This is a genomic window from Streptomyces sp. NPDC086519, from assembly GCF_040686075.1.
Taxonomy (GTDB): Bacteria; Actinomycetota; Actinomycetes; order Streptomycetales; family Streptomycetaceae; genus Streptomyces; species Streptomyces shenzhenensis.
Genome location: NZ_JBFBJL010000022.1, coordinates 1 through 115,343 on the forward strand (window position 1 = coordinate 1; position 115,343 = coordinate 115,343).

90 protein-coding genes, 3 pseudogenes and 1 riboswitch (1 of these 94 running past the window's edge) are annotated in these 115,343 nt (G+C 72.8%); of the genes and pseudogenes, 58 read left to right on the top strand and 35 right to left on the bottom strand.

The window, feature by feature from the left end; genetic code table 11:
- The first annotated feature begins 402 nt into the window (after positions 1-402).
- A complete protein-coding gene (locus AB0P24_RS21710; RefSeq protein WP_365796342.1) occupies positions 403-2,775 on the top strand; it encodes a SpoIIE family protein phosphatase in 2,373 nt (790 codons plus the stop codon).
- 237 nt (positions 2,776-3,012) lie between these two features.
- Here AB0P24_RS21710 and AB0P24_RS21715 read toward each other — a convergent pair whose 3' ends face one another.
- The 5 genes from AB0P24_RS21715 to AB0P24_RS21735 form a co-directional block, all read right to left on the bottom strand.
- On the bottom strand, positions 3,013-4,857 hold the full coding sequence (locus tag AB0P24_RS21715; RefSeq protein WP_365796344.1) for a M1 family aminopeptidase: 1,845 nt from the start codon (positions 4,855-4,857) through the stop codon (positions 3,013-3,015).
- A 158-nt stretch (positions 4,858-5,015) separates the two neighbouring features.
- On the bottom strand, positions 5,016-5,639 hold the full coding sequence (locus tag AB0P24_RS21720; protein WP_365796346.1) for a hypothetical protein: 624 nt from the start codon (positions 5,637-5,639) through the stop codon (positions 5,016-5,018).
- A complete protein-coding gene (locus tag AB0P24_RS21725; RefSeq protein ID WP_365796348.1) occupies positions 5,636-7,339 on the bottom strand; it encodes a PHP domain-containing protein in 1,704 nt (567 codons plus the stop codon). The genes AB0P24_RS21720 and AB0P24_RS21725 overlap by 4 nt, the downstream gene beginning before the upstream one ends.
- A 223-nt stretch (positions 7,340-7,562) precedes the next feature.
- Positions 7,563-9,752 (bottom strand): catalase/peroxidase HPI, encoded by a 2,190-nt coding sequence (gene katG, locus AB0P24_RS21730; RefSeq protein ID WP_365796350.1) that lies wholly within the window; start codon positions 9,750-9,752, stop codon positions 7,563-7,565.
- Between the two features lie 36 nt (positions 9,753-9,788).
- A complete protein-coding gene (locus tag AB0P24_RS21735) occupies positions 9,789-10,226 on the bottom strand; it encodes a Fur family transcriptional regulator (RefSeq protein WP_365796352.1) in 438 nt (145 codons plus the stop codon).
- A gap of 209 nt (positions 10,227-10,435) precedes the next feature.
- On the opposite strand from AB0P24_RS21735, the gene AB0P24_RS21740 reads away from it, so the two are divergent.
- The 5 genes from AB0P24_RS21740 (at position 10,436) to AB0P24_RS21760 (ending at position 13,823) form a co-directional block, all read left to right on the top strand.
- Positions 10,436-10,786: a sortase-dependent protein gene (locus tag AB0P24_RS21740; RefSeq protein WP_365796354.1), complete on the top strand. Its 351-nt coding sequence runs from the start codon at positions 10,436-10,438 to the stop codon at positions 10,784-10,786.
- Entirely contained in the window at positions 10,783-11,394 is a 612-nt protein-coding gene (locus AB0P24_RS21745) for a class F sortase (RefSeq protein ID WP_365796356.1), read from the top strand. Before AB0P24_RS21740 ends, AB0P24_RS21745 begins: the two co-directional genes overlap by 4 nt.
- A gap of 98 nt (positions 11,395-11,492) precedes the next feature.
- Positions 11,493-11,984: an RNA polymerase sigma factor gene (locus tag AB0P24_RS21750; protein ID WP_365796358.1), complete on the top strand. Its 492-nt coding sequence runs from the start codon at positions 11,493-11,495 to the stop codon at positions 11,982-11,984.
- Entirely contained in the window at positions 11,968-12,429 is a 462-nt protein-coding gene (locus AB0P24_RS21755) for a hypothetical protein (RefSeq protein ID WP_365796360.1), read from the top strand. The genes AB0P24_RS21750 and AB0P24_RS21755 overlap by 17 nt, the downstream gene beginning before the upstream one ends.
- A gap of 305 nt (positions 12,430-12,734) precedes the next feature.
- Positions 12,735-13,823, top strand: coding sequence for an acyltransferase (locus AB0P24_RS21760; RefSeq protein ID WP_365796362.1), 1,089 nt, complete (start codon positions 12,735-12,737; stop codon positions 13,821-13,823).
- Here the strand turns inward: AB0P24_RS21760 and AB0P24_RS21765 are convergent.
- Positions 13,810-14,049: pseudogene (locus AB0P24_RS21765) on the bottom strand (SDR family NAD(P)-dependent oxidoreductase); the annotation flags it as partial. The gene AB0P24_RS21760 and the pseudogene AB0P24_RS21765 overlap by 14 nt on opposite strands.
- 286 nt (positions 14,050-14,335) lie before the next feature.
- On the opposite strand from AB0P24_RS21765, the gene AB0P24_RS21770 reads away from it, so the two are divergent.
- Both AB0P24_RS21770 and AB0P24_RS21775 read left to right on the top strand, forming a co-directional pair.
- Positions 14,336-15,280 (top strand): SGNH/GDSL hydrolase family protein, encoded by a 945-nt coding sequence (locus AB0P24_RS21770; protein WP_365796364.1) that lies wholly within the window; start codon positions 14,336-14,338, stop codon positions 15,278-15,280.
- Between the two features lie 383 nt (positions 15,281-15,663).
- A complete protein-coding gene (locus AB0P24_RS21775; protein ID WP_234534326.1) occupies positions 15,664-16,155 on the top strand; it encodes a peptidylprolyl isomerase in 492 nt (163 codons plus the stop codon).
- 358 nt (positions 16,156-16,513) lie between these two features.
- Here the strand turns inward: AB0P24_RS21775 and AB0P24_RS21780 are convergent.
- Positions 16,514-17,191, bottom strand: a pseudogene (locus AB0P24_RS21780) (GNAT family N-acetyltransferase); the annotation flags it as partial.
- 309 nt (positions 17,192-17,500) lie between these two features.
- Between AB0P24_RS21780 and AB0P24_RS21785 the strand changes: the two are divergent.
- From AB0P24_RS21785 to AB0P24_RS21810, 6 genes are all read left to right on the top strand, one after another.
- Positions 17,501-18,592: a substrate-binding domain-containing protein gene (locus tag AB0P24_RS21785; protein ID WP_365796366.1), complete on the top strand. Its 1,092-nt coding sequence runs from the start codon at positions 17,501-17,503 to the stop codon at positions 18,590-18,592.
- 65 nt (positions 18,593-18,657) lie between these two features.
- A complete protein-coding gene (locus tag AB0P24_RS21790; protein WP_365796368.1) occupies positions 18,658-19,746 on the top strand; it encodes a mandelate racemase/muconate lactonizing enzyme family protein in 1,089 nt (362 codons plus the stop codon).
- Positions 19,743-20,807 (top strand): ABC transporter permease, encoded by a 1,065-nt coding sequence (locus AB0P24_RS21795; protein WP_365796370.1) that lies wholly within the window; start codon positions 19,743-19,745, stop codon positions 20,805-20,807. The genes AB0P24_RS21790 and AB0P24_RS21795 overlap by 4 nt, the downstream gene beginning before the upstream one ends.
- Positions 20,804-21,826: an ABC transporter permease gene (locus AB0P24_RS21800; protein ID WP_365796372.1), complete on the top strand. Its 1,023-nt coding sequence runs from the start codon at positions 20,804-20,806 to the stop codon at positions 21,824-21,826. Before AB0P24_RS21795 ends, AB0P24_RS21800 begins: the two co-directional genes overlap by 4 nt.
- The gene (locus AB0P24_RS21805; RefSeq protein ID WP_365796374.1) at positions 21,823-23,346 is read left to right on the top strand and encodes a sugar ABC transporter ATP-binding protein; all 1,524 of its coding nucleotides are present in this window, start codon (positions 21,823-21,825) and stop codon (positions 23,344-23,346) included. The genes AB0P24_RS21800 and AB0P24_RS21805 overlap by 4 nt, the downstream gene beginning before the upstream one ends.
- Positions 23,343-23,666 (top strand): L-rhamnose mutarotase, encoded by a 324-nt coding sequence (locus tag AB0P24_RS21810; RefSeq protein ID WP_365796376.1) that lies wholly within the window; start codon positions 23,343-23,345, stop codon positions 23,664-23,666. The genes AB0P24_RS21805 and AB0P24_RS21810 overlap by 4 nt, the downstream gene beginning before the upstream one ends.
- Here the strand turns inward: AB0P24_RS21810 and AB0P24_RS21815 are convergent.
- Positions 23,656-24,408 (bottom strand): GntR family transcriptional regulator, encoded by a 753-nt coding sequence (locus AB0P24_RS21815; protein WP_365796378.1) that lies wholly within the window; start codon positions 24,406-24,408, stop codon positions 23,656-23,658. The genes AB0P24_RS21810 and AB0P24_RS21815 overlap by 11 nt on opposite strands.
- Before the next feature lie 181 nt (positions 24,409-24,589).
- Between AB0P24_RS21815 and AB0P24_RS21820 the strand changes: the two genes are divergently transcribed.
- From AB0P24_RS21820 to AB0P24_RS21850, 7 genes are all read left to right on the top strand, one after another.
- Positions 24,590-25,333: a DUF2071 domain-containing protein gene (locus tag AB0P24_RS21820; RefSeq protein WP_365796380.1), complete on the top strand. Its 744-nt coding sequence runs from the start codon at positions 24,590-24,592 to the stop codon at positions 25,331-25,333.
- A 115-nt stretch (positions 25,334-25,448) separates the two neighbouring features.
- Positions 25,449-26,663, top strand: coding sequence for a carbohydrate-binding protein (locus tag AB0P24_RS21825; RefSeq protein ID WP_365796382.1), 1,215 nt, complete (start codon positions 25,449-25,451; stop codon positions 26,661-26,663).
- Between the two features lie 127 nt (positions 26,664-26,790).
- Positions 26,791-27,567, top strand: a complete 777-nt coding sequence (locus tag AB0P24_RS21830) for a polysaccharide lyase family 7 protein (protein ID WP_365796384.1) — start codon at positions 26,791-26,793, stop codon at positions 27,565-27,567.
- A 361-nt stretch (positions 27,568-27,928) separates the two neighbouring features.
- A complete protein-coding gene (locus AB0P24_RS21835; RefSeq protein ID WP_365796386.1) occupies positions 27,929-28,441 on the top strand; it encodes a helix-turn-helix domain-containing protein in 513 nt (170 codons plus the stop codon).
- A gap of 9 nt (positions 28,442-28,450) precedes the next feature.
- A complete protein-coding gene (locus AB0P24_RS21840; RefSeq protein WP_365796388.1) occupies positions 28,451-29,296 on the top strand; it encodes an MBL fold metallo-hydrolase in 846 nt (281 codons plus the stop codon).
- Between the two features lie 261 nt (positions 29,297-29,557).
- Positions 29,558-30,010 carry a hypothetical protein gene (locus AB0P24_RS21845; RefSeq protein WP_365796390.1) on the top strand — a complete coding sequence of 151 codons (453 nt, stop codon included), beginning with the start codon at positions 29,558-29,560 and terminating at the stop codon, positions 30,008-30,010.
- A gap of 154 nt (positions 30,011-30,164) precedes the next feature.
- Complete coding sequence (locus AB0P24_RS21850) at positions 30,165-31,139, top strand: hypothetical protein (protein WP_365796392.1); 975 nt, start codon at positions 30,165-30,167, stop codon at positions 31,137-31,139.
- Positions 31,140-31,193: 54 nt separating this feature from the next.
- Here AB0P24_RS21850 and AB0P24_RS21855 read toward each other — a convergent pair whose 3' ends face one another.
- Positions 31,194-34,568 (bottom strand): pyruvate carboxylase, encoded by a 3,375-nt coding sequence (locus AB0P24_RS21855; RefSeq protein WP_365796394.1) that lies wholly within the window; start codon positions 34,566-34,568, stop codon positions 31,194-31,196.
- Between the two features lie 223 nt (positions 34,569-34,791).
- On the bottom strand, positions 34,792-35,709 hold the full coding sequence (locus AB0P24_RS21860) for a hypothetical protein (protein WP_365796397.1): 918 nt from the start codon (positions 35,707-35,709) through the stop codon (positions 34,792-34,794).
- A gap of 232 nt (positions 35,710-35,941) precedes the next feature.
- Between AB0P24_RS21860 and bla the strand changes: the two genes are divergently transcribed.
- The 10 genes from bla (at position 35,942) to AB0P24_RS21910 (ending at position 46,461) form a co-directional block, all read left to right on the top strand.
- Positions 35,942-36,916: a class A beta-lactamase gene (gene bla / locus AB0P24_RS21865; protein ID WP_365796399.1), complete on the top strand. Its 975-nt coding sequence runs from the start codon at positions 35,942-35,944 to the stop codon at positions 36,914-36,916.
- 81 nt (positions 36,917-36,997) lie between these two features.
- Entirely contained in the window at positions 36,998-38,581 is a 1,584-nt protein-coding gene (locus AB0P24_RS21870; RefSeq protein ID WP_365796401.1) for an ATP-binding protein, read from the top strand.
- A complete protein-coding gene (locus AB0P24_RS21875) occupies positions 38,578-38,985 on the top strand; it encodes a roadblock/LC7 domain-containing protein (protein WP_181807431.1) in 408 nt (135 codons plus the stop codon). The genes AB0P24_RS21870 and AB0P24_RS21875 overlap by 4 nt, the downstream gene beginning before the upstream one ends.
- Positions 38,982-39,329 carry a DUF742 domain-containing protein gene (locus AB0P24_RS21880; protein WP_365796404.1) on the top strand — a complete coding sequence of 116 codons (348 nt, stop codon included), beginning with the start codon at positions 38,982-38,984 and terminating at the stop codon, positions 39,327-39,329. The genes AB0P24_RS21875 and AB0P24_RS21880 overlap by 4 nt, the downstream gene beginning before the upstream one ends.
- Positions 39,310-39,936 (top strand): ATP/GTP-binding protein, encoded by a 627-nt coding sequence (locus AB0P24_RS21885; protein ID WP_365796406.1) that lies wholly within the window; start codon positions 39,310-39,312, stop codon positions 39,934-39,936. The genes AB0P24_RS21880 and AB0P24_RS21885 overlap by 20 nt, the downstream gene beginning before the upstream one ends.
- Entirely contained in the window at positions 39,933-41,141 is a 1,209-nt protein-coding gene (locus AB0P24_RS21890; RefSeq protein WP_365796408.1) for a cytochrome P450, read from the top strand. Before AB0P24_RS21885 ends, AB0P24_RS21890 begins: the two co-directional genes overlap by 4 nt.
- 80 nt (positions 41,142-41,221) lie before the next feature.
- On the top strand, positions 41,222-42,448 hold the full coding sequence (locus AB0P24_RS21895; protein WP_365796410.1) for a cytochrome P450: 1,227 nt from the start codon (positions 41,222-41,224) through the stop codon (positions 42,446-42,448).
- 556 nt (positions 42,449-43,004) lie between these two features.
- Positions 43,005-43,994, top strand: coding sequence for an aldo/keto reductase (locus AB0P24_RS21900; protein ID WP_365796412.1), 990 nt, complete (start codon positions 43,005-43,007; stop codon positions 43,992-43,994).
- A gap of 99 nt (positions 43,995-44,093) precedes the next feature.
- Positions 44,094-45,245: a PP2C family protein-serine/threonine phosphatase gene (locus tag AB0P24_RS21905; protein WP_365796414.1), complete on the top strand. Its 1,152-nt coding sequence runs from the start codon at positions 44,094-44,096 to the stop codon at positions 45,243-45,245.
- Positions 45,246-45,675: 430 nt separating this feature from the next.
- Positions 45,676-46,461: an NPP1 family protein gene (locus tag AB0P24_RS21910; RefSeq protein WP_365796416.1), complete on the top strand. Its 786-nt coding sequence runs from the start codon at positions 45,676-45,678 to the stop codon at positions 46,459-46,461.
- 1 nt (position 46,462) lies between these two features.
- Here AB0P24_RS21910 and AB0P24_RS21915 read toward each other — a convergent pair whose 3' ends face one another.
- The 4 genes from AB0P24_RS21915 to AB0P24_RS21930 form a co-directional block, all read right to left on the bottom strand.
- Positions 46,463-46,924: an SRPBCC domain-containing protein gene (locus AB0P24_RS21915; RefSeq protein ID WP_365796418.1), complete on the bottom strand. Its 462-nt coding sequence runs from the start codon at positions 46,922-46,924 to the stop codon at positions 46,463-46,465.
- A gap of 77 nt (positions 46,925-47,001) precedes the next feature.
- The gene (locus tag AB0P24_RS21920) at positions 47,002-47,817 is read right to left on the bottom strand and encodes an SAM-dependent methyltransferase (protein ID WP_365796420.1); all 816 of its coding nucleotides are present in this window, start codon (positions 47,815-47,817) and stop codon (positions 47,002-47,004) included.
- A gap of 121 nt (positions 47,818-47,938) precedes the next feature.
- On the bottom strand, positions 47,939-48,175 hold the full coding sequence (locus AB0P24_RS21925; RefSeq protein ID WP_365796422.1) for a DUF397 domain-containing protein: 237 nt from the start codon (positions 48,173-48,175) through the stop codon (positions 47,939-47,941).
- Between the two features lies 1 nt (position 48,176).
- Positions 48,177-49,052: a helix-turn-helix transcriptional regulator gene (locus tag AB0P24_RS21930; RefSeq protein ID WP_365796424.1), complete on the bottom strand. Its 876-nt coding sequence runs from the start codon at positions 49,050-49,052 to the stop codon at positions 48,177-48,179.
- 326 nt (positions 49,053-49,378) lie between these two features.
- On the opposite strand from AB0P24_RS21930, the gene AB0P24_RS21935 reads away from it, so the two are divergent.
- The gene (locus tag AB0P24_RS21935) at positions 49,379-50,056 is read left to right on the top strand and encodes an ATP-binding protein (RefSeq protein WP_365796426.1); all 678 of its coding nucleotides are present in this window, start codon (positions 49,379-49,381) and stop codon (positions 50,054-50,056) included.
- Between the two features lie 145 nt (positions 50,057-50,201).
- Here AB0P24_RS21935 and AB0P24_RS21940 read toward each other — a convergent pair whose 3' ends face one another.
- The 4 genes from AB0P24_RS21940 to AB0P24_RS21955 all read right to left on the bottom strand — a co-directional run bounded on the left by AB0P24_RS21940 (position 50,202) and on the right by AB0P24_RS21955 (position 56,775).
- Positions 50,202-50,453 carry a hypothetical protein gene (locus AB0P24_RS21940; protein WP_365796428.1) on the bottom strand — a complete coding sequence of 84 codons (252 nt, stop codon included), beginning with the start codon at positions 50,451-50,453 and terminating at the stop codon, positions 50,202-50,204.
- A gap of 27 nt (positions 50,454-50,480) precedes the next feature.
- The gene (locus AB0P24_RS21945; protein WP_365796430.1) at positions 50,481-52,613 is read right to left on the bottom strand and encodes a hypothetical protein; all 2,133 of its coding nucleotides are present in this window, start codon (positions 52,611-52,613) and stop codon (positions 50,481-50,483) included.
- Between the two features lie 300 nt (positions 52,614-52,913).
- A complete protein-coding gene (locus tag AB0P24_RS21950; protein WP_365796431.1) occupies positions 52,914-54,230 on the bottom strand; it encodes a lipase family protein in 1,317 nt (438 codons plus the stop codon).
- 571 nt (positions 54,231-54,801) lie between these two features.
- Complete coding sequence (locus tag AB0P24_RS21955) at positions 54,802-56,775, bottom strand: DUF1996 domain-containing protein (protein WP_365796581.1); 1,974 nt, start codon at positions 56,773-56,775, stop codon at positions 54,802-54,804.
- Between the two features lie 416 nt (positions 56,776-57,191).
- Positions 57,192-57,366: riboswitch (cyclic di-AMP (ydaO/yuaA leader) on the top strand.
- A 10-nt stretch (positions 57,367-57,376) separates the two neighbouring features.
- On the opposite strand from AB0P24_RS21955, the gene AB0P24_RS21960 reads away from it, so the two are divergent.
- Positions 57,377-59,686: an NlpC/P60 family protein gene (locus AB0P24_RS21960; RefSeq protein ID WP_365796433.1), complete on the top strand. Its 2,310-nt coding sequence runs from the start codon at positions 57,377-57,379 to the stop codon at positions 59,684-59,686.
- A 15-nt stretch (positions 59,687-59,701) separates the two neighbouring features.
- On the opposite strand, the gene AB0P24_RS21965 is transcribed toward AB0P24_RS21960, so the two are convergent.
- A complete protein-coding gene (locus tag AB0P24_RS21965) occupies positions 59,702-60,769 on the bottom strand; it encodes an NAD-dependent epimerase/dehydratase family protein (RefSeq protein ID WP_365796435.1) in 1,068 nt (355 codons plus the stop codon).
- A gap of 250 nt (positions 60,770-61,019) precedes the next feature.
- On the opposite strand from AB0P24_RS21965, the gene AB0P24_RS21970 reads away from it, so the two are divergent.
- From AB0P24_RS21970 to AB0P24_RS21995, 6 genes are all read left to right on the top strand, one after another.
- Positions 61,020-62,384: an FAD-dependent oxidoreductase gene (locus tag AB0P24_RS21970; RefSeq protein WP_365796437.1), complete on the top strand. Its 1,365-nt coding sequence runs from the start codon at positions 61,020-61,022 to the stop codon at positions 62,382-62,384.
- Positions 62,385-62,687: 303 nt separating this feature from the next.
- Positions 62,688-63,839, top strand: coding sequence for a hypothetical protein (locus AB0P24_RS21975; RefSeq protein WP_365796439.1), 1,152 nt, complete (start codon positions 62,688-62,690; stop codon positions 63,837-63,839).
- Positions 63,840-63,879: 40 nt separating this feature from the next.
- On the top strand, positions 63,880-64,161 hold the full coding sequence (locus AB0P24_RS21980) for a YkvA family protein (protein ID WP_089103535.1): 282 nt from the start codon (positions 63,880-63,882) through the stop codon (positions 64,159-64,161).
- 21 nt (positions 64,162-64,182) lie between these two features.
- Positions 64,183-64,869, top strand: a complete 687-nt coding sequence (locus tag AB0P24_RS21985; RefSeq protein WP_365796441.1) for a 2-phosphosulfolactate phosphatase — start codon at positions 64,183-64,185, stop codon at positions 64,867-64,869.
- A gap of 111 nt (positions 64,870-64,980) precedes the next feature.
- Positions 64,981-67,527, top strand: coding sequence for a SpoIIE family protein phosphatase (locus AB0P24_RS21990; protein ID WP_365796443.1), 2,547 nt, complete (start codon positions 64,981-64,983; stop codon positions 67,525-67,527).
- 80 nt (positions 67,528-67,607) lie between these two features.
- Complete coding sequence (locus AB0P24_RS21995; RefSeq protein WP_365796445.1) at positions 67,608-70,346, top strand: SpoIIE family protein phosphatase; 2,739 nt, start codon at positions 67,608-67,610, stop codon at positions 70,344-70,346.
- A gap of 249 nt (positions 70,347-70,595) precedes the next feature.
- Here AB0P24_RS21995 and AB0P24_RS22000 read toward each other — a convergent pair whose 3' ends face one another.
- Positions 70,596-72,431: a glycoside hydrolase family 15 protein gene (locus AB0P24_RS22000; RefSeq protein ID WP_365796447.1), complete on the bottom strand. Its 1,836-nt coding sequence runs from the start codon at positions 72,429-72,431 to the stop codon at positions 70,596-70,598.
- Positions 72,432-72,561: 130 nt separating this feature from the next.
- Here AB0P24_RS22000 and AB0P24_RS22005 point away from each other — a divergent pair, with 130 nt between their 5' ends.
- The 4 genes from AB0P24_RS22005 (at position 72,562) to AB0P24_RS22020 (ending at position 77,079) form a co-directional block, all read left to right on the top strand.
- Positions 72,562-72,768, top strand: coding sequence for a hypothetical protein (locus tag AB0P24_RS22005; RefSeq protein ID WP_365796449.1), 207 nt, complete (start codon positions 72,562-72,564; stop codon positions 72,766-72,768).
- 168 nt (positions 72,769-72,936) lie between these two features.
- The gene (gene sthA / locus AB0P24_RS22010) at positions 72,937-74,340 is read left to right on the top strand and encodes a Si-specific NAD(P)(+) transhydrogenase (RefSeq protein WP_365796451.1); all 1,404 of its coding nucleotides are present in this window, start codon (positions 72,937-72,939) and stop codon (positions 74,338-74,340) included.
- Positions 74,341-74,635: 295 nt separating this feature from the next.
- Positions 74,636-76,108: an APC family permease gene (locus tag AB0P24_RS22015; protein WP_365796453.1), complete on the top strand. Its 1,473-nt coding sequence runs from the start codon at positions 74,636-74,638 to the stop codon at positions 76,106-76,108.
- 11 nt (positions 76,109-76,119) lie between these two features.
- Positions 76,120-77,079, top strand: coding sequence for a hypothetical protein (locus AB0P24_RS22020; RefSeq protein WP_365796455.1), 960 nt, complete (start codon positions 76,120-76,122; stop codon positions 77,077-77,079).
- 42 nt (positions 77,080-77,121) lie between these two features.
- Here AB0P24_RS22020 and AB0P24_RS22025 read toward each other — a convergent pair whose 3' ends face one another.
- From AB0P24_RS22025 to efeU, 3 genes are all read right to left on the bottom strand, one after another.
- The gene (locus tag AB0P24_RS22025) at positions 77,122-78,285 is read right to left on the bottom strand and encodes a HoxN/HupN/NixA family nickel/cobalt transporter (protein ID WP_365796457.1); all 1,164 of its coding nucleotides are present in this window, start codon (positions 78,283-78,285) and stop codon (positions 77,122-77,124) included.
- A gap of 148 nt (positions 78,286-78,433) precedes the next feature.
- A complete protein-coding gene (gene efeB / locus AB0P24_RS22030; RefSeq protein WP_365796459.1) occupies positions 78,434-79,705 on the bottom strand; it encodes an iron uptake transporter deferrochelatase/peroxidase subunit in 1,272 nt (423 codons plus the stop codon).
- Between the two features lie 47 nt (positions 79,706-79,752).
- The gene (efeU, locus tag AB0P24_RS22035; RefSeq protein ID WP_365796461.1) at positions 79,753-81,921 is read right to left on the bottom strand and encodes an iron uptake transporter permease EfeU; all 2,169 of its coding nucleotides are present in this window, start codon (positions 81,919-81,921) and stop codon (positions 79,753-79,755) included.
- A gap of 253 nt (positions 81,922-82,174) precedes the next feature.
- Here efeU and AB0P24_RS22040 point away from each other — a divergent pair, with 253 nt between their 5' ends.
- Complete coding sequence (locus tag AB0P24_RS22040; RefSeq protein ID WP_365796463.1) at positions 82,175-82,858, top strand: phosphatase PAP2 family protein; 684 nt, start codon at positions 82,175-82,177, stop codon at positions 82,856-82,858.
- A 1-nt stretch (position 82,859) separates the two neighbouring features.
- Here AB0P24_RS22040 and prcB read toward each other — a convergent pair whose 3' ends face one another.
- Complete coding sequence (gene prcB, locus AB0P24_RS22045) at positions 82,860-83,714, bottom strand: proteasome subunit beta (protein ID WP_365796465.1); 855 nt, start codon at positions 83,712-83,714, stop codon at positions 82,860-82,862.
- A 73-nt stretch (positions 83,715-83,787) separates the two neighbouring features.
- Positions 83,788-84,722: pseudogene (locus AB0P24_RS22050) on the bottom strand (lysylphosphatidylglycerol synthase domain-containing protein).
- A gap of 177 nt (positions 84,723-84,899) precedes the next feature.
- Between AB0P24_RS22050 and AB0P24_RS22055 the strand changes: the two are divergent.
- Positions 84,900-85,283, top strand: coding sequence for a BlaI/MecI/CopY family transcriptional regulator (locus tag AB0P24_RS22055; RefSeq protein ID WP_365796467.1), 384 nt, complete (start codon positions 84,900-84,902; stop codon positions 85,281-85,283).
- A complete protein-coding gene (locus AB0P24_RS22060; RefSeq protein ID WP_365796469.1) occupies positions 85,280-86,185 on the top strand; it encodes a M56 family metallopeptidase in 906 nt (301 codons plus the stop codon). The genes AB0P24_RS22055 and AB0P24_RS22060 overlap by 4 nt, the downstream gene beginning before the upstream one ends.
- Before the next feature lie 158 nt (positions 86,186-86,343).
- On the opposite strand, the gene AB0P24_RS22065 is transcribed toward AB0P24_RS22060, so the two are convergent.
- A complete protein-coding gene (locus AB0P24_RS22065) occupies positions 86,344-88,689 on the bottom strand; it encodes a glycosyl hydrolase family 65 protein (RefSeq protein WP_365796471.1) in 2,346 nt (781 codons plus the stop codon).
- Complete coding sequence (locus tag AB0P24_RS22070) at positions 88,686-89,420, bottom strand: beta-phosphoglucomutase family hydrolase (RefSeq protein WP_365796473.1); 735 nt, start codon at positions 89,418-89,420, stop codon at positions 88,686-88,688. Before AB0P24_RS22070 ends, AB0P24_RS22065 begins: the two co-directional genes overlap by 4 nt.
- Before the next feature lie 78 nt (positions 89,421-89,498).
- Between AB0P24_RS22070 and AB0P24_RS22075 the strand changes: the two genes are divergently transcribed.
- Positions 89,499-90,167, top strand: a complete 669-nt coding sequence (locus AB0P24_RS22075) for a nucleoside/nucleotide kinase family protein (protein ID WP_365796475.1) — start codon at positions 89,499-89,501, stop codon at positions 90,165-90,167.
- A 128-nt stretch (positions 90,168-90,295) separates the two neighbouring features.
- On the opposite strand, the gene AB0P24_RS22080 is transcribed toward AB0P24_RS22075, so the two are convergent.
- From AB0P24_RS22080 to AB0P24_RS22105, 6 genes are all read right to left on the bottom strand, one after another.
- Positions 90,296-92,113, bottom strand: a complete 1,818-nt coding sequence (locus AB0P24_RS22080) for a hypothetical protein (protein WP_365796477.1) — start codon at positions 92,111-92,113, stop codon at positions 90,296-90,298.
- 9 nt (positions 92,114-92,122) lie between these two features.
- Positions 92,123-93,871 carry a hypothetical protein gene (locus AB0P24_RS22085; protein ID WP_365796479.1) on the bottom strand — a complete coding sequence of 583 codons (1,749 nt, stop codon included), beginning with the start codon at positions 93,869-93,871 and terminating at the stop codon, positions 92,123-92,125.
- Positions 93,872-93,873: 2 nt separating this feature from the next.
- On the bottom strand, positions 93,874-94,776 hold the full coding sequence (locus tag AB0P24_RS22090; protein WP_365796481.1) for a carbohydrate ABC transporter permease: 903 nt from the start codon (positions 94,774-94,776) through the stop codon (positions 93,874-93,876).
- Positions 94,773-95,684 carry a sugar ABC transporter permease gene (locus tag AB0P24_RS22095; protein ID WP_365796483.1) on the bottom strand — a complete coding sequence of 304 codons (912 nt, stop codon included), beginning with the start codon at positions 95,682-95,684 and terminating at the stop codon, positions 94,773-94,775. The genes AB0P24_RS22090 and AB0P24_RS22095 overlap by 4 nt, the downstream gene beginning before the upstream one ends.
- A gap of 118 nt (positions 95,685-95,802) precedes the next feature.
- Positions 95,803-97,131 (bottom strand): extracellular solute-binding protein, encoded by a 1,329-nt coding sequence (locus tag AB0P24_RS22100; RefSeq protein WP_365796485.1) that lies wholly within the window; start codon positions 97,129-97,131, stop codon positions 95,803-95,805.
- 276 nt (positions 97,132-97,407) lie between these two features.
- Complete coding sequence (locus tag AB0P24_RS22105; RefSeq protein ID WP_365796487.1) at positions 97,408-98,541, bottom strand: ROK family transcriptional regulator; 1,134 nt, start codon at positions 98,539-98,541, stop codon at positions 97,408-97,410.
- Between the two features lie 324 nt (positions 98,542-98,865).
- On the opposite strand from AB0P24_RS22105, the gene AB0P24_RS22110 reads away from it, so the two are divergent.
- The 6 genes from AB0P24_RS22110 (at position 98,866) to AB0P24_RS22135 (ending at position 108,136) form a co-directional block, all read left to right on the top strand.
- Positions 98,866-99,771, top strand: coding sequence for a BadF/BadG/BcrA/BcrD ATPase family protein (locus AB0P24_RS22110; protein ID WP_365796489.1), 906 nt, complete (start codon positions 98,866-98,868; stop codon positions 99,769-99,771).
- 289 nt (positions 99,772-100,060) lie between these two features.
- Positions 100,061-101,992 carry a phosphatase PAP2 family protein gene (locus tag AB0P24_RS22115; RefSeq protein ID WP_365796491.1) on the top strand — a complete coding sequence of 644 codons (1,932 nt, stop codon included), beginning with the start codon at positions 100,061-100,063 and terminating at the stop codon, positions 101,990-101,992.
- A 90-nt stretch (positions 101,993-102,082) separates the two neighbouring features.
- Positions 102,083-103,780: a phospholipid carrier-dependent glycosyltransferase gene (locus AB0P24_RS22120; RefSeq protein WP_365796493.1), complete on the top strand. Its 1,698-nt coding sequence runs from the start codon at positions 102,083-102,085 to the stop codon at positions 103,778-103,780.
- Positions 103,781-103,958: 178 nt separating this feature from the next.
- Positions 103,959-104,882 carry a MurR/RpiR family transcriptional regulator gene (locus AB0P24_RS22125; protein ID WP_365796495.1) on the top strand — a complete coding sequence of 308 codons (924 nt, stop codon included), beginning with the start codon at positions 103,959-103,961 and terminating at the stop codon, positions 104,880-104,882.
- Between the two features lie 431 nt (positions 104,883-105,313).
- Positions 105,314-105,697 carry a hypothetical protein gene (locus tag AB0P24_RS22130; protein ID WP_365796497.1) on the top strand — a complete coding sequence of 128 codons (384 nt, stop codon included), beginning with the start codon at positions 105,314-105,316 and terminating at the stop codon, positions 105,695-105,697.
- Between the two features lie 84 nt (positions 105,698-105,781).
- Positions 105,782-108,136: a SpoIIE family protein phosphatase gene (locus AB0P24_RS22135; protein ID WP_365796499.1), complete on the top strand. Its 2,355-nt coding sequence runs from the start codon at positions 105,782-105,784 to the stop codon at positions 108,134-108,136.
- Positions 108,137-108,385: 249 nt separating this feature from the next.
- On the opposite strand, the gene AB0P24_RS22140 is transcribed toward AB0P24_RS22135, so the two are convergent.
- Complete coding sequence (locus AB0P24_RS22140) at positions 108,386-109,162, bottom strand: peptidoglycan-binding protein (protein WP_365796501.1); 777 nt, start codon at positions 109,160-109,162, stop codon at positions 108,386-108,388.
- 184 nt (positions 109,163-109,346) lie between these two features.
- Here AB0P24_RS22140 and AB0P24_RS22145 point away from each other — a divergent pair, with 184 nt between their 5' ends.
- The 5 genes from AB0P24_RS22145 to AB0P24_RS22165 all read left to right on the top strand — a co-directional run bounded on the left by AB0P24_RS22145 (position 109,347) and on the right by AB0P24_RS22165 (position 115,146).
- A complete protein-coding gene (locus tag AB0P24_RS22145) occupies positions 109,347-110,090 on the top strand; it encodes a TetR family transcriptional regulator (protein ID WP_365796503.1) in 744 nt (247 codons plus the stop codon).
- A gap of 218 nt (positions 110,091-110,308) precedes the next feature.
- Complete coding sequence (locus AB0P24_RS22150; RefSeq protein ID WP_365796583.1) at positions 110,309-110,722, top strand: zinc ribbon domain-containing protein; 414 nt, start codon at positions 110,309-110,311, stop codon at positions 110,720-110,722.
- Positions 110,723-110,789: 67 nt separating this feature from the next.
- Positions 110,790-111,176 (top strand): nuclear transport factor 2 family protein, encoded by a 387-nt coding sequence (locus tag AB0P24_RS22155; protein ID WP_365796505.1) that lies wholly within the window; start codon positions 110,790-110,792, stop codon positions 111,174-111,176.
- A gap of 21 nt (positions 111,177-111,197) precedes the next feature.
- Positions 111,198-112,229 (top strand): FAD-dependent oxidoreductase, encoded by a 1,032-nt coding sequence (locus tag AB0P24_RS22160; RefSeq protein WP_365796507.1) that lies wholly within the window; start codon positions 111,198-111,200, stop codon positions 112,227-112,229.
- A gap of 118 nt (positions 112,230-112,347) precedes the next feature.
- The gene (locus AB0P24_RS22165) at positions 112,348-115,146 is read left to right on the top strand and encodes a hypothetical protein (protein ID WP_365796509.1); all 2,799 of its coding nucleotides are present in this window, start codon (positions 112,348-112,350) and stop codon (positions 115,144-115,146) included.
- A 62-nt stretch (positions 115,147-115,208) separates the two neighbouring features.
- Here AB0P24_RS22165 and AB0P24_RS22170 read toward each other — a convergent pair whose 3' ends face one another.
- Positions 115,209-115,343 carry the end of a PPOX class F420-dependent oxidoreductase gene (locus AB0P24_RS22170; protein ID WP_365796511.1) on the bottom strand. 261 nt of this gene lie beyond the right edge of the window, so only the last 135 of its 396 coding nucleotides appear in the window; the start codon falls outside the window, past its right edge; it ends in the stop codon at positions 115,209-115,211.

Genomic DNA, 115,343 nt, shown 5'->3' on the forward strand with positions numbered 1-115,343 from the left:
TCCTGGCCGCCCTGCGCGGCACCCCGGACGAACGCGAAGTGCCGCTGCACCTCTGCCTTCCCGGACCGTGCCGAGCGGCGTTCCCGCTGGACGACGGGCGTGAGGTCGGCAGGTCTTCGTGGTGCCCCGCGGCGGCCCCCGGCGGATGTCCGGGTGCCGCCGTGGGGCCGCGGAACCGGTCATGGGGGTTCCGGGGCCGCGTCGGGACCCTACGTACCCGGCGTGCCGCCGGTGCCATGCGTCCCGGAACGCCGACCGGCTGTGAGAGGGGAGCGGCGGGCGGCCTCGGGCGGTGATGTCCGTCGGGCATCGGCGTCCGCCGGGTACCCGGCGGCGGTGCGTGCGGTTGTCGTCCGCCGTGCGGCACGGGATGCTGAGGGAGCACGGAGGGAAGCGGTGCCCATGGATCGTTTTCCGAACGCGGCCGACGTCGAATTCCACAGTCCTCTGGACCTCACCAAGGCCGCGGCCGCGGTGCTGGACGCCGAAGGCCGCGTCTCGGGGTGGGGTTCCTCGGCCCAGCGTCTCCTCGGACATCCGCCCGAGGCCGTGCTCGGCCGGCCGGCGTCCCTGCTGCTGGCCGGGGACCCCGGACAGCGGCTCTCCGCGCTCTGCCGGGCGCCCCAGCCCCGCAGCACGGTGCTGGACCTGTCCCGCAGGGACGGGCGTACCCTGCGCGCGGCCGTGACCTTCAGTCCGCTCGCGCCCCAGGGCGTGGCCGCCACCGTCGTGGTCGCGGCGGAGCTGACGGCGCTGCGCGCCTGGGAGGCGCAGCTGGCCATGCTGCAGGGGCTGGCCACCGAGTCCTCCGTGGGCCTGACGATCTTCGACACCGACATGCGCGTCGTCTGGGGGAACGTCTCCACCGACCTGGAGCTGGCGGGGGTCGCCCAGTACGTCGGCCGTCCGGCCGCGGATCTCTTTCCCGAGGGTGAGTTCATCTCCCGCCACCACCCTCCGGACGAGGACCAGATCATGGAGCACGTGCTCACGACGGGCGAGCCGATCACGGGCATGCACTACCGGGGGCGGGCTCCCGCCGACCCGGTGCGCGAGCACGTCTGGTCCTGTTCGTACTACCGGCTGCTGGACGCCCGCGGCGAACCGCTGGGGCTGTTCGAGGAGTCGCTGGACATCACCGACCGCTACCGCGCCCAGGAGCGGCTGTCGCTGCTCGTGCGGGCGGGCAAGCGGATCGGGGCCTCGCTGGACGTGCGCCGTACGGCCGCGGAGCTCGCCGACGTGGCGGTGCCGCAGCTGGCCGACGAGGTGCTGGTGGACCTGCCGCCGGCGGTCATCGAGGGGCGGCAGCCGCCGACGGGTTCGGCGCCGGGGCACAGTCTGCTGCGGATGCACGGCCGGATCCCGGAGGAGTTCCGGACCAGTCCCGTCTCCTATCCCCCGTCGTCCCCGCAGGCGCTGAGCCTGGCCACCTGCCGCCCCGTCGTCGACGCCGCCCCGCCCGGAGCAGCGGGCGAACCGGCCCGGGGCGGACGCCGCTCCAGCCTGTTCGTCCCGCTGCTCGCCCGGGACGCGGTCCTCGGCCTCGCCACCTTCCGGCGCACCAGCAACCCCGACCCCTTCGGGCCCGAGGAGCAGACCCTCGCGGTGGAGCTGACCGAGCGCGCCGCCGTCGGCATCGACAACGCCCGCCGGTACACCAGCCAGCACGCGGCGGCCCTGGTCCTGCAGCGGAGCCTGCTGCCGCAGCACCTGCCCGAGCAGAGCGCGGTCGACGTGGCCTACCGCTATCTGCCCGCCGACAGCCGGGTGGGCGTGGGCGGCGACTGGTTCGACCTGATCCCGCTGTCCGGGGCCCGGGTGGGCCTGACCGTCGGGGACGTGGTCGGGCACGGCGTGCACGCGGCCGCGACGATGGGCCGGCTGCGCGCCACCGTACGGACCCTGGCCCTGCTGGACCTGGACCCGGCCGAGCTGCTCACCCGGCTCGACGGCCTGGTCGCGCAGGACTCCGAACCGCAGGCGGACGACGGGCTGGGCGAGGAGACGCTCGGGGTGACCTGCCTGTACGCGATCTACGACCCGGTCAGCGGGCGCTGTGTCTGGGCGAGCGCGGGCCATCCCCCGCCGGTCGTGGCCGACGCGAACGGCGCGGTGGCGCTGTCTGCGCTGGCGCCCGGGCCGCCCCTGGGGCTGGGCAGCCTGCCCTACGAGAACGTCGAGCTGAGCCTGTCCAACGGCAGCGTGGTGGCGTTCTTCACCGACGGCGTGGTGGAGGACCGGCGCACCGACATCGACAGCGGTATCGACCGTCTCGCCCATGTGCTCACCTGGCAGCGCTGCCCGCTGGAGGAGCTGTGCGACCGGGCGCTGGCAACCCTGCCGCCGGGGCCGCAGGCGGACGACGCCACGCTGCTGCTGGTGCGCACCCGGCGGCTGGGCGCCGGCCAGGTGGCGGACCTGGAGCTGCCGCCCGACCCCGCGATGGTGGCGCGGGCCCGCACGGACACCGAGCGTCAGCTGGAGAGCTGGGGCCTGTCCGAGCTCGCGTTCACCGCGGAGCTGGTGGTCAGCGAGCTGGTCACCAACAGCATCCGGTACTCCACCGGGCCCGTGCTGCTGAGGCTGATCAAGGACCGCAGCCTGTTGTGCGAGGTCTCCGACAACGCGCACACGGCACCGCATCTGCGGCGGGCCCGCCGGGACGACGAGGGCGGCCGCGGCCTGTTCCTCGTCGCGCAGATGTCCCAGCGCTGGGGCACCCGCTACACGGGCTCCGGGAAGACCATCTGGGCCGAACTGGCCCTTCCCTGACCTGAGCAGGCCCACGGCTGATCGAAGTGGGTCACGTGCTCCTGTCGCCGCGCCCTGCTCAGCTCTCCGGCTGTTCCTCGGCCTCGGCCTCGGCCGGTGCCGGTACGGCCGGTGCGGGCGTGCGGTGGAGGGGGCGGACCGGGTCGTCGCCCCTCCAGGGCATCGCCGCGCGCGGGACGGCCTGTGCTCGCGGCCGTCCCGCGCGCCTGTCCGGCCCCGGGAGGGGGGCCGAAGAGGTCAGCCGTCGATGCGGTGGGTGGTCCAGAACGACGTCAGGTCGGTGCTGGTGGCCGCCTGCGCCGCCGCCTTGAACTCGGCGGTGGTCGAGACGCCGTACCAGTGCGAGGTGGCGTAGCTCTTGAGCAGACCGGCCATGGCGGTGTCGCCGATGAGGCGGCGCAGGTCGTGCAGGGCGCACTTGCCGTAGCCGTAGACGACGGTGGAGTAGCGGGAGGAGTGGGCGTCCCAGTACGCCATCGAGTTGGTGATCTTCTCAGCGGACGAGGCCCAGGACACGCTGCTCCAGCAGTTGGTGCCGGTCAGTCCCTGCGCCAGGTCGGTGGCGTAGTCGGTGAACGCCTCGTCCAGCCAGGGGCTGTTGTACTCGTCGTCGCCGACGATGCCGTACCACCACTGGTGACCGATCTCGTGGGTGAGCGCGGTGGTGCTGACGAGGTCGAGGACGAAGCCGGGGTACTCCATGCCGCCGAACCAGAAGTTGTTGTCGATGACCGCGTCCAGCTCGCCGTAGGGGTAGGCCCCGAAGCGTCCCGCGTGGGCGTCGACGGCCGACTTGGCGGTGGAGAGCATCGACTGGGCGCTGGAGGAGCTGATGCCGGACACCGAGTAGATGTTGACCGGGACCCCGCCGGGGGAGGTGCCGGAGATCTTGGTGAACGGCCCGGCCGCCCAGGCGAAGTCACGGACCTGGGAGGCGGTCGCGGTGGTGACGGTACGGCCGCTGGAGCCGGGGGTGTCGGTGGAGGTGCCGGTCGCCGGGACCAGCAGGCTGGTGGGGTGGTCCAGGGTCACCTTGAAGTCGGCGGCCAGGGAGTAGAAGGACTCGCCGTTGTTGGTGTAGGGGTCCAGGTGCCAGCCGGATCCGTCCTGAACCGCGAGGACGGGCAGGGCGTTGCCGATCATGCTGAAGGAGCCGTCGTAGCCGAATCGGTCGGCGCCGCTGGGCACAGTGATGCCCAGGTCGAAGCCGATCGTGGTGCTCTGCCCCTGGGCCAGCGGTGTCGGCAGCGCGACCTCCAGCGCCGTGCAGGCGACCGAGAGCGCGCCCGCGGTGCCGCCGGTGACGTTGGTGACGGTGATCGGCGGGGCCGAGCAGGTGCCGTGGTAGTTGTCCCACAGCCTGAGGTAGACCTCGCTGAGCGCGGTCGCGGAGGCGTTGGTGAAGGTCACGCTCTCGTGGCCGGTCCAGCCGGTGCCGGTGGAGTTGCTGGTCAGGCTGACGGTGTACGACGGGGAGGCCGGGGTGCGGGTGGCGTCGCCCGGGGTGGTGGCGGCCGAGGTGTCCAGGGCGATGTCGTCCAGGACGAAGCTGGTCTGGAGGCTGGAGTCCTCGGTCCCGGAGAAGGCGACGGTCACGGTCTGGCCGGCGAACGCGGACACGTCGAACGACTTCTTCACGTACCCGGTGTTCTTGTCCAGGTTGGAGTAGGTCGCCAGCGTGGTGCTGCCGATCTTCGCGGTGAGTTTGTCGTAGGCCGTCGAGCTCGTCGTCTCGGCGGTGTCGGTGTGCAGCCAGAAGGAGAGGGTCGCGGCGCACCCGGAGGGGATGGTCACGCTCTGCGAGAGCGTGTCGGTGTGGGTCGCGCCGGTGCCGTCCAGCCAGGCGAAGCTGGTGCCGCCGTGGGCGGACTGGCCGGTGCGGCTGGTGATGACGCTGGTCGACGACTGGGTCCAGGGTGAAGTGCCGCTCTCGAAACCGCCGTTGGTGACCAGCTGGCTCGACGTGCAGGCGGCGGCGGAGGTCGTCGCCGCCGACGCCGTGGTGCCGGGCAGCAGGGCCGCGGCCAGTGCCATGACGGCCAACGCGCTGGTGGCGAGGGCCCTGTGGGGGGTCGATCTCACACGAAACTCCTTTGCAGGGGCCGGGATTCCGGCCTGCTCGGTGACCGCCGGTCCGACTGGGGTGCGCCGGGGTGGCCTCAGGTCACGCGTCATGAGTGGTGCGAGTCGGAAGCCTGACAGATTTGACCAAGCCATGTCACTAAGGGGTTACCCTCGCGTCAGTTGTGGTCCGCGCAGCACGGGGTGGGGTTGGGGACCTCGAAGGGGGCCAGCAGGCCGCCCGCCGCCGGGACCAGGGTGAGGGTGAGGGTTCCGGCGCGCCACTCGGGGCGTACGTGGTTCTGGGTCATCACCCGGGTGCTGCCGGGGAGTTCGCCGGCCGGCGCGCCGAGCACGACGAGGTGTTCGATGGCGGTCCGGTCCCGTACGTCCGCCACCGTGACCGTGCCGGTCAGCTGCTCCACGCCGGGATAGAGGACCGCCCGGCCGGTGCTCGGGGGCGCGGCTGCCGCCTGCCGCGCGGTGCCGACGGCCTCGGCCGGTCCGTGCGAGCGCTCGCCCAGGACGAGACCGGTCCCCGCCGGCAGCGCCGTCAGCAGTTCCTGCCACACCGTGTCCGTGCCCGCCTGCGTGGCCGCGTCCGTGCCCGGCAGGGTCAGCGAGATCGCCGTACCCCGGCGTTCGTCGGTGCGGAACAGGTGGGTGCAGGCGAACGCGCCCGCCGGGAGCGCGAGCCGGTCCCGCAGCTCGTGGATCAGGTGATCGGCCTCGCGCGGGGTAGCCGTACCGGCGTCCACCCCGATGACGGAGTGGACGCCGGACGCGATGTGCGGGGAGGTCATGCGGGCAGGACCCACATCGGGTTGGAGTAGAACCACAGGTCCTTCCACGGGTCGGCGTCGCCGAGGACGTCGATGGCCGGGCCGGCCGGGTCCACGGCGGCACCGTTGACGCCGACCGCGGAGCGGTTGCCGTCGGTACCGCGCAGCCGGACGTAGACCGGCTTGTCGAGGCGGCCGAGGGAGTACGTCAGTTTGACCGAGCCGGTCGCCTTGTCGACCTCGAAGGACTTCACGACCTTGGTGGCGGGCGTGGCGAAGGTGTCCTTGTCGGAGACCGCACCGGTGACATCGCCCTGGATGACGTCGACGCGGGCCAGCGAGGGCACGAACTGGGCCCAGTTGGGGCCGTTGGCAAGGCTGATCTCGACGACGAGGTCGACCCGGCTGCCCTTGCGGACCTGGAGCACCCCGCCCAGGGTCACCGCGCGGGATCCGGAGCGCAGCTGGGCGTTCAGGCCGCTGATCAGGCCGCCGTGGTCGACCCAGACCCGGCCCGCGCGGATGCCGTCCATGACCGACTTGTAGGAGAAGGAGGCCGCGCCGACATGGGTGCGGGAGTACTGGCCGGGCCAGAAGTCGGTGTCGGTGAGGCTGATGCCGGTGCCGTAGACCGGGTCCTCGTAACGGCCGTTGGCGCTGAAGTCACTGTTCGGGCCGCGCACCGCGGTGTCGGCGTAGACGTTGTGGGAGTCGGAGTTGACGGTGATCCACCAGGGCTTGCCCTCGGCGAGCAGGCTGTCCCACAGGCCGCCGACGGTGGCGGTCATCCAGTCGAAGCCGCCCCAGGTGCGGTAGCTCTCCAGGGGGTAACCGGCAAAGGAGTCGGCGCTCGGGCTGTTGTCGTAGATGCCGCGGGCCGATCCGGGGCCGTTCGGCTTGGGCAGGCCGCCTGCCTGGTGGCCGGGGGCGCCCTCGAAACCGACGGCGATCGACGGCTGGGCGTCGCGCCAGGCGCGGATCTCGTGCGGGGAGTCGATGCCCTTGCGCGCCGGGTGGTTGGCGAGGAACAGGACGTCCTTGACGGTGCGGCGCTGCACCTGCTCGGCGAGGAAGTTGAGGCCGGAGATGGCCAGCGCCTCGTTGGCGGGGGTGCTGGCGGAGGCGCCCTTCACCGAGCCGTCGAAGGAGGTCTCGAACTCCTTGAGGACGGCGACCTCGTTCTTGCCGGGGTGGACGAAGACCGTGCCGTGCTCGGCGGCCGGGATGTTCCACTCCAGGCCCTGGAAGACCAGCGTGTCGTCGATCTGGTCACGGGCGGCGACGATGTCCGGGTTGACCTTCTCGACACCGATCCTGGCGTGGGTCTCGCTGCCGTGGTCGGTGATGACCATCCAGTCCAGGCCGTGCGCGTTGGCCTGCCGGACGTGGTCGATGACCCGGTACTTGCCGTCGGAGCTGTGCTGGGTGTGGATGTGGTGGTCGCCGGCCAGCCACAGGTAGCCGCCGGAACGGCCGTCGTGGGAGTTGGCGGCGGAGACCGAGGCGGCGGCCTGGCCCGCGCCGGCGAGGACACTGCCCGCCGCGAGGCCGGCGCCCAGCAGGCCGGTGCGGCGCAGCATCGAGCGGCGGGAGAGCTGACCGGGCGTCAGCTCCGCGTCCGGGACGGACAGATCGAGGGCGGGCGGCAGCGAGGCGGCGTCGCCGTCCACGTGATGGTGATGGTGGTGGTGACCGTGGTCGTGGCTGTGACCGTGGCTCATGCTCGGAACTCCCGCGGGCGGCCGGTACAGGGGGTGACTCGGGACGTGCAGAGTCTGCGAAGGCCGCGTGAACAACGGGAGTCGAGGTCATGGTGGAGTAAAGAACGACTCATGTGCAGCGTGCTATGCACGCGCCCCGGTGGGGAGTCGGTCAGGGAGCCGTGAGCACGCCGGTGCCCGGCCCGGCCCACGGGGGCCGGTCCGGGCATCGGGTGCCGGGTGGTCAGACCAGGTCGAACCGGTCCGCGTTCGCGACCTTCGTCCAGGCGGCGACGAAGTCCTTCACGAACTTCTCCTTGGCGTCGTCGCCGGCGTAGACCTCGGCCACCGCGCGCAGCTCGGAGTTGGAGCCGAAGACCAGGTCGGCACGGGTGCCGGTCCACTTGACCGCACCGCTCGCGTCGCGGCCCTCGAAGGTGGACTGGTCCTCGGAGGTCGACGTCCAGGTCGTGCCCATGTCGAGCAGGTTGACGAAGAAGTCGTTGGTCAGCACGCCCGGCGTCTCGGTGAGCACGCCGTGCTTCGACTGGCCCTGGTTGGCGCCGAGGACGCGCAGACCGCCGACGAGGACGGTCAGCTCGGGGGCGCTCAGGCCGAGCAGGTTGGCACGGTCGAGGAGCAGGTACTCGGCGCGCAGGCGGTTGCCCTTGCCGATGTAGTTGCGGAAGCCGTCCGAGGTCGGCTCCAGGGCCGCGAAGGACTCGGCGTCCGTGTGCTCGTCGGTCGCGTCGACACGGCCCGGGGTGAAGGGCACCTCGATGTCGACACCGCCGTCCTTGGCGGCCTTCTCCACCGCGGCGGCACCGCCGAGGACGATCAGGTCGGCCAGGGAGACCTTCTTGGCGCCGGTGTTGAAGTCCCGCTGGACACCCTCCAGGACGCGCAGCACCTGGGCGAGCTCGTCGGGGTCGTTGACCTCCCAGCCGCGCTGCGGCTCCAGGCGGATGCGGGCACCGTTGGCGCCGCCGCGCTTGTCACTGCCGCGGAACGTCGAGGCCGACGCCCAGGCGGCCTTGACCAGCTGCGAGACGGTCAGGCCCGAGTCGAGGAGCTTGGCCTTCAGGGCCGCGACGTCGGCCGCGTCGATGAGCTCGCCCTCGCGCTCCGGCAGCGGGTCCTGCCAGATCAGCGTCTCCTCCGGGACCTCCGGGCCGAGGTACAGGGACTTCGGGCCCATGTCACGGTGGGTCAGCTTGAACCAGGCGCGGGCGAACGCGTCCGCGAACTGGTCGGGGTTCTCGTGGAAGCGGCGCGAGATCGGCTCGTAGATCGGGTCGAAGCGCAGCGACAGGTCGGTGGTGAGCATCGTGGGCAGACGCTTCTTCGACGGGTCGTGCGCGTCGGGGATGATCGCCTCGGCGTCCTTGGCGACCCACTGCTTGGCGCCGGCCGGGGACTCGGTCAGCTCCCACTCGTAGCCGAAGAGGATGCTGAAGAAATCGTTGCTCCACTGGGTGGGCTTGGTGGTCCAGGTGACCTCCAGGCCGCTGGTGATCGCGTCGCCGCCCTTGCCGGTGCCGAAGGTGCTCTTCCAGCCGAGGCCCTGCTGCTCGATGGGCGCGCCCTCGGGCTCGGCGCCCACGTTCTCGGCGGGGCCGGCGCCGTGGGTCTTGCCGAAGGTGTGGCCGCCGGCGATGAGCGCGACGGTCTCCTCGTCGTTCATCGCCATCCGGCGGAACGTCTCGCGGATGTCGCGGGCCGCGGCGATCGGGTCCGGGTTTCCGTTGGGGCCCTCCGGGTTGACGTAGATCAGGCCCATCTGGACGGCGCCGAGCGGGTTCTCCAGGTCACGGTCGCCGGTGTAGCGCTGGTCGTCCAGCCAGACCTTCTCGGGACCCCAGTAGACGTCGTCCTCCGGCTCCCAGACGTCCTCGCGGCCGCCGCCGAAGCCGAAGGTCTTGAAGCCCATCGACTCCAGGGCCACGTTGCCGGTGAGGATCATGAGGTCGGCCCAGGAGATGGCCTGGCCGTACTTCTTCTTGACCGGCCACAGCAGACGGCGCGCCTTGTCGAGGTTGCCGTTGTCCGGCCAGCTGTTGAGCGGGGCGAAGCGCTGCTGGCCGGCGCCGGCGCCACCGCGGCCGTCGGAGATGCGGTAGGTGCCCGCGCTGTGCCAGGCCATGCGGATCATCAGCGGACCGTAGTTGCCGAAGTCGGCCGGCCACCAGTCCTGCGAGCTGGTGAGCACCTCCGCGATGTCACGTTTCACGGCCGCGAGGTCGAGGTTCTGGAACGCCTCGGCGTAGTCGAAACCCTCGTCGAGCGGGTTCGCGACGGCGGGGTTCTTGGCAAGGATCTTCAGGTTGAGCCCCTCGGGCCACCACTGGCGGTTGCCACCGCCCTGGGTGGGGTGCGGAGCGCGGTCGTGCGCGACGGGGCACTGGCCCGCGGCGCTCTCCTGGGTCTCAGACATGGGGGAAATCCTTCCGGAATGGGCGGATCAACGTACTCAGGAACCGTTGACGGTGGAACAGGCGGGGCACAGGCCCCAGTAGATGACCTCGGCCTCGTCGATCGCGAAGCCGTGGTCGTCCGAAGCGGTCAGGCACGGGGCGTCGCCGACCGCGCAGTCGACGTCGGCGACGGCACCGCACGACCGGCACAGGACGTGGTGGTGGTTGTCGCCGACGCGTCCCTCGAACCGGGCCGGGCTGCCGGCCGGTTCGATACGGCGTATGAGTCCTGCCGTGGTGAGCGCGTGCAGCGCGTCGTACACGGCTTGGAGCGATATGTGGCCTACGCGCTCACGGACCCCGGAGGCGATGGCCTCGACGTCGAGGTGGTCGCCGTGACGGACGGTCTCCAGCAGCGCGACACGGGCGGCCGTCACCCGCAGGCCGGCATCGCGCAGCTCAGCGGCGGTCGTCGGGGGCTGGGATGCGGTCATGGCACCAACCTATCCCCTTAAACACGAGCGATTCAAGAAAACAAACCACTCAAGTCTGGTGGCGAACCGGACAACATCCGCCTCACCGCGCCCACGCCGCACGCCTTTGCCATCTCTTTACAACCCGCCCCGGTGCCGGGTCGTCTCTCCGCTCGATCCGTAACTCAGCCCGCCCCGATCACCGCGGGCCGACGAAAGAGAGCGTCTTCATGCGCCGAACTGTCCTGAGCGCCACGGCACTGGCCTGCACCGCCGTCCTGGCGGCCACCGTGCCCGCGTTCGCCGACGGGACCACCCCGCGCCCGGTCCCCACCGTCGTGCCGTCCAAGGTCCCCTCCGCCGCGCAGTCCGCCCGCCCGTCCGAGGCCCCCTCCCCCGTGCCGACGCGGGACAGGGGCCAGGTCGCCGCCGTACCGGCGGGCGCGCCCGACACCGGGGTGACGGAGTCCTCCTCGGGCTCCGGGTCCGAGGGAGCGCTGATCGGCGGGGGCGCGGCGGCAGCGCTCGCCGCAGGTGCGGTGCTGTTCACCGTCCGTCGCCGCCGGGCCACCGGGGCATGACCTCGCTCTCCAGGCGCGCCTTCGTCACCGCCGCGACGGCCTCGCTGCTGGCGGGCTGTGCGGAAGCGGCACCTCACCAGGTGGCCACGACCGTCCACCGGAGCCGGCCGCCCGCGCCCACCGCCACGCCCACGGCGCACACCGCGCTCGGCCGTTCCGTGCCGGTCCGGCTGCGCATCCCGGCGATCGGGGTCGACACCCCGCTGCTCCGGCTGGGCCTCGCGGCCGACGGCACCGTGCAGGTACCGCCGATCACCGCGCACGACCGGGCGGGCTGGTACCGCTACTCGCCCACCCCTGGCCAGGTCGGCCCGTCGGTCGTCCTCGGCCATGTCACGGTCGGCAGCTACGGGGACGGCGTCTTCCGGCGCCTCGCGGAGCTGCGCCGGGGCGACGAGGTCGAGACGCGTCTGGAGAACGGCAGGTCGGCGGTGTTCACCGTCGGCGAGGTGCGGACGGTCGCCAAGGCCCAGTTCCCGACCAAGGACGTGTACGGGTACGTGGACCGCCCGGAGCTGCGGCTGATCACCTGCGGCGGTCCGCGCAGCGGCCACGGCTACCTCGACAACGTGATCGTCTTCGCCACGCTGACCGGCACGCGGAGCTGATCCAGGAGATGCCGGTCCGGCGGAACGAACGCCGCCGGACCGGCATCCTCCCCCACGGACCAGCGAACCCACGAGTACCCCCACGACCCTGGAGAACGTTGAAACGGTCCCGTGACAAGGCGGCCTCCGAGCTCTTCGCCGCCCTGTACCCGCGCCTGGCCGGCTGGTGCCGCCGTCTGGTCGACGACGACGAGACGGCGCACGAGATCGCCTCGGAGGCGTTCACCCGGCTGTGGGCCCGGTGGACGTCGGTGGAGGAGCCGCGCGGCTTCCTCTACGTCACCGCGGCGAACCTCGTCCGGGACCACTGGCGCAAGCTGGAGCGCGAGCGCCGGGCCGTGCGCCGCGTCGGCTCGGAGGCCGCGACCCGCCCGCACGCCGAGCAGACCGATCCCTCGGTACGGCTGCTGGTGCAGGCCCTGCCGGAGCGACTGCGGGTGCCGATCCTGCTGCACTACTACGCTGACATGCCGATCCGGGAGGTGTCCGAGCTGACCGGGCGGAAGGAAGGAACCGTCAAGGCCGATCTGCACGCGGCCCGGGAACTGCTCCGCGTCCATCTGAGGAGAAGCCTTGATCACACGCTTTGACGACGAGCCGGAGTTCGACGGCCCGGACGATCCCCTTGCGGTCATCCTGCGACCGCCCGCCGCCCATCTCGGGCCGCCGCCGGGCCGCTACGAGGAGATCCGTCGCACCGCGAGCCGCCGCCGGCTGGTCCGAGCCGCGGCCGGAGCCGGGGTGACCTGTGCCGTCGCCGTGCTCGTGGCCCTGCCGCTGCACCTGACGGCATCCTCGGCGCCGACGACCCCGACGGTGCCCCTCGCGCCGCCGGCCGTCCGCCCCGCGGCTCCGGCGGACCGCCCCTCGCCGTCCCCGACGCCCGCCAGTCCCGGTCCGAGCCGCAGCGCCGCGTCCTCCAAGAGGGAGACCACCGAGGCTCCCGTCGGCAGGCCGTCGACGGACCCTTCGGCGGTCCGGACCATGCCCTCCGGCACCCGGCAGAGCGTCGTCGCCACGCCGTCCCGCCCATGACGGCGTCAACCGCGCACCGGACGAGTCATCCGTTCGTTTCGTTGCTGTGGCGTTTCGGCACACCGCCCCCGGGCCAAAAGCGCGGGCCAGGGCGTCACGCCTGCGAGTGAGGGGCGCGGCGAGAGCCGTGGTCCGCGCCCGCCGTCCGGGTAGGGTCGCACCCGCCCGTCCGGCCCGCGCGGCCCGTATGGCCGAGGCCTTACCTCGGCGTTGGTGTGATGTTCGTCCGTGGCCGGAGTGAAAGGTGTGGAACGGGCAACGCTCCGTTTCATGCTCCACGCGCGAACCCTCCGGCAGGTGACTCGATGACGACGGCGACCCAGGCCCCTTTGACCGCTCCGGCCGCCGCGCCACCCGCCCGCACCCCGCCGTCCGCCCCCGCCCCCGCACTGCCCTCGCTGACCGGACTGAGATGGATGGCCGCGCTGCTGGTCTTCGGGCTGCACGTGCACAACTTCCGCTATTTCGGCGGCGCCGGCGGCCGGTTCGTGTCCTGGGGGTTCGAGGCCGGCGCCTCGGGGGTGTCGTTCTTCTTCGTCCTCTCCGGGTTCGTGCTGATGTGGTCCGCGCGGCCGGGTGACCGGGCGGCGCGCTTCTGGTGGCGACGGGTCGCCCGGGTCTACCCCGTGCACCTGGTCACCGCCGCCGTCGCGCTGGTCATGGTGTGCACGCTGCCCCGCCAGCCGAAGCCGACCCTGCTGCAGGGGCTGGCCGACGTCTTCCTGGTGCACTCCTGGTGGCGGCCGTGGTGGCAGACGCTGGACCCGGTCAGCTGGTCGCTGGCCTGCGAGGCCTTCTTCTACGCCGCGTTCCCGCTGCTGGCACTGCTGCTGCGCCGCCTGGGCGCGCGGGGCGCCGCGGCGCTGGCCGCACTGGCCGCGCTGACGGTGCTGGCGCTGGCCTGGACGGACGCGCACCACTGCTGGACGCAGCCGATCAGCTCCTTCCCGGCCGCCCGGCTGCCGGAGTTCGTGCTGGGCGCGGCCACCGCGCGGCTGGTGCTGCTCGGCCGGTGGCGCGGCCCGGGGCTGGAGGCCTCGCTGGCGCTGGCGATCATCGGCTACTTCCTGGTCCCGCAGGTCACCGCCGACTTCGCGGCCACCGCCTGCACCCTCACGGGCTTCGCGCTGCTCATCCCGGCGGCGGCCCTCGCGGACCTGCACGGCCTGCCCTCGCTGTGGCGGCGCCGGTGGCTGGTCCGCCTCGGCGAACTGTCCTTCGCGTTCTACATGGTCCATCTGCTCGTGCTGCGGGCGGGCACCCATCTGCTCGGCACCCGCCCGCGTTACGACCTGCTCACCGGCGCGGCCGTCGCCACCGTCGCGTTCGCCGTGTCGCTGGGCCTGTCCTGGCTCGTCCACGACGGGTCCCGGTGGCGATCCCGGCGTTGTTGACGAGGACGGTGACGTCCTGCGCCTGCTCGGCGACCGCGGCCACGGAGCCGGGGTCGGTCACCTCCAGGGCCAGGGCGACGGCGTCGGGGTGGGTGACGGTGCGCGGGTCGCGGGCGGTCGCGTAGACCTTGCCGGCTCCGCGTGCGTACAGCTCCTCCACCAGCGCCTTTCCGACGCCTCGGCTGCCGCCGGTGACGAGGACGACGGAATCCTTGATCGCGGTCATGAGACTCACACTCCAGCCCAACAGAGAATCGGGAAACCGATCGGTTTCCATCGGTCGCCGACCATCGTAAACCGATCGGTTTCCAGGTTCAATTCGCGAAGGCCGCCCTCCGGCCGCCGGCCGGACCCGTGGTCCGCACGGGCCGAGGGAGTTGCTCGATCCAGTTCCTTGCGTCCGACCTCTGGCTGCGGACTCCTACCGGGCGGTATACAGACCCCCGACACACGCGCGCGGACCGCCCGCCGGGACCGGTTCCGTGCGCGTCCTGGTTCCAGGGGGGATCTCCATGGCGTACGGCATCCCGTCCGACGGTTCGGCGAGACGGCGCCGGCGGAAGGCCACCGTGGCGGCGGCACTGGGCGGCTGCGCCCTGGTGGCCGCGTCCACGACACCGGCCGCGGCGCACGACGGCGACCCCGGTCACGACCGCGGCACCGGTTATGTGGCGCTCGGCGACTCCTACACCTCGGGCCCGGTCATCCCGACCCAGGTCGACGCGAACTGCGCCCGCTCCGACCACAACTACCCCTCGCTGGTGGCGGCGGCCCGGCACGTGAGCGCGTTCAAGGACGTGAGCTGTGCCGGTGCGACGACCGCCGAGATGTGGCAGGCACAGGGCACCAACGGGCCCCAGCTCGACGCCGTGCAGCGCGGCACCGGCCTGGTGACCGTCCAGATCGGCGGCAACGACGTGGGGTTCGGCTCCATCATCGCCACCTGCGCGGCCCTCAGCTCCAAGGACCTGACGGGCAACCCCTGCCAGCAGTACTACAACGCGTCGGGCACCGACCAGCTGACGCTCAACATCGCGCAGACCGCGCCCAAGGTCGACAAGGTGCTGCGCGCGATCCGCGCCCGGGCCCCGCACGCCCGGATCCTCGTCGTCGGCTACCCCGACCTGCTGCCGGACGACGGCAGCGGCTGCTACCCGACGGTGCCGTTCGCGGCCAAGGACTTCCCCTACCTCCGCGACACCGGGAAGCGGCTGAACCTCATGCTGCGCATGGTCGCCGCCTGGAACGGCGCCCGGTACGTGGACACGTACGGCCCGACGGTCGGCCACGACATGTGCAAGGCCCCCGCCGACCGCTGGATCGAACCCCTCCAGCCGGCCTCCCCGGCCGCCCCGGCGCACCCCAATGCCAAGGGAGAGGCGGCCATGGCCCAGGCCGTGCTCAATCGCCTGGAGCGGCGCGACCACGGGTTCGTGGGCAGCGGCCTGGGCGGGTAGCCGCGCAGTACGAGGGACGTGGTGACCGGGCCGTGGCGGGCCGGGGGGTCCACTGCCCGATCCCCGTGGACCGGCGTTCCCGGGCGCGGCGGCGCCGACGTTCCTGGAGCTGTCCGGCCGGCCGCTGCCCGGCCCGGCCCTGGCGTTGGCGAGCGACGACGACCCCTACGCCGATGCCGCGGCCTCCGCCGAGCCGGCGGCGGGCCGGCGGGCGCCGGGGTACTCCGTCGGCGGGCACGGCCGCCACTTTCCGCGAGCGGCCTCGGTGACCGGCCCGTCGGCCGGGAGCTCCTGCATCCCCTGATGGGCACCCGAGCGGCCCCGGCACCGCGACACCCCGGGCTGTGCGGCCCCGTAGGACGGTTCGCGATAGGTTGACCTGCATGAGCGACAACGTTTATTTCGACATCTCGATCAACAACGAGCCGGCCGGCCGGATCGTGTTCAACCTGTTCGACGACGTGGTGCCGCAGACGGCCCGCAACTTCCGTGAGCTCGCCACCGGGCAGAACGGCTTCGGCTACGCCGGTTCCGCCTTCCACCGGATCATCCCTCAGTTCATGCTCCAGGGCGGTGACTTCACCCGTGGTGACGGCACCGGCGGCAAGAGCATCTACGGCGAGAAGTTCAAGGACGAGAACTTCCAGCTCAAGCACGACCGGCCGTACCTGCTGAGCATGGCCAACGCGGGCCGCAACACCAACGGCTCGCAGTTCTTCGTCACCACCGTCGTGACGTCCTGGCTGGACGGCAAGCACGTGGTCTTCGGTGAGGTCGTCGAGGGCCAGGACATCGTCGACAAGATCGAGAGCTACGGCTCCCAGAGCGGCGCCCCCAAGGCCAAGGTCGAGATCACGGCGAGCGGCACCGTCTGATCCCGGACCGGCGTTCTTCCACGGGGGACCGGGCGGCCCGTCCGGTCCCCCGGCGCCGCTCACCCGCTGAGCCGTGCGCGGTGAGGTGTGCCGGCGCCTCGGCCGGTTCCTCGCAGGCCTGCGCGACGGAGAGCCGCGTGCTGTGCTGCTCGGTGATCTCGGCCGACAGCAGCAGGGCCGGCACGCCGGTGCCGTCCGCCGCGGCGAGCGGCCGTGGCCGTCACCGCCGCGAACAGGGCGCACCGCATGCTCCCCGCCGGCCGGAACCGCAGCGCGGCCCGGTCAGCGGCATGGCCGGGTGCGGTCAGCCGTCATCGCCCCGTCCGGGGGCGGATGGGGCAGATGGGGCGGATGGGTCTCACCCCTTGCGCAGGCCGTCCGCCCGGCGGGCCGCGCGCAGCGTGCCGACGGTCTTGAGCAGCCGGTCCGCCGGGTCGCGCAGCCGCGGACGGGCGAGGACGGTGTTGCGCAGCCCGCGGACCGGCCGGCGCCACAGGCGGTGCGCCGCGGCCACCGGGTGGCGCGGGTGGCGAAACCCTCACCCACCTGCGGCTCGCGGGTCCTGAGCCAGTCCTTGTAGTCCTTGTCGCCGCGCCCCAGGTCGACGAGGGTGACTCCGCCCCGCGCCGCGGCCTCCGCAGTACGCAGATGCATCATCAACCCCGCTGAGCAGTAGTGCAGTTCGGGGTCGTAGGCGGTGAACCAGGCGGCGAGTACGGCGCCCGAACGCGGGCCGGAGTGCGCGGCCACCGGCCGGTCGCCGGCGCAGAGCACGAAACGGTCCATGCGTCCGGTCCGCCGGTACCGGGCGGACTTCCAGCGCATCAGGGTGCGCGGCGCCGCGGGGTCGCGCTCGTCGAACTCGAAGCGCAGGGCTCCGATGTCGCGGCCGAGGCGCCGTTCCTTCTCCAGGGTGGTCTTCGCCAGGCCCGGGGAGGTGGTGCGCAGCCACTCGGGGCACCCGCCAATCGCTGGGCTTCACGTCGATCACCGGCGAGGCGAAGGTGCCGGTGACATGGCTGGGACCGCCGGGACGACAGGGCGTTACCGCAGGTAGCAAGCGACGAGAGCGGCGACCGGAGTCGCGCGTGCTCAGATCGCGGCCGAACCACCGGGCGGGCGGGCCGAGTCGAGCGGAAGCGGGAGTAGTCGGAGGACGCCGGGTGCCTTCACGCGGCCCCACCCAGATTTCCTATACGATTCTTCGACACCTTGGCGATCCCGGATTCGTCGGCCATGGAATCACCCCTGATAGAAACGGTTCCTGCCGTAGGTCTTGACGCGCATCTCCCCCTGACCCACGATCTCCGCATCGTTTTCCTATCTGATCCCGCAGGGGTGGGAGATGCGCTTCCCGACCAGATCCGTCCTGTCCGGGGTTCTCACGGCGACGCTGCTCGCCACGGGAACCGCGGCCTGCACCTACCGCAACGCACCCGCTCCCGCCACCGGGCAGGCCCCGACGGCCGGACACGCCGGCGCCGGCGCCGACCTGGCCGACGGGTCGGGGACCAAGGTGGCCCTCGTGCCCGGCGGCGCCCATCCGTACTTCCAGCCGTGGAAGACGGCCGGGGCCGCCGCGAAGAAGGCCTACGGCCTCGGGGACGTCGCCTTCGACGAGACGGCCGAGTGGGACCAGCAGAAGCAGAACAACCTGCTGTCCACGCTCGCGGCCCGCGGCTACAACGCCTTCGGCGTGTTCGGCGTCTCCCCCACCGACATCAACACCACCTTCGCCGATCTCACGTCGCAGGGCTTCCCGGTGGCCTCCCTGGGCTCCTGCCCGGCCGGGAACACGGACAAGGCCGACTTCTGTCTCTCCACCGACGTCGAACTCGCCGCCTACAAGGCCGCGAAGGCCGCCATCGAGGCCATGGGCGGCAAGGGCACCCTGGTCCATCTGACCGGCAACAACGTGGACGCCAACACCCAGTTGCGGATCAAGGGCGTGTCCCGGGCCGTCAGGGAGTCCGGCGGCAAGGTGCGGCTCCTTCAGACCGTCACCGACATCGACACGGACCTGCAGACCGCGCAGAAGGCCGTGTCCGACCTGATGGCGGCCAAGGGCGGCCAGATCACGGGCATCGTCGCCACCGCCTACAACCCGGCCGTCGCCGCGGCCGACGCCGTCAAGTCGGCCGGCTCGAAGGCGAAGGTCATCGCCATCGACGACGACGCCAAGATCCTCAGCGGCATCCGGCAGGGCACGGTCACCGCCACCGTCGTACAGAACCCCGTCGGCCAGGCCGAGATCGGCGTCTGGGCGCTCGCGCTGCTCCAGACGAAGCAGTGCGCCATGCGCGACCCCGGAGTGAAGGTCGACTCGGGTTCGTTCGTCGTCACCAGGGCGAACGTCGCCGGCTACGACCAGGCCCGGCAGGCGAAGACCAGGCAGCTGAAGACCGAGTTCGCCGACAAGTACCTCTCGTGCGGCTGACCGCCCGAACGAGCCCCGAAGCAGCCCGAAAGAGCAAGAAAGAGCCAGAAGGAGAACGGACATCGATGAGCATCATCACGACCGCGACCGCCCGGCTGGCCGACATCGCCGTCGAGACGGACCGCACCGACGCGGTGCAGTCCTTCGTCAAACAGGAGACGGTCCTGGTCGACCTGGCGACGGCGGACGGTCTCACGGGCACCGGCTACGCCTACACCATCGGCACCGGCGGCACCTCCGTGCTGGCCCTGCTCCGCGACCATCTGCTCCCGGCCCTGGCCGGGCAGGACGCCCGCAACATCGAGGCGCTGTGGCAAAGGCTGTTCGCGCTGACCCGGGCCACCACCACCGGCGCCATCACCTCCCTCGCCCTGGCCGCCGTGGACACCGCCCTGTGGGACGTGCGCTGCAAGCGGGCCGGCGAACCGCTGTGGCGGCTGGCCGGCGGACACCGCCGTGAGGTGCCGGTCTACGACACCGAGGGCGGCTGGCTCCATCTGGGCACCGAGGAACTGGTGAAGGGCGCCCTGCGGGCCCAGGAGGCGGGCTGGGCGGGCGTCAAGATCAAGGTGGGCAAGCCGCATCCGGCCGAGGACGCGGAGCGGCTGCGCGCGGTGCGGGAAGCGGTCGGTCCCTCGCTGCACGTCATGACCGACGCCAACCAGTCCCAGACGGCGTCCTCGGTGCTGCGGCTCGCGGCCGCGCTGGAGCCGTACGACCCGTACTGGCTGGAGGAGCCGCTGCCCGCGGACGACCTCAGCGGCCACGCCCGGCTCGCGCGGGCGACCCGGATCCCCGTGGCGGTCGGCGAGTCCATGTACTCCCTCATGCAGTTCCGCAGCTGTCTGGAGGCCGGGGCCGCGTCCGTGGTGCAGGTCGACGCGGCCCGGATCGGGGGAATCACCCCGTGGCTGAAGGTCGCGCACCTGGCGGAGAGCCACAACGTGATGGTCTGCCCGCACTTCCTGATGGAACTGCACGTCAGCCTCGCCGCCGCGGTGCCCAACGGGAGCTTCGTCGAGTACATCCCGCAGCTGCGGGCCGTGACCCGGACCGAGCTGGCCATCCGCGACGGCCTGGCCGTGGCCCCGGACGTGCCGGGCATCGGCATCGACTGGGACCTGGACGCGCTCGACGACCGGAGGGTGGCATGACGACCTCCGTCAGTCCACCGGACACCGTCCCGAAGGAGCGGACAGCCGGCCACCGGATGCCGTTCTGGGTCAACCAGCGGCTCGGCCTGCTGGTGCTGGTCCTCGCGCTGAGCGTCCTGTTCGGCGTGCTGCGCCCCGCCTTCCTCGACCAGCGCCTGGTGCTCTTCCCGCTGCTGCGGGACGTGGCCACGCTGACCGTGGTGGCGCTCGCCCAGATGGCCGCCCTCTCGGTGGGGCACATGAACCTCGCGGTCGGGCGGATGGCGGCCTTCGGCGCCATGTTCGCGGGCATCGGCTACGACAAACTCCATCTGCCCATGCAGGCGGGCCTGTTGCTGTGCCTGGCGGCCGGCGCGGCGATCGGCGCGGTCACCGGCTGGCTGATCGCCCGTACCGGGGTGAGCTCCTTCGTCGTCACGCTGGCGATGGACTTCGCCCTGCTGGGCCTGGTCTCCCTCATGTACTCCGCGCTCACCGAGGACGCCGCCTTCACCACCCGCCCGGCCGGCATCGACGCCCTGCGGTCCTATTCGCTGGCCGACATCTGTGCGGGCCCGGTCTGCGGCTCGCCGGCCGTCCCGCAGCTGGCCCAGTTCACCGTGCTCGCCATGCTCGGCCTCGGCTTCCTGTACGGCTGTACCCGCGTCGGCAGGGAACTGCTGCTGACCGGGGCGAACCCGGCCGCCGCCGAGCTGTCCGGCATCCCCACCGGACGCCGGGTGCTGCTCGCGCACACCCTCTCCGGGCTGCTCGCGGCCCTCGCCGGGTTCATGGCCGCCGCCGGGACGGGCACGTTCCGTGCCTCCATCGGCGACGACTTCATGCTGCCGTCCTTCCTGGGCGCGGTGCTCGGCGGCACCCTGCTCACCGGCGGGGTGGTGTCCGTGCTGGGCACGCTGCTCGGCACCGCGCTGGTCGGTGTGATCCGCAAGGGGCTCGACCTGCTCGGCGTCGGCCTGGAAAGCCTCAACATCTACCTCGGCTGCATCCTGCTGCTGGCCCTGTCGGCCGACCGGATCCGCACCGTGGTCTCCTATCGCAAGGTGGTGCGCTCCACATGAGCATGATGCCCGATCGGCAGAGCCGGGCCGCCGCGGTGCTGCGCCGGTTCTCGCGTACGACGACGGCCATGCTGCTGCTGGTCGTCGTGGCAGGGGCGGTGGCGCTGGAGGTGGCGTCCTCGGGCTCCTTCTTCGAGGGCTCCTCGGTAAGGGTCTTCCTGCAGTACCTCGCCACGCCCGTCCTCATCGGCCTGGCCCAGATGGTGGCGCTGTGCGTGGGCCAGCTCAATCTCGCGGTCGGCGCCCTGGGCGGCTTCACCGCCTGTCTGACCGGGGTCCTGATGGCCGATCACGGGGTGCCCGCCGTGGTCGCGGTCGTGGCGGGGCTGGTGACGGCGACGGCCGTCGGCCTGGTGACCGGTCTCGCCATCGTGGCCACGCGGATCAACGGCTTCATCGTCACCCTGGCCACGATGACGATCCTGCTGGGCGCGCAGTACCGGCTCGTCGGCACCCGGACCGTCGACGGCTACTCCGCCACACTGCGCGACCTGGGCACGGCCGCACCGCTGGACATCCCGCTCGTCTTCGTCACGGCGATCGGCGCGGCGGTCCTGCTGGGCGCCGTCATGTACCGCACGGTCGCGGGCCGGCGGCTGCTCGCCGCCGGTGGCAACCCGCTGGCCGCCCGGCTGTCGGGGATCTCCACCGACCGGCAGATCGTGGCCGCGCACACGCTGTCCGGGCTGCTGGTAGGGGTGGCCGCCGTGACCGCGACCGCCTCGCTGCCCGGCGTCAACCGCAGCGTCGGCGGCGACTGGCTGCTGCCCAGCTTCGCCGCTCCCATCATCGGCGGGGTCGCGCTGACCGGCGGGTCCGTCGCGGTGTTCGGGACCGTGCTGGCGGCGTTCGTGACCCGGCTCATCGACGCGGCACGCGCCCAGTTCTCGCTGGACCCGAGCTGGGTGAACCTGCTGATCGGGCTGGTCGTCCTCGGCACGGTCGCCGGCGGGCACCTGCACCAGACGCGGCTCGCGAAGACCACCACGCCGTCACCGCAGCCGGGAGGTGCGCGGTGAGCACGGTCCTTCTCGAATGCCACGACCTCGTGAAGGTCTTCCCCGGTGTCCGTGCCCTGGACGGCGTGGGGCTGCGGCTGACCGCCGGCAGTGTGCACGCGCTCCTCGGCGAGAACGGCGCCGGCAAGTCCACCCTCATCAAGGTCCTGACCGGGGTGCACTCCCCCGACGGCGGCACCCTCACCTGGTGCGGCGAACCGGTGCGGCTGCGCTCGCCGCTGGAGGCGGCCCGGACCGGCATCGGCGTCGTCCACCAGGAACGCAACCTCATCCCCGGCTTCTCGGTGGCCGAGAACATCACCCTGCAGAGGCCGCCCGCGCGCCGTGGCCTGGTCGACTACGCGGCGATGACCGAACCGGCCGCGGCCTGTCTCGCGGAGCTGGGCGTCGACCTCGACCCGGACCGGCCGGTGCGCGAACTGTCGGTCGCCCAGCAGCAGTTGGTGGAGATCGCCAAAGCCCTCCACACCGAGAGCCGGGTGCTGCTCCTGGACGAGCCCACCGCCTCCCTCTCCCCGGAGGAGACGGACCGCCTGTTCGAGGTGGTCCGACGGCTCGCCGGGCGCGGCGCCTGCGTGGTCTTCGTCAGTCACAAACTGGAGGAGGTCTTCGCCCTCTGCGACACCGTCACCGTGCTGCGCGACGGCAGGTCGGTGCTGGCGTCGGCGCCGCTGGCCGACCACTCCCACGACGACATCGTGAGCCTGATGGTGGGCCGCGCGCACACGGCGGCCGGGATGCGCCCGCGCACGGTCGACCGGTCCGCGAAGCCGGTCCTGGAACTGGACGGCGTCGCCACGGCCGGCGGGCACCGGGACATCAGCCTCGCGGTGCGGCCCGGGGAGATCGTCGGCCTGTACGGGCTGGTGGGCGCCGGGCGCAGCGAGCTGGTCAAGGCGGTGCTCGGCCTCGACCGCGTCACCGCCGGGGAGGTCCGGGTGCACGGCAGTCCGGCCCGGATCAGCTCGCCCCGCCAGGCCCTGCACGAGTTCGGCATCGGGTACGTGACGGAGAACCGCAAGGAGGAGGGTGTCTTCCTGGAGCAGCCGATCGTCCGCAACATCACGGTGACGGTGTGGCGGAGGCTGGCCAAGGCGCTCGGGTTCGTCCCGGCGAACGAGGAGCGCGCGGTCGCCCAGGACCTCGTCGACCGGCTCGGCATCCGGATCACCGGGCTCGCGCAGCACGCCGGTGAGCTCTCCGGCGGCAACCAGCAGAAGGTGAGCCTCGCCAAGTGGCTGGCCGCCGACACCAGGTTGCTGGTGATCGACGAACCGACGGTGGGCGTCGACGTCCGTACCAAACGCGCCTTCCACGAACTCATCTGGGGCCTGGCCCACGACGGCCTGCCCATCCTGCTGATCAGCAGCGACCTCGCGGAGATGGTCACCCTCGCCGACCGGATCGTCGTCATGACCGGCCACCGCGTCCGCGGCGAGGTCGACAACGACCGGGACTACGACCGGATGAGCGGCAGGATCATCCGCCTGATCCACGACCGCGACGCGGTGCGCTCGTGAGGCGGGTGGCCCAGGTCATCGCCGTACTCCCGGAAAAGCTGGACGAGTACCGGGAGTTGCACCGCGAGGTGCCGGAGCCGGTCCTGGACCGGCTCCGGCGCTGCCGTGTCGCCAACTATTCGATCCACCTCCTCGGCGACCGGCTGTTCGCCTACTTCGAGTACCACGGCGACGACCTGGCGGCCGACCTGGCGCTGATGGCCGCCGACGAGGCGACCCGGGAGTGGTGGCGGCACACCGCGCCCTGTCAGGCGCCGGTTGCGGAGGCGGCCCCGGGTGAGTGGTGGGCCACGGCGGAGCAGGTGTTCCTCATGGAGTAGCCGACTCGCCGACGTCGCTGTCGTCGCTGTCGTCGCTGTCTTGGAGCTGGCGCTCCATGCTGCGGGTGAGGTGCTCGGTCATCGCCTCGGCCGCCCGCTCGGGGTTGCGGCGCAGCACGGCCCGGACGATCCGCTCGTGCTCGGCGACGGTCGGGCCGCCGGCGCCCACCATGTTGCTGAGCCGGAAGATGTGCAGGTGGGCGTGGAGGCGCTGCACGGCGTCGGCCAGCAGCGGCCGGTGCGCGGCCTGTCCGATCGCCTCGTGGAAGCGCTGGTCGAGGGCGGCGAAGTCGCGGTAGGACGCGTACCGCCCGTTGGGGCTGGGCTCGTCCTGCATCTCCTCGACGATCCGTTCCAGACCGTCGAGCTGCTCCTCGGTGGCGTGGGCGGCGGCCAGCGCGGCGGCCCTCGGCTCCAGCAGCAGCCGCATCTCGAAGAGTTCCGCGAGGCCCTGACGGGTCAGCAGCTCCGTGGCCCGGTACCCGGACAGGGCTCGCTTGACCACCAGTCCGTCGGACTCCAGCCGCGCCAGCGCCTCCCGGACCGGGGTGGGGGACACGCTGAGGGTCCGGGAGAGCGCGTCGATGCCGACGCGGGCGCCGGGGGCGATCTCGTGGTCCATGACCATCGCCTTGATGCTCTCGTACACGCTGTCCGACAGCGCCTGCCGAACGGGCGGCGGCTCGCCGGGCCCGTCGCCGTCGCCCGGGACGTCGGCCGCGGAAGAGCTGTGCGGCGGCATCCCGGCTCCTCCTTCTCAAGGCCTGCGTGTCGCCCACAGTTTACCCGTGTTACCGGGCCGAGCGGCGCGGAAGTCCTGATCAGCGGGCCGTGGCCGGCGAAGCGCACCCGGCGGGACGGGCAGCACCCACTCTCGTGGAACACTCCCGCCGACTCGTACTGGCGTGCTATCAACCTGTGTCATGGAGATCGCGGCGACCGAGGCCATAACCCCGTCCACCCCGCGGCCGGTGCGCCGGCCGACGATGGTCCAGGGGTGGTACGACCTGACCTTCGTGCACTGGCCGGTGGAGCCGGAGCGGGTGGCGGGGCTGCTGCCCGCCGGCACCCGGCCGGACACCCTGGACGGGATCACCTACGTCGGCCTGGTGCCGTTCCTGATGCGGGGCACCGGGTTCGGGCCGGGGCCGGGACTGCCGTATCTGGGCACCTTCTGCGAGACGAACGTGCGGCTGTACTCGGTGGACGGGCACGGCCGGCGCGGGGTGGTGTTCAGGTCCCTGGACTCCGCCCGGCTGCTCCCGGCGCTGGTGGGCCGGTACGGGTTCCGGCTGCCGTACATCTGGTCCGCGATGCGGCTGCGCCGCGAGGGCGACGCGATCACCTACACCTGCCGGCGGCGGCGCCCGGCGGCCGCGAGCCGGGCGGTCGTGCGGACCGGGCCGCCGATCGCCGAACCCTCACCGCTGGAGCACTTCCTGACCGCGCGCTGGGGGCTGCACGTGACCTGGCACGGCCGAACCGCGTACCTGCCGAACGAGCATGCGCCCTGGCCGCTGCATCGGGCCGAACTCCTGCACTTGGACGACGGGCTGGTCGAGGCGGCGGGCCTGCCGGCGCCGTCCGGGCCACCGGTCAGCGTGCTCTGGTCGCCGGGCGTGAAGGTGCGGTTCGGGACACCGGACCTGCTTCGCCCCGCCAGGTAAAGAAACCATATGGTCTAGTCCAAAGTGCACTTTGGTCCAGTCCAATTCATTGACGTGACCGCGACACCTCTGGAAGCTGGGACCCACCCCACCTCCCCGGCCCCTGGAGGCACCAGTGAGACCCCTTCGCGCATGTCTGGGCGCGGCCGCCGCCGTCACCCTCGCCGCCGCCGGCACCACCGCGCTGGTCACGAGCGACGCCTCGGGTGCGACGACCGCCCTGAGCAACCGGTGGTACGCGGCGGCCCCGTACCTGATGCCGCTGGACAACAACCCGCCGAACGCGGCCACCATCATGGACGCCACCGGCCTCAAGGCCTTCCAGTTGGCGTTCGTCCTGGCCCCCGACGGCGGCGGCTGCTCCCCCACCTGGGGCGGCACGGCCGCGGTCTCCTCGGACACCGCCGTCCAGTCGGTGATCGACACGATCCGCGCCAAGGGCGGTGACGTCTCCGTCTCCATCGGCGGCTACGGCGGCACCAAGCTGGGGCAGACCTGCGCGGACGCGGCCTCCACCGCCGCGGCCTACCAGCAGGTCGTCACCAAGTACGGGCTGCACGCGATCGACTTCGACCTGGAGGAGCCGGAGTACGAGAACACCGCGGCGATCAAGAACGAGATCGGCGCCGCGAAGATCCTCCAGCAGAACAACCCGGGGCTGTACGTCTCGGTCACCACGCCCGGCACGGCCGACGGGACCGGCTGGTTCGGCAAGCAGATGCTGCTGGAGGCGAAGTCACAGGGGTTCACGCCGAACAACTTCTCCATCATGCCCTTCGACGGCGGTTTCAGCGGAGCGGCCTCGCAGACCAGCGCGCTCACCAACTTCAACTCGATCCTGCAGTCCACCTTCGGCTGGGACCAGGCGACCGCCTACGCCCACGAGGGCTTCTCCGGGATGAACGGCCGCAGCGACACCGGCGAGTACTTCACCCAGGCCGACTTCCAGACCGTGCTCGACTACGCGACGAGCCACAACATGGACCGCTTCACGTTCTGGTCCCTGAACCGCGACCGTCAGTGCAGCCCGGTCGACAACAACGGCACCACGTCCGGGACCTGCTCCAGCGTGGCGCAGGGCGACTGGGACTTCGCCAAGTACGCGGTGGAGTTCGCCGGGGTCACCCCGCCGACCACCACCCCCACCCCCACTCCGACGCCCACCCCGACCCCCACCTCCTGCAAGACCGCCTGGAGTTCGACGGCGGTGTACACGGCCGGGAACGAGGTCTCGTACAACAGCCACAACTGGAAGGCCAAGTGGTGGACCCAGAACGAGGTGCCCGGCGCCTCCGAGTGGGGCCCCTGGCAGGACGAGGGCGCCTGCTGAACCCCTTGACGGGATTGGTTCGGACCTTTAGCTTCACGGGTCATCGACGGTTAAGGATGCGTCCGGAGTTCACATGGGTGAACCTCAGTGGACTCCGGGCGCAGCCTTCTGACGAAAGGCCCCCCACATGAACCGTTCCCGGCTGCTCGCGGCGCCGACCGCCGCGGGCCTCGCCCTCGCCCTCGCCCTCCTGCTCGGCGGCAGCGCGGAGGCGGCGGACCCGAACGTCGCGCCCGGCGGCAACTTCGACCTGTCCGTATGGCAGCTCCAGGAGCCGGTCGGCTCCCCCGGCTCGCCGACCACCATCCCCTCGTCCCGCCTCCAGGGCGCGAACGGCTACCAGGACGCGTACTTCTACACCGACACCCGCGACGGCGCGATGACCTTCTGGGCACCCGAGAAGGGGGTCACCACCCCCAACTCCAACTACGCCCGCTCCGAGCTGCGCGAGATGAACCGGGACGGCAGCGCCGCCAACTGGTCGCTGAGCGGCAGCCACAGGATGAGCGCGACCCTGCGGGTGGTCTCGGTGACCAAGAACGTGTGCGTGGGCCAGATCCACCTCGGCACCGGCGGCTCGTCCACCAAGCCGCTGCTGGAGCTGTACTACCACTCGGGCGGCGACATCGTGCTGGGCACCGAGAACTCCCCGGACGGCGGCCAGACCACGCACAGCGTGGGCCATGTACCGGTCGGCAAGACCTGGACGTACACCATCGCCGTCTCCGGCGGGAACACCATCGACCTGACCGTCAACGGCACCACCACCCACTACGCCATTCCGTCCTCCTTCAACCAGTACAAGCAGTACTTCAAGGCGGGCTCGTACAACCAGTCGTCCTCCGACAGCACGACCAACGGCGCCCGGGTCGCGTTCTACGGCCTGACCGTCAAGCACGGCTGAGTTCGCCCGGTCCACCGCGGCGGGACCGCCGTTCCGCCGCGCGCCGGGGAGGCCATCCGCGCCGCGGCCGGACCACGGGAGGCCGCCATCGGTGAGCACAGCCACCAGAACCCGCGCGGTGGCCGATCTCGACCGGGGGCGGACCACCGCGGCCTCGCCGGCAGCCGCAGCCTCGCCGGCAGCCGCGCCCGGGCCGAAGTCCGCCTCCCCGGGCAGGCTCCCCACCGGCCCGCGCGTCTCCCTTGCGGTGGCGTCCGAGTTCCGATCGGACACCACCGCAAGGGAAGAAACCCGACCCTGGATTCAAAATTTGACGCCAGAACCTGTGTTCATTTTTCAGAGTCAGTGTAGGGTGAAAGCCATGGACGCCATGTCACTGCCGGCGAATCAGAACTGCTCCATCGCGCGCACGCTGACCGTGCTGGGTCAGAAGTGGAACCTGCTGCTGCTTCGCGAGGCCTTCCTCGGGCGCACCCGTTTCGCGGAGTTCCAGCGCATCGGCATCCCGAACGCGACCCTCGGCCAGCGCCTGAACGACCTCGTGTGCGCGGGGCTCATGGAGCGTGTGACGTATCAGGAGGAAGGGGAACGCAGCCGCGAGGAGTACCTCCTCACGGAGGCTGGCCGCGACGTGCTGCCGGTTCTGGCGGCCCTCAGCGCGTGGGGGGACCGGCACCGCCCGCAGGAGACGGGACAGGGCGTCCTCTACGCGACCGGCGGGGAACGGCCGGTTCACCTCGAATTCCGTGACGATCACGGCGAGTTGGTCGACCAGGACGCCGTCTCGATCATCCGAGGCCCGGCCTACTACGCCGCCCTCGCCGCCGCCGGCCGGTCATCCGACCGCGCCCGCAGCAACGACCGTGTCAGTTAGGAACGCACCATGCCTGCCCACAGCCCGCTCGCCTACGACGTCTTCGTCGCCGACCCGATCGCGCAGAACGTCACCGATCCGGTCCCCAACGGGGACCGGCGGATGTTCTCACCCCTGTCGGTCACTCTCATCCACGGAGAACAGGACGCCGTCCTGGTCGACCCGCCACTGACCTCCGCGCAGGCCGAGGCGGTCGGGGACTGGGCAGAGGCCACCGGCAAGAACCTGACCCACATTTTCGCCACCCACGGCCACGGTGACCACTGGTTCACCGCCGGCGTCCTGGCGGAACGTTTCGGCGCGCAGGTCGTCGCCTCCGAGGGCACGATCGCGGAGATGCGCCGCAATGTCTCCATCCGCCCGCACTTCTGGGACAAGCTCTTCCCCGGACAGATTCCGGACGCCCCCGTCACCGCCGTCACCGTCCCCGGCAACCGGCTCACCCTCGAAGGGCACGACCTGATCATCGTGGAGGTGGGCCACAGCGACACCGACGAAACGAGCGTCCTGCACGTCCCCGACCTCGAACTCGTCGTGGCCGGCGACGTCATCTACAACGGTGTGCACCAGTACCTCGCCGAATCCCGGGACGGCGGCCGCGACGCCTGGCGCGAGGCCATCACCGTCGTCGAAGGCCTGCGGCCGCGCCGGATCGTGACCGGCCACAAGAACAAGGAACTCGACGACGACGCCGCCCGCGCCATCGCCGAGACCCGGCTCTACCTCGACACCGCCGACGAACTCCTCGGCAAGCACGAAGACGCGCTCGGCTTCTTCCACGCCATGCTGGAACGCTTCCCCGAACGCCTGAACCCGGGCGCGCTGTGGGGCGGAGCCGTCGCACTGTACGCGTAGTCCCGCACCGGAACCGGCACGGCGAGACGCACCACCCGAGGACCGTCGCCCGACGGTGGTGGCGTCGCCGGCCACGCACCCCGGCGCCATGGCAGACGCGACGGCGCCGGACCGAGGCGGCCCCGTCCCCGGCCGCGCCCGCCGGGCACACCGGTCGGGGACTTCGCCCTTCTGGCCGGCGAATACGCCGCAAGTGGTACATCTCGCGGGACGGTCGTAGCGTCGAAGGGAACACGTACGGCGGAACGGGCGGGAGTGACCATGCGACCAGTGGTGGGAACGGCGATCGGACTCGGGGCGGCCCTGCTGCTCACGGCGGGTATGACGACGGCCTCCGCGACGCCGCCGACACCGCCCCCGGCGCGGGCGTCGGCCCACCACCCGGTGCTCGTCGACTGCCTCTGGCACCAGCGGTTCAGGCCGACCGACTTCCTGCTGGCCTGCGGCGACGGCAACAGCATCCTCACCGGCATGCACTGGACCAAGTGGAACGACAGCACGGCGGTCGCCCAGGGCGTGAACGTGGTGAACGACTGCAAGCCGTACTGCGCGGCCGGCACGTTCCACAAGTACCCGGTGACCGTGCGGCTCTATCGCCCGGTGGTCTGGACGAAGCACCCGAACGTGCAGCACTTCACGCGCCTGAACCTGACCTACCCCGGTGCCAGGCCGGAGGGATACACGCAGGTCATGAGCTACCCCATGTGGAACTGAGCGGGGCCGTCACCCGGCTGCGCGGCATGCGGGCCCACGCCGTGCGCCGGGCGGGCGACGTCGCGGCCACGGCTGCCGCGGCCCGAGGACGGGGAAGCGTCATGTTGGTGTGACCGGTACGCCGGAGCCTTGTGCTCCCGTCGAAAGAGGTCACATGCCCCGATTCTCCCGCCGGGCCGTCGCCGCACCGGCCGCGGTCGCGATCGGCCTGCTCGCGGCGGTTCCGGCCGCGAGCGACGACCCGGTCCTCTCCCGCCCCCACACCGTCGCCCGTTTCGATCTCGCCCGGGGGCAGACGCCCGAGAGCGTCGTCGCCGAGCGGGGCGGCGCGGTGGACATCTCCTTCGCGTTCGCCCGGCAGGTCGTCAAGGTCACCCGGGAGCGCCGGGTCCGTGTCCTCGCCACCCTGCCCGACGAGAAGAGCCCCCGGACACCCCTCGTGAGCAGCGCGGTCACGCACGGACTGGCCCGCGCCCTCGACGGCACGCTGTACGTCACCTACGCCACCGGCACCGACAAGACCGGCGTCTGGCGCATCCCGGCCGGCGGCGGCACCCCCGAGCAGATCGCCAAGCTGCCGGCGAACGGCCTGCCCAACGGTCTGGCCCTCGACGAGAAGCACGGCGTGCTCTACGCGGCCGACTCCGCGCTGGGCACGGTGTGGCGCATCCCGCGGTCGGGTGCCGAGCCCAGGGCCTGGGCCACCGGCCCCGCGCTCACCGGGCTACCGTCGGCCACCGGCTTCGGCGCCAACGGGATCAAGGTCCACAAGGACGCGGTGTGGGTGACCAACACCGACCGGGGCACGCTGCTGCGCATCCCGGTCGGCGCGGACGGCTCGGCGGGGGCGGCCGAGACCAGGGCGACCGGTCTCGCCGGGGTGGACGACTTCGCCTTCCCCGGGCACTCGGACATCGTGCTGGCCGCGCTGCCCCCGTCCAACGAGGTCGCGCTGATCGGCCCGGACGGCAGCCACAGCGACGTCCTGACGGTGCAGGAGGGGCTGTCCAACCCGACCGCGCTCGCGGTGAGCGGCCGTGACGTCTTCGTGGCGAACGCCGCTTACTTCACCCAGCGCGACCCGAACCTGCTGAAGGCACGGCTGGGCACGCACTTCTCCCGTTCGTAGCCGGGGAGGGCCGGGTCCGGCCGGCCCTCCCCCGCCCCCAGGGGCTGCCCGTGCTCAGGCGATCTCGACCAGCAGGTCGCCGCCCTCCACCTGCTGGATGCGGTTGATGGCGAGCCGGGAGATCCGGCCGGCCTTCGGGGCGGTGATGGTGGCCTCCATCTTCATGGCCTCGATCGTGGCCACCGTGGCGCCCGCCTCGACCTCCGCGTCCTCGGTCACCGCGAGGGTGACGACGCCGGCGAACGGGGCCGCGACGTGTCCGGGGTTGGCGCGGTCGGCCTTCTCGGTGGCCGGGATGTCGGAAGCCGCCGCCCGGTCACGGATCTGGATCGGCCGCAGCTGCCCGTTGAGGCTCGACATCACCGTGCGCATGCCGCGCTCGTCGGCCTCGCCGACGGCCTGGAGCTCGATGAGCAGCCGGACGCCGGGTTCCAGGTCGACCGAGTACTCCTTGCCCGGGCGCAGGCCGTAGAAGAAGTCCTTGCTGTCCAGGACGCTGGTGTCGCCGTACGTCTGGCGGTGGGTCTCGAACTCGCGGGTCGGCGCCGGGAACAGCAGCCGGTTCAGGGTCGTACGGGGCTCCTTGGCCAGGCCCTCGCGGTCCTCGGCGGTCAGCTCGGGCGCCGGCTTGGCGGGGGCGCGGCCCTGGAGGGCCTTGGTGCGGAACGGCTCGGGCCAGCCGCCGGGCGGGGTGCCCAGCTCGCCGCGCAGGAAGCCGATGACGGAGTCCGGGATGTCGAACCTGTCGGGGGTGGCCTCGAAGTCCTCCGGCGCCACCCCGGCGCCCACCAGGTGCAGGGCGAGGTCGCCGACGACCTTGGAGGACGGGGTGACCTTGACCAGCCGGCCGAGAATGCGGTCGGCGGCCTCGTACATCGCCTCGATGTCCTCGAAGCGGTCGCCGAGACCGAGCGCGACGGCCTGGGTGCGCAGGTTGGAGAGCTGGCCGCCCGGGATCTCGTGGTGGTAGACCCGGCCGGTCGGTGAGGCGAGACCCGCCTCGAAGGGGGCGTAGACCTTGCGGACGCTCTCCCAGTACGGCTCCAGGTCCTCGATCGCCCGCAGGTCGAGCCCGGTGGGACGCTCCGAGTAGTCGGTCGCGGCCACGATCGCCGACAGCGAGGGCTGCGAGGTCGTACCGGCCATGGAGGCCACCGCGCCGTCCACCGCGTCCGCGCCCGCCTGGATCGCGGCGAGGTAGGTGGCCAGCTGGCCGCCCGCGGTGTCGTGGGTGTGCAGGTGGACCGGGAGGTCGAACTCCCGGCGCAGGGCCGAGACCAGCTTCGCGGCGGCCGGGGCGCGCAGCAGGCCCGCCATGTCCTTGACGGCGAGGATGTGCGCGCCTGCCTCGACGATCTGCTCGGCGAGCCGCAGGTAGTAGTCGAGGGTGTAGAGCCGCTCGTCGGGGTTGGACAGGTCGGCCGTGTAGCAGAGGGCCACCTCGGCGATCGCGGTGCCCGTCTCCCGTACGGCCTGGATGGCGGGGCGCATCTGGCCGACGTCGTTGAGGGCGTCGAAGATGCGGAAGATGTCGATGCCGGTGGCGGCGGCCTCCTGGACGAAGGCGTCGGTCACCTCGGTCGGGTACGGGGTGTAGCCGACGGTGTTGCGGCCGCGCAGCAGCATCTGGAGGCAGATGTTGGGGACGGCCTCGCGCAGGGCGGCCAGCCGCTCCCAGGGGTCCTCGGCGAGGAAGCGGAGCGCCACGTCGTAGGTGGCGCCGCCCCAGCACTCCAGGGAGAGCAGTCCGGGCAGGGTGCGGGCGACGACCGGGGCGACGGCGAGGAGGTCCTTGGTGCGCACGCGGGTGGCGAGCAGGGACTGGTGGGCGTCGCGGAAGGTGGTGTCCGTGATGCCGAGGACGGGCGACTCGCGCAGCCAGCGCGCGAAGCCCTCCGGGCCGGCCTCGACCAGCCGCTGCCGGGATCCGGCGGGGATCTCACCGGCCGGCAGCGGGGGCAGCTTGGTGGTCGACTCGATCAGGTGGGGGCGCTCGCCGTGCGGCTTGTTGACGGTGACGTCGGCGAGGTAGGTGAGCAGCTTGGTGCCGCGGTCCGCGGAGGAGCGGGCGGTGAGCAGGTGCGGGCGCTGCTCGATGAACGAGGTGGTGATCCGGCCGGCCTGGAAGTCCGGGTCGTCCAGGACGGCCTGGAGGAAGGGGATGTTGGTGGCGACACCGCGGATGCGGAACTCGGCGACGGCCCGCCGGGCGCGGCCGATGGCGGCCTTGAAGTCCCGGCCCCGGCAGGTGAGCTTGACCAGCATGGAGTCGAAGTGCGCGCTGATCTCGGTGCCGGCGTGGGTGGTGCCGCCGTCGAGCCGGATGCCGGAGCCGCCCGGGGAGCGGTAGGCGCTGATGCGGCCGGTGTCGGGCCGGAAACCGTTGGCGGGGTCCTCGGTGGTGATACGGCACTGCAGGGCCGCGCCGTGCAGCTTCACCGTCTCCTGGGAGAGCCCGAGGCCGGCGAGGGTCTCGCCGGAGGCGATGCGCATCTGGGCCTGGACCAGGTCGACGTCGGTGACCTCCTCGGTGACCGTGTGCTCGACCTGGATGCGGGGGTTCATCTCGATGAAGACGTGGTTGCCGTCCCGGTCGAGGAGGAACTCGACGGTGCCGGCGTTGCGGTAGCCGATCTCACGGGCGAAGCGGACGGCGTCGGCGCAGATGCGGTCGCGCAGTTCCGGGTCGAGGTTCGGCGCGGGTGCCAGCTCGATGACCTTCTGGTGGCGGCGCTGGAGCGAGCAGTCCCGCTCGAAGAGATGAATGACGTTGCCCTCGCCGTCGGCAAGGATCTGCACCTCGATGTGGCGCGGGTCGACGACGGCCTTCTCCAGGAAGACCGTCGGGTCGCCGAACGCGGAGGCCGCCTCGCGGGAGGCCTGCTCGATGGACTCGCGCAGCGCGGCCGGGTCCTCGACGCGGCGCATGCCGCGACCGCCGCCGCCCGCGACGGCCTTCACGAACACCGGGAAGCCGATCTCGTCGGCGGCGCGGACCAGTTCGTCGATGTCGTTGGAGGGCGCGGAGGAGCCGAGGACCGGCACGCCGGCGGCGCGGGCGGCGGCCACCGCACGGGCCTTGTTGCCCGTCAGCTCCAGCGTCTGGGCGCTCGGCCCGACGAACGTGATGCCCGCCTCCTCGCAGGCGCGGGCGAGTTCCGGGTTCTCGGAGAGGAACCCGTAGCCGGGGTAGACGGCGTCGGCCCCGGCCCGCCGGGCCGCGCCCACGATCTCCTCGACGGAGAGGTAGGCGCGCACCGGATGCCCTGGCTCCCCGATCTCGTAGGCCTCGTCGGCCTTCAGCCGGTGCAGCGAGTTGCGGTCCTCGTAGGGGAACACGGCGACCGTGCGTGCCCCCAGCTCATAGCCCGCGCGAAAAGCGCGGATGGCGATCTCTCCACGGTTGGCGACCAGCACCTTGCGGAACATCCCTGGATCCCTTCAGCCTGCCGGCGACGAACACCATGGTGTCAGCCGCGCCCGTCCTCAGGGGGTGTCCGGCGGATCATGTCGGCGTCGCGTGTCCTGGCACGCAGTGGCCCGCAGGGCGTGCCCCCAGCCGCGTCGTCGTCACGCGCCGGCTCCCCCCTCCGCCTTGCAACTGCACGCACCAGGCCCCGCTCCGGCGGGCACCCCCTGGCTCGCCGCAACATTAGGGGTTGCCCGAACCGGCCGAAGTGCGAAAACCATCACATTGACGTTGTTGAGCAGTTCGGCGGGCCGGCCGCGTGGCATAGGGGGTCTGGGGGAAGGCGGGAGGGTTGGGGAGGCGGGGGGCGGACACGGGATGGCGCGGTGGGCCCGGGCGGGGGGCCGGTGGTCCGGAGCGGGGTGGGGACGGGGCGGTGCCGAGGCGTTCGGCGAGGCGGGTGGCCAGCGGCAGGCGGCGGCCGTGCAGCAGGCCGAGGATGCTCGCCGAGCCCACGGCGATCAGGTGCTCGCGCCCGGCGAGGTTCGGTACGGCGAGGGACTCCCACACCATCGAGCCGCCGGTGAGAACGAAGACGACGGGGGCGCGCCGGACCACCGCGAAGTAGGTGAACAGTCCCACCACGGCGGCGGACGGCCCCGTGTCGAGGACCCGGCCGGCCTGCGGTGGCAGGCCGAAACCCCACCAGCCGGGGCCCAGCGCGACCATCACGCGGGCGGTCATGGTGCCGGCGAGGGTGGTGAGGTACGCGACGGCGAGGGTACGGCCGCGGCCGAGGGTGAGTTCGGCGAGCGCGAAGGCGAGGAAGAGCTGGGTGATGCCCGCCCACACCGGCAGGTCGAGCGCCGGGACGTACAGCGACACCGGCGTGCGCGACAGGGAGAGCCACAGCGGCAGGTCGGCGGTGACACCGCCGAGGAGCCACACCAGCCGCCTGCCCAAGGGGTGCTGGGCGACGGCGTGGAAGAAGATGACGCCGAACGCGGCGACGAACGCGAGCACGAGCCCGGACAGTCCGCGCCGCACCAGCTGCCGTACCGGCTCCACGACGACGGCGTGCCATTCGTCGCGCAGCGTGCGCCGCACGAAGCGGACCGCCTCCGCGGCCACCCGGCTCCAGTCGCCCTTCATGAAAGGCATCGCCCCCCTCGACACCGTCCCCGTCATCTCCCCGTCGTCGGCCTGCGCACTCCAAGAGCTTCTCCGTGCCCGGGCCGTTCCACGCGTCATCGTAGAGACGTTTGGATCATTTGCGACGATGCGAGAGCTATGGTCGGCCGGATTTCAGCGTCGGATGTGTCACCCGCACACGGCTCAACCCGCACGCCCGCTGTCGCGTCCGCTTCAGCGTCGTCCCGGTAGAGGAGCGGTCATGCGCAGGCCCTCGCGTCGCACGGTGCTCGCCACGGCCCTCGGTGCGGCGCTGCCCGCTCCGCCGGCGCCGGGGGCGGCCGGGAGACTGCGTGTCCTGGAGCGCGAACACCGCGCCCGGCTGGGGGTGTTCGCCTGGGACACCGGCTCGGGGGCCCGGCTCGGGTACCGGTCCGGCGAGCGCTTCGCGATGTGCTCGGTGTTCAAGACGCTCGCGGTCGCCGCCGTGCTGCGCGACCTCGGCGAGGACGTACTCAGCCGGGTCGTGCACTACGACGAGGGCGATGTCGACAGGGCGGGCGGGGCTCCGGTCACCGGACAACCGGGGAATCTCGCCGCCGGAATGACCGTCGCCGAGTTGTGCGGTGCGGCGGTCTCGTACAGCGACAACACCGCGGCGAACCTGTTGCTGGAGCAACTGGGCGGGCCGGTGGCCGTGACGCGGCTGTGCCGTTCGGTCGGGGACGAGGTGACGCGCCTGGACCGGTGGGAGCCGGAGCTGAACTCGGCCGAGCCCGGGCGGGCGACGGACACCACCACTCCCCTGGCGATCGCGACGACCTACGCGCGGCTGACCGTCGGCCACGCCCTGGACGCCACCGGCCGGCGGCGGCTCACCGGCTGGCTGCTCGCCTGCACCACCGGCGGGGAACGGATCCGCGCCGGGCTCCCCGGCGACTGGACGGTGGGCGACAAGACCGGAACGGGCGGGTACGGCACCGCCAACGATGTCGCGGTCGCGTGGCCCCCCAGCCGCGCGCCCCTGGTCGTCGCCGTCCTCTCCACCCACGCCGACGCCGCGGCCGCGGCCGACTCCCCGCTGGTCGGCAAGGCCGCGGCGATCGTGGCGGACGCCTTCGAGCACGGTGACGCACGAGTTCGCTCACAGCCTGGGCACAGCAAGACCCCTTCCCCACAGCCGGATTTCCGCAATGAGACCGGAACTGTTCTGTTTAGATCACAACCTCTCGTATAGTGACGCCCAGTTCAGCACCGAGCGTCACAACTCCTTCACTGGAAACCCATCCCTACCTGCTCCGAGGACCAGACCGGACCGATGACCGCGCCCACGCACCCCGGCGAACGACCTTCCCTCCGTACGCTCGTTCCGACCTTCGCGCTGACCGCCGTGGTGTCGGCCCTCGTGGTCGTCGCCGCGGTGACCGCCGCGCCGGCCTCGGTGCGCGCACCCCTCGCCCTCGGCGCGAGCGCGGCGGCACTGCTGCTCTGCGCGGCGGTGACCTGGGCCGTGCACGCGGCGCGGGTCGCACGCGGCGCCCGGCGCCGGCTGGAGGCGGTGAGTCAGGACATCGGGCGGCTGCTCCAGCAGCAGGCCCGGACCACCGAGGAGGCGCGCCAGGAGCAACAGCGGCTGATCGACGAACTGGCCCAGCAGCGCAGCGAGTTCGCCGAGTCCTTCGAGCAGGAGCGAGCTCGGAACCAGCAGGACAGCGGCAAGGAACTGGACTGGTACCGCCAGGAGAACGACCGGCTCACCGCCGAACTGGAGCGCGCCCTGCGGGAACGGGCCGTCGCGATCGCCGCCGCCGGCAACGCGGCCGGCCGGATGCAGGCCATCGCCACCGCCACCCTCGCCGACCTGCGGGCCATGGAGGACCGGCACACCGGCGAGGACATCCTCGCCGATCTGCTGCACCTCGACCACCGCACCGCGCAGGCGGGCCGGCTCGCCGACTCCATCGCCGTCCTCACCGGGGCGCGTTCCGGGCGCCGCTGGGCGCGGCCGATCAGCATGGAGTCGATCCTGCGCGGCGCGATGGGGCGCATCAGCGGCTACCGCCGGGTGCGGGTGCACTCGGTGAGCGAGACCGCCGTCGCCGGGCACGCCGCCGAGGGGGTCATGCACGCGTTGGCCGAACTCCTCGACAACGCGGCCAACTTCTCGCCGCCCACGGCCGAGGTCCATGTGTACGTGGAGGAGGTGCCGGCCGGGGTCATCGTGTCCGTGGAGGACAGCGGGCTGGTGATGGGCGATGTGCAGCTGCGCCGCGCCGAGCGGGCGGTCGCCGGCGACACCACCGAGCTGGGCGGTCTCACCGGCACCCGGCTCGGGCTCGCGGTGGTGGGCCGGCTCTCCCGCAAGTACGGCCTGAAGGTGTCGTTCCGGCCGTCGGCGCGCGGCGGCACCGGGGTGCTGATGCTGGTCCCGCAGGAGCTGCTGACCCGCCCGGTCGCCGACGAACCCGAGCCCGCCCAGGAGACGGAGCCGGCCAAGCCGGTGCCGGTCGCCGCGGATCCCCCGCCGGTGCACGAGTCCGCCGCGTCCGACTCCGCCGAGGAGTTCGAGGAAGGGCCCACCGGGCTGCCCAGGCGCCGCCGTGGCCGGACCCTCGCCGAGGCCGAGCGCCGGTCGGCGCCCCAGCCCGAGGAGCCGCGCCCCGCGCCCCGCGGTGCGGATGCCCAGGTCCGTGCCGCCCGCTTCAACAGCTTCCGGCAGGCCGTCCGCCCGCCGGCGCCCGACTCCGCCGAAACGTCCGCCGAGGCCTACGGCGCGGTCGGTGAAGCCGCCCCGCAGGCCCCCGTCCCCGCGCATGACCCGGTCCCCGCGCCCCACCCGGAGTCCGGCTCAGAGCTCACGTCCCACCCGCACGCGTACCCGGAAGGCGACCCCACTTCATGACCGGCAGGACCACCGCCGACGACAAGCTCACCTGGCTCATCGAGGGCCTCCTGGAGCGCACCCCCGGCGCGCGGCACGCTCTCGTGCTCTCCCGCGACGGCCTGAAGCTCTGCCGTACCCCGGAGCTCTCCGTCGACCAGGCCGACCAGCTCGCGGCGATCGCCGCCGGCATCCAGTCGCTGTCGCACGGGGCGTCCGTCGAGTTCGGCGACGGCAGCGGCGGCGTGCGGTCGGCGATGACCGAGTTCTACGGGGGCGTGCTGTTCATCGTGGAGGCCGGCGAGGGCGCCCATCTGGCCGTGGTGACCAGCGAGGACGCCGACCCCGGGCTGATCGGGCACAACATGAGCGAACTGGTCGAGCAGCTCGGCGAGCACTTGACCGCGCAGCCCCGGACGTCATGAGCCGGCCCGGCAGGGACGACGCGCCCGACCGTCTGTACACCATCACCGGCGGCCGCAGCAGCACCGGCCCCGACAGCCCCTTCGACCTGGTCACCCTGGTCGTCGCGGAGTCGGAACCGGTTCCGGGCATGCAGTCGGAGCACGCGGCGATCCTGCGCCTGGCCAAGTTCCCGACCTCGGTCGTGGAGATCGCCGCGGAGCTGAAGCTGCCGGTGAGCATCACCAAGGTCCTGCTGTGCGACCTTCAGGCGGCCGGCCGGGTCAGCGCCCGCCACCCGTACCGGCCGGCCATCACCGACCCCGACATCCTGGAGCAGGTGCTCGTTGGACTCCGCAACCTCTGACGCGCGCACCCCGTTGGGTGCCTCCGCCGACCACGGATTCAAGATCGTGGTCGTGGGCGGCTTCGGCGTCGGCAAGACCACCCTGGTCCGCTCGGTCAGCGAGATACGTCCCCTCAACACCGAGGAGACGATGACCCAGGCCGGCGAGGCGGTCGACGACATCCGGGAGGTGCGCGGCAAGTCCGCCACCACCGTCGCCTTCGACTTCGGCCGGATCACGCTGGACGCCCGCAACGTGCTGTACCTGTTCGGGGCGCCGGGCCAGGAGCGGTTCTGGTTCCTGTGGGACCGGCTGTTCTCCGGCACCCTCGGCGCGGTCGTGCTCGTCGACACCCGGCGGATCGGCGACTCCTGGTACGCCATCGACCGGCTGGAGAAGCACGGCACCCCGTTCATCGTGGCCTGCAACCACTTCGGCGGCCCGGTGCACCCGCCCGAGGACGTCCGGCACGCCCTCGACCTGGACCCGCACGTCCCGCTGGTCACCTGCGACGCCCGCTCCCGGGAGTCCGGCAAGCAGGTGCTGATCGCGCTCGTCCAGCACGTCAAGAACCGGTACGCCGACCACTCGGCACCGGCGGACCTGCCCCGACAGGAGTTCGTGTGACCCCCGACGCCGTACCGCTCGGCGGCCCCCGGTTCCAGACCGAACCGGCTCGTCTGTACCGCGAGATGCGGCGCGACCACGGCGCCGTCACCCCCGTCGTGCTCGACGGGGACGTGCCCGCCTGGCTGGTGGTCGGCTACCGCGAGCTGCACCAGGTGACCGGGGACCCGGTGCTGTTCAGCCGGGACTCGGAACTGTGGAACCAGTGGGACCTGATCCCCGACGACTGGCCGCTGCTGCCGATGATCGGCCGCAAGCAGCCGTCGATCCTCTACACCGTCGGCGAGCGGCACCGCGAGCGGGCCGGGATGATCAGCGACGCGCTGGAGGCCGTCGACCCGTTCGAACTGCGCGGCCACGCCGAGCGGTTCGCGGACGAGCTGATCGACGGACTGTGCACCAGCGGCGAGGCGGACCTGATCGGCCAGTACGCGATGCTGCTGCCGGTGCGGGTGCTCGCGCAGCTGTACGGCTTCGCCGACGAGGAGGGCCCCGGCCTGGTCACCGCCCTCAACGACATGATCGACGGCCGGGAGCGGGCACTCGCCGGGCAGACCCACCTGGCGATGTCCATGGCCCAGTTGCTGGCCGACCGGAAGGCGAACCCGGCCCACGACGTGGTCTCGCGGATGCTCCAGGACAAGAGCGGCTTCACCGACGAAGAGATCATGCAGGACCTGATGGTCATGATGGCGGCCGGGCACCAGCCGACCGCCGACTGGATCGGCAACTCGCTGCGCCTGATGCTCACCGACGACCGGTTCGCCGCCTCCCTGTTCGGCGGCCGCAACAGTGTCGCCGAGGCGATGAACGAGGTGCTGTGGGAGGACACCCCCAGCCAGAACATCGCCGGCCGCTGGGCCTCCCGCGACACCCAGCTGGGCGGCCGCCGGATCCGCGCCGGTGACCTGCTGATCCTCGGCCTCCAGGGCGCCAACTCCGATCCGCAGGTGCGCACCGACGCCTCCGCGCTGACCGGCGGCAACAACGCGCACTTCTCCTTCGGGCACGGCGAGCACCGCTGTCCGTTCCCCGCCCAGGAGGTCGCCGAGGTGATCGCCCGGACCGCCATCGAGGTCGTCCTCGACCGGCTCCCGGACATCGACCTCGCGGTGCCCGCCGAGTCCCTCACCCGTCGGCCCTCGCCGTGGCTGCGGGGGCTGAGCGAACTGCCCGTCAGGTTCACGCCCGTACCCGCCCTCTGATCCGCACCTCCCCATCGAGAGACAGGCGCAGCACACCGAATGGCGCACTTATCTGACCCTGCCCTGAAAGGCACGTCACGATGACGACCGGTACCGGACAAGCACGGATCGCCCTCGACCCCTTCGTCACCGACCTCGACGGCGAGAGCGCGCGGCTGCGGGCCGCCGGTCCGCTCGCCGCCGTGGAACTGCCCGGCGGGGTGCCCGTCTGGGCCGTCACGCACCACGCCGAGGCCAAGGCGCTGCTCACCGACCCGCGGCTGGTCAAGGACATCAACGTGTGGGGTGCCTGGCAGCGCGGGGAGATCGCGCCGGACTGGCCGCTGATCGGCCTGGCCAACCCCGGCCGTTCGATGCTGACCGTGGACGGTGCCGACCACCGCAGGATGCGCACCCTGGTCGCGCAGGCCCTCACTCCGCGCCGGGTGGAGCAGATGCGCGAGCGCGTCGAGAAGCTCACCCAGGACCTGCTCGACGCGCTCCCCGAGGACGCGGAGAGCATCGACCTCAAGGCGGCGTTCGCCTACCCGCTGCCGATGTACGTCGTCGCCGACCTGATGGGCATCGACAAGGCCGAACTGCCCCGCCTGAAGCTGCTGTTCGAGAAGTTCTTCTCGACCCAGACCCCGCCCGCGGAGGTCATCGCGACCCTCACCGAACTGGCGGGGATCATGGCGGCGACGGTCGCCGCCAAGCGGGCCGAGCCCGGCGACGACCTCACCAGCGCGCTGATCCTGGCCTCCGAGGACGGCGACCACCTCACCGACGAGGAGATCGTCTCCACCCTCCAGCTGATGGTGGCGGCCGGGCACGAGACGACGATCTCCCTGATCGTCAACGCCGTGGTCAACCTTTCCGCCCACCCCGACCAGCGGGCCAGGGTGCTCTCCGGCGAGGTGGACTGGTCGGCCGTGGTCGAGGAGACCCTGCGCTGGTCCACCCCGACCTCGCACGTCCTGATCCGGTTCGCCACCGAGGACGTGCCGGTCGGCGACAAGGTGCTCCCGGCGGGCGACGCGCTGATCGTGTCGTACGCCGCGATCGGCCGCGACGAGAACGCGCACGGGCCGAGCGCCGGGGAGTTCGACATCACCCGGGAGTCGCCGAACCGGCACATCTCCTTCGGGCACGGCCCGCACGTCTGCCCGGGTGCGGCGCTCTCCCGCCTGGAGGCCGGTGTGGCGCTGCCCGCGCTCTACGGCCGCTTCCCCCGCCTGGACCTCGCGGTGCCGGCGTCCGAGCTGCGCAACAAGCCGGTGGTCACCCAGAACGACCTGTTCGAACTGCCGGTCCGGCTCAACCCCTGACGGGAGTTCACCGGGTACGGCCCGACTCCCGCGCCGGCCGGCCACGACTCCGGGACCTCCCGGGTGCCGGCCGCGCGGCGGGCCCGGCGGAAAGGCCGGAGCCGGAGATGTGCGGGGTCGTCCCCTGGCGCGGCATGGTGCGCCAGGGGTACTCCGCGGGCGCGGGCTGCGGGTACCGGGCGTCGCCCGTGTACCTACCCGGCCGGGGGCCGCCGCAGGGCCCGGTCGGCAGCGTCACGGTCGTCGCGGTGCGGGATCCTCGCGGCCGCGCTCCCGTGGCAGATCAGGTCCGGCTCGCGCTCGACGGACCCGGGCAGCCTGCCCTTCACGGTCCCCGCAGGCCGCCGCCGCTCGGCCGAAGTGTCACTCCCGGGCGAGCGCGGCGAGGTACTCGGGCCGGCTGGCGGCACGCGGCCTCCACGGGCGGGCTCGGACGGGCGCGGGGTACGGCTCCGGGGCCAGGTGTACCGGATCGGCGGTGCCCGTTTGACTTCGAGTGCTCTTCAAGTCGTAGCGTCCATGAGGAAAGCGAGTCAGCGGGAAAGGCTGGAGTCACATGCGACAGCGCAATCTGGGAGATCTGTCGGTTTCCGCCATCGGCCTCGGCTGCATGGGCATGTCCGCCTTCTACGGCACCGCCGACCAGGACGAGGGCGTGCGGACCATCCACCGCGCGCGGGAACTGGGCGTCACCTTCCTGGACACGGCGCAGCTCTACGGGCCGCTCACCAACGAGAGCCTCGTCGGCGAGGCGATCCGGGGGCACCGGGACGAGTACGTGATCGCCACCAAGTTCAACTACCGCATGGACAACGCCGTGCCCGGCGACATGAGCAGCATCGGCCCGCAGGACGGCTCGGCCGAGCATGTCCGCAGCTCGGTCCACGGCTCGCTGGAGCGCCTGGGCACCGACCGCATCGACCTGTACTACCAGCACCGGGTCGACCCGAACGTGCCGATCGAGGAGACCGTGGGCGCCCTGGCCGAGCTGGTCGCCGAGGGCAAGGTGCGGCACATCGGGCTGAGCGAGGCGAGCGCCGAGACGATCCGGCGGGCCCACGCGGTGCACCCGATCGCGGCCGTGCAGACCGAGTACTCGCTGTGGACCCGGGACCCGGAGGACGAGGTGCTGCCCGCCTGCCGGGAGCTTGGCATCGGGTTCGTCCCCTACTCGCCACTGGGCCGCGGCTTCCTCGCCGGCCGGTTCTCCTCCCCCGACGACCTCGACGCCGACGACTGGCGCCGCACCGGTCCCCGCTTCACCGGCGACAACCTGGACGCGAACCTGCGGCTGGCCGCCAAGGTGAAGGAGATCGCCGCCGAGAAGGGCGTGACCCCGGCGCAGCTGGCTCTCGCCTGGGTGCTGGCGCAGGGCGACGGCATCGTCCCGATCCCGGGCACCAAGCGCGTCGGCTACCTGGAGGAGAACGCGGCCGCCGTCGGTGTCGAGCTGACCAAGGAGGACCTGGCCCGGATCGAGGCCGAGGTGCCCCGGGCGGCGGGCGAGCGCTACGACGAGGCCGGGATGCGTTCCGTGAACCTCTAGCGCGTACCTCTGGCGCGAACCTTCGGCAAGGCGTGTGCGTCCGGGGGACCGGCCGGCTCGCGGTGGCCGGTCCCCCGGCGGTGGCGCACGCTGGTGGTTATGGGCAGGCTGCGGAGCTGTGCGGCGGGGCTGCGGCGGTCGTCGCACGCGCTGCTGCTGCTCCCGATCGCCCTCATCGTGGTGATCACGGTGACGGACCTCCGCACCCCCGCGGACATCCATCTGGGCCCCGCCCTGGTCATCGCCCCCGCGCTCACCCCGTCGTTCGCCGGCCCCCGGTCGACCGCGCTGGTCGGGGCGCTCGCGGTGGCCGCCCAAGCGGTGATCGCCGTGTTCCACGGCGGGCTGTCCACCACGAACCACGTCGTGCAGATCGTCACCCTGGTGCTGCTCTCGGTGCTCGTGGTGGTCTACAGCGCGGTCCGCGAGCGGCGCCGGGCCCAGCTGGCCCAGGTGCGCACGGTCGCCGAGGCCGCGCAGCACGTCCTGATGTGGCCGCTGCCGGAGCACATCGGGCCGCTGCTGATCGCCTCGCTGTACCTGGCCGCCGAGGACGAGGCGCAGATCGGCGGTGACTTCTACGCGGCGACCCACTCCGAGGGCGAGGTCCGGGTGCTGATCGGAGACGTGCGGGGCAAGGGGCTGTCCGCGATCGGCGAGGCGGCGCTGCTGCTCGGCGCCTTCCGGGAGTCCGCCCACCGGCACGTCACCCTGCCGGACCTCGCCACCGCCCTTGAGCAGAGCGTGGACCGGTACGCGGCGGACTTCGAGACCCCGGAGGAGGCGGGCGAGCGGTTCGCCACCGCCCTGCTGATCGAGATCCCCGACGAGGACCCGGTCACCCGGATGACCAGCAGCGGCCATCCGCCGCCGCTGCTGCTGAGCGCGGGGCACGCGGTGACCGTGCCGAGCCTGCACCCGTCGCCGCCGCTGGGCGTGCCCGGGGCGGGCGGCGCCGAGCACACCCTGGACGTGTTCTCGTTCGAGCCCGGCGACACGCTGCTGCTCTACACCGACGGTGTCATCGAGGCCCGGGACGCCCAGGGCCGCTTCTACCCGCTGACCGAGCGGGTCGCGCAGTGGACCGACGCCGCTCCGGAGGCGCTGATGCACCACATCCGGCGCGACCTGCTGGCGCATGCGGGCGGCCGCCTCGGCGACGACGCGGCCCTGATCGCCCTGCACCGCACCCCGGCCGTGCACCGCCGTCACCACCACGGCGTCCTCGGCCACGGCTCCGCGCGGGCCTAGCCGATCGCCTGGCCGCCCCCAGGAAGACGGAGACGCGTTCCTCGTCCCGGGCGTAGGCCTGGAAGTCGTCGAGCGTCGGCTTCAGGCCGGGGAGGCACCCCCCGCGTCCTCGCACACCCCGGTGCGGACGAGCACGTCGGTCCGGGCACGGCCCTGAGTACGGCGGTGCAGGTGCCGGGCAGGACGTGTCCGTCCAGGACGTGACCGAAGTCGGCGGTGGTGTCGGCGGCCAGCGCGCGCAGGGCCGCGAGATCGGCGGCCCGCGCGGCAAGCACGTCCGGAAGACTCACAGCAGCTCAACAGCTGGTTGCAGCACAGGAGTTGAAAGAGCTGTTCAATTGTCTTTAGGTCAAAGTTAAGTCGTAACGGTGGTCTCCGGCGGGAGCCGGCTGCCAGACTCCGCATCGCCTTTCACCGACAGGGAGTCGACATGTCCGACCTGCAGTCCCCCACCCGCAGACGGCCGTTGCGCAAAGCCCTCGCCGCAGCTCTCGGCGCGCTCGCGCTGGTCGTCGCCGTGCCGGCCGCCGCGCACGCCGACGTCCTGACGCTGCTGCCGCAGAACGCCGACGGCCTGGAGCAGACGTTCTCCCCGGCCTACGACTACGACGGCGACGGCTGCTACGCCACCGCGGCCATCGGCGCCGACGGCACCATCAACCCCGGTCTGGGGCTCGGCGGTGACGTCAACGGCCACTGCCACGACTACGCGCAGCTCGCCAACGCCAACACCTACTCCCGCGAGAAGTGCAACAACGGCTGGTGCGCGGTGATGTACGCCAGCTACTTCGAGAAGGACCAGGCGACGTACGGGCCGCTGGCCATCGGGCACCGGCACGACTGGGAACACGTCATCGTGTGGATCCAGAACAACCAGGTGCAGTACGTCTCGGTGTCCCAGCACAGCACCTACCAGGTGGCGGCCGCCTCGGCGATCCGGTTCGACGGCACCCACCCGAAGATCGTGTACCACAAGGACGGCCTGTCCACGCACGACTTCCGCTTCGCCAACTCCAACGACGACCCGCCGGAGAACGTGACCGGCGGCTGGTTCTACCCGCGTCTGGTGGGCTGGGAGGGCTACCCGGCCGGCTACCGCGACAAGCTGATGAACGCGGACTTCGGCGAGGCCACCATCAAGATCAAGGACGGCTCGTTCGACGCCAACCTGTCGTACTCCATGCCGTCCGGGATCTCGTTCGACCCGAACGCCTGAGTCAGGCGGGGCCCTCGACCAGCCGGGCCAGGTTGTCGAGGGCCATCCGGGTGCCCAGTTCGTTGTCCTCGGGGCGGATGCCTTCGGGGAGGTCCTCGTGCAGGACCTGGACATCCGTGGCGCCGTCCGCCCCGGTGAGCGTGGTCGTCATCGTCATGGTGCCGCGTACGGTGTCGTCGCCGGTCTCGAACTCGATGACCTCGACGACGAGCCGGTTTTCCACGAGCCGGGCGAAGTGGCCCCGGTAGGTGTCGGTGTGCCCGCCCGACTTCCCCGCGCGGCCCGGGTCGTCGTAGTCCAGTGACACCCGGAACTCGCCGCCCTCCCGGGCGTCGAAGGCGAGCACCCGGGCGGTCATGCCGTCCGGGGTCCGCCAGGCGGCGACCGCCTCCGGGTCGAGCAGAGCCCGGTAGACGGCGGCGGGGGGCGCTTGTACCCGTCTGGTGACACGCGTGGTGTGCATGGATGCGACGGTACCCGCGCAGCGACCGTGCCGGGGCCGGGAAGGTGAGCCGGGCCCCGGCACGGAGCCAGGGGGCGTCACGGCTTGCGGGCGACCGCTCCGTACATCGCGATGTCCTCGTCGCGGATGCCCTGCTCGCCGGTGCCGTCCGGGTGCCACTTGTGCACCTGGACGATGCCCGGCTCGACCAGTTCCAGGCCCTCGAAGAACTCGTGGGCCTCGTCGATGGTGCGCAGCCGCATCGGCATGTTGCGGGCCGCGTACTCGCGGGCGACCCGGCCCACCTCCTCGGGCGCGAACTCGGCGGTGCCGATGGACATCGCCAGGTAGCTGCCCGAGGGCAGCGGTTCGAGCAGCCGTCGTACGACACCGACGGCGTCGTCCTCGTCGAGCATGAAGTGCACGATGGCGATCACCGTGAGCGCCACCGGCTTGCCGAGGTCGAGGGTCTCGCGCAGTTCGGGGGCGTCGAGGATGGCCGCCGGGTCGCGGAAGTCCGCCTCGATGTACGCCGTGCGGCCCTCGGGCGTGCTGGAGAGCAGGCCCTGGGACAGGGTGAGGACGATGGGGTCGTTGTCCACGTAGACCACCCGGGAGTCCGGGGACACCGCCTGGGCTATCTCGTGGAGGTTCGGCGAGGTGGGGATGCCGGTCCCGACGTCCAGGAACTGGCGCATCCCCGCCTCCTCGGCGAGCCAGCGCACGGCACGGTTCATCCAGTCGCGGTTGGCGCGCATGTGGATCGGGAGCGCGGGCCACTCCCGCGACATCGCGTCACCCGCCTCCTGGTCGGCGGGGTAGTAGTCCTTGCCGCCCAGGATGTAGTCGTAGATCCGCGCGGAGTGCGCGTTCTCGGTGTCGATGCGGTCGGCCGGCCATCCGTTGTCGGGCAACGCCGTGTCTCCCATTCAGGTGAGGGGGATGCGGGGGGGTGTTCGGGGTCTGGGGGTGGGGTGTCAGGTGTGGGGGTTGGTTGAACGATCAGCCATACCAAGGAAGTTCCGGGAACACGGGTCACATCAGGAAGTCGGCGTCACCCGCCTTCACTCCGGACAGGAAACTCGTCATCTCACGGGGTGTGAAGACCAGCGCCGGACCGTCGGGATCGGTCGACTGGCGAACCGCGACCCGGCCGTCGGCGAGCTTCTTCACTTCGACGCAGGCGCCGCCGGCGTCGTCGCTCCACGGCTTGGACCAGCCGAGCGCGCCGAGTTGCCGGGACGGGATGCCGTTGCGTATGGGGTGGTGCACGTCAGAGCTCCTTGCGAATCGCACCGAGGAGGGCCTCGGTCTTTCTGGCGGGCGCCGCCTGGGCGCCCAACCGGTCCAGGGCCTCGCGATAGACCACGACATCGGCGCTCTTGTCCAGGTAGACAGCGCCCACCAGGCCGTTGAGATAGACGATGTCGGGCAGTTCGGGAGCCCGGAACCGGAAGAGGTGGTACGCGCCCGCGCGCATGGCGGGGTGCGGGCCGTTGGCGAACGGCATGATCTGCAAGGTGACGTTGGGAAGCCGGTTGACCTCGATGAGGTGGTCGATCTGGGAGCGCATCACCCCGGCGCCGCCGACCGGCCAGCGCAGCACGGTCTCGTCCATCACGACCCACAGCCGAGGCGGTGCCTGCCGGGTGATCAGCTCCTGGCGGCGCATGCGCAGCGCCACCATGCGCTCGGTCGCCTCCCCGGGGGCGTGCGGGTTGCCGGCGCCGAGCAGGGCGGCGGCGTACTGGCGGGTCTGCAACAGGCCGTGCACGAACTGGTTCTCGTAGGCGCGGATCTGCAACGCGGCCTGTTCCAGGCTGAGATACGCGGCGAACCAGTCCGGCATCACGTCCCGGTAGGTGTGCCACCAGCCGCGTTTGTTGGCCTCGCGCACCGACTGCAGGAAGGTGTCGACCTCCTGGCGGTCCGTCACGCCGTAGACCTGTAGGAGCTTCTCGGCGTCGGCCAGCCGGAGCCGGGCCACCTTGGCGGCCTCCATCCGGCGGATCGTGGAATGGCTGACCCCGATGGCGGCGGCCGCCTGCTCGAAGGTCAGACCGGCCCTGGTCCGCATCTCCTCCAGCTGTCTGCCGAGGATCATGCGCAGGACGGACGGGGCTCCGCCCCAGTCGGTCTCCGAGGTCACGCCCTACCCCCTCACACCAGGTTTCAGGGTCACCGTCTCATGTGCTCGTGATCGTGCACGGACTCGTCCGATCACTTCACGTCGGGAGCAGCATGCACTTCGCTTCTTGCAATTTTCAACTTGCCGGTTGCGAGGCGATGTTGGCAGATGCCAGAGTGGACCTACTGCTCCGGCCGACCAAGGAGCAGGCGAAGCAGTCCAGTCGGGGGAGACTGAGCTGCGGCCCGGCGCCGCCCAGGCACGGGTTGTCGTCTGCCACCGCGTGGCCGGGACGGACGCGACCGCTCAGCTCTCACGCTGCGAAGCCGGACGAAAGGCGCACGGCGATGGCCCCGCCCTCTCTCCCCCAGCCGCTCGACCGACTGCCCGAGGACCACATACCCGGCCTGCCCCGGCCCGCCCTGGCGGCCGCCGCGGAAGGCCCGCACCGCCCGTCGGACGCGACGGGCGTCCCCACACCACCCGGAGGCGAACGCCTCGGCCGACTCCCTGGGCCGCAAGGCCTCGGCCGGTTCGCCTCCGGGGACCGTCCCGCCCCGCACAGCCGGGCCTTCGACCTGGCGCCGACACCGCGCGCGGTGGGCAACGCCCGCCGGAGCGTGGGCGAGCTGCTCGGCATGTGGGGCGTGTCCGAGGAGGCCCGCGACAACGCGGTCCTGGTGACCTCGGAACTGGTCACCAACTCGATCGTGCACTCGGCCGGCCGGCGGATCGTCTGCCGGGTGCACGCCGACGCCGACCGGATCCGCATCGAGGTCGAGGACCAGAACGGGAGCGTCATCGCGCTCCCGGCCCCCCGGCGGGCCAGACCCGACGAGCAGAACGGGCGCGGCCTGTTCCTCGTCGACGCGCTCAGTCTCGACTGGGGCGTCACGGCCGCGCCGGAGGGACGGCCCTCCGCCCGCGTCGTCTGGGCCGAGCTGTCGACGGCTCCCGACGCACCGCTCACCACCCCCCACACCGCAGGAGACCCCTCTGCCCATGGACCGTCCCCCCACTCCTGAGCATCCCGCCGCCGACCCGTCCTGGACCCGCACCCGCCCCAAGCCCGGCCCGGAACAACCCCACACCGCTCCGGCCGGCTGACCCGGCCACGCCGCGGCCGGGACGGGACCGTCCCGGCCGCCCCGCCTGATCGGGGGCCGCCGCTCACTGCGCCGCATGTGCCAGCAACGCGGCGGCGGCCGCCCGCAGTTGTATCGCCGCGGTCACACACGCCGTCGCCTGCCGCTCCAGGACGGCACCGCTCCACCGAGGTGCCTCGGCGCAGTGGTCCAGCGTCTCGGCGGCGCCGCGCAGGCGCCCGGCGTAGCCGTCCATCCGGTCCGCGTCGACTCTCAGGCCGTCCACGTACGCGAGGAGTTCGGGGGCGGCGGTGGTGGGGCGGGATTCGGTCGCCATGGGGCTCACCTGTGCTCGGAGGGATGCCTAGCGCGGCAGCACCGCGCCGGCGCTTCTGTGGGCCACGAACCGGGGGCTGGACAGGACGAACCCGGGCCGTACGGCGTCCAGTTCGAGGATCTGGAGGTGCCGGGCGAGCGGGCCGTGGGCGCCGTCGAGCCGCAGCCGCAGCCGGGGGCGGGCATGGACGCGCTGCTTGCCGTGGGCACGGACCAGGGTGCGTACGATGCCCTCGCCGCGACGCCCGTAGAGCACCCAGTCCGCCTCGGGACAGCGGGCGCCGGGCCCCGGGCGGCCCTCGACCGAGACACCGAGCTCGGGCGCGTGTACCCGCACCTCCCGCCCCCGCAGATCGACGTCGGCGGATCCGCACACGGCCGGCTGGGCCCAGACCTCCTCGGCCACCGCCCGTGCCTCCTGCGTGCCGACGGCGAGCGAGACCACGTACCGTCCGGTGCGGCGCAGGTCGGCACGGCGCAGCAGATCCGCGGCGAGGTCGTACGCGCGCGGCCGCCACAGGTCGTCGACCAGCACCGACAGGCCGAGTTCGGTGTAGGGGCCGATGGTGGTGCAGCGGTGCTCGTAGACGGAGAGCACGGCGAGGGCGCGGCGGCCGAGCCGGGCGGGGACCAGCCAGGCGACGTCCGGCAGCAGGCTGCGGGCCACGTCGGTGTCGACCGGGAAGCACAGGTGCGCGGCGGAGGAGTCGTAGTAGCGCACCGGCAGCTCGACCGGGCCCGCCGAGGTGGCCAGGCTCGTGGTGGGGACGGCCAGGAGGGGGTAGCCCTCGGGCGGGCGGGCGCGGTCCCCGAGCCGGTAGGCGCGGGTGCGTTCGACCGGGCCGCGGTAGGGGGCGAGGGCCCGGTCCACGTCGGCCCGGGCCTGCGGGACCACGGTCTCCAGGTGGTCGATGTAGACGCGGAGCAGGTGGCAGCCCGGGAACTCGCGGGTGGGGCCGGTGTAGTCGACCCGGTACCGGTTGGGGTGCGGGGCGCCGGGACCGTCCAGGACCGGGACGATGTCGTGCCGGTTGGTGATGCCGGCGACCCAGGTGCGCGGGTCGGCGGGCCTGCGGTCGTCGGTCTGCGCGCCGACGGCGACCACGTGGGTGACCCGGTAGGCGCGGCAGAAGTCGTCGTCCTGCGCGAGGTTCAGCAGCGCGGTCCCGCCCTCGCCGTGCCCGACCAGCGCGAGGTCGGCGCCGCGCGGGATGCCGTGGTGCCGGATGGCCAGCAGGATCGAGCGGGTGAACGGCGAGTCGGTCAGGAACAGGTTGCGCCAGGCGCCGGCGACGTCCCGCGGGGAGTCGTCGCGGGGGCGGCCGGGGGCGGTGCCGGGGACCTGGACGACGTACCGGAGCACGCCGTCGGGGCCGCGTACCTCCTGCACGAGGACGCGGCCGTCGCCCGCGAGCACGTCGATGTTGCGCAGGAAGCCGAGGAAGGAGCCCTCGTCGGCGATGGACCGGGCCTCCTCGGCGGACAGTTCGACGGCCTGGGCGGCGCCCTCGCCCTGGCCCGTGCCGGACAGGTGGGAGCCGTCGAGGCCCCTGACCGGGCCGGTGGTCAGCTCCCGGCCGGCGGCCAGCGCCCAGGCGGTCTCGTCGCTGAGCGGGTCCTCGTCCAGCAGGCCCCTGATGGCGAGGAGTTCGGCGAGGATCGGGGCGAGCGCGGACAGCGAGCGCTGGGCGCCCTGGTCCTTGAAGAGGGCCCGCAGCGCGCGGACGGCCTCCGGGTCGCGGTCGGCGGTGACGGCGTCCGTCAGCCGGCGCATCCCCGGGTCGTGCCCGAACTCGGGGTGGTCGAGGAGGACGGCCGCGATCCTGAGCCGCAGCGAGGTGACCGCCACCAGCGCGGCCAGGCTCTCCCGGCCCAGTGCCTCCCCCGCCGCGCCGAGCAGATGACCGACGCCGTCGGGCGCGACGATCGCCGAGCCGCCGAGGCCCTGCCTGTTGGTGAGCGTCCGCAGCAGCGCCCAGCGGGCGGCCAGTCCGGTGCGCGGGTGGCGGCGCGCGGAACCGGTCAGCGCCGGGGCGAACAGGACGGAACTGGTCCGCGCGGAGACTTCGCGGATGCCCTCGGCGACGGCCACCACGTCACGGGCGCACTCCCGCAGCATCTCCTCCGCGGGCGGCCCGCAGGCACGGCGCTGCGCTGCCATCCGGCGCTCCCTCGGATCGACGACATGGCCTGCTCCCATCGTGTGCCCTGGCTCCGGCGCCCGCACCTTCGTCCGTCCGGGTGACCGGCACCCCGCGGACAGGCCGGGTGCCGGCCGCGAGGAGGCCGGCGAGCGTCGCGCACGGTTCCCGGCACGCCACGGTGCCGGGCCCGCCGGGGAACTCGCACGAGGGCGGTTCGACTCCGTCGTGTGCCGGCCGGCGTCGGGGCCCGCGATGGTCGCTGGCCCGCCGACGGCAAGCGCCGGCGGGCCGGCGGTCAGGGCTGTGCGGGCCGGCGGTCAGGGCTGTGCGGGCATGGTCCAGCAGTTGGAGACGGCCGGTACGCCGGACAGCCGGGCCGTGAGCCAGCCGATGGCGTCGCCCTGGTCGGTGAGCAGGGGTTCGAGGTGGTTGAGCAGGGCGCGGCCCGCGTCCGGCAGGACGACCGGCACATAGGTGACGTCGGCGCCCTCGCCGCACCAGTCGAGGGCGAGCCGCCGTGCCTGCGCGTGCGGGACGAGGTCGTCGCTGACGCCGGTGGCCACCCGGACCGGGCTCGCGGGCGCGGTCCTGCCGATGCGCTGCTGGTCGAGGAAGGCCTGGAGGGCCGGCTCCGCGCCGATCACCTCGGAGATGGAGCTGCCGTCGTTCGTCCAGGCGGTGCTGTGCCGGGAACCGTAGGCGAGGATCGCGTCGCCGACGCACATCGTCGACAGGTCGGCGAGAGCGGCCCGGCCCGCCGTGCCGAGATGGGCGTCGACGACCGGCCTCAGCGCCGGGTCCGACTGGACGAAGCCGTTGACCGCCCAGCCGAGGGCGCCGGCCAGGTCGCTGCCGTCGATGGCGGCGGTGACGGCGGTGAGGTCGGCGGGCGGCGCCCCCGCGTAGGTGCCGGACAGGGTGATGTCCGGGGCGTAGGAGGGCTGGAGCTCGGCGGCCGCGGCGGTCGCGCCGCCGCCCTGGCTGTAGCCGAACAGGCCCACCCGCGAGGCGGCGGTGACCGAGGAGCCCGGCAGGCTCCGGGCGGCGCGTACGGCGTCCAGGACGGCGTGCGCGCCGTCCAGCCGGTTGACGTAGGTGTGGAGCCGGTCCGTCGCGCCGAGCCCGACGTAGTCGGTGACGACGACCGCGACGCCCTCGGCGAGCAGCCGGTAGATCGACAGGTCCTCGTAACCGACGGACACCGTCTGGCCGTTGAGGACCAGGGGATGCTCCAAGCCCATGGACGCGGAGCACTGGTCACCCTGCCCCATGGTGCCGGGGGCCAGCGCGACCAGCGGGCGGGCGCCGGGGCCGAGCCAGGGGGCGGTCGGCTCGATGTAGGCGCCGGTGACGGCGACGGGACCGCCCGCCGAGTCGGTCGACTTGTACATCAGCCGGGTCGCGGTGCCGGGCAGCGGGCCGGGCAGGCTCGGCAGGCTCAGGGCCAGCGGCAGGGGTTCGCTGCGGACGACGGCGCCGTCGGCGGTGGGCAGGGTGGCCGGCGGATCGTAGAAGGCCGGGATGGTGACACCCCGGGAGACCTCCGCCTGGGAGGCCGTGGCCTGCAGGGTCTGGAGGCAGAGGCAGGCGGCCGCGGCGACGGCGGTGGCCAGCAGGCGAGTGCGGACAGGCATGGGGAACCCTCCTGGACGTGCTGGACGTGGGAGGTGCGGCGGATGTCCCCGGAGCGGCCGACGGGGCGGGTGCGGTTTACCCGACGGTAACGAGCGATGCGTTACCGGCGGTAGCAGCCGTCGGGTTACGGTTCAGTAATATGACACAGAGTCAACAAGAGGCCGGGGGTGAGGCTTCCGTTCCAGTGGTCGTCGCCTCGTCCGGCACGGACGGCGACACCGCGGACGGCGACACCGCGGCAGGCCTGCCGCGGCAGGGCCTGTCGACGGCGGGCCGGCCCGGCGGTGACGTCCGTGCGGTCCGGCGGGCGTCCGTGGCTGCCACGGGCGGCCCCGGCCCGGCCGGATACCGGCGCTTCACCTCCGGCGGGATGTCCGGAGTACGGGTCGCCGCCGCCCAGTCCGCACCGGCGAACTCCCGGGCAGGACCGAGGAGGAGCCGGCCCTGGCCGTGCTCCCCCGGCACGGCCCCGTCGTAGCGCACCCGGGCGGGCTCGGCGGCGCGGAGCACGACGAGGTGCTCCCCGCGTTCGAGCTCGCCCAGGACACGCCGCGCGGTGCGCGGGAAGGGTCAGGCCGGGTTCCGCCGGGTCCACCACAGCAGCACGGCCCCGAAGGCCAGCAGCAGCCCGCCGAAGACCGCGGGCCACAGGTGGGCACCGGTCTCGGCGAGACCGCCCTGGACGGCCTGGGGCTCGGTCTGGGGTTCCGTCTGGGAGCCGGTGGCCGGGGTCTCCTGACCGGCCGGGGCGGCGACCGCGGTGCCGGTCGGCTCGGCGGCTGCGGTGCCGCTCGGCTCGGCGGCGGTGCCGGTCGGCGCCTGGGTGTCGGGCCGCTGTGTCGGCCTGCTGATCACACCGCCGCCCGACGACTTGGTGGTCGACGTCTTCGTCGGCGACACGGTCGCGTCGACCCTCGGCAGCTCGGTGCCGCCGGAGGCGGGGGTGGTCTCCGTGGCCGGGGTGCCCGCCGGGGGCTCGGACGACGGCTGCTGGGACGGCGGCTGCTCGGTCACCGGCTCGGACGGCGCGGCGCTCTGCGTCTGGGCCGGCGGGGCGACCGGGCTCGCGGTCTCGCTCGGGGTCGGCTGCGCGCTCTCGGACGGCGGCTGCCCGCCGGCCCCCGCCCCGCAGGTCCGGCCGGAGTTGATGCAGTCGACCATCGTCCGCATCAGGCTCTCGTCGAAGACGTTGATGAAGTCGCCGTGGTCGGTGACCGGCTTGTGCAGCTGCTCGGGGAACGAGTCCACCGCGAACAGCGGGACCGTACGGCCGCCGTCCGCGAGGCTCGGCGCGTCCACGGCGTAGACGATGCGCTGCACCAGCTGCGGGATGGCCTGGAAACCGGCCGGGCAACTCCCGTCGGGAGCCTCGAAGGCCACGTGGGTGCGGTGGTTGGCGCTGTCGATGTTCCGGCCGTCCCAGCAGCTCTGGAACCTGAACGTGCGCACGACGTCGCTGCCCGCCGGACACAGCGGGTACTTGTCCTTGAGCTGCCGGTCCTCGTAACCGGTGCAGCTCCAGGAGGCGTTGGCGTTGGCCGGGCCGTTGACGAAGGCCTTGGCGTCGCCGGTGATGATGCGCAGCAGCCGCGGCATCTCGGTGACCTTGGAGGTCGGGTTGCCCTCGAAGGTCAGCGTGACCTGCTTGGCCGTGACGATCTGCCCGGCGTTGCCCTCGGTGCCGCCGCCCGGCTTGTCGGCGTCCCGCTCCTGCCTGCCGTTCTGCAGGCGCAGCACGGGCCAGTAGTACGTGGACCTGTCCCCCTTGTCGGCGCAGCTGGTGTCGGCGTTCGCGAGGTCCTGGTCGCTGGCGAAGGCGTTGTTGGACTGGTTGCCGATGTAGTCGTGGAAGTGGTGGGCGCCGTTGGAGACGCCGGGCGCGACGATCACGTTGTCCGAGTTGAACAGGCCGTTCGCGTTGACGCCGCAGCTGGAGCTGAAGGTGCCGGTGGAGCCGCCGGGCCGTGCGGCCGGGGTGGTGACATCGGGCTGGACGGAGGTGATGTCCGCGTAGTCGGCGGCGACCGGTCCGTTGCCGCCCTGGCCTCCGGCGCCGGTGCCCTGAGTCGGCGCGGCGCCGCCCTGCCCGCTCTGGCTCGGCGTGGCACTGCCCTGGGGCGCCGCCGACTGCCCGCCGCCCTGGTTCGAGGAGCGCAGGGTGCAGGCGGCGAGGTCGTCGAGGCCCTGCGGGCGGTCGCCCTCGCGGGCGATGGCGTCGGCGATGCGCTGGATCGACTCGGACCGCTTCTCCTTCAGCGGGCTCATGATCGTCTGGTCGGCGAGGCCGGGGTTCTGCTCGATCGCCGCAGCGGACTGGGTGAGTTGCTGGTAGGCGGCCGCGACCTGCTGGTCCAGCTTGGCGAGTTCGCCGTCGACGTCGGCGCGGGCCGCCTCGGGCACCGCCGTCAGGCGGCTGCCGACGTCGGGGCAGTAGATCGTGGGCGCGGACAGCACTTGGGCGGTGGCGGCCTGGGCCGGGTCCCCGCCGCCCTCGGTCGCCGAGGCGTAGACGTTCACCGCGACCAGTCCTGCGCCGCCGAGCATCAGGGCGACCGCTGCGAAGGTCGCGCGTTGTGCGCCGGTCGGGCGTCTGCGCCTGTTGCGTCTCAAGGTCGTTCCCCTGCGTCTCGTGGGCGGCCGGACATGGAAATCCCCGGCCCTATACGGCCCGCGGCGCCATCGTGTTCAACAGACCCGCGAATTCACGGCGACCTCATAGCAAGCGGGAGTTCCGGAGCGGCGGGGAACAGGGGAAACGCGACCGACGGCAACGGCCCGGTGACCCTGCGGAAGTGCTCGACGCGCGCGAAATGCCGTCCCGTACGGTCGAGTTCGAACGCTACGACGAACATCACAAATACGTATCGGACATTACGCACGTCAACCTTCACACGAGTGACACAAGTTGGCTAAGTTGACGGTCAAGCCGTTCGGCTCCCCCCGGCGAATCCCGTCGGGCCGCGCGGCCTCCGCCGAGTCCGGTGCCCCCAGGGCGAACCCGGAGCCGGGGACCCAACCGAACCACTGGGGTGAATCGGCCGACCGTCCGCAAGGGCAGCGGCCGTAGGGCATGCCTTCCGGATTCGACCGCCCGAACCCGACAGCTAACCCGGTAGGCGGAGTACGGAAGGAGCACGACCCCTCAATGGCGCCCGAGAGCCGTGACGAGGTTCGGCAGCGGATCGACAGCCTCTACGACCAGGCCGAGAACGCCACCGGGAATTACAACGCCACCCGTGCGTCGAGCGGGGGCTCGCGCTCACGCGGTGTCCCGCTGTTCAAGCGGCCCCGCCGTAACGACCCGGGCCTCGACAACATCGCCCGGGAGTGGTTCGAGGGCGCGCGCGCGAAGCTGGGACCGAGCGTCCCGGCCGCGCTGCCCTCCGACCGGATGCCCGACCGGACCGGTCCGCGGCGGCCTGTCAGTGCCATGGCAGCCGACCTGCTCGCCCAGCTGGAGGACTCCGGACCGTCCCGGCTGGAGCTGACCGCGGGGCCGTCCGCGCAGAGCGAGATCGAGGTCGTCCGTGAGCTGCCGGCGCGCCCCAGACCGGAGTTGACGGCGGGGCCCGCCGCGGCGCTGCCGGCGGGGTCCGCGGGGCCGGTGGGCGCGCCCAGGGCGCTGCCCGCCGCCACGCCGCAACGGCCCACCCCGGGTGCCTCCAAGACCAAGAACCAGCTCAAGCTCGCCAAGGCCCGCGAGGTGCTGTCCCAGCGCACCGGGCAGCGCGCGATCGCCGCGCTAGAACCGGCCCAGGTCCCGGTCTCCCAGCCCGCTCCGCCGGCGCCCGGCCCCTGGCCCACGCCCGAGGCCCAGGTCCCGGCGGAGCAGTGGCAGGCTCCCGCCGTCGGCATACCCAGCCAGCGCACCGGCAGCGGCTCCTTCCGGACCGACGCCCTCGCGGCCACCCGCGCGCTCCCGGCGGTGACGGAGACGGGCGGCATCCCGATCGTGTCCCCGTCGGACACCGGTACCTTCCGCATCATGACCCCGGGGGGTGCCGACAACGCCCGGAGCCGGGCCTCGGCGGACTCCAGCGGCTTCCGCGTCATGACCCCAGGGAACGCCGACAACACCCCGAACCGGACCCCGGCGGACTCCAACGGCTTCCGCATCATGACCCCAGGGAACACCGACAACACCCCGAACCGGACCCCGGCGGACTCCAACGGCTTCCGCGTCATGACCCCGGGCGGCTCGGGCGGCGGGACCTACCAGAGCGCGTCTCCCATGGACGCGGGCGGCGCCCAGGCCCCGGTCCCGTCCCCGGGGGACTCCGGCTCCTTCCGCATCATGACGCCGGGCGCCACGGGCTCGTTCCCGATGCCGACCCCGGCCGAGGCGGCCACCTTCCCGGCCGAGGCGGCCGCCTTCCCGGCCGAGGTGGGCACCTTCCCGGCCGCGGACGCCATGAGCACGAGCGTCTTCCCGACCGCGGCTGACCCGAACCCGGGCGTCTTCCCCACCGCGGCTGACGCGAACCCGGGCGTCTTCCCCACCGCCGCCCCCACGAACAGCGGCGTCTTCCCCACCGCGGCCCCCGCTGCCGCCCCGGCCCCGATGGACGCCGGCTTCCGGGTCATGTCGCCGAACGCGCCCGCCGCCTATGCCGAGGTGCCCCCGGCCGCAGCCGACACCGCCTACGCCACCGGCGCGTACCCGTACGCCACGGCAGCCGCCGCCCCCGCGCCCATGGCCCCCACCCCGCCGGCCGCCTCCTTCGCCGCGGCACCCGCCGCCGACACGACCGGCGCCTACGCCGTGGGCATGCAGCCCGCCAACGCCCCCTACGCCTACGCCACCGCCGCGACGCCCACAGCGATGACACCGCCCGCTGCCGCGATGCCCGCGCCGGCGCCGGCGCCCATGGCGGCCCCCATGCCGGCGGCCATGACCGCGCAGCCCGAAGCGATGATGGCCGCACCCGCACCCGCACCCGCACCCGCACCCGCACCCGCCATGGCGATGCCCACCGTCGCGCCGGTCGTCACGGCTCCGCTCCCCACCACCCCCCTGCCGACCGCACCCGCGCAGTTCGCGGCTCCGATCCCCAGCGCGCCCACACCCACACCCACGCCAGGCGCCTTCGCCGAGCCGGGCAAGGCCATGAAGGCGCTGACCTTCGCGCGCGAGCAGATCGGCCGGCCGTGCGTCTGGGGGGCGACCGGGCCGGGGGCGTACGACTGCTCCAGCCTGATGCAGGCCGCCTGGCGTGCCGCCGGGGTGATTCTGCCGCGTACCGCGCAGGAGCAGAGCATGGCCGGCACCCCGATGCCGCTGGCCGCCGTCGAGCCCGGTGACCTGATCTTCTTCTTCGACGACGACAGTCACGTCGGGATCTACGCGGGCGGCGGCACGATGGTGCACGCGCCGAGCCCCGGGGCGCTCATCCGCGAGGAGTCGATCTACAACGCCGGGGAGTCGGCGATCCACCGCGTGATCCGCCCGGCCTGACCGGACGGCTCGGGGTCAGACCCTCCGCCGCCGCCGCCGCCGCGCGCGCCAGCTCTCGTGGTGGTCGAGGAGGGTCTCCTCGACGGGCCGGTAGGTGAGGCCCAGTTCGTCGACGCTTCTGCTGTTGTCGACGCGGAAGCGGATGCCGAGGTGCTTGCGTATGTAGTCCTGGGTGAGGCCGAACAGCGGGCCGAGGACCCGTACCGGTCCGTGCGGGAGCGCGGTGCGCGGCAGGCGCGGGTCCCAGGGGTGACGGGTGCGGATGATCCGGGACATCTCCTGGAAGGACGTCATCGTCTCGTTGGCCACGATGTAACGGCCTCTGGCCGCCGGGTTCTCCGCCGCCGCGATGTGCGCGTCGGCCACGTCGCGGACGTCCGCGGTGGTGAAACTGAAGTCCGGGGCGCCGTAGCAGAAGTAGCCCTTGAACAGCTCGTCCAGCAGGAAGAGGCTGCCGGACTCGGAGGCGGGGGTCAGGGAGGGGCCCAGGATCAGACCGGGGTTGAGGGCGACCATGCGCCAGCGGTCCTGGGCGGCCTCGGCCTCCCAGGCGGCGCACTCGGCGACCGTCTTGGCGTAGTGGTAGGGGTTGTCGGCCACCGTGCTGGTGGTGTTGAAGTACTTCTCGGTCAGCACCTCGCCGGCCATCTCGCGGACGTCGGCGTAGTCACCGAAGATCGCGCCCACGGTGGAGGTGAGGACAAGGGTCGTCACCTCGGGGGTGCGCTCCACGCTGCCGAGGACGTTGCGGGTGCCGAGCAACGCCGGGTCCACGACGTCCCGTTGGCCGTCCTTGATCCGCTCCGGCATCAGGAACGGCGAGGCCACGTGGAAGACGGTCGCGCAGCCGCGGAAGGCCTCGTCGAAGGAGCCGTCCTTGAGCAGGTCGGCCTCGAAGAGGGCGAGTTGCCCGGGAAAGGCCTCCTGGAGCTCCCACAGGGGGCGTACCTTCGCCGCGTCACCGGCCCGGCGGACGGTCGCGCGGACCCGGTACCCCCGCCTCAGCAGCCGTCGTACCAGATGGCTGCCGACGAATCCGCTGCCGCCGGTCACCGCCACGGTCGTCTCCCCGCGTGCGTCCACGCTTCTCACCCCTCGCCCATGGGCCACCGCGCCTCGGTGCGCCGCAGGAGGACAGGTTGGTGCATGGGCCAGGGGTCCGCCAAGCATCCGGGAGGCAGCTGTGAAGGCTCGCAAGCCATAAGTCGGACCCGATACACGTCATAAGATCGCCTTATGAGGTCATAGACCGGACCCGCGTACTAACTTAGGACTGCCTTAGTTTAGGCTTCCCGTTCGAGATCGCTTGTCCTCACTCGAAGGGAACCTGATCATGCCGCGCCCCCTGCGGGTAGCCATCGTCGGAGCCGGCCCCGCCGGGATCTACGCCGCCGACGCCCTGCTCAAGTCCGAGGTGGCCGCCGAGCCCGGCGTCTCCATCGACCTCTTCGAGCGGATGCCCGCCCCCTTCGGCCTGATCCGGTACGGCGTGGCCCCCGACCACCCGCGCATCAAGGGCATCGTCACGGCCCTGCACCAGGTGCTGGACAAGCCGCAGATCCGCCTCTTCGGCAACGTGGACTACCCGACCGACATCAGCCTCGACGACCTGCGCTCGTTCTACGACGCGGTGATCTTCTCGACCGGCGCGACCGCCGACCGCGAGCTGCGGATACCCGGCATCGAGCTGGACGGCTCCTACGGCGCCGCCGACTTCGTCTCCTGGTACGACGGCCACCCGGACGTGCCCCGCACCTGGCCGCTGGAGGCCGAGAAGGTAGCGGTCCTCGGCGTCGGCAACGTGGCCCTGGACGTGGCCCGCGTCCTCGCCAAGACCGCCGACGAACTGCTCCCCACCGAGATCCCGCCGAACGTCTACGACGGTCTGAAGGCCAACAAGGCCCTCGAAGTGCACGTCTTCGGCCGCCGCGGCCCGGCGCAGGCGAAGTTCTCCCCGATGGAGCTGCGCGAGCTCGACCACTCCCCCAACATCGAGGTCGTCGTCGACCCCGAGGACATCGACTACGACGAGGGCTCGATCGAGACCCGGCGCGGCAACAAGCAGGCCGACATGGTCGCCAAGACCCTGGAGAACTGGGCCATCCGCGACGTCGGCGACCGCCCGCACAAGATCTTCCTGCACTTCTTCGAGTCGCCGTCCGAGATCCTCGGCGAAGACGGCCGGGTCACCGGCCTGCGCACCGAGCGCACCGTGCTGGACGGCACCGGCAACGTGAAGGGCACCGGCGAGTTCAAGGACTGGGACGTGACCGCGGTCTACCGCGCGGTCGGCTACCTCTCCGACAAACTGCCCAAGCTGCCCTGGGACATCGACTCGGGGACCGTCCCGGACGAGGGCGGCCGGGTCATCGAGGAGAGCGGCAGCCACCTCCAGTCGACGTACGTCACCGGCTGGATCCGCCGCGGCCCGGTCGGTCTGATCGGCCACACCAAGGGCGACGCCAACGAGACGGTGTCCAATCTGCTGGACGACTACGCGAACGGCCGGCTGCACACCCCGGAGGCGCCCGCGCCCCAGGCCGTGGACGCCTTCCTCGCCGAGCGCGAGGTCCGCTTCACCACCTGGGAGGGCTGGTACAGGCTGGACGCCGCCGAGAAGGCCCTGGGCGAGCCGCAGGGCCGCGAGCGCGTCAAGCTCGTCGAGCGCGAGGACATGCTCCGCGAGAGCGGCGCGTGAGGCACTGAGACGGTGCGGACCCACAGGGGCCGGCGGACCGCCGTCGGCCCCTCGCGCACGCCTTTCGGCGGCGTGAACGGGGCCCGCCCCGAAGCGGATGGACGGGCGGGCCCGGTCCGCCGCACCATTGTGCGGGGCGGACCGGATCAAGGGCACGGGTGAACCGGTGTCGTACGACGCACACGATGCGCACCCCGGGTGCGGGGCACACCCCCCGTACGCGCGGGCCCCCGCTGTGTGAGACACGCTCCGGGGCGGCGATACTGGAAGACGCAGCCGTCTCTCCCACCAGCAGATTGGCCCATGTCGAACTCCGCCGCCGACCGTACCGTCCTTCCGCCGACCGTCTGGCCCGCCCGCGGCCGCCACACGGGCCCGGACTCCGAGGGGGTGATCCGCAGGATCCTGCGCCGCCGCCAGGAGAGCGGCGCCCTCGACGACTTCGCGGAACCCCCGGTGCCCGACGAGCCCGCCCGGCGCGTCTTCGAGGCCCGCTGGCGCGTCGAGGACGGCACCGTGACGGTGCGCGCCCGGCTGACCCTCGTCGACCCGCAGGGCCGGCAGGCGGGACGCGAGTGGCAGCTCGTCGCCGAGGCCGACCGGCCCTGGGACGAGGCCTGGCCCTCCCCGGCGACGATGTTCTGGCCCGACGGCGAGGAGGCCGGCGACGGCGGCGAGGCCGCCTGGGACTACCTCCCGGCCGTGGCGGGCGTGCGGCTGCGCACGGTCAACCCGCTGCCCGCCGACGACAAGGACATGCGCCGGGTGCTGCGGGACGCGGCGAAGGACGCCTGGTGCGTCAACCTCGTCGTGCACGAGGCGATGACGCCCGACGCGCTCGGCCGGCTGCCGCTGGTCCGGCAGCTGCCGCCCGGCCTCGCGCACCGCGTGGTGGAACACCGGGCCGCGCCGCAGCAGTTCCGTGCCGTCAACTGGGCGCTGCGCGACCTCGGTGCCGAGTGCCCGCGCGGTGGCGCCGTGCTGCTGCCGCCGGACCCGGCGCCGGACGGCTACGACGCGCAGGAGTACGCGGTGCGCAGCGTCTTCCTGGACGGCTCGGAGCCGGCCGAACTGATCGCCGCCCTGCGCCGGTTCGCCGTGCTGCCGAGGCCCGCGCCGCAGGGCACCGAGGAGGCGCTGGCCGATCTGCGCGACAACTGGACCCTGATGACGCTGGAGGAGGAGCTGGCGCGGGAGCGGAAGCGCGTCGCGCAGTACGCCGAGGCGCTGGAGGCCATGACCAGGTCCCGCGACCTGTACCGGGAGGCCGCCGAGCGGGCCGGCGAGGCGCTCGCCGCCCTCCGCGACACCCCCGCCCCGGCCGCACCGGCAGTGCCCCGACCCGCCTCCCCCTTCCACCAGTTGACCCGTGCCTTCAAGGGGCTGCGGGCTCCGAAGGAGAGTGCCGGGCCGACGGCCATGCCCGGGGACGAAACCGGGAAGACGGACCAGTGAGAGACCCCGGGCCGGATCGGGGCCGGACGACAGGACAGCCATGGACACCACCACGACCGTGCTCGTGATCTGCGCGATCGTCGCCGCGGCTCTGCTGGCCGGCGCCGTCGCCGTACTCGTACGGCTGGTCCGCACCCGGCGCACCCTGCGCCGGGCCGGGCTGCCGACGGGCTCGCGCTGGGTGTTCTGGGGTGCCGTGCTGTATCTGGTGCTGCCCACCGACCTGCTGCCCGACCCGATCTACCTGGACGACATCGGCGTCCTGCTGCTGGCCCTGCGTTCGATGCGCGCGGCCCTGCCGGCCGAGGACCCGGAACTCTGACCCGCCGGGCATGATGGGGGGATGCGGGCCACGTTCACCGGTGTCGCCGGTCTGTCCCCGACGCCCGAAGTCGCCGTGGTCGTCGACGTGATGCGGGCGTTCACCGTGGCGGCCTGGGCGTTCGGGCGGGGCGCCGAGCGGATCGTGTTCGCCGAAACCCTGGACGGGGCGCTGGAGCTGAAGGCCCGTCACCCCGGCTGGCTGGCCTTCCAGGACGGTCCGGTGGTGCCGGGTTTCGACCTGGCCAACTCGCCGGCCGAGCTGCGTTCGCTGGAGGTCGCGGGCCGCACGGTCGTCCAGAAGACCACCGCCGGGACGACCGGGGCGCTGGCCGCCGCCGGGGCCCGGCTGCTGCTGTGCGCGAGTTTCGCGGTCGCCGGGGCCACCGCCGCCGTGCTGCGGCGCGAGCGGCCCGCCGCGGTCACCTTCGTGGTCACCGGGGAGGACGGGCGGGCCGAGGAGGACCTGGCGTGCGCCGAGTACATCGCCCAGCTGGTGGCCGACGACTCCGTCGGGGCGGAGCCGTTCGTGGAGCGGGCCCGGAACTCCGGCGGGGCGGCGCGGCTCGCCGAGGGGCTGCGGCTCGGCTGGGAAGGCGTCCATCCGGAGGACGTGCCGCTGTGTCTGGAGACGGACACCTTCCCGTTCGCCATGGTGGCCGGCCGGGAGGACGGCCACCTGGTGCTGCGGCCGGTGGACGCGGGCTGAGCCGGTCGGCGGGGCTGAGCCGATCCGCGCCGCGGAGGTGCGTTTCCGGGCCGTCGTGGCGCATTCTTGCTGTGTCACCCACCCGGCGGTGCGCGGACGAGGCAGGACCCGATGACTGGGAGCGGCGAGCACGTGGGCCGGGCGCGTGAGCGGCTGACCGCGCTGCTGGTCGAGGCCTCGACCGGCGCCCTGGGCGCGGCGGGCGGCCACGTGGCCGGTGTGTACCTGCGCTCCGGCACCCCCGGGCTGCTCCGCCTGGCCACGCTGGTGGGGCTTCCCGGCCCGCTGTTCAGGCCCTGGTGGCGGCTGCACGTGGACCGGCCGTTCCCGGTCGCGGACGCCTACCGGCTCGGGGTGCGGGTGGTGCTGCCCAACGCCACCGAGATGGTGCGCCGCTATCCCCAGTTCGCGGCGGGCCTGCCGTTCCAGTTCGGGTCGGTGTACACGCCCGTGCCCGGCGCGGAGCCGTCCTTCGGGGTGCTCACCGTGCTGCTTCCCGGTACCTCGGACACCGTGGACGAGCTGCCCGACCTGGACCGGCTGGGGCGGCTGGCCGAGACGCTGGGAGCCGGACTGCGCGAGCTGGTGGCCGAGGAGGGCGACGCGGCGGTCGCCTGGGAGGGCGAGCCGGTGTGTGTACGGCCGCCCGCGACGCTGCCGGGGGCGGCCCGGGTGGGCCGGTTCACCTGGGATCCGGCCACCTCGGCGGTGCGCGCGGACGACCGGCTGCACGCCCTGCTCGGCATGGCGCCGCGCGACGTCCCCCATACCGGCGCCGAGCTGGCCGCGGCCGTGACACCGGACGACGCCGACGCCGCCGACGCCGACGCCGTGCTGGCCGCGCTGCGCCGGACCGCGGCCGGCAAGCCGCCGCACGTCCCGCTGCGGGTGCGGGCCGCGGACGGCGCCCCGCTGCTCCTGGAGCTGTGGCCGCCGCCCGGCGCCGCCGGGCCGCCCCTGGTCGCCGGGATCGTCGTCGACCCGGGCGCGGCCGCGGCCGCCGACGCGGCGGCCGATCTGCTCCCCCAGGGCGTCTTCTGCCTGGACCGGTCCGGGGTCGTCCGCTATGCCAACCCGGCCGCCGTCCGGCTGGCGGGCCGGCCGCGCGCCGAGCTGCTCGGCCGGCCCGTGTGGGAGGCGATGCCGTGGCTGAGCGGGCCGCCCTACGACGACCACTGGCGGGGCGCGCTGCTCGCCCGTGGCCCGGTGCGCTTCCAGGCCCGCCGCGGGGATGCCGCCGAGGGCGGCCTGCTCGCCCTGTCCGTGCACCCGGGCCCGGACCTGATCACCTGCACGGTCGACCCGGCCAGCCCGATCGACCCTGCCATGCGCCTGCCCAGCGCGGCCGGCCCGGACACGCCGGCCGGACCCGGCACGGCGGCGGGGCACGGGCGGCCCGGCGGGCCGGGCGGCCCTTCGCTGGCCCCGCTGTACCGGCCCATCGCCCTGGCGATCGCGCTGACCGACGCGGTGACCGCACGGCAGGTGTCGGCGGTGGTGACCCAGGAGTTGCTCCCGGCGTTCGGCGGCGGCCGGCTCGCCATCTACCTGCTCCAGGACCGGCATCTCTACCTGGCCTGGGAGAACGGCTTCCCGTCCGGCTTCCTCGCCCCGTTCGACGGAGTCGGTCTGGACGCCCCCATCCCCGGCGTCGAGACCCTCACCAGCGGCAGGCCGCTGTTCTTCGAGTCGATGCGGCAGCTGGCGGACTCCTACCCGGGCCTCGCCCTCGACGCCGACGTGGGCGCCCGCGCCTTCCTGCCGCTGATCGCCTCCGGGCGCCCGGTCGGCACCTGCATCCTCGGCTTCGACGTCGAGCGCGGCTTCAGCACCGAGGAGCGCACGGTCCTCACCGCGCTCGCCGGCCTGATCGCGCACGCGATGGAGAAGGCCCGGCGCTACGACAGCGAGGCCGCCCTCGCCCGCGGTCTCCAGCAGGCGCTGCTGCCCCGCCGGCTGTCGGCGCACCCCCAGGTGGAGACCGCGGGCCGGTATCTGCCGGGCACCCAGGGCATGGACGTGGGCGGCGACTGGTACGACGTCGTCGGGGCGGGCGACGGCCTCGCCCTGGTCATCGGCGACGTGCAGGGGCACGGCGTGCAGGCGGCCGCCACCATGGGGCAACTGCGCAGCGCGGTCAGGGCGTTCGCGCTCAGCGACCGGCCGCCCGACGAGGTGCTGAGCGGCACCAACCGGCTGCTCATCGACCTCGACCCGGGGCAGTTCGCCAGCTGCTGCTATCTGCGTCTGGACCCCGCCACCGGGCGCGTCCTGATCGCCCGGGCCGGTCATCCGCCGCCCCTGCTGCGCGCCCCGGACGGCCGCACCCGGGTCCTGGAGGTCCCCGGCGGTGTCGTCCTGGGCGTGGATCCGCGGGCCCGGTATCCGGTGACCGAGCTGGAGCTGGCGCCGGACGCGATCCTCGCCCTGTACACGGACGGGCTGGTGGAGCGGCCCGGCGCCGACATCGACGAGGGCATCGCGGCGCTGGGGGCGGCCCTGGCCGAGGCGGGGGCGGCGCCGGGGCGGCGCGGCCCCCGTACCCTCACCGGGGTGGCCGACCGGCTCACCGCCATGGCCCGGCACGCCACCGACCGCCCGGACGACGTGGCGCTGCTGCTCGTGATGCGCCGCCCGGGGTCCGCGGACCGGGGATGATCGGGGCACAACGGGGTATCGAGCCGGTTGCCCCGGGGGGACGCTCGCCTCGCGGGGCCCGGCAGTGTAGACATGGGCTCATGGTCCGTCAGTCCGGCCGGTCCGACACTCGGCCGTCCCGATCCGGGACCCCGCGCGCGCCGCTCGCCCGGCGGGAGCGGGAGCCCGGCGGGCCCGGGCGCATCCGGTCCGGGCGGCTGTGGTCGGCGCTGAGCGGCCGCAGCGTGGCCGGGCAGGTCTTCGTGCTGCAAGTGGCGATCGTGCTGCTGCTGGTCGTGTCGGCCGTGGTCGCGCTGGTGCTTCAGGAACGGCACAACAGCACCACGGAGGCCCGCAACCGGTCCCTGGCCGTCGCCCAGACCTTCGCCGACGCCCCCGGCACGGCGGCGGCGCTGCGGCTGCCCGATCCGACGGCGGTGCTCCAGCCGCGGGCGGAGGCCGCCCGCAAGGCGACCGGCGTGGACTTCATCGTCGTCATGAACACCGAGGGGATCCGGTACACCCACCCCAAGCCGGACCGCATCGGCAAGAAGTTCGTCGGGACCATCGGTCCGGCGCTGGCCGGCGGGAACGTCACCGAGACGGTCAGGGGCACCATCGGCGAGCTGGTGCAGGCCGTGGTCCCGGTCCGGGACGCGAACGGCACGGTGGTGGGCCTGGTGTCGGCCGGCATCACCACCGCGCACGTGGGCGGCACCGCCGACCAGCAGCTGCCGCTGCTGCTGGCCGCGGCCGCCGCGGCGCTGGCCCTGGCGACGGCGGGCACGGCGCTGGTCAGCCAGCGGCTGCTGCGCCAGACGCACGGTCTCGGCCCGGACGAGATGACCCGGATGTACGAGCACCACGACGCGGTGCTGCACTCCGTACGCGAGGGCGTGCTGATCGTGGGCGGCGACGGCCGGCTGATGCTCGCCAACGACGAGGCCCGGCGTCTGCTGGACCTGCCCGCGGACGCCGAGCGCCGGCGGGTCGTGGACCTCGGCCTGGACGCCCAGACGTCGACACTGATCGCCTCGGGACGGGTCGCCACCGACGAGGTGCACCTGGTCAAGGACCGGCTGCTGGCCGTCAACCAGCGCCCCATCGAGGTGCGCGGCGGCCCGCCCGGCAGCGTCATCACGCTGCGCGACTCCACGGAGCTGCGCGCCCTGTCCGGGCGCGCCGAGGTGGCCCGCGAGCGCCTGAACATGCTGTACGACGCCGGGGTGGGCATCGGCACCAGCCTGGACGTCACCCGCACCGCCGAGGAGCTGACGGAGCTGGCCGTGCCGCGGTTCGCGGACTACGCCACCATCGACCTGTACGACGCGGTCCTCAAGGGCGAGGAGCCCAAGCCCGGGGACGCGCTGCGCCGGGTGGCGTCCGCCGGGGTCCGCAAGGACGCCCCGCTGTACCCGGTCGGGGAGCGGTTCGAGTTCGTGCCGTCCTCGCCGCAGGGCCGCTGTCTGGAGACCGGCGAGTCCGTCGTCGAGCCCCGGCTGCGGGACGCGCCCGGCTGGCGGGCGCAGGACGTGGAACTGACCGGGCGGATTCTGGAGTTCGGCATCCACTCGCTGATCACGGTGCCGTTGCGGGCCGGGAACCTGGTGCTGGGGCTGGCCAACTTCTGCCGTTCGCAGAAGGCCGCGCCGTTCGACACCGAGGAGCTTGCCCTCGCGGAGGAGCTGGTGGCGCGGGCCGCCGTCTCCATCGACAACGCCCGCCGCTACACGCGCGAGCACAGCATGGCGGTGACCCTGCAACGCAGTCTGCTGCCGCGCAGCCTGCCCGCGCAGAGCGCCCTGGACATCGCCTACCGCTATCTGCCGGCCCAGTCGGGTGTGGGCGGCGACTGGTTCGACGTGCTGCCGCTGTCCGGGGCCCGGGTGGCGCTGGTGGTCGGGGACGTGGTGGGGCACGGGCTGCACGCGGCGGCGACCATGGGGCGGCTGCGCACCGCCGTGCACAACTTCGCGGCGCTCGACCTGCAGCCCGACGAGCTGCTGGGCCTGCTGGACGAGTTGGTGAACCGTATCGACCAGGACGAGACCCCCGCGGACGGCATGGCCACGATCACCGGGGCGACCTGCCTGTACGCGATCTACGACCCGGTGTCCCGGCGCTGCACGGTGGCCCGGGCCGGTCATCCGCCGCCGGCGCTGGCCAGACCCGACGGCAGCGTGGAGTTCCCGGACGTGCCGGCCGGTCCGCCGCTGGGGGTGGGCGGGCTGCCCTTCGAGACGGCCGAGCTGGAGCTGCCCGAGGGCAGCAGTCTGGTCCTCTACACCGACGGGCTGGTCGAGGACCGGCGGCGGGACATCGACGAGGGCCTCGAACTGCTCGCCGGCGCCCTGGAGTCGGCGGCCGGCAGCACCCCCGACGACACCTGTGCGGCCGTGCTGGAGCGGCTGCCGGCCCGTCCCGGCGACGACGTGGCGCTGATCGTCGCCCGCACCCGGGCGCTCGGCGCGGACCGGATCGCCGAGTGGCGGGTGCCGGCCGATCCCGCGGCCGTCTCCGAGGTGCGGGCCAAGGTGACCCGGCAGCTCGCCGACTGGGACCTGGACGGGCTGTCGTTCGCCACCGAGCTGATCCTCAGCGAGCTGGTCACCAACGCCATCCGGCACGGCCGGGCGCCCATCAGGGTACAGCTGCTGCGCGACCGGACGCTGATCTGCGAGGTCTCCGACGCCAGCACCACCTCGCCGCACCTGCGATACGCGGCGAGCACCGACGAGGGCGGCCGGGGCCTGTTCCTGGTCGCGCAGCTCGCCGAGCGCTGGGGCACCCGCTACACGCCCGCCGGGAAGGTCATCTGGGCGGAGCAGCCGCTGTCCTGACCCCTCGCCCCGTCCGGGTCCCGGGTGCGGTCGAAGGCGGTGACGCGGGGGCGGCTCCGGGGCCGTGGACGGCGCCGCGGCACAGCACCCGGAGGTCGTGCGCGGCCCGTTCGTGCGGAGCCGTCGGCGCCTGCGCCGCCGGCGCGGGCAGCGTCACCGGCGCGCCGTGCGTGTCTCGCGTCCGTCTGCGGCACGGGGACCTGCGTGACGCCGAGCACTGGGCCGGCCTGGTGACCGCGTGACGAGCTCTCAGCCCAGCGCGCGGTCCAGGTTGAAGGCGGCACTGATGAGGGAGAGATGGGTGAACGCCTGCGGGAAGTTGCCCTGTTGCTCGCCGGTGCGGCCGATCTCCTCGGCGTACAGGCCGAGATGGTTGGCGTAGGTGAGCATCTTCTCGAAGGCGAGCCGGGCCTCGTCCACGCGTCCGGCGCGCACCAGGGCCTCCACGTACCAGAAGGAGCAGATGGAGAAGGTGCCCTCGTCACCGCGGAGTCCGTCGGGGCTGGCCTGCCGGTCGTAGCGGTAGACGAGGGAGTCGGAGACCAGGTCCTCGGTGAGGGCGTCCAGGGTGGACAGCCACTTGGGGTCGGTCGGGGCGATGAACTTGGCCAGGGGCATCATGAGGACCGAGGCGTCCAGGACCTCGCCGCCCTCGTGCTGGACGAAGGCGCGGCGCCGCTCGGACCAGCCGCGGTCCATGATCCGCCGGTAGATGGTGTCGCGGCACCGCTGCCAGCGTTGCAGTTCGGCGGGCAGGCCGCGCCGGTTGGCGAGGCGGATGGCCCGCTCGACGGCGACCCAGCACATCAGCCGGGAGTAGAGGAAGTTCTTGCGGCCGCCGCGGGTCTCCCAGACGCCCTCGTCGGGCTGGTCCCAGTGATCGCAGACCCATTCGACGAGGCGGGTGACGTCGTCCCACTGGGCGCTGGAGATGGGCTCGGCCCACTTGTCGTAGAGGTAGATCGAGTCGATGAGGGCGCCGTAGATGTCGAGCTGGAGCTGCCCGGCCGCGCCGTTGCCGATCCGGACCGGGGCGGAGCCGCAGTGGCCGTCCAGGTGTGTCAGTTCGCGTTCGGGCAGGTCGGTGCGGCCGTCGATGCCGTACATGATCTGCAGCGGGCCGGAGGCGAAGCTGTCGCCGGGGCTGATGTAGGTGGTCACGAACTTCATGAAGGCCGCCGCCTCGCTGCTGAAGCCGAGCCGCAGCAGGGCGTAGACGGCGAAGGCGGCGTCGCGGATCCAGACGTAGCGGTAGTCCCAGTTGCGTTCGCCGCCGAACTGCTCGGGGAGGCTGGTGGTGGGCGCGGCGACGATGGCGCCGGTGGGGGCGTAGGTGAGCAGCTTGAGGGTGAGCGCGGAGCGGTGCACCATCTCGCGCCAGCGGCCCCGGTAGCGGGACTGGTGCAGCCAGCGGCGCCAGTAGCAGACCGTGGTCTCAAACTGTTGTTCGGCTTCGACACGGGCGCAGCCGCGCGGGGCGATGCCCTCGCCGGCCTGGTCGAGGGCGAAGACGGCGGACTCGCCCTCGGAGACCTTGAAGTCGGCGCAGGCGTCCGGACCGTCACCTTCCAGGGCCACCGTGGAGGTGAGCAGCAGGGCACTGTCCGCGGACTCGAAGAGGGCGGTGCCGTCGAGCAGGCGCAGGGTGTGCGGGTCGGCGCCGTAGTTGAAGCGGGGGGCCACCCGGACCCGGAAGGGCACGGTGCCGCGCACGCACAGCACCCGGCGGATCAGCCGGTGCCGCTCGCACTCGGCCGAGTCGCTCGTCACCGGCATGAAGTCCTGGACCTCGCCGACACCCTCGTCGGTGTAGAACCGCGTGATCAGCACGTTGGTGTCGGGGAAGTAGAACTGCTTGGTCCGGGCCGGCAGGGCCGCGGCCAGGGCGAAGAACCCGCCGCGCTCGGCGTCCAGGACGGCGGCGAAGACGCTGGGGGCGTCGAAGGACGGGCTGCAGTACCAGTCGATCGTGCCGTTGCTGCCCACCAGAGCCACGCTGCGCAGATCGCCGATCAGCCCGTGTTCGGCGATCGGCAGGTAGCGGGGGCTCCCGGGCGCGTTCTGGTGGAAGGGCTGCTCGGCCATCGTGACGGCCTCCCCGGTACGGATGTACGGTCACCATACAGCCCGAAAGGGGCGAATTGCTTCCCGGGATGCGCGGTGCGGCCGGGCGGGCAATCGTGAGAGTGTGCACCCGCTCCGCGAAGGAGGGACCATGTCGACCTCAGAACCCGAAGCGTCCCGGTCGCCCGACGACCGTGCCACCCCGGACTCCCTGCTGCACAGCGCCCCCGGCACCGGGGTGGCGCCCGAAGACCTGGTGATGGCGTCGGGCCGGGACGTCACCCCGGCCACCCTCGAATGGGCCAGGAAGAAGATGGAGCGCGAGGGACCGAACTGCATCGAGCGGCTCCTGCCCTGACCGGGGCCGCGGGCGTGCGCGAGGGTGCCGGCGCCGCCGCACCCGTCCCGGCGGCCGAGGTGGCGGCCGCCGGGAGACGCCCAACAGCCCAGGTCCGTACCGGATTTCACGCGAAGGTTGCCCGTTCACCCTTTCGAAGCGGGGGCGGCTGCTGACAGACTCCACAGGGTGCCCGACTTCGACATGCTCGTCATCGGTTCCGGACCCGGCGGTCAGAAGGCCGCCATCGCCGCGGCCAAGCTCGGCCGCCGGGTCGCCGTCGTCGACAGCCCCGACATGGTCGGCGGGGTGTCCATCCACACCGGGACCATCCCCTCGAAGACCCTGCGCGAGGCGGTCCTCTACCTGACCGGCCTGACCCAGCGCGACCTGTACGGCCAGAGCTACCGGCTGAAGGAGGACATCACCGTCGCCGACCTGACCGCGCGCACCCAGCACGTGGTCGGACGCGAGGTGGACGTCATCCGCAACCAGCTCTCCCGCAACCACGTCACCCTCTGCTCCGGCATCGGCCGGTTCATCGACCCGCACACCGTCGCCCTGCGCGAACCGACCGGCAACGAGAGGCTGTTGAGCGCGGAGCACATCATCATCGCCACCGGCACCCGGCCGGCGCGCCCGGACAGCGTCGAGTTCGACGGCAGCACCATCATGGACTCGGACAACGTGCTGTCCCTGGAGCGGGTGCCGCGCTCCATGGTCATCGTCGGCGCCGGCGTCATCGGCATGGAGTACGCCAGCATGTTCGCCGCGCTCGGCAGCAAGGTCACCGTCGTCGAGAAGCGCGCCGCCATGCTCGACATGTGCGACGTCGAGGTCGTGGAGTCGCTCAAGTACCACCTCAGGGACCTGGCCGTCACCTTCCGGTTCGGGGAGACCGTCGCCGCCGTCGAACGGCACCCCCGGGGCACGCTGACCGTGCTGGAGAGCGGCAAGAAGATACCGGCGGACACGGTGATGTACTCGGCGGGCCGCCAGGGCCTGACCGACCGGCTGGATCTGGACAAGGCGGGCCTGTCCGCGGACCGGCGCGGCCGGATCACGGTGGACGAGCACTTCCGCACCGAGGTGCCGCACATCTACGCCGTCGGCGACGTCATCGGCTTCCCCGCGCTCGCCGCGACCTCGATGGAGCAGGGCCGGGTCGCCGCGTACCACGCCTGCGGGGAGCCGGTCGGGCAGATGGACAACCTCCAGCCCATCGGTATCTACACCATCCCCGAGATCAGCTTCGTCGGCCGGACCGAGGACCAGCTCACCGAGGACTGCGTACCGTTCGAGGTCGGGGTGGCCCGCTACCGGGAACTGGCCCGGGGCCAGATCATCGGCGACTCGCACGGCATGCTCAAGCTTCTGGTCTCCCCCGAGGACCGGCGGCTGCTCGGTGTGCACTGCTTCGGCAGCGGAGCGACAGAACTCATCCATATCGGTCAGTCTGTGATGGGCTGCGGCGGCACGGTCGACTATCTGGTGGACGCGGTGTTCAACTACCCGACGCTCGCGGAGTCGTACAAGGTCGCGGCCCTGGACGCCACCAACAAGCTGCGGCAGCTCGACCGGCTGGAGGACTGAGGGGGCGACCTGACCACTGCTTCCGGTGTGACGGTTTTCAGCCTCGGGCGGCATATGTGATTACCGGACGGTCAGCTTGAAAGGCTAAAGAGTGCCGCTATAGTCACACCCACACACGCGGTGTGACCGTTCGCCGACTCTGGGCACGCGGCCTTCACCGCCCCTTTCTCCTTCCGACCGGCCCCCTGCTCGAGGCCATCCCTCACCGGGTACGGGGCGGGTCGTGCACCCCCCACCCGTACCACCGCGGGTCTGCACTCCCGTGCGCCCTGCACGACCGGAAAGCAGCACAACCATGAGCAACATCAGGGGCAGAGGGCTCCAGGCCAATGCCCTCGGCACGTTCGACACCGTGGTCATGGCCGTCGCGGGCAGTGCCCCCGCCTACTCGCTGGCCGCGACCACCGCGGTACTGGTCGGGGCGGTGGGGCTGGCCAGTCCGGCCGCCCTGCTGTGGTGTGCGATACCGATGCTGGGCATCGCGCTCGCCTTCAGCTACCTGGGCCGCATCGACGTGAACGCGGGCGCGAGCTACTCCTGGGTGGGCCGCACCCTGCATCCCTTCCTGGGCTTCGTCAGCGGCTGGGCGCTGGTGGTGTCCGCGACCATCTTCATGGTGGCCGGCTCCCTGCCCGCCGGGTCCATGACGCTGTCCCTGTTCGACGCGGGCCTCGCCGACAACGTGGCCCTGTCCACGGTGGTCGGCGCCGCCTGGTTCCTCATCATGCTGGCGGTGGTGCTCGGCGGCGCCCGGCTCACCGTGCGCGCCCAGTTGCTGATGTCCGGCATCGAGCTGGCGATCCTGCTGCTGTTCGCGGTGCTGGCCCTCTTCCACACCGGCAACGCCCGCACCTTCGACTGGTCCTGGCTGGGCTTCTCCCACTTCGACGGCGTCTCCGGGTTCGCCTCGGGCGCGCTGATCGCCGCCTTCTACTACTGGGGCTGGGACGTCACCAGCAACCTCAGCGAGGAGACCCGCAACTCCCGCCGTACCACCGGCCTCGCGGGCCTGATCGGCGTCGGCATCGTCTTCGCCCTGTTCGAGGTGTTCACCATCGCCGTGAACGTCATCCTGTCCTCGGACCAGATCGCGGCGAACGACGCCAACGTACTGGGCGTGCTGGGCGAGGAGATCTTGCCGGGCTGGGGCGGAAAGCTGCTCGTCGTCGCCGTGATGCTGTCCACCATCGCCACCCTGGAGACCACCCTCATCCAGGTCACCCGCTCGCTGTTCGCGATGGGCCGTGACCGTACGATGCCGACGGCGCTGGGCAGGGTGCACCGCACCTGGAACACCCCGCACGTGGCGATCGCCGTGGTGGGCGCGGTGGCGCTGACCCTGTTCATCGCCTCCAACGCGCTGGGCTCGGTCGGTGAGATCCTCTCCGACGCCATCTCGGCGATCGGCCTGCAGATCGCCGTCTACTACGGCCTCGCGGGCCTCGCGGTGGTCGTCGCCTACCGCAAGATGCTCTTCAAGTCGGCGGGCAACTTCCTGTTCGGCGGGCTGTGGCCGCTGCTCGGCGCGGCGTTCATGTTCTGGATCTTCGCCGAGTCGCTGGGCGAGCTGAGCACCGCCGCGATCTCGATCGGCATCGGCGGTCTGGCCGTCGGCCTGGTCCCGATGCTCTGGTACTGGAGGCAGGGCAGCGACTACTACCGGCCGGCCAAGCTGGACGCCGCCCGTGCGGTGGCGGCCGACTACGTCCCCGACGACCACGTGACCGCGCAGGCCCAGGCTTACGAAGGCCTCCCCACCGATTTCTGAGGTACGAGCCGATGGCGCGCGACCGCTTCGTCCCCGACTTCGACCCGGACTGCGGGGACGAATCCCTCACCTCGGCCCGTCAGGACATCGTCATCGGCCGCTGGCAGGGCCTCAGGGAACTGCTCCGGGCCACCGGCCCCGACTGGCTGGCCCGGGGGCACCGGGTACGGCTGCTGGCACAGGCCTGCGCGGGCAACTCCACGGCCGAGTCCTGGCTGGCCGCCGAGCCGCACGGCGCCGACGCGCTGATGCTGCGGGCGGCGACCGAGACGGCCCGGGCGTTCACCCTGGCCATCTCGGCGGGCCGGGGTGTCCCGATCGACCGGGCCAGGATCGACACCGCCGTGCTGGCCTGCCTGGCCGCCGCCGACGCCTTCCCACAGGACCCCACTCCCTGGGTCTCCCTGATCTCGGTGGCCCGGCTGTATCCGACCGGGGTCCGCCGGCAGGAACTCGCCCGATGGTGGGACGAGTTGCACCGGCGCGACCCGTACAACGTGGAGGGCCATCTCCAGGTGCTCCACTACTACTCCGCGCGCTGGCACGGCACGCACGGCCTGATGTACGACTTCGCCCGGGACGCGGCCGGGGTCGCCCCGTCGGGGTGCCCGCTGCCCGTCCTGGTGCAGTACGCCCGCGTCGAGGAGTTCCGGTACGCGCTGGACGCGGCGCAGGGACAGCAGAACACGGTCGCGCTGAGCCAGCACTGGAAGCACGACGGCGCGGTCAGCGACGTACGGCGCACCTGGGAGCGCTGGATCGCCCAGCGCGGCGAGGCTCCCGTCGCCCCCGGCGAGCTGCGTGACCTCAACTACCTGACGCACGCGGCCTGTCAGGCGGGTGTCACGGATCTCGCCACGGCCCTGCTGCGGCTCCAGGGGCGGCGCGCGACCCGCACCCCGTGGTCGTACACCGGCGACGCGGAGAAGCAGATCGTCAAATGGCGGGCGGACCTGAAGGTACGGGGCTGACGACGCCGCCGCTCCCCCGGCCCGCCCGGCTCAGCCCCCCGCTCAGCCCTCGGTCTGCTCGGCGGGCGCGGGGGCGAGGCCGGTGGTCCACTTCTCCTCGATGCGGCCCGCCTTCCAGATCAGCAGGGCGATCACCCAGGTGGCGAAGAAGAGGCCGACGATGACGAAGCCGACGGTGTTGAGGTCGAGGCCCGAGATCCAGTCCCAGAAGGCGCCGTGCAGGTCCATCTTGTCGGCGAGGAGGCCGAGGAGTTCCACGGTGCCGATGATCAGGGCGACGGCCACGGACAGGCCGGTGATGGTGAGGTTGTAGTAGACCTTGCGGACCGGCTTGGAGAACGCCCACTCGTAGGCGAAGTTCATGAACGAGCCGTCGATGGTGTCGAGGAGCGACATCCCGGCCGCGAAGAGCACCGGCAGGGTGAGGATGGCGTACCAGGGCAGCCCGGAGGCGGCGCCGGAGCCGGCCAGGACCAGCAGGGCGATCTCGGTCGCGGTGTCGAAGCCGAGCCCGAACAGCAGGCCGAGCGGGTACATCTGCCAGGGCTTGCTGATCGAGCCGGTGACCCGGCCGAGGAAGCGGTTCATGAAGCCGCGGTTGTTCAGCTGGGTCTCCAGCGCGGCCTCGTCGTAGGCGCCGGAGCGCATCTGCCGGAACACCCTCCAGATGCCGGCCAGGATGACCAGGTTGATGCCGGCGATGAGGTAGAGGAAGGTGCCGGAGACCGTCGTACCGATCAGGCCGGTGACCTCGTGGAGGTGCGAGCCGTCGTCCCGAACGGGTCCGGCCAGGGTCCTCATGCCGAACGAGAGCAGCAGGGCGAGCCCGAAGACGATGCTGGAGTGGCCGAGGGAGAACCAGAAACCGACCGACAGCGGCCGCTGCCCCGCTCCCATCAGCTTGCGGGTGGTGTTGTCGATGGCCGCGATGTGGTCCGCGTCGAAGGCGTGCCGCATGCCGAGGGTGTAGGCGGTCACGCCGATGCCTATGCCGAAGGACTCGGTGCCCACGCTGAAGTGCTGCGGGGCGATGATCCCGACCAGGGTGCCCCAGCCGATGACGTGGAGGGCCAGCACGAAGCCGGCCATCCCGCCGACCCTGATCCACTCCTGGCGTGTCATGGAGCCTCGGACACGACGCCAGGCCGAGCGCTTGGTCTCGGCCTGGGCGGGGAGGGACGGAGCGGAGCCAGGGGCGGCCGTCATCGGGAGGCGACATCCTTCGGTCGGGCGACGGGCAGCTGCCGGCGGCAGCCTTGTGCCATCTTCCCGTACTTGCACATCGTTCGCAGTAGCGCCCGCACCAGGCCTTCACCAAGAGAACGTCATGAGAAGGTAAAGCCCGGCCTGCCGGTCAGGCCGCCAGCAGCCCGCTCCCCAGCCAGTCCCTGGCGTTCTTCGCACCGGGCAGGGCGAAGAAGTAGCCTCCGCCGGTCGGCGAGATGTAGTCGACGAGGGGCTCGTCGATGAGCCGGGTCTGGGTGGCCTCGAACTGGCGCCGGACGTCCTGCTGGTAGCAGCAGAAGACCAGGCCCATGTCGAGGTTGCCGACGCTGTCGATCCCCCGGTCGTAGTTGTAGCCGCGGCGCAGGATGCGGGAGGCGTCGGTCTTGGCGGTGCGCGGGTTGGCGAGCCGGATGTGGGCGTCCAGCGGGATGGCGTTGCCCTTCGGGTCCTTGGCGTAGTTGGGGATGTCGGTCTCCTTGGCACCGTCCAGCGGGGCGCCGGTGTCCTTGCGGCGGCCGAACATCAGCTCCTGCTCGCTGAGCGAGACCCGGTCCCAGAACTCGACGAGCATCCGGATGATCCGGATGACCTGGTAGCTGCCGCCCGCCGTCCAGGCCGGCTCGCCCTGCCCCTCACCGACCCAGATCAGCCGGTCGGTCTCCCGGGCCGAGGTGACGTCCGGGTTGGCGATGCCGTCCTTGAAGCCGAGCAGGTTGCGCTGGGCGCCGGTCGGCCGCGGGGCGTTCTGGAAGCCGTCGATCCGCCACTTGATCTGCATGGCACCACGGGTGTGCCTGGCGATGTCCCGCAGCGCGTGCAGCACGGTGTCCGTGCTGTTGGCGCAGATCTGCAGCGAGAGGTCGCCATGGCATTCGGCGGCCCTCAGGTTGTCGTTGGGAAAGGTCCGCATCGGGGTCAGCCGGGCCGGCTTCGCCTTCGCCAGGCCGTAGCGGTCGTCGAACAGGGAGGCGCCCACGCCGACGGTGACGGTCAGCGCGTCGGAGGGGACCTCGGGGCCGAGGATGCCGTTGTCGGCGGGCGGCGCGCCGACGCCGAGGTCTTCGGGGGCGCCGCCGGAGGTGAGGAACCGGGCCCGTGCGGTGATCGTCTTCAGCAGGTCGGCGAGCTCCTGCCTGCTGTCGGCGATGACGTCGAGGGAGACGAAGGTGGCGGCGGCCGGGGCCGGGGTGAGGATGCCGGCCTGGTGGGCGCCGTGGAAGGGGACCTTCGTGGTGCTGCTCGCGTCGGCGGCCCCGGCCTCGGCGGTGCCGCCGGCCTGGCTCAGCGCGAAGCCGCCGCCGGCCAGCACCGCGCCCGCGGCCCCGGCGCCCAGCGCGGTCCGCACGAAGGAGCGGCGGCCGGCGCCCACCGGGCAGGACGGGGTGTCGGCAGCGGACATCGGAGGGTTCCCTTCGTCGTACGGGTGCGGGTGCTCTGCGGGGTTCATCAGGCGGACTTCCTGATCTCCAGGAGGTCCGGCACCGGGGCGAGGTCCTCGAGGAGCTGCCCGGTGGCTCCGCCGACGCGCTGCCGGGTGACGGCGTCGAGCTTCTCGACGGGGGTCCAGGCCGCGCCCTGGTGCTCGGCGTCCAGGAGCTTCTGAAGGCGGGCGATGTCCGCGTCGACGGCCGGCAGCAGCTTCGGCGCCCGGGTGGTCAGCAGCGGCCGCAGTACGGTGAGCAGCTCGCGGGTGCCCGCGAGGTTGGCGTTCGCGGTGGCGAGGTTGGTGCCGCTGCCCTCGTCGGTGTCGGCGGTCAGCTCGAACTGGAGGGTGTTCTCCAGGATCTCGTGGGCGCGCAGCGGCAGGTCGCCCGGGTCGAAGTCCTGGGCGGGGAACGCCTGCCGGAGCCCGGCGGCCGCGTCCGCGAGCGCCTGTGCCGGACCCTTCAGCTGGTCGGCGGACTGGTCGTGCCACAGCCCGTACTCGACCCGGTGGAACCCGGCGAAGTCCTTGTCGGCGACCCCGCCCGCAAGACCGTCGGCGCGGCCGTTGATCTTCTTGTCGAAGTCCTCGAAGGTGCCGTAGGCGGCGCCGAGGGAGGAGTAGGTGAGGTGGGCGGTCAGCCAGTCGGTGCGGGCCTTGTCGAGGTGGCCGCCGGCGATGTCGGCGTCGAGCGTGCGGGTCTGGGTGACGAGGGTGGCCAGGCCCTGTTCGACGTACGCCTTGTAGGCCTTCAGCGGCGCGGCGAGGTCGTTCTCGGAGACCGGTACGACCGCCTTGGCGCTGCTTCCGCCACCGCTGACGGTGACGGACCCGGAGGTGACGGCCTTGCCGCCGGAGGGGACACAGCGCCAGGCGTAGGTGCCGCCGGCCACGGTGGCGACCAGGTCGCGGGTGGTGCCGGGGGCGAGGCCCTCGATCTCGCCGTAGACCGAGTCGGTGCTCGGGTCGATCAGATACACCTCGGCGGTCTTGCTGCCGGTGTTCTGCATCCGGAAGGTCCGCCGGCCCGGCTTCGGCGCGGTGAAGCCCTTGCCGCACTCGGTCTCGGAGACGGCGACGGTCTGCCCGCTGCTCGGCTTGGGCCGGGCAAGGGCGACGACGAGCCCGGCGACGACCACGGGAACGGCGACCACGGCGACCGGGACCAGCCAGGCGGGACGGCCGCGCGGCACCCCGGCGGACTTCGGGCCCGGCTCCGGCCGACGGACCGCGGGGTCCGGCTGTGCCTGCGGCTCGGGCTTCCCGGCGGGCCGGGACTCGGCCCCCTCGGCTCCGAGCCGCGGCCCGGACCCGTCGGCGGCCACCCGCGGCTCGCTCTCTCCGGCCGCCGGCCGCGGCACACCGGCACGGGCCCCCGCCGCTCCGCGCACGCCCCGCACGAACAGGGTCATCACGACCGCGAGATAGCCGGCGTACCCGGTCACCTGGAGCCAGGTCATCGCCGGGGTGATGTTGAGGACGCCCTGGACGAGGGTGCTGTACCAGGAGCCCGCGTCGATGTGGGCGCCGAGGTCGAAGGCGTACGCGGCGTCGCCCGGAAGGACGCCGCCCTCCTGGAGGTCGCGCAGCCCGTAGCCGAGGACGCCGGCGGCGATCACGATCAGCACCGCGCCCGTGCGGGTGAAGAACTTCGTGAGGTTGATCTTCAGTACGCGGCGGTACAGGCCCCAGCAGAGGCCGGCCGCCAGGACCAGGCCGATCCCGGCGCCGGTCAGCGGGCCCGCGGACTCGCCGGCCGCGCGGGCGGTGGTCCACAGGAACAGCGCGGTCTCCAGGCCCTCGCGGCCGACCGCGAGGAACGAGGTGAGGATCAGCACGCCCGCGCCCATGCCCAGGGCGCCGGTGACCTTCTCCTTGATCTCACCGGCCAGGCTGCGCGCCGAGCGGCGCATCCAGAAGACCATCGCGGTGACGAAGGCGACCGCGATCACGCTGAGGGTGCCGCCGAAGGCCTCCTGGGCGGTCTCGGAGAGCGAGGCGGCGGTGAAGGTGAGGACCGCGCCGAAGCTCATCGCCAGCGCGATCGCGGCCAGGACACCCGTCCACACCTGTGCCAGCCGGTTCCTGGCCCCGGCCCGCACCAGCGTGGCGACGAGGATCGAGACGATCAGCCCGGCTTCGAGACCTTCCCGCAGCCCGATCAGGAAACTAGGAAACGCGTCGTCCCACATCCGCCCCAGCCCTCCCCGGCAGGCCCGTCCCCGCCCTTTGGCTCGAACTTAGTGAAGGCATGCCTTACTCCGCCGACCATGATGACTACACCCGTGTAGCCAGTCGGTCATGAACTGGTAATGGTGCGGCAAAAGCAGCAACCGGACGTGGACACGTACACCCCCGGACACCGGCCGAAGGGCCATCGTCTACATTCGAGTAGACCGTCTACATCTTCGTGGTCACCGCACCGAGAGGGCCGTCGCCGACGTCATGGACCGCAAGAAGACCGCGGAATTCGCGGGAAGTGCCGCGTTCGGGGCGTGGGCCGCGTTCGTGGTGCTGGCTCTGGTCGTGACCGGCCGGCACGGTGCCCCGCTCGCCCCGGACCGCGCGCTGCTGGCCTGGTCCCTCGGGCATCGTCCGGACATGGCGGTGGCCGTGGCCCGGGGGATCACCGCGACCGGCACCGGGATCGTGCCGTACGCCCTGGTCGTGGCGGCCGGAGCGGTCGTGGGCCGCACCCGGCGGCAGCGGCTGGTCGCCGCGCTGCTCGGCGCCGGCTGCCTCGCTCTGGGCCAGGCGGCCCGGCTCGCCGTGATGGAACTGGTCGCCCGGCCCAGGCCGCCGCAGGCCGACTGGCAGGCGTCGGCCTCCGGCTGGTCGTTCCCCTCCGGCCACACCACCACGGCCGCGCTCGCCGCGGGCCTCGTGATCCTCGCGATCCGGACGCGGGCCCCGCGCGGCCGTACGACCTGGTGCGCCGCCGTCGCCTGCTGGGGGCTCACCGTGGGGGCCACCCGGGTCTTCCTCGGCGTGCACTGGTGCACCGACGTGATCGGCGGCTGGCTGTTCGCGGCCGGGTGGCTCGGGCTCTGCGTGTGCGTGGCCGCCCGATGGATCCCGGACGCGGGGACCCCGGACGACGCGGCCGAGAGACCGGTGGCCGCGCCGTGAGTCAGGGGGTGGCGCCGGGACCGTCCGGGCGCGTGCGGCGCTGGTCGACCATGTCCCGGGTCAGCTCCGCCGTCTCGGCCTCCGGCAGCCGTTCGAAGCCGTCCTCCGTGATGACCGAGACCAGCGGGAAGATACGGCGGTTGAGGTCGGGGCCGCCGGTCGCCGAGTCGTCGTCGGCCGCGTCGTACAGCGCCTGGAGTGCGGCCAGGGCGGCCTCGCGGCGGGTGAGGCCGGGGTGGTACAGCTTCTTCAGGGCGCCCGCCGCGTACGGCGAGCCGCTGCCCTCGGCGTGGAACGCGCGCTTCTCGTAGAGGCCGCCGGCGATGTCGAAGCTGAAGATGCGGCCGCGTGCCCCCGCCGGCGCCTTGGGATCGTAACCGGCGAGCAGCGGGACGACGGCGAGGCCCTGCATGGCCTGGCCGAGGTTCTCCCGGATCATCGTGGCGAGCCGGCGGGCCTTGCCGTCGAGGGTCATGGGGAGGCCCTCGATCTTCTCGAAGTGGGTCAGTTCGACCTGGTAGAGCTTGACCATGTCGACGGCGAGCCCGACCGTGCCGGCGAACGCGACCGCCGTGTGGTCGTCGGCGGGGTGCACCTTCTCCAGGTCGCGCTGGGCGATGAGGTTGCCCATGGTGGCCCTGCGGTCGCCGGCGATCAGCACGCCGTCGCGGAAGGCGAGGGCGAGGACGGTGGTGCCGTGCGGGAAGGTGTCGGGCGCGGCGACCGTGCCCGGGGGCAGCGGACTGCGGGTGGGCAGCAGTTCGGGCCGGTGGGCGGCGAGGAACCCGGCGAAGGACGAGGTCCCCGGTGTGAAGAACTCCTCCCCCAGCCGGCCCCCGGTCTCGTGCGCTGGCATACCGATCCCCCTCCTGTCGGCCGACGACACCGGACTCCTACCTGATGCGGGCCGCCGGGAAACGCCCGCCCGGTCACAGCGCCCGGCGCCGGATCAGCACCCCGAGCACCAGCAGACCGGGCAGCAGCGGCAGCCACACGGTCAGCAGCCGGTAGCCGAGCACGGCGGAGGCGGCCGCGACGGCCGGGGTTCCGGAGGCGGTGAGAGCGAACGCGAGGGCCGCGTCGAGGGAGCCGAGGCCGCCCGGGGTGGGCAGCCGCCCGGGGTGGGCAGCAGTGCGGCAGCGCCGCTCGCGGCGAGGTAGAGCAGCGCCACCCTGGCCGGGGACAGCGGAAGTTCGACCGCCCGGGTGACGGCGAAGAGGACCAGCGCGTGCAGCCCGGCGAAGGCGACAGACCCGCCCCACAGCGCGGCCGCGCGGACCGGACGGGCGTGCAGGGCCCGGATGTCGGCGGCCACGGCGGCCACCGCGCCCCGGCAGCGGGGCCACACCCGGACCCGGAGCAGCACCCCGGCCAGGACGGCCACGCCGGCCACGGCGAGGAGCGCGGCCGCGGACACGTGCGGGATCCGCAGCAGCCCCGGGCAGGCGGGGGCGAGCACGGCGATGAGGACCAGCCGGACCACGGCACCGACGGCCGCCTTGACCGCGAGGGCCGACGCACCGCGGCCCGCCGGAAGTCCGCAGCGCATCAGGAACCGCAGGTTCACCGCGCCCGCGCCGAGCCCGGCGGGCAGCACGTGGCCCGCGGCCGAGGCGGCGAACTGCGCGGCGACCAGCCGTCCGCCGGGCAGCCGGGGTGTGACCGCGCCCTGCTGGGCGAGCGCCGAGCACACCCAGGTGCCGAGCGCCGCCATCGCCGCCACCAGCAGCCAGCCCTGGTCGGCGCCGGCGAGCCGGACCGCCCCGCGCGCGACGGCCGGCCAGTGCCGCCGCACCAGCCAGCCCGCGCCGAGCAGCAGCACCAGGCAGGCACCGCTCTGCCAGTAGAGTCCCCGGCGGCCCATGACGGGCGTGGCGTTCACGTTCGGGACCATCGAGGCACCCACCCCTGTTCCTCTGCGGCCCGCAGGACCCTCCATGGGCTTCAGGGACAAACACTGACAAACTAACCGGACTTACCGGCGGAGGCAGCGCGGGGACGGCCATACGAACGGCGGCACTACGCGCTGTAAGGTTGTGCCATGGCTGGCACAGGGTCCCGCGGAAGGGCGGAGCGGCGCAGCGCCGGAGAACTGGAGAGCGAGGTCCTGGCAGCCCTGTGGGCGACCGAACGCCCCCTGACCCCGGCCGAGATCCAGACCGAGATCGGCGGCGGGCTCGCGTACAACACGGTGCACACGATCCTGAAGCGGCTGTACGACAAGGGCCTGGTGCTGCGGGACGCGGACGGGCGGCGCGGCGCCTACCGGCCGGCGAAGAACGCGGCCGAGCTGACCGCCGAGGCCATGCACGAGGCCCTGGACCGGGGCCCGGACCCGATCGCCGCGCTCCAGCAGTTCGTGTCCGGGCTGAGCCCGGAGGAGGAGCGGGCGCTGCGGACCCTGTTCGCCGGAGGCGGCGCATGAGGTTCGACGTCTACACCCCGCTGCTGGTCTCCGTCCTGCTGCCCCTGGTCAGCCCGGTGATCGGCCGTCGGGTGGCGCCCGCGCTGGCGGCGCGTGTACTGGCGTCCGCCGCCGTGCTGACCGCCGCCGCGGCCACCTGGTCGCTGGTCCTGCTGACGACAGCCCTGCTGGGCGACGCTCCGCCGGTGATCCGGGAGGCCCACCAGGACGGCCGCCCGCTGGCCGACCCGGTGCCCGAGGTGATCGGCGTCGCCGCGTGCGTCGCGCTGGCCGTGGTGGTCCGGCGGGTGCGGCGGGCGGTGCGGGCCGAGCGGCGCACCCGGCGGACGTTGCGGCGGCTGTGCGAGGGGCATCCGCGGGACACCGAACTGGTGGTGGCCGCCTCCGAGGTGCCGCAGGCGTTCGCGATCCCGGGCCGGCCGGGCCGCATCCTGGTCACCTCGGCGATGCTGGGCGCGCTGGCACCGGCGGAGCGGCGGGTGCTGCTCGCGCACGAACGCGCCCACCTCAGACACCGGCACGGCCACCTGGTGACGGCGGTGACCCTCGCCGCGGCCGCCAACCCGCTGCTCGGCCCGGTCCGTTCGGCCGTGATCTTCCTGGTGGAGCGGTGGGCGGACGAGCAGGCGGCGACCGAGGTCGGGGACCGCGGGACCACCGCCCGGGCGCTGGCCCGCGCGGCGCTCAGCGCGGGCCGCGCCGCCCGCCCGGCCTGCGCCCTGAACTTCACCGACCGCGCGGTCACCCGCCGGATCGCGGCGCTGCAGACGACCCCGCCGCCGCAGTTGTGGCCCGCCGCTGCGGCCGTCCTCGCGCTGGGCGCGCTCGCCGCGCTCGCCGCGCTGTTCGCGGCGGACGCGACGGGCGACTTGGTACGGCTGCTGTCCGACGCCCTGACCTGAAGCGCGCCCCAAAGGGGCGCGGGGAACTGCGCGGCCAGCCCCTACGGCGCCGCGGACGACCGCTGGCGCCGTAGGGGTGCGGATACGTTGCGGAGTACCGGTTGATCGTGGCTGATCGCGCGGTTCCCCGCGCCCCCAAAAAAAGGGGGCGCTGTCGCTCAACTCGGCCGGTTCGGCGCCCTGTGCATCGGCTGCGCCGGCGTCGGCCCCGGCCTGGGCGGCGGCACCGCCCGCACCGCCGGGCCGTCCGTGCCGACCGTCACCGGCTCACCGTGGTGATGCACGATCAGCGGCGGCCCGTCCAGCAGGGTGTACGTCGCCTTGTCGGCGCCGATCTCCACGCGCAGCCTGCTGCCGCGCAGTTGCAGGCTGAAGGCGATCCGGCGCAGCCGTTCCGGCAGCCGGGGGGCGAATCTGGCCCCGTCGTCGTAGTGGCGCAGCCCGCCGAAGCCGGCCACCAGTGCCATCCAGGTGCCGGCGAGGGAGGCGATGTGCAGTCCGTCGCGGGTGTTGTGCTCCAGGTCGTCGAGGTCCATCAGCGCGGCCTCGGCCGTGTAGGCGTGGGCGAGGGCCAGATGCCCGGTCTGGGCGGCGACGACGGCCTGGCAGCAGGCGGACAGCGACGAGTCGCGGACGGTCAGCGGCTCGTAGTAGGCGAAGTTGCGGGCGATGTGCTCCTCGTCGAAGTACGCCTCGCAGGTGTACATCGCCAGCACCAGGTCGGCCTGTTTGACGACCTGTTTGCGGTAGAGGTCGAAGTACGGGAAGTTCAGCAGCAGCGGGTACTGCTCGGGGCGGGTGTTCTCGAAGTCCCAGCGCTGGTAGCGGGTGAACCCGGCGTGCTGTTCGTGGACGCCGAGTTCGTGGTTGTAGGGGATGTGCACCGCTTCGGCGGCGTCCCGCCAGGCGGCGGACTCCTCCGCGTCGACGCCGAGCCGGGCCGCCTGGCGCGGGTGGCGTTCGACGGCGTCGGCGGCGGCCAGCAGGTTCGCCCGGGCCATCAGGTTGGTGTACGTGTTGTCGTCGGCGACCGCGCTGTACTCGTCGGGGCCGGTGACGCCGTCGATGTGGAAGGCGCCGCGGCTGTCGTGGTGGCCGAGCGAGCGCCACAGCCGGGCGGTCTCCACGAGCAGTTCGACGCCGGTGTCCCGTTCGAAGTCGGTGTCACCGGTGGCGGCGACATAGCGGACCACCGCGTCGGCGACGTCGGCGTTGACGTGGAAGGCGGCGGTACCGGCCGGCCAGTAGGCCGAGCCCTCCGAGCCGGCGATGGTCCGCCAGGGGAACGCGGCCCCGTCCAGACCGAGCTGGGCGGCGCGCTCGCGGGCGGCCGGCAGGGTGTTGTACCGCCAGCGCAGCGCCTCGGCGACTGCGCCGGGGGCGGTGTGGGTGAGGACGGGCAGCACGAACATCTCGGTGTCCCAGAAGGCGTGCCCGTCGTATCCGGAGCCGGTGAGGCCCTTGGCGGGTATCGCCCGCTGTTCGGCGCGGGCCCCGGCCTGGAGCACGTGGAAGAGGGCGAAGCGTACGGCCTGCTGGACCTCCTCGTCGCCGTCCACCTCCACGTCGGCGCGGGACCAGAAGTCGTCCAGGTAGCCGCGCTGATCGTCGGCGAGCCCCTGCCAGCCCTCGTGGGCGGCGGCCGCGAGGGCCGCGTCCACCTGGTCGGCCATGGCGGGCAGCGAGCGCACCCCGGACCAGCCGTGGGCGACGAACTTCTCCATCCGCAGCCGCTGCCCGGGCTCCAGCACGGAGGTGACGGTGAGCCGGGCCACGTCCACGCCGCTCTCGGCATGCGTCGAGGTCCGCTCGGGGCCGGAGACGGTGTGGTCGGCGGCGACCGCGACCCGCAGACCGCTGCGCCGGGTGCGGTGCACGAGGCGCAGCCGGTGCCCGGAGGAGAAGGCGTCCTCCTGCTCCAGCGCCGACTCCAGCGCCATGGCGGCCCGCGGATCGCCGTCGGACCCGGGCAGTTGCTCGTTGGCGACCAGTTCGGACTGGACCACGATCCGGCAGCGCCGGTCGACGGCCTCCACCTCGTAGGAGACGGCGGCGATCGCCCGCTGGGTCAGCGAGACCAGCCGGGTGGAGCGGACCCGCACGGTGGACCCGGCCGGCGAGGTCCACTCGCAGGTCCGCTCAAGGACGCCCCGGCGCAGGTCCAGCACCCGCTCATGGGCGGCGAGGCGGCCGTAGCGCAGGTCGAAGGGCTCGTCGTCGACCAGCAGCCGCAGGATCTTGCCGTTGGTGACGTTGATGACGGTCTGCCCGGACTCGGGGTAGCCGTAGCCCGCCTCGGCGTACGGCAGCGGGTGCACCTCGTGCACGCCGTTGAGGTAGCTGCCCGGCAGACCGTGCGGTTCGCCCTCGTCGAGGTTGCCGCGCCAGCCGACGTGCCCGTTGGACAGCGCGAACACGGACTCGCTCTGCGCGAGCACGTCCAGGTTGAGCGCGGTCTCGCGGACCGTCCAGGGTTCCACGGCGTACGACCGGTGGGTGATCACTCCTTGCCTCCCAGCTCCGCGAGGTCCTTGACGACCGTGTCCGCGCCGTGTGCGTACAGGGCGTCCGTCTGTCCGACACGGTCCACGCCGACGACGTATCCGAACCGGCCCGCGCGCCCCGCGTCCATTCCGGCGAGGGCGTCCTCGAACACCGCGGCACCGGAGGGTTCGACCCCCAGGTCGTGGGCGGCGGCCAGGAAGGTGTCGGGGCGCGGCTTGCCCGGCAGCCGGCGCTCGGCGGCCACCACCCCGTCGATACGGACGTCGAAGAAGTGCTCGGCGCCGATCGAGCGCAGCACGTCACGGCAGTTGGCGCTGGAGGAGACGATCGCGGTGCGCAGCCCGTGCGCGCGGACCGCCTCCAGATAGCGCAGGGTGCCGTCGTAGGCCTCGACGCCCTCGGTGCGGATCTTCTCCAGCAGCAGTGCGTTCTTGCGGTTGCCGAGGCCGTGCACGGTCGGGGCGTCCGGTGGGTCGTCCGGGTCGCCCTCGGGCAGCCGGATGCCGCGGGAGCCGAGGAAGGCGCGGACCCCGTCGGCACGGGGGCGTCCGTCGACGTACTCGTCGTAGTCGGCGACCGAGTCGAAGGGCCGCTGTCCCTCGTAGCCGCGCAGGAAGACGTCGAAGGTCTCCTTCCAGGCCGCCGCGTGCACGACAGCCGTCTTGGTGACCACCCCGTCGAGATCGAAGAGACAGGCCTGGATGGTGTCGGGCAGCCCGAGTGCAGTCATGTCCGGCATCTTCCCCACCGGGCGGCTTCCAGGGGGTGGCGCCCGCCACATTCCGGGCCCGGTGTCACACTTTTTTGCGTGCCCCTGACTTTCGACGACCTCCTCGACCGCGCCCGCTCACTCGCCGGACGCGGTCCGCGCGCGATCCTCGGCATCGCGGGCAGCCCCGGTGCCGGCAAGACGACCCTCGCCGGGCATCTGGTGCGGGAACTGAACGGCACCGGCGAGCCGTGGGCCGCGCACGTGCCGATGGACGGCTTCCACCTGGCCGACGTCGAGCTGGACCGCCTCGGTCTGCGGGACCGCAAGGGGGCGCCCGCGACCTTCGACGCGGCCGGGTACGCGGCGCTGCTGCGGCGGCTGCGCGCGGAGACGGACACCGTGGTGTACGCGCCGGGCTTCGAGCGGGTCCTCGAGCAGCCGCTCGCGGGCGCGGTCCCGGTCCCGCCGACGGCCCGGCTGGTGGTGACGGAGGGCAACTACCTGCTGCTGGCGGACGGTTTGTGGGCGCGGGTGCGGCCGGCCCTGGACGAGGTGTGGTTCTGCGAGACGGACGAGGCGGAGCGCATACGGCGGCTGGTCGCCCGGCACGAGGAGTTCGGCAAGGCGCACGACCAGGCGGTGGCCTGGGTGGCGGGCACCGACCAGCTCAACGCCGACCTGGTCGCCGCCACCCGGGACCGAGCGGACCTGGTGATCCTGGAGACGGCGCTGCCCGCGCCGTACGACGCGGGCAGCGGTCGCTGAACCGAGCGGGTCCGGCGGCAGCGCCCTGAAGGGCGCGGGGTGTGTCCGGCATACGGCCGGTGGGCGCCGCCGGCCACGACGGCGCCGCAGCCGGCATCCCGCGTGTCGCGGCCGTTCCAGCCGAGCGTTCAGCGGGCGGCGATGGCCAGTTCCGGGTCGCCGTGGGCGTCCTCGGCCCCGATGACGGCGGTGAACGCCTCGGTGCGCACGGTCAGATCGCCCTCGAACGACGGCGTGAAGTCACCGCCGGGTCCGTACCGTACGGCGAACACGTGCAGGTTCTCCGGCGCGCCCGGCGCAGGTTCGGCCTCGTAGGCCGTGGAGGTGACCAGGTGGCGCCAGCCCTCGTCCGGGTCGCCGTAGCCGCGCGGGTCGGCGGCCAGGGCGAACGCGGCCTGTTCCTGGGTGAGTTCGGCACGCGCGTCGAAGCCGTCCACCCCCTGCGCGGCGGGATGCGTGAGGCGCAGGGCACCCGCCGAGGCGACCTCGCCCTCGGCGACCCGGCGCACCCGGTCGCCGTCGTCCGCCGCGTACGGCAGCCCGGCCAGCAGGTAGGGCGTCCCGTCGAGGCGCTCCGCGGCCACCGTCACCCAGAGCCGGGTGCCGTCCGTGACGTACAGGGAGCGGACGTGGCGCAGGACGTGGTCGCGGCCCACGACCGGCTTGCTCACCAGCTTGGCGGTCAGGCCGTCGGCGCGTACGTCCCGGACCCGGACCTCGCCCATCGGCCGGCAGTACAGGAAGCCGTCCAGGACCGGGCCGAAGCCGTGCTGCCGGTTCACCGCCGCCGGAAGGTAGTAGGTGCCGCCGGCCTCGATGAGGGACGGGGTCATGCGGCTGTCGAAGGCCACCGAGACCGGACCCGCGCGGAGTTGGTGGCGGGCCGGGCCGGCGGACGGGGCCCGGTGCCAGGGGGTGGTGTCCTGGATCTGCCAGACCAGCATCCAGGCGAAGTGCCCGTCGACCCCGCCGTCCGGCTTGACCGCGTGCCGGCCCCAGTTGGTGTCGCCCCGGTAGCGGCCCAGGTCGGAGCCGATCCGGGCGCCGAAGTAGCGCAGGCCGAGCACCGACTCGAAACCGGAGTGCTGTTCGCTGTAGCGCGGACCGCCGTTGTCGAAGCCGCCGCTGGTCAGGCGGGCGTCGAGGTAGCGGGCGAGCGCGTCGCCGTCCTCGGCGAACATCCGCGCGCCGCTGATCCGGTGGGCCTGGGCGAGGAAGGACAGGGAGATCGGGCCGTAGTTGTTGTCGTAGGCGCCGCCGTGCTCGGGCGGCAGCAGTGCGCCCCGGTCCAGGACCCGGTGGGCCCGGATCCGGTCCCGGTACAGGGCGAGCGCCCGCGCCCTGACCCGCTCCCCTTCCTCGGGCGGAAGACGGCGGGCCAGCATCAGCCCGCCGACCACGCACCCGATCGCCTGGTTGCCGGCCTCCTGCGGGTTGAAGAAGGTGGCCTCGGTCAGCCAGCGCCAGTAGCCGCGGCTCACCTCGACGAGCTCCGCGCGCTGCTCGTCGTCGACCAGGCCGTCCGCGAGGTCGAGGATGTTCACGGCCTGGAGCAGCGCCCACACCGTGCTGGGCCAGTCCCCGATCGGGTGCGCGCCCGCCTCGAGGACGTAACGGGCGTACGGCAGGCCGGAGCCGCGGACCGTGAGGTTCGGGTAGCCGGGGTTGTCCTCGGTGTAGACCCGCTCGCGCAGATGGAAGGCGAGGCTGCGGCGCACCGCCTCCGGCAGCCGCGGGTCCTTGGAGCGCTGCCAGGCGAGGGCCAGCAGGGAGGTGACACCGAGCGAGGTGTCGCCGATGTCGTCGTCGGCGTCGGGGTGTTCGAGGCTGCCCTCGGGGGTGAGGCGGGCCAGGGCCTGCGCCACGACGTCGGCGAGGACCGCGTCGTACGCCTCGGGGGTGGCCGGCAGGTCGTGCAGCGGGCCGAGCTGGCGCGGCAGGTGCATGAGAGGTGGTCAGCCCTTCGTTCCGGAGACGGCCATGGCGTCGTTCGTCGAGGTCAGGCGGCGGGCGCGCAGTGCGAGGGTCAGTGTGTGCGGGCCGTCGCCACCGATGTACACGCGGTTCCCGGTCGTCGCGTCGGTGCCGCCGACCACGGTGTGGTCCTGCCCGGGGTCGTACCGCAGCACCTCGCTCCGGTCCGGCCCGGCGAGCGGATCGCCCGCCTCGGCATGGGCCTCGACCCGGATCTCGTCGTCACCGACCCGGTAGGTCATCGGCCCGGTCGTCAGGCACCAGCGCTGGTCGCCGATCGGTACCGCGCCCGCCGGCACGCCGCCCGGCCGGAAGGTCAGTTCGAGGGCCCAGGGCACCCTTGGACCGCTGATGTCGATCCGCAGGTCAACGCCGTCCTCCCGCAGCTCCGCGTCGACGCGGGTCGTGTGGGAGATCTCGTCCCGGGGCCGGTCCGGGAAGGCCATCGCGGCCGAGAAGCGTCCCTCGTCCGCCATCCGGTAGGCGCCGTCGTCCCGTCGCCGGTCGGGCGGGAGCGGCTGGTAGTAGGCGGCCGTGAGGGTTTCGGCGAGCCGGAACCGGTCGTCGGCGAGCTGTCGCATGCCGGCGGCGCGGAACGGGCCGAGGTCGAAGAACCCCCGTGAGAGGCGGACCGCGTCGAGGACGGCGTCGCCGGCGAACAGGCGCAGGAAGGTGGGATTGCAGGCGAGGCCCGAGCGGACGCGCCGGTGTCCGGGCACGTCCGAGCCGCCGTACAGGACGCTGTGCGCGGTGGCGGAGGCCCGTGCGGCCAGGCGCGCCGTGGTGATGTACCGGCTGCGGGGAAGGGGTTCGGGCGCCGGTGCCGGCAGCGGGCGGCACAGGTCGGGGGTGAGGAGGGTCTCGGCGAGCAGGTTGGGGTCGTCGACGCCGCCGGCTGCCGCCCACCGCGCCGCCCGGCCGAAGTCACCCCGGCCGGTGCGGATCGCGAGCAGCCGGTAGTGCGGCAGGTAGGGCGCCAGCGGGAACGGGTGGTTCTGGTCCTGCCGTCGCGAGTGGACGGTCTCCACCGTGCCGTCCGGTCTGATGAGGTCCAGGGTCGCGGTGAGGTTGCGTTCGACGGCGTCCCACAGGTCGGTGCGGCCGAGGACGTCGGCCAGCAGCAGCAGCGACGGGTTGGACACGTGCACCGCGTAGTTGGCGCTGCGTTCCGAGTACAGGCCCTCCGCGTCGATGTCGACGCCCTCGGCGAGCCACGCGTCGACACGGTCGAGCAGCCGGCGGTCCGGGAACGACCGGTGCAGCCGGGCCAGCGCCGCGCACAGTTCCCATCGGTGGTTCGGCGTGTGCACGCCGCCGGTCCGCAGGCTTTCGCAAGCCGCGCCGGCGATCTCGGCGAGGGCGGTGGCGGCCTCGCGCAGCTCCGGTCCCGCGCCCGCGGCGAGGACGTGCGCGTCGCACACGTCGTTGACCGTGAACGCGGAGTCCGGCGGTGACTGCACGTTGTCACCGCCGGCGAAGAGGCCGGAGGCGGTCTGCGCGGCCCGCAGGGCGCGGAGGTGGGTCAGCGCGGCGGCGACGGCCTGCCTGCTGCCGTGCAGTGCCGAGTCCGGGGACCGGTACGCCGCGACCAGAGTCTTCACCCGGCGTGCCAGAACACGGTGGGTCACACCGGCGGGTTCGTCGTCGGCGCCGGCCGCCAGTGGGGCGGCCAGCCGGTCGGCGGCGCCGGCCACCGCGCGGACGAACCCGGGGTCGAGCGGGGTGGGCACGGTCAGTCCTTCAGTCCTGCGTTGATGTCGGCGCCCATGACGTAGCGCTGGAAGACCAGGAAGATGACGATCAGGGGGATCATGGAGATGACCGATGCCCCGAGCAGTACCGACCAGTTGATGTTCTGCGCGCCGACGATGCTCTGGATGCCGATCTGCACGGTGAACTTGTCGGGGTCGTTCAGCATCAGCAGCGGCCAGATGTAGTCGTTCCACCGCCACTGGAAGGACAGGATGGCGAGGGTCAGCATGATGGGCCGGGAGAGCGGCACCATGATCCGCAGGAAGATCGACAGTTCGCGGGCGCCGTCGATGCGCGCGGCTTCCACGAGTTCGTCGGGAACCGTCAGGAAGAACTGGCGGAACATGAAGCATCCGGTCGCGGTGAGCACGGCCGGGAGGATGACGCCGGCGAACGAGTTGTAGAGGCCGAGGTTGCGGACCACCAGGAACTCGGGGGCGAGCATGACCTCGCCGGGCAGCATCGTGGTGGCCAGGATGCAGATGAAGAACGCCTTGAGCCATTTGTTGTCGTACTTGGCCAGCGCGTACCCGGTGCAGCAGCTGGCTCCCACCGTGAGGATCGTCGAGATCACACACACGAGGGTCGTGTTGATGAAGTACTGCGAGAAGTTGGCACTGCGCCACGCCGTCAGGTAACCCGACAGGGTGGGGTGGTGCGGAACCATCGTCAGCGGATAGGAGAACAAATCCCCGGCCGGTTTGAAGGAGCTGAGGATGAACCACAGCACCGGCAGCCCGTAGAGGCACGCCAGGATCCACAGCAGTGTCGTCGCCGGCACCGCCCGCCGGAGCCCGCCACTGCCCGCGCCGCGGGTCCGCTTCTTGGAGACGGTCCGTCCGGAGGCGGCGTCGACCGGGCGTGGCATGTCTGTGGTTGTCATCGGTTCTCCACCCGCCGGTTGACGATCAGCTGGATGATCGCGACGGCCATCAGGATGAGCATGAGCACGAATGACGCGGCGCTCGCGTAGCCGATCTGGCCCCGTTGGAAGCCGGTCTGATAGATGTACTGGACAAGCAGGTTGTTCGACGTTCCGGGTCCGCCGTTGTTGAGGGAGACGAACACCGGGTATTCCTTCATCGCGTTGATCGTGTTGAGGAGGATGACGATGAACGAGGTGGGCGCGATGCTCGGCAGCGTGATGCTGAAGAACTGGCGCCAGGGACCGGCGCCGTCGAGCGCGGCCGCCTCGTAGTACGACACCGGTACGTTCTTGATCGCCGCGATGAACAGCAGCATCGAGAAGCCCGTCCAGGCCCAGGACGCCGCCATCACCACCACCAGCAGCGACAGGTCCGCGTTCGACTGCCACGGAACGGCGTGCCCGCCGAGCTTCTCGATGAAGTAGTTGACCAGTCCGAAGTTCTCACCGAACAGCCACCGCCACAGGACACCCACGACGATGGGCGACAGCAGCCACGGGATGAAGAAGATGACCCGCGCGACCGACGCGCCCTTGGCGTGCTTGCTCACCAGCATGTTTGCGATGAGCAGCGAGACCGCGAAGTTCAGCGGAACGAAGAGGACGGCGTACAGCAGCGTCCGGGTCAGCGCGTCGTAGAAGGCGGAGTCCCCGAACAGGTTGTGGTAGTTGTCCAGTCCGACGAACTGGAACGCCCCCACGCCCGTGTAGTTCGTGAAGGAGTAGACGAGCCCGATCACCGCCGGCCACACGAAGAACAGCGCGAAGAGCACGACGTTGGCCGCGATGAGGACGAGCGGCGCAACGGTGTAGCCATTGCGTCTCCTGGGCGGGCTCGCGGACACGTCCGAGGCGCGTTTTGTCATCTTCCTGTCTCCGTGCTGGTGGAATGGATTGCTGTGGGCTCACCCGGTGAGCCCGGCATCACGTGGACGTCCGGGGCCGGGCGGCGGTGTCTCGACCCCGCCGCCCGGCCCCGTCGGCCTACGAAACGCCGCCGACCTGCTGGTTGTAGCCGTCCACGATGTTCTGGAGGGCCTTGTCGACCGACTGCTGGCCGTTGACCGCCTTGCCGATCTCCGTCTTGGTCGGGTCGGTGGTGAGGCTCTTGCCCTTCAGCACCCAGTTCGTCTGCGCGCCGTTGAAGTAACCCGAGATCGGGGCGTAGAGCGGGATCTCCTGGTTGTACAGCTTGAACGCCGCCTGCGCCGCCGCGGAGGTGAAGGGGTACTTCGGGGTCAGACCGCTCTCGACCGGGAGGAACCCGGAGGTCTCGACCAGCTCGGTGTACTGCTTCGGGTCGTACACCCAGGACATGAACTTCTTCGCGGCGGTGGCCGCGGCTCCGTTGTTGTTGAAGCCCACCATCATGCCGCCGCTGTTGACGTCACTGGCCTGCACCGGCTGGGCGGGGGTCGGGACGCTCGCCCAGTCGAACTTCTTGATGCTGTCCGCGAAGGAGGCGACCTGCCACACACCGGACCAGTAGGCGACCACGTCACCGCTCTGGAACAGGGCCGACGGGTCGGCGCCGCTCGTCCACACCGACTTCGGCATGACCTTGTCGTCGTTCAGCCCGACGAAGTACTTCACGGCCTTCTTGGTCGCCGCGTCCACCGAGAACTTGCCGGAGGAATCCGCGTGGACGTACGTCCCGCCCATCTCGTACACCATGGCGCGCAGCCGGGACGGCGACTGGTCGAAGGTCAGCGAGTACTTGGCGCCGGTCTTCTCCCGGACCTTGTTCGCCGCCGCGATGAACTCGGTCCAGGTCCAGGTGTCCGAGGGCGAGGCCGGGACGGAGACACCGGCCTTGTCGAACAGCGTCTTGTTGATGAACAGGCCGGACGCGGTGACGTCCGAGGGGATGGACAGCACCTTCCCGGACGAGTCCTTGGCGAGGAAGTTGGCGTTGATGTTGTAGCTCTTGTTGCCGGCGATGGAGCTGAGGTCGATCAGCTTGTTCGACCAGATCGGGTCCAGCGCCGGCACGTCCGCCACGTCGGGCAGCGAGTTCGCCTGGGCGGCGTTGTGCAGCTTCGTCGGGTAGCCGTCGTAGGGGATGTTGACGAGCTTGACGTTGACGCCGGTTTCCTTCTTGTACTGCGCCACCAGCTTCTTCCAGCCCGCGTCCTGCCCCGGAACCGTGGAGATCCAGAACGTCAGCGACTTGGAGGTACCGCCCGAGCCGGATCCCGACCCGCAGGCGGAGAGCAGCAGGGCCCCTGCCGCGGTCGCGGCAGCGAGAGGAACCAGGCGGCGCATACCGCCGCGGCCGAGTCGGCGGGAGCGCCGCACACCCACAGTGGTCATCTTAGATCCCATTTCGTCGTACGGACGGAGCACGGCACCGGCTGAGGCGGCACGGGTGCATTTTGAAGGAAAAGTCACTTTCCGGGGGGCGCGGCCTCGCCCGGCCGCATCGTCCACGCGGGGCGAGGTCCCCGGCCGTCTGGGCCGTCACCGCACGGGCACGCCCTCGTGCGGTTGCCGTACGTCGCGTACGGGCTGGGAGGCTCACCCCAAGCCGGCGTCCCGGCCGACTTAGAAAGCGCTTGTCCGGACATTGGCAGACCGATGAGGAAGCCGTCAATCCTTCGCCCTGGCGCCTTCGGTCACGGTTTGGACTCCCTTGGCCACGGCGAGCCGGGCGGCACCCGCCACGGTACCGAGATCGCCGATCTGGCTGCTGACCACCTCGGTGGGCCAGCTCAGCCGGTCCAGCTCGGCCCGCACCCCGGGCAGGAGCTGGGGGTCCGCGCCCGTGCTGCCGCCCAGCACGATCAGCCCCGGGTCCAGTACGGCGGTCACCGCGGCGGCCAGCCGGCCCACGTCGGCGGCGTGCCGGGCGACGACCGCGCGGGCGGGCTCCCGGCCCTGGGCGGCCAGCGCGAAGAGCCGGTCGGCGGTGCGCGGGCACGGCCCGTCGGCCTCCCGCCAGACCTCGGCGGCCCGGCGCAGCAGGGCGTGCGAGCCGACGTAGGCCTCCAGGGCCTCCTGCCGGGGCTCCCGGTCGTCGTCCCAGGGGTAGGGCAGCCGGGCGAGCTCACCGGCCGCGCCGTTGGCGCCGCGCAGCACCTGGCCGCCGATGACGATGCCCAGACCGATACCGACGCCGATCCGCAGGTAGCCGAAGGTGCGCCGGCCCCGGGCGGCGCCCTCGTGGAGTTCGGCGAGGGCGGCGCAGTTCACGTTGTTCTCCAGGTGGACGGGCACGCCCGGCGGCAGGGCGACGGAGACCGCGTCGAAGACGGGCCCGGCCTTGGCGGTCGCCGGGCGCATCCCGCTGCCCGCCCGGTCGGGGGCGGTGACATCACCGATGGCGACCACGATGGCCCGCAGCGGGGCGCCCGCCGGCAGCGCGGCCAGGGCCTCGCGGACGGCGTCGGCGGCCCGGGGGCGGGGCGTGTCCGCCTCGGCGAGCAGGGTGCCGTCCAGGGCGCAGCCGCGGACCCGGGTGCGCGCCGGGCCGAGGTCGACGGCGAGGACCGAGCCGGAGGCGGGCCCGAGGCCGTAGACGGCGGCCGAGCGGCCGGTGCCGCTGGAGGCGGTGCCGGAGTGGGTGGCCAGCCGCGCTCCCTCCAGCTCCGCGACGGCGGCGGAGACCGTCGGTTTGGACAGGCCGGCCAGACTCGCGAGCTGCGGCCGGGTGGCGCTGCCGACCTGGGCCAGCACGGCGAAGACCGCGCCGGCGCTCTCGGTGAGCCGGGAGGCTTCAGCCACGACGTGTTCCACGGTTCCCCCAGGGGTCAGGGGCCGCGCTCCCCCGGGTGTCGCGGGATGCGGCGATGCGGTGCCGGTGTGCCGCGCGATCGTGGCCTCGACAGCGTCCCGTCGATCGAGTCCGCGGCAACTCTTGACGCACTGTACTTCGTTAGTTAACTTCCTAACGAAGTACACGGTACTCGCCTGCCGTGCTCCGCAAGAAGCCCGTCCCGGGGCTTCCTGACTTGCTCAACTCCTGTTCGGCCAGACACGGTTCGCCCGCCGTCACAGCACAGTGCCAGGCTCTTCGGCGCTCTTCGCCCAGACGACGAAAGAGGATCCGTGCAGGACACTCCTTCTTCCCCGCTCCTGGTCGGCATCGACGTGGGCGGCACCAAGACCCAGCTCCGCGCCCTCGCCGGCGCGGACCGGGTCGCCGACCACGTCCGCCCGAGCAGCGGCTGGCGGCCGCACGACCCGGCCGCCGCGGCACGCTGGCTCACCGCGCTCGTCCACGACGCCCTGCCCTCCGGTACCCGCCCGGCCGCCCTGGCCGTCGGCGGGCACGCCTGTGAGACCCCCCGCCAGTGCGCCGGCATCGCCGCCGCGCTGCGGGACCTCCTCGACGTGCCCGTCCGGGTGGTGGGCGACGCCGAGCTCCTCGTCCCCGCCGCCGGTCTGGACAAGGGCGTCGGCCTGGTGGCCGGCACCGGCTCGGTGGCCGTCGGCCGGGAGGCCGACGGCAGCCCCGTACAGGTGGGCGGCTGGGGTGCGGTCCTCGGTGACGAGGGCGGCGCCGCCGGACTCGTCCGGGAAGCCGCCCGCGCCGTCTGGGCCGCCCACGACCGGGGCGAGGCACCCGACGCCCTCGCGAAGGGACTCCTCGCCGCCTTCGAGGTGGCCGAGGTGCCCGCACTCGGCGCCGCGCTGGAGAGCGCCTCCGACGTCTCCGCCCAGTGGGGCCGGCACGCCCCGGTGGTCTTCGCCGCGGCCGACGCGGGCTCCCGCCTCGCCGCGGACGTGATAGCCGACGGCGGCCGCGCCCTGGCCGGCCTGGTGGCCCGGCTCGCCGCCCGCGGTCTCGCCGTGGACGACGTGGTGGTCGCCGGCGGCACGATCCTCTCCCAGCGGCGCCTGTACGACGCCTTCGCCGCCGCGCTCGCCGAGGCCGTGCCCGGGGCCCGGCCGCAGCCGTTGCGGCTCCCGCCGGTCGAGGGAGCGGTGGCACTGGCGCGTTCGGTCCTGTGAGAACCCGTCCGCGGCACGTCCTCTCCCGGGGGCCTGGACCACGGGCCGTTCGACGCTGCGAACGCGCAGGTCGCGGCCGGTTCTCCGGGTGAACCACAGGACTGTCGTTCAACTCCGGGTCATGTGACGGTCGTCGGACCATGACCGCCGGGTCACGAACCCGTCCTAGAACTTCGCTCGTTCAACGTTTTTCCCACGCGAACCCACACGCTCACGCGCATCGGGAACATCGACGGTCCGCGTGAAGTCCCCGTAGAACTTCCCCGTAGAACTAAAGAGAGGCACACCCATGCCGTCATCTGCCGGGCCCCGCTCCCTTTCTCCGGCCCGTGGACTCGCCGTCGGCCGACGGGGATTCCTGAAAACCTCGCTCGGCGCGTCGGCGGGGGTGCTGGCGGCCCCGACCTTCGTCGGCTGGCTCGCGGCCGCCGACGCCAAGGCCGCGACGGCTCTCGCGTTCGTCGACGACTACAAGACCAACATCAGCGCCAACCGCACCGCGGACACCAACGCGGTGGTCCGCATCCTCGGCGGCTTCGCCCAGATATGGAAGACCGGTTCCGCCTGGAACACCGGCACGGTGCTGCGCGCCGACATCCTGCGTGCCAACATGCGCTACTGCGCCAAGATCACCAAGAAGCGCAGCGCCGCCGACGCGAAGAAGGCGTTCCTCTACGACCGCCAGCACCAGAGCTACGCGATGATCGCCGGCCTCGGCCCGCTCGCCGACCTGTACAAGGCCGGCTCACTCGCGGTCACCTCGATCACCAGCGCCCCCGACGGCACCCCCGCCACCACCGTCAGCGACGCGGTCCCGGCCGGCGCCCCCGCGGGCTCGGCGCTCGGCGCGGGCTCGCACGACTCGGCGCTGGGCATGGTGGCCGCCCTGGTCGACACCGTGCGCGGCAACTACGCGTCCGGCAACCCGTCCAAGTACGCCTACCAGTACCCGCGTCCGTGGCGGATGAACGAGGACAGCGAGGTCGTCGACACCGGCACCACCGACGCGTACGGCTTCCCGGTCTACGAGTCCGACGTGGTCGTAGCCCCGCAGCTGCTGCGCCAGCGCGGCACCTCCGCCGCCGACGACGGCGGCTTCCCGTCCGGTCACACCAACGCCTTCCACCTGGCGGCCCTGGCCTACGCGTACGCCGTTCCGGAGCGCTTCCAGGAACTGGTCGCCCGTGCCCTGGAGCTGAGCGACACCCGGATCATCGCGGGCATGCACAACACGGTCGACGTGATCGGCGGCCGCATCATGGCCACCGCCCTGGCCGCCGCCACCCTCGCCGACCCGGCCAACGCCGACCTCAAGGCGGCCGCCCGCGCCCAGGCCCTCGCCTACTTCGAGGCGCAGACCGGCAGCACCGCCGACACCCTGTACGCCTACGCCCACTCGGCCGACACCGCCACCGACCCGTACGCCGACCGCGAGGCCAACGAGCGCGCGGCCACGCCCCGGCTGACGTACATCCTGAACCGGGAGGGCCGCGACCTCCCGCTCACCGTGCCCAAGGGCGCCGAGGTGCTGCTGGAGACCCGTCAGCCCTACCTCACCGCCGACCAGCGCCGCGAGGTGCTGCGCACCACCGGACTGCCCTCCGGGTACGTGCTCCTCGACGGCCCGGAGCAGTGGGGCCGCCTCAACCTGTTCGCCGCGGCGGACGGCTACGGCGCCTTCGCCGCGGACGTCGCGGTCACCCTGGACGCGGCGGCCGGCGGCTTCGCGGCGGCCGACAGCTGGCGCAACGACATCGACGGCCCCGGCGGTCTGACCAAGCAGGGCACCGGCACGCTGACCCTGACCGGCCGCAACCGCTACCGGGGCGGCACCGTGCTGGCCGCCGGCACCCTGGTCGCCGCCTCCGAGGACGCACTGGGCCGCGGTGACGTCCGGATCTCGGACGGCACCCTGCGGGTCACGGAGGAGCTGTTCGTGCGCGGTGCGTACACGCAGGACGCGGGCACCCTGGAGGTCACCCTGGCCAAGGGCGGCAAGGCGCCGCTGACGGTGAAGCACCTGGCCGTCCTCGGCAAGGGCAGCACCCTGTCCCTGAACCTCGACACCGAGCGCCCGCCGGCCGCGGGCAGCACCCTCCCGGTCGTCGGCGCGCCGCGGCTGCGCGGCCAGTTCGACAAGGTGGAGCTGAACTCCGCCTCGCTGCGGGCCGTACCCGTCTACACGGCAGAGGGTCTGTCGGTACGACTCGTGAAGCGGTGACGCGCCCGGTGGCGGGAGCGATGCGACAGTAGGGCCATGGCGGCTCGTGATCGTTCCCGTCACCGCGGGTCGGGTGTCCCCGTGGGGCGGATGATGGCAAGCGAACAGCAGTCGGTGCTCGAACCCGGGCTCCCCGGCATCCCCGGCGGTCCCGGGCCGCGCCCCGGGCCCACCACCGCGGCCCGGGTGACCGCCGCCCTGCGCGCCCGCCGCCGGTGGCTGGTGCCGGTCCTCGCGCTGCTGCTGCTCGCCCAGATGGCGGTGGCGATGGTGACCACCGCCGTCCAGCAGACGCCCACCGTCGACGAACCCGTCTACGTGGCGACGGCCACCGACTACCTCCACGAGCACCGGGTGCGCTACAACGCCGAGCACCCGCCGCTCGGCAAGCTCGTCATCATGGCCGGCATCGCCGTCGCCGCCCCGCACTACGACCCGTCGTACCGGGGTGACCAGGGGCAGGTGGGCCGGCATCTGCTGTACTCGTCGGGCAACGACCCCTGGCGGGTGATGCTGTGGGCGCGGCTGCCGGTGATCGCGCTGACGCTGCTGTTCGGTCTGGTGGTCCTCGCCTTCGCCCGTGAGGTCCTCGGTACGGCCGCCGGGCTGCTGGCGCTCGCCCTGTACTGCTTCTCCCCGGACGTCATCGCGCACGGCTCGCTGGCCACCCTGGACGTGCCGTCGGCCGGGTTCGTGCTGACGTCGGCCTGGCTGGTGTGGCGGGCCCGGCGCCGGCCCCGGCTGTATCTGCCGCTGGCCGGGGCCGCGTTGGGGGCCTCGCTGGCGGCGAAGATGAGCGCGCTGCCCGCGGTCCCGGTGCTCGTGGCGCTGGCGGTGGTGTCGGTGTGGGGGGCGCGCCCCGGCCGTGCGCTGCGCACCCTGGCGGCCGCGGCCGTGGTGGCGGTGACCGCGGTGGCCGTCGTGTGGCTCTCCTATCTGGCGGTCGATCCCCGGCTGCGCCTGGTGTCCGCCGAGCCCGCCCCGGCGGTGCACGGACTGCGGGGCCTCCTGGTCGACCTGATGCCCTTTCCGCGGTCCTACCGGGACGGCATGCGGATGCAGTTCGCCCTGGAGGACCACCCCTGGCAGGGCTACCTGTTCGGGCACCTCTACACCGGCTCCCGCTGGTACTACCTGCCGGCCGCCCTGCTGGTGAAGACCCCGCTCGGCATGCTGGCGCTGTGGGCGGCCGGTGCCGTCGCGCTGGTCGCGGTACGGCGGCTGCGGCCGGCCGCGCCGTACCTGCTGCTGCCGCCGGCCGTGCTGCTGGCCTCGGCGATGACCGGGTCCCGGGACTTCGGGACCCGGTACGCGATCTTCATGCCGATGTTCCTGGCGGTGGGCGGCGCTTCGGTCCTGGCGTCGCGCCTGCGGTGGGCGCGGCCGGCGGGCGGGGCGCTGGCGCTGTTCGTCGCGGTGAGCTCGCTGCTCACGTTCCCGTTCTATCTGCCGTACGCCAACGAGGCGTTCGGCGGTCCGGCGAAGACCCATCGGTGGCTGCACGACTCCAACGTGGACTGGGGGCAGGACCTGGGCCGGCTCGCCGACCGGCTCAGGGAGCGCTACCCGGGCGAGCGGATCTGGCTGGTCTACAAGGGCAGTGGCGTCCCGGCGTACTACGGCATCCACGCCGCCGATCCCCGCAAGGTGCCGGCCGGGCGGGTGCACGGACTGCTGGTCGTCTCGGACTCGTGGGTCGCCAAGGCGCGGGGCACGCTGGCCGAATTGATCGACACCAGCCGTCCGATCGATGATGTGGGGCATTCGATCACCATCTACCGGCGGTGACCGGACGATTCACCGGCGACGGCCACCGCATCCGTCGCCGGTGAGCAGCGCAATCCCGGTGCCCGCTCCGCAACCTGAGCGTTCGGCCGCCGGGACGGTCCGGCGTACCGCACACCCCCTGGTCACCACGGTCCGTGAGCTATGTTGAGTCCTCGTGGGAGACAAAGGAGGCGCTTCGGTGCCATCGCCGCAGCAGGCCCGCGCACAGGCATCCGCGATCACCTCGGGCAAAACGGTGCCGGAGGCCGAGGCCGCGCCCACCTCCCAGCTCCGCGAACTCTTCGACGGTCCCCGGCTCTCCCCCGGCCAGCGCCGCATCGCCCAGTACCTGATCGACCACATCACCGAGGCGGCCTTCCTGTCGATCACCGACCTCGCCGAGCGGGTCGGGGTCAGCCAGCCGTCGGTGACCCGGTTCGCGGGCGCGGTCGGCTTCAGCGGGTATCCCGCGCTGCGCGAGCGGCTCCAGTCGATCGCGCTGCGCACCCTGGCCGGCGGCACCGGGGCGGCCACCGAGCACCGCAGCAACGAGCTCCAGGCCGCCGTCGACGCCGAGATCGAGAACCTGGAGAACCTGCGGCGGGACTTCGCCGACCCGGACCGGGTGATCTGGATCGGCCGCGAGCTGTCCCAGTCGTCCCCGCTGACCGTGCTCGGCCTGCGCATCTCCGTCTCGCTGGCGGAGTACTTCGCCTACGCCGCCCGCCGTATCCACCCCGACGTGCGGCTGGTGACCCGGGGTGGCAGCGTCGCCTACGACGCGCTGCTGCAGTCGCGCGAGGCGGGCGGCACCTGGGTGCTGGCGTTCGGCATGCCCCGGCACGCGCAGGAGACGCTGACCTCGATCCGGGTGGCGCGCACCGCGGGCCTCCGGGTCGCGCTGGTGACCGACCTGGCCCTCGGCGCGCTGGCCGACGAGGCCGACGTCACCTTCAGCACCGGCATCGGCTCCCGCCTGGTCTTCGACACCTACGCGGCGCCCGGTCTGATGGCCGCCGCGCTGCTCCAGGCCATGACCGACGCCGACCCGGAGCGCACCCAGGCGCGCCTGGAGGAGTACGAGCAGGTCGCCGAGGAGCACCAGTTCTTCCTCAAGGACTGACCCCGAGGTCCGGCCTCCCCCACCCCCCTCTCCCCTCCCCGCGCAGGGCCTCGTAGGGGGAGCATTCACCTCATTTCGCGCATGAATGTTTTCATACGTCTTGCAAACCGGACGGCATATATAAATACTGCTCACGGATCACCCCGGCCCGCTCCGGGCCTGTTCCGCACCCGAGGACGCACCGCTCGCACCCGCCCCGAGAAAGCCGACGGACCGCCCATGCGCACGCAGCACCACCAGCAGTGCCGGCGGCCGGCGCCCGGGGCCTCGCACGGACACCCCCAGCCGCCGTCTCCTACCCGCGTCGGCGCCCGGGGTGTTCGAACGGGCATCGCCTGTGCGATTCGCCCGCGGCGGCTCCGGCCATCCCCTAGGCCGGAGCCGCCCAGACATCCGTCGGCCACCCTCACGACGCCGCACCCCCGGAAGCGATGATCATGACACTGACGACGACCGCGCGCATCAGCCCCGACTGGCCCTGCCAGGTCAAGGCACCGGGCAGCTACGACTGGGAGCGCTCCGCCGCGAAGTGGCTGCGCGGCCTGGTGCCGGCCCGCTACGCCAGCTACCCGGCGCTGATCCGGCATCCCGTGCTGCTCGCCCGGCACGCGCAGATCCAGGTCCAGTACGAGGTCCGGGTGGCGCGCACGGCGCTACAGACCGCGCGCGCCGAACTGCCCCTGCTGGGTCTGCCGGAATCGGTCATCGAGCACACCATCAAGCTGTACGCGGCCGAGGTCATGCAGTTGCAGCACATCGCCCGCAGCGTGCGCGCGGTCACCGAGGCACTCGTGGGGCACAGCACCGGGCGCTGACCACAACGGTCCGCCGATGCCCACATCCTTCACGGATCGGGCACCAGTGTGATCGGAGGTGCCTTCCTGTGCCATGCTCGACCCGTGACGAGCGAGTACGTGCCTTCCCTGGACACCGGTGCCGTCGCCGAGCTCGCAGCGCTGGCGAGGATCGTGGCCAGGCAGCGCGCGGAGCTGGACCGGCTGCGGGACGCGGCCGCCACGTCCGCGGCGGTCGAGCGTGCCAAAGGCGCCCTGATGGCCACCACGGGCTGCTCCCCCGACGCCGCGCACGAGGCACTGCTGGAACGGGCCGAGGCCGGCAACCGCACCCTGCTCGAGGAGTGCTGGCTCACCCTCGGCGCCCTGGTGCCGGCCCCGCCCGCCACCGGGACCCCCGCCCCCGAACCGGCCGCCCCGGCCGCGCCCCGGGAGTCGTCCGCCCCGGCCGGCACCGCCAAGATCCTCGGCCGTCTCGGCAAGGCCCTGCTGGCCGTCGGCTCCCCGCAGCAGCTGGCCGCGACGCTCCTTGACCACCTGGCGCCCCAGGTCGGCGCCGACGCGGTGCTGCTCTACCGGCGGCTGCCCGGCGACGTGCTCGAACTCGTCGGGCACGCGGGGCTGGACGCGACGCTCGCCGCCCAGTGGCGCCAGGTACCGCCGTTGCAGGGGATCGCCCCGCTGGAGGCGCTGAAGGCCGGCGAGCCGCTCTGGCTGGAGCACTTCGCCGAGGACCGGGAGATGTTCCAGCTCATCGACGAGCCCACCGGGCACTGGCTGTCCCGGGCGTGGATACCGGCCCCGGCCGACGTGGTCCTCGGCGTCCTGCGTCGGCCCGCGGCCGCCTTCAGCCCCGCGGAACGCGAGCTGCTGCAGTCCGTCGCCCGGCTCAGCGCCGGCCGGCTCAGCACCCTGGGCGCCACCGCGGAGCCCCTGGCCTCGGACCTGTCCCGGTCGGTCCAGACGGTACTGGACGCGCTGCCGGGAGCGACGGTCCTGCTGACCCCGCTGCGCACCCCCACCGGCGAGGTGGAGGACTACCGCATCGACGCGGCCACCCCGAACGCCGTCGACATCCTCGGCCGCACCGGCCACGAGATGGTGGGCTCGCACATCCTGGAGAGCTACCCCTCGGTCGCCGGCGAGGCGCTGTGGCAGGGGTACCTGAAGGCGCTCGGCGGAGAGCCCTACGAGGGCGAGCCGTTCGTCTACGAGGAGCTGCTCGCGGGGGTGACCGTGACGGCCACCTACTCGGTGCGTGCCGCCCGGCTCGGCGACGGGCTGCTGGTGACCTGGCTGCGCCACGACACGGAGGAGCGGCAGGAGCAGCGGCTGGCGGAGTTGCAGCGGCTGGGCAACCTCGGCTGGGTCAACTGGAACCTGGTCACCCGTCAGGTCAACTGGTCGTCCCAGGTGTACACCATCCTGGGCCGCGACCCGGGCCGCGGTGCGGTGCCACTGGACCTGCTGCCGGACCTGGTGCTGCCCGAGGACGCCCACGCGCTGGCCCGTGCCGTCTCCGAACTCGCCCGCACCGGCCGGTCATTCGACGTGCCGTTCCGGATCAGGACCGGGAACGCCGTACGGCATCTGCGGGCCGTCGCGGAGGCGGTGAGCGCCGGGGACGGCACGGTCATCGAAGTGCACGGCTTCGTGCAGGACCTCACGGCGCAGCGCAGCGCCGAACTCGCCCTGGTGGACAGCGAGCGGGCGATCCTCATGCAGCGCGGCGTCCTGGAGGCGGAACGCGCGCTGGCCGCCCGGCTCCAGCACGCGCTGCTGCCGCTGCCCAGCAAGCCGGTGCTGCTGCACGGGCTGCGCGTCGAGGTCGCCTATCTGCCCGCCCAGGCGGGGGTGCACGTCGGTGGTGACTGGTTCAGTGCCATCGAACTGCCCGACGGGACCGCGCTGTTCGTGGTCGGCGACGTGGCGGGCCACGGCGTCGACGCAATCGCCACGATGGCCCAGCTGCGGTTCACCGCCAAGGGCATGGTGACCACCGGCTCCTCCCTGACCGGGGCGCTGGCCCGGCTCAACTTCCTGCTGCTGCACTCGCGCGACGCCCAGTCCACCGCGACGCTGGTCCTCGCCCGCTACGACCCCGCCGAGCGCCGGCTCGCCTGGGCGCAGGCGGGCCACCCGCCGCCCCTGCTGGTGCGCGGGGGCAAGGCCCACCACCTCGACAGACCGGTCGGCATGCTGCTCGGCGCGTGCGTGGACCCGGTCTACGAGTCCGCCGAGTTCCAGCTGGAGCCGGGCGACCGGCTGCTGCTGTACACCGACGGCCTGGTGGAGCGGCCGGGCGAGGACATCGACACGGGGCTGGACCGCCTGGCGGCGGCCGCCCTCGCCGCCGGCCCCGCTTCCCTGGACGCCCTGCTCGCGGCGATGCTGGCCGGCGAACGGCGGGACGACGTGTGTGTGCTGGACATCCGGGTGCCCGAGGAGGGCGAGGAGTAGCCGGGCCGTCGGCCGCGTCGCGGTGGTGCCGGTACCGGAGCAGCCCCGCCGCCGAAGCCGGCAGGGACACCGCGGGCAGCGGCAGGACTGGGGCACGCGATCCGTTCACCGGCATGGGCCTTGGGTCGTACGGTGGGCACGCGGCGGCACGGGCGGCGCTGGGCGGCCGGGGGCTGCCCGTCGCGCCGCCTGCCCGTCGCGGGTTCCCGGTGCTCTCCTGGTCCGTCGCCCCCCGTTCGAGACCGCGGGTCAGCCGTCGGAAAGGCTGGTGCGGGACTCCAGGGCCCGGCGGGTGTCGTCGCCGTAGACACCCCGTTCGTCGCCGCTGATGCCGTACCAGACCTGGAAGCGTTCCACGGCCGCCGTCAGGGCCGCGTCGTAGGTGCCGCCGGTGGAGCCGTCGCGGTAGACGTCCGGGATGCGCAGGAGGCGTTGCTCCAGCTCGACCACCTCGGGCCCGGTGTCGCCCTGGCGGAGGGTGCCGGCGCCGTCGGGGTCGGCTGAGGTGTCGGAGGCCGGCGGGGTGGTGGCCGGTGCCGTGGTGGCCGACTCGGAGGGCCGGGCGGGCTGGGCGGCCTCGGCGGTGCCCTCGCGGCCGGGCAGCAGCAGGGCGCAGCCGAAGCCGACCAGGGCGGCCGCACCGACGGCCACCATGACGGCGGCCCGGCGCAGTCCCGGCCCGAAACCGAAGGCACGGGACGGGGCGGCGCCCGGCCCGCGGCCGTACCCGTGGCCACGACCGCCGGGCGCGGTGCGCGGGCCGTCGGTGACGGGTGGCAGTTCCTGGGTCTCGTCCTCCGTGCCGGAGCCGAAGGTCCCGGTACCGGAGGCGGAGACCGCGTCGAAGGCCTCGAAGTCGGCCTGGCTCCGGCTCTTCGGTGCCTTCGCCCTCGCATCGGCCTCCGCCCCCTCGTGGAACTCGCGCATCAGCTCCGCGAGGGTGTCCAGCCGGCGCGGGCGCAGGACCCGGACCGGTTCCAGGACCGGTCCGCGGTGCGGCTGCTCAGGGTCGGGCGGTGTCGACACACTGCTCTCCTTCCACGTGCCGTGGCACGGGTGTCCGCGGTCCCCGGGAACACATACGGGAGGACCGGCCCACCGGTTCAGTCCGGCGGCGCGAGCGGTTCCGGGCAGGAGCGGCGGAGCACTCAGTCCCCCGGTCACGTGCACTGAGTGCCAAGGAGGCGGACGGAATGCTACGTTCGCGTCCATGAGCTCCAGCAGCGTGGCACCGCCCGTTAAGCCGCCCATGCGGGACGCCCTGGTCACGGCGGCCTTCCGGCTCTTCCTGGAGCACGGTTACGAGCAGACGACCGTCGACGACATCGTGGCCCTCGCCGGGGTCGGGCGGCGCTCGTTCTTCCGCTACTTCCCGTCCAAGGAGGACGTGGTCTTCCCCGACCACGAGGGGTGCCTGGCCGACATGACCGCCTTCCTGGCGGCGGGCGACCCCGAGTGCGAACCGGTGCGGCGGGTGTGCGACGCGGCGCGGCTGGTGCTGCGGATGTACGCCGAGAACCCCACGTTCTCCGTGCAGCGCTACCGGCTCACCAAGCAGGTCCCGGGACTGCGCGCGTACGAGCTGTCGGTGGTGTGGCGCTACGAGCGCGCGCTCGCCGACTACCTGCGCGGCCGGTACGCCGGCCGTCCGGACGGGACGCTGCGGGCGGACGTGATCGCGGCGGCCGTGGTCGCGGCGCACAACAACGCGCTCCGCTCCTGGCTGCGCTCGGACGGGCGGGGCGACCCGGACGAGACGGTCGACCACGCCCTCGGGTACGTGCAGGCCGCGTTCGGCACCGAGCCCGCCGCGCCCGCTCCGGGCAGGACCGCGGCCGCGCTGTTCGGCGGCCCGGTGGAGCACCCGGACGACGTGGTCGTCCTGGTCTCGCGGCGCGACGCCCCGCTGTGGCGGGTGGTGCAGGAGATCGAGACCGCGTTCGGCCGCGCCTGAGAGCCGGGCCTGAGAGCCGCACCGACCTGAGAGTCGCGCGGACCTGAGGGCCGGGCCGAGATTCGGCGGATTCATATTGGGGGTACGCAGTGCCTTTACGACTGGCACTGAGTGCCATACTCTGTCGGCGTGCGCGGTGGCACCACGAACCGGGCACAGGCGTGCCCGGCCGGGTCCGGACACGCGGGATTCCGGGCGAGCGCAGGGAGTTGACCAGCGTGTACCACTACTCGACGAGCGCCGCACAGTCGGCGGTCGGATTCGCGACGGGCGTCCTCGACCCCGCGGAGCGCACCAAGGACGCCATCGTCTACCAGCGCTGCACCTGGTGCGGCACGGCGATGTACCACCGTCTGCTGTGTCCGGTCTGCCAGGGCAGCGAGCTGCGGACGGAGCGCAGTGAGGGCACGGGCACGGTGCGCCACTCGACGGTGGTGCACCGCAACACGCCGGCCGCACGCAACGTGTCCCTGATCGAGATGGCCGAGGGGTTCGTGGTGCGGGGCCGGGTCATGGGCCCGCCGATCGGCATCCACAGCGGTGACCGGGTCAGGCTCTCCACCGCCAAGGACCCGGTGCGCGGCGAGCCGGTCTTCCAGCTGCTCGACGAGCCGTACCGCGCCTGGAGCTGACGGTCGGGAGCTGACGGTCGGAAATCCGGTTGCCCGGTGACCGGGGCCCTGGGCGAGGATGGCTCCCATGAGCGACGAATCGGCCCAGGTGGCGGCCGCGATCGCGGGCGAGCTGCGCCTCCTGGATCCCGGGGTGCGCGCCTCCCGGGAGGTGGCGGGTGAGCTGCTGGACCCGGAGTTCGCGGAGGTGGGCGCGTCCGGCCGCCGGTACACCTACGAGCAGTGCCTCGCCGGCCTGCCGGACAGGGCGGGCGCGTCGCAGGACGGCCCGCGGCACGAGCCCTCCGGCATGACCGGTGTCGTCCTCGCTCCGGGGCTGGTGCAGGTCACCTTCGAGGCCCGCCTCGGCGACCGCCGTTCCCGGCACAGCTCGCTGTGGCGCCGCCGCGACGAGCAGAGCGGCTGGCGGATGTACTACCACCACGCCACGGTCGTGCCGCCCGGCGTCGAGTAGCGCGGCGGGACAGGGGCGGTCGTGACAGTCGTCGTGGTGGGGGCCGGGATCCTCGGCGCGTCGGTGGCGTACCACCTGGCGTGCCGGGACGTACCGGTGACGCTCGTCGAGCGCGGGCCCGGTCCGGCCGCGGGCGTCACCGCGGACTCCTTCGCGTGGATCGGGGGCACGGCGGGCGGGGAGTGGCCCGGCGGTGCCGGGGATCTGCGCCACGCGGTCCTCGCGGACTGGCGTCGGCTGGAGCGGGAGGTGCCGGGGGTGGCGGTCCGCCGGACGGGCTCGCTCACCTGGCCGGTGCCGTACGGCCCGGACGGACCCGCGGACCGCCGCTTCGACAACCGACTCCCCGAGGGCCGGCACACGATCGGCCGTGCGGCGATCCAGACGCTGGAGCCCCGCTTCCGTACGCCCCCCGGCGCGGCCGTGCACACCCCGTCCGACGCGGGTGTGGACCCCGTGGCGGTCACGGCGGCCCTGGTACGGGCGGCGCGGGCACGCGGCGCCCGGGTCGGGTACGGTGCCGCGGACACGGTGCTGCGGACGGACAACGGGCGGGTCACAGGGGTCGGCACCGCCGCCGGATTCCATCCCGCCTCCGTCGTCGTCCTGGCGGCCGGCACGGGCGTCACCGAACTGGCCGCGCCCCTCGGCGTCGGCCTGCCGGTCACCGGCTCCCCGGCCCGGCTGCTCCGGCTGGCCGCGCCGCCGGGGCTGGTGCGGTCCGTCGTGGCCGGGCCGGACTTCGAGGTGCGCGAAGTGAGCGAGGGCAGGCTGCTGCTGACCCACCCGACGGCGGACGACGAAACGGCCGTCGCCCGCTTCCGCTCGGCGTTCGACGGCGAGTGCCGCGTGCTCGGCTCCCGGGTGGGCGTCCGCCCCGTGCCCGAGGGCGGCCCGCTGATCGGCCCGCTCACCCCGGACGGCTCCGCGTACCTGGCGGTCGCCCACTCCGCGGTCACCCTCGCCCCCACCGTCGGCCGCCTGGTCGCGGCGGAACTCGCCACCGGTCAGGCCGCCCCCGAGCTCAACAGGTGCCGTTTCCCACGCACTTGACCGCCGCACTCCAGCCTCACAGGCAACCCACAGCCTCAACTCCCCGTCCTCCGGAGGGCGAGGGGCTCCCCGGGACGGCCCGGGTGGCCCGTGCTCGCCGTCCGAGGAGGAGGGAACATTGGTCCGTACCCGGCGCATATGGGTCACCGCGGCAGCGGTGCTCGCGCTCGTGGGAGGAGTGTCCGGCACCACCGCGCACGCTCAACAGGCCCCGGCCGCATCCGCATCCGCATCCGCATCCGCATCCGCATCCGCATCCGCATCCGGCGGGAAGCTGCCGCCGGGCTGGCACCTCGACCAAGGGCGGTCGGCGCCCCAGTTGGTGTGGCGGTCCGGCAGACGGGTGCCGATGGGGGACGCGCGGGTCGAATTCCGGTCGGACGGGCGGCTGTTGGGGGTGCCGAAGCCGGAGCGGGACGGGCACACCTTCCGGCTCGGCCTGGACGGGGCGCGGGCGGGAGCGCTGAGGAACCTCCAAGTCTGGTCCGGCGGCCGCCGGTTGGACACCCGCCCCGCCGTCTCCGCACCCTCGGCGGCGCCCCGGCCCCCGGCCCCGCTGCCCGCCAACCCTGTGGACCCGGGCCGCCCCGGCCCCTACGGCACCAGGACGGGCTCCTACCGGCTCGCGTCGGTGCGCCTGCCCGGGTTCTCCGTCCCGGTCGAGATGCAGGCCGTGGTGGTCGCGCCCACCGGGGTCTCCGGAACCCGCCCGCTCGCGCTGTTCCTGCACGGCCGCCACACCACCTGTTACGCCCCGCACGGCGGCTCCGACGACGCCTCCGGCGCCTGGCCGTGCCCGGCCGGGACGCTCCCGGTGCCGAGCCACCGGGGTTATCTGCGCGACCAGCGGCTGCTGGCCTCCCAGGGCTATGTCACGGTGTCGATCTCGGCGAACGGGATCAACGGCCAGGACTGGCAGGCCGAGGACGGCGGCGCGCAGGCCCGTTCGTCGCTGATCCGGCTGCACCTCGCGCACTGGGCCGACTGGGCGCGAAACCCGCGCCTCGCGCCCGCGATCGTGCGCGAGGCGCCCCGCGCCGACCTGACCCGCGTGCTGCTGATCGGCCATTCCCGGGGCGGTGAGGGCGTCAACCGGGCGGCACTGGACAGCCTGTACCCGCCGCCGGCCGACCAGGACGGCTATCACGGCAAGGTGCGCTGGCACATCACCGGCACCGTCCTGATCGGCCCGACCGTCTTCGGCCAGAACCCGGTGCCGGACGTGCCGTCGCTCACCATCCTGCCGGGCTGCGACGGCGATGTCTCCGACCTCCAGGGCGAGGTGTACGTCGACGGCACCCGCGCCGTCAGCAGGGGCCGGGCGCTGCACAGCGCGGTGTACGTGATCGGCGCCGACCACAACTTCTTCAACACCGAGTGGACGCCCGGGCAGGCGCAGGCCCCGGCGGAGGACGACTTCTACGACGACCCGGACCACCCGGACGCGGTCTGCTCCCCGCGGGCCGCGACCCGGCTGACCGCCGACCAGCAGCACCGGGCCGGCTCGGCCTACATCGCGGCGGCGGCACGCCTGTTCGTGGCGGGTGACGACAGGGTGCGTCCGCTGCTGGACGGTTCGGGGCGGCGGGCTCCGTCGGCCGATCCGGCGCGGGTGCTCGGTCACGCGGTGGGCGCGAACCGCGGCGCCGGGTTCCTGCCGGACGGCGGGGTGACGGTGACCGGTGGCCGGCTGTGCTCGGCGGTCGACCCCGATCCAGCGGTGGCCTGCCTGGGCGACGGCGCCACGGGCGCCTCGCCGCACTTCGCGCAGTGGGAGACGGGCCGGGAGGCTGGGAGGCACGCGGTCGCGCTGCGCTGGACGTCCGCCGGCTCCCCGACGCGCGTCCGGGTGGCGCGGCCGGTCTCGCTCTCCGGCGCCGAGTCGCTCGCGCTGCGGATCTTCGTGCCGCCGAACACTCGGGGCACCAGGCTCGACGTGTCCGTCACCGACAGCCACGGCCGACGGGCGACGCTGGGCGGGGTCCGCGTCGACGGGCTGCCCGGCAGCGACCGCACCGCGTCCTACTGGGCGCGCGAGCTGCGCGTACCCCTCACCGCCGCCCACCGGGCCGGGTTCGATCCGCGATCCGTCACGTCCCTTGAACTGACGCCGCGTTCGGGGTCCGGACGGGCCTGGCTGATGGACGCCTGGGGCTGGCGGCCGGGCACCCCGGCGGTCCGCGCGGCCGAGCTGCCGCGCGTCGACGTCGGCCGGCTCACGGTCGACGAGGGCGACTCGGGCGTGCGCACCTACCACGTACCGGTGCGGGTGTCCGGGCGGGGCAGCGGCCAGGTCCGGTTGTACGTCGTCGACCCGGCGACCGGCACCGCGACGGACCGCCTGGTCACCGTGCGGCCCGGCGGCCACGGCATCGACGTCCCGGTCGAGGTGCGGGGCAACACGCGCTTCGGTACCGACGTGCCGTACGACGTGCTGGTCAAGGCCGTCCACGGGGCGGTCGTCGGCTCCTACCTGGGCGGGCTGACCGTGCGCAACGACGACCCGGCACCCACCGTCACCGTGACTCCGGTCGCGGACAGGGTGACCGAGGGCTCGGCCCTTCAGTGGCGGATCTCGCTGTCCGAGGCCGCGGACACCGACATCGGCGCGCTGTTCGTGCCGGTGCCGGCCGGCAGCGGCGGCACGGAACTGTCCACCAAGGACGTCGACCCGAGCTGGCTGGCCGGCGTGTCCGGCGCGGAGCCGGACCCGGAGCGGCCGCTGTCCCGGGTGGACGGCCTCTACCTGTGGCTGGACGTGCCGGCCGGGCAGACCGGCCTCGACGTGTCCGTGCCCACAGTGCGGGACCAGGTCGAGGAGCCCGCCGAGTCGGTGACCTTCCAGCAGACGGACGACGGCGGCACTCCGCTGCCCGGCGGGCTGGTGCTCACCGGAACGGTGCTGGACGCCTCGTAACGCCCGCGCGCCCTGGGGAGGCCTCGGCATCCCCAGGGCGTGGCCGCGGCGCCCTCGAGGTGTCAGGGCGTCAGGGTCACCCGGATGCCGACGGTGCCGTCCAGGCCGCGGCGCAGCCTGCTGCCGAGGAGGGTGAGGCGGCCGGTCAGGCCGTACTTGCGGGCGATGAGGTCCCGGTAGCGGGCGGTGGTGGCCGC

Bases quoted from the DNA above. Each gene is read 5' to 3' on its own strand.
- AB0P24_RS21710 (WP_365796342.1), top strand. From the start codon at position 403: ATGGATCGTTTTCCGAACGCGGCCGACGTCGAATTCCACAGTCCTCTG.
- AB0P24_RS21720 (WP_365796346.1), bottom strand. From the start codon at position 5,639: ATGACCTCCCCGCACATCGCGTCCGGCGTCCACTCCGTCATCGGGGTG.
- AB0P24_RS21725 (WP_365796348.1), bottom strand. From the start codon at position 7,339: ATGAGCCACGGTCACAGCCACGACCACGGTCACCACCACCATCACCAT.
- katG (WP_365796350.1), bottom strand. From the start codon at position 9,752: ATGTCTGAGACCCAGGAGAGCGCCGCGGGCCAGTGCCCCGTCGCGCAC.
- AB0P24_RS21735 (WP_365796352.1), bottom strand. From the start codon at position 10,226: ATGACCGCATCCCAGCCCCCGACGACCGCCGCTGAGCTGCGCGATGCC.
- AB0P24_RS21740 (WP_365796354.1), top strand. From the start codon at position 10,436: ATGCGCCGAACTGTCCTGAGCGCCACGGCACTGGCCTGCACCGCCGTC.
- AB0P24_RS21745 (WP_365796356.1), top strand. From the start codon at position 10,783: ATGACCTCGCTCTCCAGGCGCGCCTTCGTCACCGCCGCGACGGCCTCG.
- AB0P24_RS21760 (WP_365796362.1), top strand. From the start codon at position 12,735: ATGACGACGGCGACCCAGGCCCCTTTGACCGCTCCGGCCGCCGCGCCA.
- AB0P24_RS21770 (WP_365796364.1), top strand. From the start codon at position 14,336: ATGGCGTACGGCATCCCGTCCGACGGTTCGGCGAGACGGCGCCGGCGG.
- AB0P24_RS21775 (WP_234534326.1), top strand. From the start codon at position 15,664: ATGAGCGACAACGTTTATTTCGACATCTCGATCAACAACGAGCCGGCC.
- AB0P24_RS21785 (WP_365796366.1), top strand. From the start codon at position 17,501: ATGCGCTTCCCGACCAGATCCGTCCTGTCCGGGGTTCTCACGGCGACG.
- AB0P24_RS21790 (WP_365796368.1), top strand. From the start codon at position 18,658: ATGAGCATCATCACGACCGCGACCGCCCGGCTGGCCGACATCGCCGTC.
- AB0P24_RS21795 (WP_365796370.1), top strand. From the start codon at position 19,743: ATGACGACCTCCGTCAGTCCACCGGACACCGTCCCGAAGGAGCGGACA.
- AB0P24_RS21800 (WP_365796372.1), top strand. From the start codon at position 20,804: ATGAGCATGATGCCCGATCGGCAGAGCCGGGCCGCCGCGGTGCTGCGC.
- AB0P24_RS21815 (WP_365796378.1), bottom strand. From the start codon at position 24,408: ATGCCGCCGCACAGCTCTTCCGCGGCCGACGTCCCGGGCGACGGCGAC.
- AB0P24_RS21820 (WP_365796380.1), top strand. From the start codon at position 24,590: ATGGAGATCGCGGCGACCGAGGCCATAACCCCGTCCACCCCGCGGCCG.
- AB0P24_RS21830 (WP_365796384.1), top strand. From the start codon at position 26,791: ATGAACCGTTCCCGGCTGCTCGCGGCGCCGACCGCCGCGGGCCTCGCC.
- AB0P24_RS21835 (WP_365796386.1), top strand. From the start codon at position 27,929: ATGGACGCCATGTCACTGCCGGCGAATCAGAACTGCTCCATCGCGCGC.
- AB0P24_RS21840 (WP_365796388.1), top strand. From the start codon at position 28,451: ATGCCTGCCCACAGCCCGCTCGCCTACGACGTCTTCGTCGCCGACCCG.
- AB0P24_RS21845 (WP_365796390.1), top strand. From the start codon at position 29,558: ATGCGACCAGTGGTGGGAACGGCGATCGGACTCGGGGCGGCCCTGCTG.
- AB0P24_RS21850 (WP_365796392.1), top strand. From the start codon at position 30,165: ATGCCCCGATTCTCCCGCCGGGCCGTCGCCGCACCGGCCGCGGTCGCG.
- AB0P24_RS21855 (WP_365796394.1), bottom strand. From the start codon at position 34,568: ATGTTCCGCAAGGTGCTGGTCGCCAACCGTGGAGAGATCGCCATCCGC.
- AB0P24_RS21860 (WP_365796397.1), bottom strand. From the start codon at position 35,709: ATGCCTTTCATGAAGGGCGACTGGAGCCGGGTGGCCGCGGAGGCGGTC.
- bla (WP_365796399.1), top strand. From the start codon at position 35,942: ATGCGCAGGCCCTCGCGTCGCACGGTGCTCGCCACGGCCCTCGGTGCG.
- AB0P24_RS21870 (WP_365796401.1), top strand. From the start codon at position 36,998: ATGACCGCGCCCACGCACCCCGGCGAACGACCTTCCCTCCGTACGCTC.
- AB0P24_RS21875 (WP_181807431.1), top strand. From the start codon at position 38,578: ATGACCGGCAGGACCACCGCCGACGACAAGCTCACCTGGCTCATCGAG.
- AB0P24_RS21880 (WP_365796404.1), top strand. From the start codon at position 38,982: ATGAGCCGGCCCGGCAGGGACGACGCGCCCGACCGTCTGTACACCATC.
- AB0P24_RS21895 (WP_365796410.1), top strand. From the start codon at position 41,222: ATGACGACCGGTACCGGACAAGCACGGATCGCCCTCGACCCCTTCGTC.
- AB0P24_RS21900 (WP_365796412.1), top strand. From the start codon at position 43,005: ATGCGACAGCGCAATCTGGGAGATCTGTCGGTTTCCGCCATCGGCCTC.
- AB0P24_RS21905 (WP_365796414.1), top strand. From the start codon at position 44,094: ATGGGCAGGCTGCGGAGCTGTGCGGCGGGGCTGCGGCGGTCGTCGCAC.
- AB0P24_RS21910 (WP_365796416.1), top strand. From the start codon at position 45,676: ATGTCCGACCTGCAGTCCCCCACCCGCAGACGGCCGTTGCGCAAAGCC.
- AB0P24_RS21915 (WP_365796418.1), bottom strand. From the start codon at position 46,924: ATGCACACCACGCGTGTCACCAGACGGGTACAAGCGCCCCCCGCCGCC.
- AB0P24_RS21935 (WP_365796426.1), top strand. From the start codon at position 49,379: ATGGCCCCGCCCTCTCTCCCCCAGCCGCTCGACCGACTGCCCGAGGAC.
- AB0P24_RS21940 (WP_365796428.1), bottom strand. From the start codon at position 50,453: ATGGCGACCGAATCCCGCCCCACCACCGCCGCCCCCGAACTCCTCGCG.
- AB0P24_RS21945 (WP_365796430.1), bottom strand. From the start codon at position 52,613: ATGGCAGCGCAGCGCCGTGCCTGCGGGCCGCCCGCGGAGGAGATGCTG.
- AB0P24_RS21950 (WP_365796431.1), bottom strand. From the start codon at position 54,230: ATGCCTGTCCGCACTCGCCTGCTGGCCACCGCCGTCGCCGCGGCCGCC.
- AB0P24_RS21955 (WP_365796581.1), bottom strand. From the start codon at position 56,775: ATGCTCGGCGGCGCAGGACTGGTCGCGGTGAACGTCTACGCCTCGGCG.
- AB0P24_RS21960 (WP_365796433.1), top strand. From the start codon at position 57,377: ATGGCGCCCGAGAGCCGTGACGAGGTTCGGCAGCGGATCGACAGCCTC.
- AB0P24_RS21970 (WP_365796437.1), top strand. From the start codon at position 61,020: ATGCCGCGCCCCCTGCGGGTAGCCATCGTCGGAGCCGGCCCCGCCGGG.
- AB0P24_RS21975 (WP_365796439.1), top strand. From the start codon at position 62,688: ATGTCGAACTCCGCCGCCGACCGTACCGTCCTTCCGCCGACCGTCTGG.
- AB0P24_RS21980 (WP_089103535.1), top strand. From the start codon at position 63,880: ATGGACACCACCACGACCGTGCTCGTGATCTGCGCGATCGTCGCCGCG.
- AB0P24_RS21985 (WP_365796441.1), top strand. From the start codon at position 64,183: ATGCGGGCCACGTTCACCGGTGTCGCCGGTCTGTCCCCGACGCCCGAA.
- AB0P24_RS21990 (WP_365796443.1), top strand. From the start codon at position 64,981: ATGACTGGGAGCGGCGAGCACGTGGGCCGGGCGCGTGAGCGGCTGACC.
- AB0P24_RS21995 (WP_365796445.1), top strand. From the start codon at position 67,608: ATGGTCCGTCAGTCCGGCCGGTCCGACACTCGGCCGTCCCGATCCGGG.
- AB0P24_RS22000 (WP_365796447.1), bottom strand. From the start codon at position 72,431: ATGGCCGAGCAGCCCTTCCACCAGAACGCGCCCGGGAGCCCCCGCTAC.
- AB0P24_RS22005 (WP_365796449.1), top strand. From the start codon at position 72,562: ATGTCGACCTCAGAACCCGAAGCGTCCCGGTCGCCCGACGACCGTGCC.
- AB0P24_RS22015 (WP_365796453.1), top strand. From the start codon at position 74,636: ATGAGCAACATCAGGGGCAGAGGGCTCCAGGCCAATGCCCTCGGCACG.
- AB0P24_RS22020 (WP_365796455.1), top strand. From the start codon at position 76,120: ATGGCGCGCGACCGCTTCGTCCCCGACTTCGACCCGGACTGCGGGGAC.
- AB0P24_RS22025 (WP_365796457.1), bottom strand. From the start codon at position 78,285: ATGACGGCCGCCCCTGGCTCCGCTCCGTCCCTCCCCGCCCAGGCCGAG.
- efeB (WP_365796459.1), bottom strand. From the start codon at position 79,705: ATGTCCGCTGCCGACACCCCGTCCTGCCCGGTGGGCGCCGGCCGCCGC.
- efeU (WP_365796461.1), bottom strand. From the start codon at position 81,921: ATGTGGGACGACGCGTTTCCTAGTTTCCTGATCGGGCTGCGGGAAGGT.
- AB0P24_RS22040 (WP_365796463.1), top strand. From the start codon at position 82,175: ATGGACCGCAAGAAGACCGCGGAATTCGCGGGAAGTGCCGCGTTCGGG.
- prcB (WP_365796465.1), bottom strand. From the start codon at position 83,714: ATGCCAGCGCACGAGACCGGGGGCCGGCTGGGGGAGGAGTTCTTCACA.
- AB0P24_RS22055 (WP_365796467.1), top strand. From the start codon at position 84,900: ATGGCTGGCACAGGGTCCCGCGGAAGGGCGGAGCGGCGCAGCGCCGGA.
- AB0P24_RS22060 (WP_365796469.1), top strand. From the start codon at position 85,280: ATGAGGTTCGACGTCTACACCCCGCTGCTGGTCTCCGTCCTGCTGCCC.
- AB0P24_RS22070 (WP_365796473.1), bottom strand. From the start codon at position 89,420: ATGACTGCACTCGGGCTGCCCGACACCATCCAGGCCTGTCTCTTCGAT.
- AB0P24_RS22080 (WP_365796477.1), bottom strand. From the start codon at position 92,113: ATGCACCTGCCGCGCCAGCTCGGCCCGCTGCACGACCTGCCGGCCACC.
- AB0P24_RS22090 (WP_365796481.1), bottom strand. From the start codon at position 94,776: ATGACAACCACAGACATGCCACGCCCGGTCGACGCCGCCTCCGGACGG.
- AB0P24_RS22095 (WP_365796483.1), bottom strand. From the start codon at position 95,684: ATGACAAAACGCGCCTCGGACGTGTCCGCGAGCCCGCCCAGGAGACGC.
- AB0P24_RS22100 (WP_365796485.1), bottom strand. From the start codon at position 97,131: ATGACCACTGTGGGTGTGCGGCGCTCCCGCCGACTCGGCCGCGGCGGT.
- AB0P24_RS22115 (WP_365796491.1), top strand. From the start codon at position 100,061: ATGCCGTCATCTGCCGGGCCCCGCTCCCTTTCTCCGGCCCGTGGACTC.
- AB0P24_RS22120 (WP_365796493.1), top strand. From the start codon at position 102,083: ATGATGGCAAGCGAACAGCAGTCGGTGCTCGAACCCGGGCTCCCCGGC.
- AB0P24_RS22130 (WP_365796497.1), top strand. From the start codon at position 105,314: ATGATCATGACACTGACGACGACCGCGCGCATCAGCCCCGACTGGCCC.
- AB0P24_RS22145 (WP_365796503.1), top strand. From the start codon at position 109,347: ATGAGCTCCAGCAGCGTGGCACCGCCCGTTAAGCCGCCCATGCGGGAC.
- AB0P24_RS22155 (WP_365796505.1), top strand. From the start codon at position 110,790: ATGAGCGACGAATCGGCCCAGGTGGCGGCCGCGATCGCGGGCGAGCTG.